Raw genomic sequence first — 115343 nt, 5'->3', positions numbered from 1 at the left:
TGACGTGGCCAAGCATGGTTTGACCGAAAGCGAGCTGCGCAAAGGCAAGGAGCAATTGAAGGGAAGCTTGATCTTGAGCCTGGAGAGCACGGGGAGCCGGATGAACCGTCTGGGTAAAAATGAACTGATGCTCGGGCGGCATTACACCCTTGATGAAATGATCGACCGGATCGAAGCCGTTTCGATGGAAGATGTCAATGAAGTCATCAAAACCATGTTTGCGCATCCTTACGCGCTTGCCATGGTGGGGGCTTCCGACCGCGTCCTGTCGGATATAAGGAGAGATGAACTTGTTATATGACGTACAATTGAACGTAATCCCGGGAAACGAGGATATCGAGCTGCCGCGTAAAATGTCGGAGCTCGCCTCCGGTTTTGATCTTTACGCCGCCGTAACGGAGGAGGTCGTGCTGCAACCCGGTCAGCGCACGCTAGTGCCGACCGGGATCGCCATCGCGATGCCGGGCGGGTTGGAAGCGCAAATCCGCCCGAGAAGCGGCCTGGCTTACAAGCATGGCATCACTTGCTTGAACACGCCGGGAACGATCGACGCCGATTACCGCGGGGAGATTAAGGTTCTGTTGATCAACTTGGGGGAAGAGCCGTTTGCGATCAAGCGGAACGAACGGATTGCGCAAATGGTGTTTCAAATCGTGCCGGAAGTCAACCTGATCCGCGTGGACGCGCTTTCGGAAACCGTTCGCGGAGCGGGCGGCTTTGGACATACCGGAACCCGTTAAACCGCATTTGAAGAAGACCTCGCTTTAATGCGAGGTCTTTTTGTTATTAGTTATGATTTCGCGAAGTTTGTCCAACTGGGCGTCGCGGCCAGTGGCGATATCGTTCCCCTCATCCCGAAACCCCCTCTTTTTACAAATCATACCATGGACAGACAATGAAAAATTACACTGACGTTTCACCACCCGCCCTTCTCCTGCATAGGATGGTCTATACTGTATTGCCTGGAAGGAGTGCCGATCTTGATGCTGACCGGTCTAACAATCGTCTTTCTGGGCGGTGATGCCCGCCAGGTGGAAGTGATTCATAAGTGCTTGGAACTGGATGCGTCGGTCCGGGTCGTCGGTTTTGATAAGCTGGAGCAACCGCCCGAGGGCGTGACGAATGAAAATTTAACCCCCGATCTGCTCAAGGAAGCGGATGTTGTGGTCCTGCCGGTGGTGGGCTGCAACGACCAGGGAGTTATCGGCGCGCCGTTTTCGAGTAAAGAGCTGGTACTGGAAAAAGAGCTGTTCTCCGTACTGCGTCCGGGAACACCGGTGTACACGGGAATGGCCAAAGCTTATTTAAAACAAATCGGGGCCGAATGCGGCTTTCGGATCATCGAGCTTTTGGAGCGGGACGATGTGGCCATTTACAATTCCATTCCCACCGCCGAGGGCGCGGTGATGATGGCGATTCAACATACGGACACGACGATTCACGGTTCAAATTGCGTTGTGCTGGGGATGGGACGGACGGGGTTTACTTTAGCAAGGACTCTTCAGGGGTTGGGAGCGAGCGTGAAGGTGGGCCTGCGCCGGAAAGCCGACGCGGCGAGGGCGGTTCAAATGGGCTGGAAGCCTTTCGTAGCAACGGATTTGACCGCTTACACCAGCGAAATCGACTTGATTTTTAATACGATTCCGACTATGATAGTCACAGCGCAAATGATCTCTAAATTGCCTCGGCATACCGTGATCATTGACCTTGCCTCGGCTCCCGGCGGAACGGATTTCCGTTTTGCCGAGAAGCGCGGGATTAAAGCGCTGCTTGCTCCCGGTCTGCCCGGAATCGTCGCTCCCAAGACGGCTGGTATCATCATGGCGAATGCGCTAAGTCAGTCGATTCTGGAAGAGTTTCAATTACGGGGGGATGAAGGATGAACTGGCAAGGGATAACTGTAGGCTATGCCGTGACGGGATCGCATTGCACTTTGGAAGAGGTTATGCCGCAAGTACAGCGCTTCGTGGACGGCGGAGCCAATGTGGTACCGATTATTTCACAATCCGTGAAGATGACCGACACCCGTTTTGGCCAGGCTGAAGACTGGCAGAAACAGTTGAAAGATATAACAGGGAATGATATCATTTCATCAATTGTCGACGCCGAACCTTTGGGGCCGAAGAAACTGCTGGATGTGCTGGCCATCGCTCCCTGCACCGGAACGACAACCAGTAAGCTGGCCAATGCCGTGACCGACAGTCCGGTACTGATGGCCGCGAAGGCGACGCTCCGCAATGGACGTCCGGTCGTATTGGCCGTGTCGACGAATGACGGTTTGGGATTTAATATGGCGAATATCGCCAAATTGATCGTGGCCAAGAACATTTATTTCGTACCGTTCGGACAGGACAATCCGGTCAACAAACCGAATTCGCTGGTGGCCCGAATGGAGTTGGTTCCGGAAACCTGCTACGCCGCGCTTGAAGGAAAGCAGTTGCAACCGGTCATTATCGAGCGTTTCCGGGATTAGGCAATCATCATACCAAGAGATTTATTTCATTTACTATAAATCGTTATGTTAGAGAAGGGGAGACGTGCCAGATGAGCAGAAGGAAGTTTAATGTCGCCGTTGTCGGAGCAACGGGAGCTGTGGGGGAACAAATCATCGGATTATTGGAGAAAAGGGACTTTCCGGTCGAAAAGCTGAAGCTGTTGTCTTCGGCCCGTTCCGCAGGTACCATTCTTCGTTTTAAGGGACAGGAAATTACCGTTGAAGAAGCTGGCCCGGATAGCTTTGCAGGCATCGACATCGCCTTGTTCAGCGCGGGCGGCGACGTCAGCAAGGCACTCGCTCCTCATGCCGTTCGCCACGGTGCGGTTGTGATTGACAATACCAACGCATTCCGCATGGCGGAAACGGCTCCGCTTGTCGTGCCGGAAGTAAACGAGCATATGATCGGTCAACATCAAGGGATTATCGCCAATCCGAACTGTTCGACCATTCAAATGGTGACGGCTCTTAAACCGTTACACGACCGTTACGGCGTTTCTCGGATTATCGTTTCAACATACCAAGCGGTATCCGGTGCGGGCGCCAAAGCGATCGACGAAATGCTGCGTCAGAGCAAGGAAGTGCTGGAGGGCAACGAAGTCAAGCCGGATATTCTGCCGGTTTCATCGCTGCCGGTGAAGCATCAAATCGCTTTTAACGCCGTACCTCAAATCGATAAATTCCAGGACAACGGTTATACGCTGGAAGAAATGAAGATGGTTCGCGAAACCAAAAAAATCTTTGGCGACGATTCCATCCAAGTTACCGCTACTTGCGTACGTATTCCGGTCGTTTACGGCCATTCGGAGTCGGTGTACGTCGAGTTGAAGAACGATTACGACCTTGAGGAAGTACGCGGCCTACTTTCCGATGCACCGGGCGTTACCTTGGTCGACGACCCGGCTTCGCAAAGCTACCCGCTCGCAACGGAAGCGGCCGGCAAACCGGATGTTTTCGTCGGGCGGCTGCGCCGGGACCTGGACCATCCTCGCGGACTGAATTTGTGGATCGTTTCGGATAACCTGCTTAAAGGAGCTGCCTGGAATGCGGTGCAAATCGCCGAGATTGTAGCGGCGGGCAAGGAATAATTCATAATTTGGACTTTCGGCTTGTTTTACTTAAATTGGAGGAATATCCATGCGCATTTTAGTGCAGAAATTCGGTGGCACTTCTCTCTCGTCTTCGGAAGCGAGAGAGAAGGTCATCTCACATATCCGCCGGGAACTGGATAACGGTTACCGGCTTGTCGTTGTGGTTTCCGCGATGGGCCGGAAGGGAGACCCGTATGCAACGGACACATTGCTTGATTTGATCGCTTCCGGCGGCGGCTCGCTGCCGTCTCGGGAACAAGATTTGCTGCTTTCTTGCGGGGAGATCATCTCCGCGTCCATGCTATGCAGCCTGCTCCAAAAAGTGTCGGTCAGTTCCGTCGTTCTGACCGGAGCCCAGGCCGGGTTTCGAACGGATAGCCAATACGGAAACGCCAGAATTCTGGACATCGTGCCGACGCGCGTGCTGGAGGAACTGGAGCGCTATGACGTCGTTATCGTTACGGGTTTCCAGGGACAGAACCAGCTCGGCGATTTTACCACGCTGGGACGCGGTGGCAGCGATACCTCGGCGACAGCGCTGGGTGCGGCGCTGCATGCAGAGATGGTCGATATATATACCGATGTGGACGGTATCCTGACCGCCGATCCTAGAATTGTCGAAGACGCCAAGCCGCTGGAGTACGTCAGCTATGCGGAGATTTGCAATATGGCCCACCAAGGCGCCAAGGTCATACACCCCCGGGCGGTGGAGATTGCGATGCAGTCCGGTATTCCGGTCCGGGTGCGGTCTACCTTTTCCCAGAGCGAAGGAACGCTGGTGGCGAATCCCGAAGGCTTTAAGGATGTGCAGATCGGTATCGTCGATCGTTATGTCACCGGGATCGCCTATGTGGCCAATGTGACGCAAATCAAGGTTGAATCTTCCGGCAAGGTTGCGGATAACCTGCAACTGAAGGTATTTAAAGCGATGGCGGAGAATGCAATCAGCGTTGATTTTATTAATGTGACCCCTTCGGGCGCAGTTTATACCGTATTCGACAGCGATGCGGTTAAAGCGCGTTCGGTTCTGGAGGGTTTAGGGTATGAGCCCGAGATTTTAAGCGGGTGCGCCAAAGTGTCCGTCATCGGCGGAGGGATCAACGGAGTGCCTGGGATTATGGCGAGAATTGTCGAAGCGTTGACGGAGCAGAATATTCAAATTCTTCAGTCCGCCGATTCCAATACCACGATCTGGGTGCTGGTCAACAAAGAGGATATGGTGCAAGCTCTCCGCGCCCTGCATGCCAAATTTGAGCTGGGCAAGTAGTCGGAGTAATGCTAGTGAATGCAGATGAGCCAAAGGAGGAGACGGCGTGGATTTCGGAAGATTGATTACGGCGATGGTGACCCCCTTCGACAGCGAGGAACGAATCGATTGGGAGCAAACCGGACGCTTAATGGATTATTTGATCGAAGAACAGAAGTCAGACAGTCTGGTGATTTGCGGGACGACAGGAGAATCTCCGACTTTGACCGACGAGGAAAAATTGGAGATGTTCGAATTTGCCGTCAAGCATGCGGCGGGACGCTGCAAAATCATCGCAGGGACGGGAAGCAACCATACCGCTCATTCCATCCACTTGTCTGTGGAAGCTGAAAAGCTGGGGGTTGACGCTCTGCTGATCGTAGCCCCTTACTATAACAAGCCGAACCAGGAAGGTTTGTATCGGCATTTTGCAAGTATCGCCAACGCGACCAAGCTTCCGGTTATGCTGTACAATGTACCGAGCCGGACGGTCGTCAGCCTCAGCAAAGAAACGACCCTGCGGTTGGCACAAATCCCGAACGTGGTGGCCACCAAGGAATGCGCCTCGCTGGAACAAGTGGCGGGAATCGCCGCCGAAGCTCCGGCCGGTTTCAAGGTGTATTCCGGAGACGATTCGGCGGCCCTTCCGGCCATGGCGGTCGGCGCTTATGGCGTCGTCAGCGTGGCAAGCCATATCGTGGGGCCGGCGATGAAGGAGATGCTGGATTCGTTCCTCGCCGGACGCGTCGATGCCGCGGCAAGGCTTCACCAGAAGCTTTTGCCGGTGTTTAAAGGCTTATTCGAGTGCCCTAATCCGGTAGCGGTAAAATATGCCTTGAACGAGTTGGGGCAGCATGTTGGACCCGTCCGTTTGCCCCTGGTGCCGCCGAGTGAAGAAGAGGCCGAAAGCATCAGACAACTGCTGCGATAAACCAATAATTTGCTGCATTTCCAAAAACCGATGCCCCATAAGAGGCATCGGTTTTTTCGCTGTAGAGAAAGTTAACGATATAAGGCGGTAGGCGGCTCACTTGTTTTTTGCCATTTTAATCATGTATAATGATTTCAAGTGACTGGGTGCGGTGAATTTTATTTGGAAGATATAAATGGATGAGAAGCACTGATCGGTGCGTTTTCCTTTACAAATTTACAACAAAAATTACGACGTCCAAAACATTTAGGAGGGTTAGATTCACTTGTCCAAAAAAATGAATAATGATAAACTGATGATCTTTGCCCTGGGCGGCGTCGCAGAAATCGGGAAGAACATGTATGTGGTTCAGTATGCCAACGACATCGTGGTCATCGATGCGGGACTTAAATTTCCGGAAGAGGACATGCTGGGCATCGACATCGTGATTCCCGATATCACTTACTTGACGGAAAACCGCGACAAAGTAAGGGGCATCGTGTTGACGCATGGTCACGAGGACCATATCGGGGGCTTGCCTTATGTGCTCAAGAATCTGAACGTTCCGGTTTACGGAACCAAACTGACCTTGGGCTTGGTGGAGAACAAACTGAAGGAAGCGGGGCTGCTCGGAGAAACCAAACGGATTTTAATCCACGCGGATTCCGAAATCCAGTTGGGTTCCACGATGAAAGCGACCTTCTTCCGCACGAACCACAGCATTCCGGACTCCGTTGGCGTGTGTATTGAAACGCCGGAAGGCAACGTCGTTCATACCGGTGACTTTAAATTCGATCATACACCAGTCAATGATCAATTTGCGGACTTGCACCGGATGGGCGAAATCGGGAAGAAAGGCGTGCTTGCTCTTCTTTCGGACAGCACCAATGCCGAGAAACCCGGATTCACGCCGTCGGAGAAAAATGTCGGGCTTGTGCTTGACGATATTTTCCGTAAAGCGGAACAGCGCGTTGTGGTCGCCACGTTCGCCTCGAACGTGCACCGGATCCAGCAGGTGATTGATGCGGCGTTCTCGACGGGCCGCAAAGTAACCATCATCGGCCGAAGCATGGTCAATGTCGTGACGATCGCTTCCGAGCTGGGCTATTTGAACGTACCGGACGGGATTATTATCGAGCCGGAAGAAGTCAACAAAATGGCCGCGGACCGGGTAGTTATTCTGTGTACGGGCAGTCAGGGCGAACCGATGTCCGCCTTGACGAGAATGGCGCGTTCCACGCATCGGAAAGTGGATATTTTGCCGGGAGATACCGTAATTATTGCGGCAACGCCGGTGCCGGGGAACGAGAAATACGTAGGCCGTACGATCGATGAATTGTTCCGCCTCGGTGCGGAAGTCATATACAGCGGTTCCAACTCCGGCGTCCATGTATCCGGTCACGGCAGTCAGGAAGAACTGAAGCTGATGCTGAACCTGATGCGTCCGAAGTACTTCATTCCGATTCACGGCGAGTACCGGATGCTGCGCAAGCACGCGTTGCTGGGCCAATCGGTCGGCGTGGAAGCGGACAATATTTTCCTCGTGGACATCGGGGATATCGTAGAAATTCAAGGTGGAGTTGCCCGCAAAGCGGGGAAAGTTCCCGCCGGGAACGTCCTGATCGACGGACTCGGGGTCGGGGATGTCGGGAATATCGTACTCCGCGACCGGAAGTTGCTGTCCCAGGACGGGATTTTGGTCGTGGTCGTCACCTTGAGCAAGCAGGACGGAAGTATCGTTTCCGGACCGGATATCATTTCGCGCGGCTTCGTATACGTTCGGGAGTCCGAGGGACTGCTGGATGAGGCGAACCGAATCGTATCCAGTACCTTGGAGAAATTGATGAGCGAAAATGTGAATGAATGGGCTTCGCTCAAAACCAGTGTGAAGGATTCGCTGGGCCGATTCCTTTACGAACAGACGCGCCGCAGACCGATGATCCTTCCGATTATTATGGAAGTGTGACGGGCGGCCGTTAAAGACCAGCCATACAATTGAATAATTGGGCACACAGTCGCCCTTTCTCCTGCCGGTAATATTGGACGGTTCCTTGCGGGAGAAGGGGCTTTTTTGCGTTTTCGCCAGGAAATCGGTGGCCCGAAAGAATAGAGGCGGACCGATAGTCGGCATACTAGCACATGACAGGCAGGGGAAGCAATCTCAGGGACAAGCGCCACCATAGATGTTAAAAGTCGATACCGCCCAAGCGGGTGAAAGGAAGCGTGATGAATTCATGAATAAACAGATCGGCAAAGGTTCCTCGGGGGACCAGGAGAATGAAATCCCGCCGGTTCAGCCCGATGGAGAGAAAAGACCGCCGGCCGTAACCGACATTATCCAGCAACTCGGTCAAACGGCCGTCCCTACTCAGGGGGAGTCCAATGTGTATTGCTTGACGATCATCGGACAGATCGAGGGTCATCTCGTCCTCCCCCCGCAAAATAAAACGACCAAATACGAGCATTTGATCCCTCAATTGGTGGCCGCGGAACAAAATCCGCGGATCGAAGGGCTGCTGATCATTCTTAATACCGTCGGAGGCGATGTGGAAGCCGGCTTGGCGATTGCGGAGATGATCGCGTCCCTCTCCAAACCGACGGTTACGGTTGTCATCGGCGGCGGCCATAGCATCGGCGTACCGATCGCGGTCGCTTCGGACTTTTCCTTTATCGCCGAGAGCGCGACGATGACGATTCATCCGATCCGGATGACCGGTCTGGTGATCGGGGTTCCGCAAACCTTCGAATATATCGAGAAGATGCAGGAGCGCGTCGTCCGGTTTGTGACCGCCCACTCGCGAATCCCGGAAGAAACCTTTAAAGAATTGATGTTTAAAACCGGTGAACTCAATCGGGATATCGGTACGGCCGTCGGTGGGAATGACGCCGTCAAATACGGGTTGATCGATGACATCGGCGGGATCGGTGAAGGGCTAAGCAAGTTGAACGCTCTGATCGAATCGCGCAGGGCCGCGATGACGACGGGAGGGATGACGCAATGACCCATTATACGATCCTGCCGGAAGAGGCTTATTGGGAACAGCCAGAGGTCGCCGATATGTACAGCGAGATCGAGATTGGCGGCGTGTTGATGCAGGTGCGGATGGAACCGGGCAACCGGGCGACGATCGTAAGGCTTCTGCGCTGCGGACTGGATGATTATTTGAATCCCGCTTACGCCCCAGGTCGGCAAGTTGTGTTTTTGCCGCTGCTGCTGAAGTAAAAAAAGAGAACATCTGTATGGTACCCTCCAGCGAATATGGTATAATATTCAACTGGGGGGTGTTCCTGTTTTGGCACGCAAACGGAAGAAGAAAAAGGCAGCAATCGGCAGTATGCTCAAATACGAAATCTATGGGATCATCCTGATCACCTTATCCGTCATCGCCTTGTCCGGGGAGGCGGCCGTCGGACGCACCTTGTCCAAAATGTCGGCACTGCTCCTCGGCAAGTTTTATTTTGTAATTCCTTTAATCGGTATCTACGTCGGATTGGCGGTGATGATCGGACGAAAATGGCCGAATCGGTGGTCCACGCGAAAAACCGGTCTTCTGCTCGCCGCCTTGGCGTTCGTCCTCATGAGCACCATCTCGGCGATGAGCCAGAAACTGGCGTCGGTCGTTCCGATGACGTTCGGCAATATATTGGGCCAGATCCACCGGGATCTGCAGGGGTCCCTGTTTCATCCGTCCGCGGGAGATTCGGGGTTTAGCCTTCTATCGCTAAATATCAGCGGAGGTTACATAGGCGGGCTGGAATTCGCGCTGCTCTATTCCTTATTCGGTCTGGCCGGAGCCAAATTGATCATGATCGTGATGCTGGCGATCAGCTTTATGTTGGTGACCGGGCTGTCCTATGTGGATCTGGGCCGGATGCTCCGGGGCAAGATGGGGGGCTTGGGTGAACTGCTGGGCAAGAAGATCCGGATGCTCCGTCCGGTACCCGTGCCAAGCCAGGGAAAACGAGTCGCAAAACCGAGGATTCGCGAGGAGGAAGAAGAGGAGGAATTGGAGGCGGACATGCCTCCGGCTTCACCGATTTCCTCGGGTTCTCCTCGAAAAAGACCGGTATTTTTTCAACTGTTCGGATATAAAGGGCAAAACTCAACCGTAACGGCGGACGAGGCCGTTTCCGGAGAGACGGAGGACCTCTCCGCCGCACCGATATCGGGCATTCACGGTGGAGTAAATTGGAATGAGGTCGAATATGAGGGGAACGGAGGATCGGCCGGCCATCCGGAGAATGTTCGCGGTTACGATGAAGATGGGGGCCCGGGTTCTTTCGCCGACACCGGTCCGATCATCCGCGATTTCTTCGACCACATCCAGCGGGAGGGGCACTCCGCGGAGGAAGAAACGGAGTGGGACGAGGCCCGGCCGATGGAAGGCGGTCCGGCAGCCGGGGATGCCGATCCTCCGGCAGCCGGGGATGCCGATCCTCCGGCAGCGGAAGAAGAAGCCGGAGGACAGCCCGATAACGGCTTGGAGACGCCGCTTCGGGAAGGAGGCTCTCCGGAGGCGGGAGGGCCTGAAGAGGCGGCCGAAATGCCGCCGGCCCCGCCCAAACCGGCACCTAAGCCGTACAAGCTGCCGCCGTTCCGGCTGCTGTCCAAGCCGGCCGGCGGGGGAAAATCCGGCGATCAGGCGGATTATATGCAAACGGCGAGAAAGCTGGAGGCCACGCTGGAGAGCTTCGGCGTAAGGGCCCGCGTGCTGGAAGTCGTACGCGGCCCGGCGGTGACGAGGTACGAAATACAACCCGATATCGGCGTCAAGGTGAGCCGGATTGTCAATTTGACCGACGATATCGCGCTCGCGCTGGCTGCCAAGGATATCCGGATGGAAGCCCCGATCCCGGGGAAATCGGCTATCGGGATCGAGGTGCCGAATAATGAAGTATCCCTGGTGACGATGCGGGAGGTTATGGAGACGCCTACGTTCGTGGAAGCCGAGTCCAAGTTGTCCATCGCTTTCGGACGGGACATTTCCGGACAGACGATCGTCGGCAATCTGGCCAAAATGCCCCATTTGCTCGTTGCCGGCGCTACCGGCTCCGGGAAATCCGTTTGTATTAACGGAATCATCACGAGCATTCTGTATAAGGCCAAGCCGGACGAAGTGAAATTTATGATGGTCGATCCGAAAATGGTCGAATTGAACGTCTATAACGGCATTCCTCACCTGCTGACCCCGGTGGTCACGGATCCCAAACGCGCATCGCTCGCCTTGAAGAAAATTGTAGTCGAGATGGAGAAACGCTACGAGCTGTTCTCCAAATCCGGCTCCCGCAATATCGAGGGGTATAACTTGATGATGAAGGACAATCCGGACGCAGTGTTGCCTTATATTGTCGTCATCGTGGACGAGCTCGCCGATTTGATGATGGTTGCCGCCAATGACGTGGAGGACGCGATCGCCCGGCTGGCCCAAATGGCCCGGGCTGCGGGGATCCACTTGATCATTGCGACGCAGCGCCCGTCCGTGGATGTCATCACGGGGGTCATCAAAGCGAACATCCCTTCGCGGATCGCTTTTGGCGTATCCTCGCAGGTCGACTCGCGCACGATTCTCGATATGGCCGGGGCCGAGAAGCTGCTGGGCCGCGGCGATATGCTGTTCATGCCGATGGGCGCCTCGAAACCGGTTCGCGTTCAAGGGGCATTCATGAGCGATCAGGAGGTTGAAGCGATCGTCAATTATGTTCGCGAGCAGGGGCAAGCGGAATATGACGAAAGCCTGGTGCCTGAGGTCGAAGAGGAGACGGCGGATCATGAGGAAGTTCTGGACGAGCTGTATGACCAGGCCGTACAGATTGTGCTCGAAGCCAAACAGGCTTCGGTATCGCTGCTGCAGCGGCGCATGCGCGTCGGATATACCCGCGCCGCGCGCCTGATCGATTCCATGGAGGCAAGAGGAGTCGTCGGCCCTTACGAAGGCAGTAAGCCGCGTGAAGTGCTGATGACGATCGAGCAATTTAAACAAGGGAAGATTCCGTCCTAGTTTAGTCCGAAGTTAACGGTTTTTCATGGATTGAAAGCTTCCGCCGGTAAATGGCGGGAGCTTTTTTGTGTATTGCATCGCTTTAAGCCCGGCAGAGTGATTTTTGCGCCGAAGCCTTTTGGTTGGGGTGCATAGGAAGAGCCTGGTCTTGTCATAATAAGGTCAGCCAACTATGTTAATTCCACAAAAGAAAGGTAGAGCTAAACATATGAAGAACATGAAAATATGGTTTGCCGCCGGTTTAGTGCTGCTTTTGTTCGGGATCGTTTACGGGGTCAGTCAATTCGGGCGATCGAACGAGGATGTAAGCACCCATGACGAGAAGCCAAAGCATGCCGTACCGGTTTTCAGCGATCAGGTGATCGATTACGGAGCGTTTGGCAAGGACGTTTACGAGCTTCAAGGACGGCTGGGTTTTCTCGGTTTTTACCACGGGAAGCTTGACAGCTACTTTGGGCCGAAAACAAGAGATGCGCTGAAATGGTTTCAGTCGGAGTTTGGCATGGAGGTAGACGGATTAGCCGGACCGAAGACCAAGCTGAAGCTGTATAACGCCACCAAGGATTGGAAGCCGGGCATGGAATATGCGACCGGGCAAGAAGGCGAACAGCAGGAGAGCGGCGCTCAGGGTCAGACCGCGGAAGGCGGAACGGCCGGGGCCGGCAATAATCAGGGGCAAACAGAGGGTGGCGACAGCGATAATCTGACGCCGGCCAGTGCGATGGGATTGTCCGAAAACGATTTGAAAATTATGGCCAACGCGGTTTACGGGGAATCCCGCGGGGAACCTTTTGAAGGACAGGTTGCGGTCGCGGCCGTGATTTTGAACCGGGTAAAATCGCCGAGTTTCCCCAATACGGCATCCGGCGTTATTTTTCAGCCGGGCGCGTTTACGGCGGTGGCCGACGGTCAAATTTGGCTGGAGCCCAACGAAACCGCGCGAAAGGCGGTTCAGCAGGCATTGAATGGCTGGGATCCGTCCGGTGGATGTCTGTATTATTTCAACCCCGAGACCGCGACTTCAAAGTGGATCTGGACACGTCCGCAAGTAAAAACGATCGGGAAACATATCTTCTGTATGTAATTCAGAAATGGAAGGAAGCAGCCGCATGACGCCAGGTTGCTTCTTTCCTTTGGATTGGTATAGAATGGAACTGAATTTCTCTTTGAATCGTGCACCACAGTCTTTCGTAAAGGAGTTTTGGTCTTGAACAAGACGATATTTGAACGCGGCAGCGCGGGCCATATTCGGATTCATGTTTTGCCAACCAACCGCTTCAAGACGTTTGCCGTTTCCCTCTATGCGGGAATTCCGCTGGATAGCGAGACGGTCACAACGACGGCACTGACCCCATTCGTACTGAGAAGGGGGACGGTTTCTTATCCGGAAACGATTCAGTTCCGGGAGCAGTTGGAGTTAATGTACGGCGCCGGTTTCGGGTTTGATGTATATAAACGCGGCAATTATCAGATCGTTCAAATCCGGATGGATACGATTAATGATTCTTTTGTACAAAGCCAGGAGTCGCTGCTTGCCAAAACTTTCGCGTTTCTGGGAGAGGTCGTGACCAAGCCCGTTATGGAGAATAACGGTTTTCGCGCCGCCTATGTCACCACGGAACGGGAAAATGTCCGCAAGAAGCTGGAGAGCATCATTAACGATAAAATCCGCTACGCGGCGGAACGCTGTATAGAAGTCATGTTCGAGGGAGATCCATACCGACTTCACCCGCTTGGGCAGCGCGCCGATTTGGATAACATTACGCCTGAAACGCTGTATGAAGCTTATCGGAATTGGCTGCGCCAGGCCAGTCTGGATCTTTATGTGGTCGGTGACACCACGCTTGCCGAGGTGCAGGAATTGGTGGAGAAGATGTTCGACCTGAACCGGTCGGATACGCCGAACTACGCTCCCGCGGAGAAGAATACGCAGCCTAAAGAAGTGCGTACGGTGAAAGAACGTCTGGACGTCAATCAAGGCAAGCTGAACCTCGGGCTTCGCACATCGATTACCTACAGGGATGACCAATATGCGTCCGCGCTTCTTTACAGCGGGATATTGGGCAGTTATCCGCATTCCAAGCTGTTCATGAACGTGCGCGAAAAAGAAAGCCTCGCTTATTACGCAGCTTCCCGTTACGACGGCCACAAAGGGCTGATGACGATCCAATCGGGCATCGAGATTGCCAATTATGAGAAGGCGCTCCGCATCATCCGGGAGCAATTGGACAGTATGCGTGCCGGCGATATCAGCGAATTGGAAATGACGCAGACCAAGGCGATGATTCGTAACAGCCTGCAAGAGATGCAGGATTCGGCGTTTGAGATGATCGCTTATGATTTCAACCGGGTTCTCTCCGGCAAAGAACGTCCGGTCGAGGATCTGCTCGCCCAGGTAGAGAAGGTCACCGCGGCGGATGTCGTTCAAGCGGCCGAGACGTTCCAACTGGACACGATTTACTTTCTGACAGGGCCAAAGGAGGAATGACCGGTGGAAGCAATCCGCTACGACGCATTACAGGAAACCCTATACCGAGAAACGATGGATAATGGACTGCAGGTTTATGTTTTACCGAAACCGGGATTTCAGAAAACCTATGCCACTTTCTCCACGAAATACGGCTCCATCGACAACCGATTTCAGGTGGAGGGCCAGGAAGAAATATCGGTGCCGGACGGCATCGCCCATTTTCTCGAGCATAAGATGTTTGAGGAGCCCGAAGGCGACATTTTTGCCAAATTCGCTTCCCAGGGAGCTTCGGCGAACGCGTTCACGAGCTTTGATCAGACGGTCTATCTGTTTTCGGCCACCGAGAATATTTCCGATAACCTTGAAACTCTGATCAATTTTGTGCAGCATCCCTATTTTACGGATCAGAATGTGGAGAAAGAAAAAGGGATCATCGGGCAGGAAATCGGCATGTACCGCGACAATCCGGATTGGAGAGTATATTTTGGCTTGATCGAAGCGATGTACAAGGTTCATCCGGTTCATATCGATATTGCGGGGACGGTCGAGTCCATCGGGACGATTACGAAAGAGACGCTTTATACTTGCTATAATGCATTTTATCACCCCAGCAATATGCTGCTGTTCGTGGTCGGAGGGGTGGATCCGGAGGAAGTGTTCCGACTCGTGCGGGAAAACCAGGCCAAAAAGGATTACCCGCCGCAAGGGACGATCGAAAGAAAGTTTGATCCGGAGCCGAGCGGCGTAAACGAAGCCCGCAGGGAATGCAAACTTCCGGTTTCGCTGCCGAAATGCCTGTTCGGGTTCAAGGAAACCAAGCTTGGGTTTAGCGGGGCGGAGCTGCTCCGTAGGGATCTGGCCACCAAGCTGGCGCTCGATTTGCTGCTGGGGGCGAGTACGAAGTTGTATCAAAAGCTGTATGATATGGATTTGATCTCCGACAGCTTTTCACATGAATACAATAGCAATCCGAACTACGCGTTTTCCGCGATCGGCGGAGATACGAAGGATCCGGATAAGCTGCTGCAGGTCATTACCGAGGAGATCAAGAACGTGACCGCTTCCGGTTTCCGGGCGGAAGATTTCGAACGGGCCCGCAAGAAAAAAATCGGCGGCTACTTAAGAATGCTGAATTCACCGGAGAACATCGCCCACGAGTTCACGCGTTACCGTTTCCGGGGCGGTGATCTTTTCGACGTACTGCCGGTTTATGAATCGCTCTCCTTGGATGAGGTGAACGCGCGGCTGCGTGAGCACATCGATTGGAACCAGCTTGCCGTTTCGCTGGTGGTGAGTCCTTAACATGGCTTGGGAGCATGGGATCGAGAAGAACATCGGAGATTTGACCGTGCTTATTACGGGGGCAAGCCGGGGAATCGGCGCGGAAATTGCGTTGCGCTTTGCCTCCGTCGGGATGAATGTGGTGATTCATTACATGAACTCGCACGAAGCCGCCAATGAAGTCGCCCGCAAATGTTTGGAACTTGGCGCGAGAGCCTACACGGTATCCGCGGATTTGAGAAGCAAGGAGCAGATTCTCCGGATGAAGGAAAAACTGGAGAGTCACGGATTCCGGCCCGACATCCTGGTCAATAACGCGGGCATCTCCCACTACGGCATGCTGGCTGATGTGGAGGAAGCCCAGTGGGACGACGTCATGAGCGTGAACCTGAAAAGCGTGTTCTTATGCAGTCAGGCCTTTATGCCTTATATGGTAGCGCAGCGGTTCGGTCGAATTATCAACGTCTCATCGATCTGGGGAATCTCCGGCGGTTCCTGCGAGGTCGTATATTCCGCGGCCAAAGGCGGCGTCAACGCGTTTACGAAAGCGTTGGCCAAAGAACTGGCTCCCTCGGGGGTAACGGTGAACGCCGTAGCGCCCGGAGCCGTTAAAACGGAGATGATGGCCCGCTTCGATGCGGAAGAAATGAGGCAGCTCGAGGAGGAAATTCCCGCGGGAAGACTAGCGTCTCCCGGGGAGATCGCCTCCTTGGTTTATTTTCTTGCGCTGCCTGAATCCGGCTATATAACGGGACAGATTATCAGCCCGAACGGCGGCTGGGTGACCTGATGTTTTTCCCTTGGCGGCGACATGAATAAAGATCGGTGATAAGTGACATATTACGACTGTTGATTTTAAATCGCCAACCGAAGGAGGATTTAAAAAATGTCAACAGTACTCAAAAATTTTGATACTTGGAAAAAGTTCCTCGGGGACCGCGTCAAACACGCGGAAAACGCAGGGATGAGCGAGGAAGCGATCACGAACCTCGCCTATGAAATCGGCGGATTTCTTGACGACAAGGTCGATCCTCAAAACGAATCCAACCGCGCCCTAAAGGAAATTTGGGACGTGGGGGATGAAGAGGAACGGAAAACCATCGCTCGTCTGATGGTGAAATTGGCGAAGAGAAACGCATAGTTAGGCTTTGAAAAGCTCCCTACCCGGGAGCTTTTCTCCCATTTCCCCCCTCGGCTTGCCTTTCATTTCTATTTTATATATCATAAAACACGTATTGATGATTTCGTTTTTGACCGCCTTGAAAGAAAGTTGAAAAACGAATACGTTGAAAAAGCAGGAATATAGACCTATTTTGTCGAATGACGGTAAAGAGATTAATGAGGTGGGAGTATGGAGCCGAAACAATGGTATTTAGAATATAAGATACATAATAACCGCCCTGGGCTGCTCGGGGATATCGCCTCCATGCTGGGGATGCTGGAGGTTAATATTTTGACCATCAACGGAGTTGAGGGAGAGACCCGCGGCCTTCTTCTGGAGAGCGATGACGATGCCAAGATCGCTTTGATCGACCAGATGCTGCGCAAAGCGGACAGCATTACGGTAACCGCCCTGCGGAGCCCGCGCCTCGTCGACCTATTGGCGGTCCGGCACGGCCGGTATATCGTCAGGGACTCCGATGATCATAAAACGTTCCGTTTTACAAGGGATGAGCTTGGGTTGCTTGTCGATTTTTTGGGTGAATTATTTAAGAGGGAAGGACATCAGGTTATCGGCCTTCGCGGCATGCCGCGAGTCGGCAAAACGGAATCCATTATCGCCGGAAGCGTCTGCGCGATGAAGCGATGGACCTTCGTATCTTCGACCCTGCTGCGACAAACCGTGCGGAGCCAGCTTTCCGAGGAGGAAATGAATCCGCACAACGTATTTATTATCGATGGTATTATCAGCACGCTGCGTTCGAACGAAAAGCATTATCAGCTTCTCCAGGAATTAATGGGAAGCCCTTCTACGATCGTGATCGAACACCCCGACGTGTTCGTGAAAGAAACGGAATACAGTTATGACGATTTTGACATAATTATCGAATTACGTAACAATCCTGACGAGCAAATCGTTTATGATACGTTTACTACAATTTATTCCGACGATCTATAAGCGGCCTCAAGGCCGTTCAATATAGTTATATTACATGTACTACTTACAGGAGGTGATGGTTGTGTCGGATTTGGGCCAGCAATTAAAGGAAGCCCGCCTAGCCAGAGGTTTGTCTCTGGACGACGTTCAGGAAATGACTAAAATTCGCAAAAGGTACTTGGAAGCCATCGAATCGGGGGATTACAAGGTGCTTCCGGGGAGTTTTTATGTTCGCGCATTTATCAAAACCTATGCCGAAACGGTCGGGGTCGACGCGGATGAACTGCTGACGGAACACAAGCAGCAGGTGCCGGACGTAGATCCGGAACCGACGATGGAACCGGTGCTGCAGAAGCGGAGAAGCTCCCGGGTCGCGGAGCGCAATTCCAAGTGGTTGTCGACGACATTAATGTGGTCGTTCGCCGTACTGATCCTGGTCGTTATTTACATGTATTTTGCCGTGTGGGGTAAAAACACCGACCAAGCGAAAGGGGATCAGCCGGATCCGACTCCCGTAACCGATGTTCGCCAGGAGGGAAGTACGAATAACGCCGGAAAAGCGGCTGGCCAGAACGGAACGGACGGCACGGCCGCCGGTGACAATCCCGGGGGAACCGCCACGCCGCCGAATGCCAGCAGCGACGGCGTGAACACGGACGGCGGCACGAATGCAGGCAATGAAGGTACCGGAACGGGCGGGGAGACCGGCCAGCAGGGCGTGGTGGTTACACCTGACGGAAAGGAAGGGAGCACGACCAAATTTTTGGTTCAGGCTTCGGGAAGCGAGCCGGTAAAGGTGGTTATTACGGCGTCTGGAAAGAGCTGGGTTGAAGTCCGCAAGGGGGATCGCCGCGGGGAAAAGCTGTACTATGAAAATACGTCCGAGGGCGATGTTCTGACGTATGATCTCGGTCCGGAGGGCCTCTATGTTAAGTCGGGCGCGTCCTCGAACACGGTCATTACGGTGGGCGGTCAGGTCGTGACGGACGGGAAATCCACCACCAAGATTCAGCTTAATCTCGGGACTGCCGACTCGGGCTCGACGAGCGGGGATCAAGGCACCGCGGGAAACGGAGAGGCCGACGGCGCCGGCGATCAAGGCGGGGAAGGTTAGCACAGCGAAGAAACCTTAGAAATAACCTTAGGGGCGTCTCTGCCGAAAACGGCATGGGCGCCTCTTCTTTTTTCAACCGGGAAGCGACTCGACTTTGGGAAAAAGTTTACATATAATTAAGAAATATAAGATGATGGGAAAGGATTGTGGATTATGGCTTCCGAAAGCTCATTCGATATTGTTTCCAAGATGGACATGCAGGAATTAACGAACGCGATTGACCAGACGGAACGGGAAATCGCCAACCGGTTCGATTTTAAGGGGACCAAGAGCGAATTGAAAGTCGAAAAGGACGTATTGGTGATTGTCTCGGACGACGAGTATAAGCTGGGTGCGCTCATTGACATTTTGCAATCGAAAATGATCAAGCGCGGTCTGCCGATCAAAAACCTGGATTACGGAAAAGTGGAGCCCGCTTCCTTGGGAACCGTGCGTCAACGGATTAATTTGAAACAGGGGATCGATCAGGAGAACGCCAAGAAGATCAACGTGCTGATTCGCGATTCGAAGCTTAAAGTCAAAAGCCAGATTCAAGGCGATCAAATCCGGGTGACCGGGAAGAGCCGGGATGATCTGCAGCAAATTATCCAACTGCTCAAGAAAGCCGATCTGACCGTCGATCTGCAGTTTACTAATTTTAAATAGCTGCGCTCAAAGTCTCTCGCCGCAACCTCCGGGTGCAGCGCGGGACTTTTTCATCATTTTGACAGGGCTAATGCTTAAATATTATACTTAATTAGGTTTTAATCAACGGAAATTAACGGCAGTATGGCGCTATAGCAATGGGGGATCGAACTCATGACGGAAAAAGTGAAAATCGTTACACTGGGCTGTGAGAAGAATCTCGTTGACTCGGAGATCATGTCGGGGTTGATCGATGCGCGGGGATATCGTTTGGTGGAACAGCCGGAGGACGCCACGGTGATCATCGTCAATACCTGCGGTTTTATCGATGCCGCCAAAGAAGAATCCGTGAATACGATTCTGGACCTTGCGGAATTAAAGGAGACGGCGAAGCTGAAAGCGCTGATCGTATCCGGCTGTCTGACACAGCGTTACAAGCAGGCGTTGATGGAGGAAATGCCGGAAATCGACGGGATCGTCGGAACGGGAGATTTTTATAATATCAATCAAATCGTGGACGAAGCTCTGAAAGGAAAAAAGCCGATTCAAGTCGGAAATCCTGTGTTTAATTATGAGGAGAGCTTGCCGCGGAAGCTGTCCACGGCACGGCATACGACCTATGTCAAAATAGCCGAGGGTTGCGATAACAACTGCACGTTTTGCAGCATACCCATGATGCGCGGGAAATTCCGCAGCCGGTCTATGGAATCGATATTGGCCGAAGTGCAGCAACTCGCCGAGCAGGGCGTGAAGGAAGTCAGCCTGATTGCCCAGGATTCCACCAATTACGGAACGGATCTTTACGGGGAATACAAATTGGCGGAGTTGATGAACCGGGTGAGTGAAGTGCCGGGAATCGAGTGGGTTCGGTTGCATTATGCTTATCCCGGTTTTTTTACGGACGAGCTGATCGAGACGATCGCCTCCAATCCGAAAATTTGCAAGTATGTGGATATGCCGCTGCAGCATAGTGAAGATACCGTATTGAAGCGGATGCGCCGGCCAGGCCGGAATCGCGATATCCGGGAGTTGATCGCCAAAATCAGAGACAGAATTCCGGGGGTATCGCTCCGTACTTCTCTGATTGTCGGATTCCCCGGGGAGACCGAAGAGGAGTTCAATGCCTTGTGCGATTTCGTCCGCGAGATTAAATTTGACAGATTGGGCGTATTTACATACTCCAAGGAGGAGGACACTCCCGCTTCGCGTTTGCCGGGCCAGATTGACGAGGAAGTCAAAGAATGGCGGGCCAATACGCTGATGGAAATTCAACGCGAGGTCGCGAACGAAAACAGCGGCAAATACGTCGGCAAGGTTCTCGATGTGTTGGTGGAACGTTATGACGGACGTAGCGACGTCTTTGTGGGACGCTCCCAATACGACGCCCCGGAAATCGACGGGGAGGTCTACGTAACCAATTATTCCTCCGGTATCGGGGAAATCACCAAAGTGCGCATTACGCACGCTTATGAATATGATCTGTCAGGGGAGGCTGTCTCGTGAATCTGCCGAATCGGATTACACTGGCCCGGATTTTTATGATCCCGCTGATGCTGTTGTTTTTGCTTCTCGATGTTGAGTGGTTGGCTTATGAGCTAAAGATCGGGTCTTTCTCGCTTCCGCTGAATCAACTGATCGGGGCGATTCTGTTCATCGTGGCCGCCAGCACCGACGGCATCGACGGGTATATCGCCCGCAAACACAACTTAGTGACGAATCTGGGGAAACTGCTGGATCCGCTGGCGGACAAACTGCTCGTTGCGGCCGTGCTCATCTCTCTGGTGGCGATGGGCAAGTGCGACGCCTGGATTGCCGTGGTCATCATCAGCCGGGAGTTTGCGGTGACGGGCCTTCGCGAGGTTGCGCTGCTTGAAGGTTCGGTAATCGCCGCCAGCAATTGGGGAAAAGCGAAGACGATTACGCAAATCGTCGCCATTTCGGCGCTGTTGCTGAACAATTTTCCCTTCGAATGGATTCATTTCCCGTTTGACGAGGTCGCCATCTGGCTCGCGGCGCTCATTACGATTTACTCGGGTATCGATTATTTTGTGAAGAACAAAAATGTGCTCAATTTTTCCAAGATGTAAACGGACAGCTACCCTCCCGAAGGAGATATGACGAATGAAAGCAGAAATCATCGCAGTCGGGACCGAGCTCCTGCTCGGTCAAATCGTAAATACGAACGCGCAGTATTTGTCCCGGGAGTTGGCCGCTCTCGGGATAGACGTATATTATCAGACCGTGGTCGGCGATAATTTGAACCGGCTTTCCCAAGCGATCCGTACCGCGCTGGAACGGGCGGACCTGCTGATTTTAACCGGCGGGCTCGGCCCGACCCAGGACGACCTGACGAAGGATGCGGTCGCCGCGGTATTGGGCAGATCGCTGCATATCGACCGGATGGCGATGGACCATGTGGACCGGTTTTTTGAGGGACGGGGCATCCCGATGACGGAGAACAACCGGCGTCAGGCGCTGGTCGTCGACGGGGGAACTCCGCTGCCGAACGAAACGGGCCTTGCCGTCGGCAACGCCATCGCGCATGAAGGGAAGTTCTACATTTTGCTGCCGGGGCCTCCGTCGGAGCTGAAGCCGATGTTCGAACGGCAGGCCAAGCCATGGCTGCTGCAGCATGTGCTGACGCAGGAGGAGCCGCTGTATTCCAAAATGCTGAAGTTCGCCGGGATTGGAGAATCCGGGCTTGAGACCAGGCTGATGGATTTGGTGGAGAATCAAACGGACCCAACGCTCGCTCCTTATGCCAAGGAGAGCGAAGTGACGGTGCGCATCTCCACCAAAGCGCGCACGGAGAGCGAGGCCATGGCGAAGCTGGATAAGCTCGAAGCTGAGATTGCCGCGCGCCTGCCCGACCACCTCTATGCGAATGAAGATGTACCGATCGAAAAAACCATCGTGGATATGATGACCGAAATGGGATTGACGGTAAGCGCGGCCGAGAGCTGCACGGGCGGGCTGCTGATGCAGTCCATCACCAGTATCCCGGGCAGCGCCACGGTATTTCTCGGCGGCATCGTCTGCTATTCCAATGCGATGAAGGAGAAGCTGCTGAACGTTCCGCACGACCTGCTTGAGGGCGAGAACGCTCCCGGCGCCGTCAGCGCGGAAACCGCCCAGGTGCTGGCGGAACAGGTGCGGATGATCGTTGACACCGATTTCGGTCTGTCGATTACAGGGGTGGCTGGGCCGGGATACTCGGAGCGCAAGCCGGTAGGCCTCGTCTATATCGGTATTTCCCGCCGCGGCGGCGAAACCGAGGTTTACGAGCTTAACCTGAAGGGGAATCGCGAGACGATCCGCTTGCGTTCGGCCAAGACGGTGCTGTACCACCTTTGGAAGCGGCTAAAAGCCGAACAGGCTGCGAAGTAAGCCGGGATTTTCAGTCGGGCATCCCCTTGCCATTCGCTGATCGGGGATATATAATGGACTTACGGAAGAACCGTAGCAAACTGATTAGTTTTGCTGCGGTTTTTTTTTTGTTTTCAGTCTTTAAGCGGATGATGAAAACTCCGAATGCCTTGCGATGCCGCTCGATTTAGAAAATAAAGGTTAACCATGCGGATGGAAAGGGGGTTCGAAAAAATTACGAATGTATGTTCGAAAAAACGCTTGGCAAACGTTCCAAAACAAGGTACAATTATAAATGTAAGAAGAATTCCTTTATAATTATATTTAAGGATGTGAGCTGATTGTCAGATCGTCGTGCTGCGCTGGAAATGGCGCTTCGTCAAATAGAAAAACAATTCGGTAAAGGTTCGATCATGAAGCTGGGAGAATCCACCCATATGCAGGTGGAAATCGTTCCTAGCGGATCGTTGGCATTAGATATAGCACTCGGTACGGGAGGACTTCCTCGCGGCCGGATCATCGAAGTATACGGACCGGAATCTTCCGGTAAGACGACGGTGGCGCTTCATGCGATCGCCGAAGTTCAGAAAATCGGCGGACAAGCCGCGTTCATCGATGCGGAGCATGCGCTCGATCCTTCCTACGCCAACAAGCTTGGCGTAAACATCGACGAGTTGCTGTTGTCCCAGCCGGATACGGGCGAACAAGCCCTCGAAATCGCCGAAGCTCTCGTGCGAAGCGGTGCGGTGGATATTATCGTTATTGACTCCGTAGCCGCGTTGGTTCCTAAGGCTGAAATCGAAGGCGAAATGGGGGACTCCCATGTCGGTCTTCAAGCCCGCCTCATGTCCCAGGCTCTCCGCAAATTGTCCGGTGCGATCAGCAAATCAAAGACGATTGCGATTTTCATCAACCAGTTGCGTGAGAAGGTTGGCGTTATGTTCGGGAACCCTGAGACCACACCGGGCGGCCGTGCCCTCAAGTTCTATTCGACGGTCCGTCTTGATGTACGCCGGGTGGAAACGATCAAGATGGGCAATGACATGGTAGGTAACCGTACACGGGTTAAAGTCGTCAAGAATAAAGTCGCGCCTCCTTTTAAACAGGCGGAAATCGATATTATGTATGGTGAGGGGATTTCCAAGGAAGGCAGCATTATCGATATCGGCGTAGAGCTGGATATTGTGGACAAGAGCGGCGCATGGTATTCCTATGCGGGCGAACGCTTGGGTCAAGGGCGCGAGAACGCGAAGCAATATCTTAAAGAGCACTCGGAAATCGCCGATGTGATCGAACAGAAGATTCGTGAAGCCAGCAACCTGACGACCACGGTGGCTCCTGCTTCGTCCGGTGATTTGGAAGCTGAAGCACAGGAAGAGCAGGCGCTTTTCGAAGAATAATACACGTTTGCTGATGAAGCGCCCTGGGACCGGAACCTACCGGGACAGGGCGTTTTTCTTTAATATGCAGAATTCACCTTGGATTAGGGGGCCGAACAGAAGATGCAGAGACGCTGGGGCGGAGGGGGAAACCGACATCCCCAAAGCCGGGAGAAGGAAGAAGCGGGGGAAATTGTAGACATCTCGGAGGAAGGATTTTGGGAAGAAGCCAAAGGCCGCCGTTCGGAGGGACCGACCACCAGGGGGCGTGATGGTTCCCTATCGGAAGCAGGCGGCATCGATCGTTTTCCGGAGGACACCGAGCTGACGATTACTTCCGTATTGCTGCTGAAACGTCCCAAATTCCGTTACCGGATATCGTTCGGTCCTTACGCGCTGGAAGTCCATGAAGATGTCATGATTAAATACAGGATGATCAAGGGCGCGGTTTTTACCAAAAGCGAGCTGGAAGAGATCGTCCTCGCCGATGAAAGGCAGCGCGCCTATGCGGATGCGCTTCAATATCTCGGCCGGAAGCCCCGGACGGCTTACGAAATGACCCTCCGATTAGGCGAAAAGGGATGGAACGAAGAGACCGTCGCCGGGGTCGTTGGCCGACTGATGGAAGAAGGGCTGTTGAACGATGCCGCATACGCCCAGGAATGGGCCGGACAGCGTGTCCGCAACCGCGGCAAGGGAAAGATGTGGGTCAAGCAAGAACTGCGCCAGAAAGGGATATCCAAGCCGCTGATCGAGGACGCCCTCGGCGCTGTCAGCGAAGAGGATGAATACGCGAGCGCCAAGGAATTGGCCGTCAAGAAATGGCGGACATCCACGGGCGAGACGGCCGACAGGAAGCGGAAGACCGGGGTGTTTTTGCTGCGGCGGGGGTTTTCCGGCTCTTTGGTTTCGAGGGTAGTCCGCGAGCTTGCCCAGGGTGACGGGATGTCCGAAGAAGAGGAATGGGAAGATATCTAAACGGGACGAGGAATGTGACATTCGCTTGACAATATCTTTCGCCAAATAATAAAATGAACATGAATCTATTTTTGTCGGGACCTTTTTTTCCTTCCAAAAATTCGGGGCCCGGGATGGATTCATTTTTTCAAACATGAAGGCCAATATTCCGTTTGTGGCTGTTGCGGAGTATGCATCATTCACACATGGAGAGCTTTGCCTAACCGGCCTGTAATGAATTCTTTGTATGATGATGATTGAGAAAATTACAACTGCAAACATCCCAAGGAATGCCTTGGAGGAAACAACGAGGAGGTGAACAGATGAATGCAGGAATCTGGATCGTTCTCGTTGCAGCCGCTTTATTCTTTGGGTTCGGGATCGGGTATTTTATTCGCAAATCTCTTGTGGAAGCTAAAATTTCCAGTGCGGAGAAAGACGCGACCTTAATCCTGGAAAATGCCAGGAAAGACGCGGAAGCACTGAAAAAGGAAACGGTTCTGGAAGCGAAGGACGAAGTCCATAAGCTGAGAACCGAAGCTGATAAAGACATTCGTGAACGTCGGAATGAAATTCAACGACAAGAAAGACGATTGTTGCAAAAAGAAGAGTCGCTGGATAAAAAATTGGAATCGCTGGAACGTAAAGAAGAGCAAGTGGCCGGCAAAGAGAAACGAATTGAAGAAACCCAGCAGCAAATTGATCAGATTTACAAAAGTCAGGTTCAGGAACTTGAACGGATTTCGAATTTGACGATGGAGGATGCCCGCACCATTATTTTGAACAATGTGGAGCAGGAAGTCCGCCATGAAACGGCTCAGATGATCAAGGATATCGAACAGCAAGCGAAGGAAGAAGCGGATAAGAAATCGCGCGAAATCATTACGCTGGCCATTCAACGCTGCGCGGCGGATCACGTTGCGGAGACGACGGTCTCGGTTGTTACGTTGCCGAATGAGGAAATGAAGGGACGGATCATCGGCCGGGAGGGCCGGAATATCCGGGCGCTGGAAACCCTCACGGGGATCGACCTGATCATCGACGATACGCCGGAAGCTGTTATTTTGTCGGGCTTTGATCCGATTCGTCGGGAAATTGCGCGCACGGCACTGGAGAAACTGGTGGCGGACGGCAGAATTCATCCGGCCCGGATCGAAGAGATGGTGGAGAAATCCCGCCGTGAAGTCGACGAACGGATTCGTGAATACGGGGAGCAGGCCACCTTTGAGGTGGGCGTGCATGCCTTGCATCCGGATTTGATCAAAATCCTGGGTCGTCTGAAGTTCCGGACAAGCTACGGACAGAATGTGTTGAAGCACTCCATGGAGGTGGCTTATCTGGCCGGTTTGATGGCCGGAGAGCTTGGTGAAGATATTACGCTCGCCAAACGCGCCGGGTTGCTTCACGATATCGGTAAAGCGCTTGATCATGAAGTGGAAGGATCTCATGTCGAAATCGGCGTGGAACTGGCTAAGAAATACAAAGAGCATCCGGTTGTCATCAACAGTATCGCCTCCCATCACGGGGATTGCGAAGCGACCTCGGTCATCGCCATGTTGGTCGGTGCGGCTGACGCCCTGTCGGCGGCAAGACCAGGCGCGCGCCGGGAAACGCTGGAAACGTATATCCGGCGTTTGGAGAAGCTGGAGGAAATATCCGAATCGTTCGAAGGCGTGGAGAAATCCTTTGCCATTCAAGCGGGCCGCGAGGTTCGCGTTATGGTGCAGCCTGAGAAGATCGATGACGCGGAAGCGTTCCGCCTGGCGAGAGACATTACGAAGACCATTGAGAGTGAACTGGATTATCCGGGACATATCAAGGTTACCGTGATTCGCGAGACGCGGGCGGTTGAATACGCCAAGTAAAGGTTATGCTGAAAAGTGGCCCCCTGCGGGCCGCTTTTTCATTCTAACGAGTATACGAAGACAGAGGAGGAAATACCATTAAAGTTCTGTTTATCGGCGATATCGTAGGGAATACGGGGCGAAAAGCCCTCAAAGAGACGCTGCCTCACCTTAAATCAAAATATAACCCGGATATCATTATCGCAAATGGAGAAAACGCCGCTTCCGGACGGGGGATCACGGCCAAAATTGCCAAGGAGTTTTTTGAGCTGGGCATTCACGGCCTGACGATGGGGAACCACACCTGGGACAATAAAGAAATCTTTGATTTTATCGATGATGAAGCGCGTATGGTGCGGCCCGCGAATTATCCGCCCGGAACGCCAGGGCAGGGGTATACGGTCATCAAGGCGAATGGAAAAGAGCTGGCCCTTGTCAATTTGATGGGACGCACCTTCCTGCCTCCGCTCGAAGATCCGTTCCGGATGGCGGACGAAATCGTGGGGAGCTTGTCCAAGAAAACGAAGTGCATCTTGGTTGATTTCCATGCGGAAGCGACCTCCGAGAAAATTGCGATGGGCTGGCATTTGGACGGGCGTGTGTCGCTGGTCGTAGGGACCCATACTCATGTGCAGAGCAATGATGATACCATTTTGCCGCAAGGAACGGCCTATCTCACGGATGCGGGGATGGTCGGTTCCCGGGAAGGGATTTTGGGGATGGAGAGAACGGCCGTATTGCGGAAGTTCACGACCCAATTGCCGGTTCGGTTTCAGGTATGTGAGGGCAAGTGGCAGTTTCATGGATGCTTCGTGGAACTCGACGAATCGACGGGTCGGGCTAAAAGCATCCAAAAGATACGCCTGCTGGAAGATGAGTGGATCATGAGCTGATTCCGTCGTAGTAACCCTGGGAAAAAAGAAGGAATTTTTTGAATTCCCCCGAATATCTTCTAAGTAGTGGGATCAATCAAACCATTATTCCCAGGAGGTACTTACCATGGAAGTATTAAAAGTTTCAGCAAAATCCAATCCTAACTCCGTCGCCGGTGCGCTTGCTGGAGTATTAAGAGAACGTGGCGCTGCTGAACTTCAGGCCATTGGAGCGGGTGCACTGAACCAAGCCATTAAAGCGGTAGCGATTGCCCGGGGATTTGTGGCGCCTAGCGGCGTCGATTTGATTTGCATCCCGGCCTTTACGGATATCGTCATCGACGGTGAAGATCGAACCGCGATTAAACTGATTGTAGAACCTAGATAAAACAAGAATAGATGCGAATGATGCCTGTTTACGTTCAAGTAGACAGGTTTTTTTGCATGGGTTCGGACAAAAGGGGTAATAGAATCATAGGGGCGGAGGGAAGCGGATGAAACCGGAAATTTGGGATTTTCATTGCGATGTCCTTAGCAAGATGCAAATGGACGAGAGTTTGGACTTTCTCGAAGACGACCGTCTGGACGTAAATGTTGCGCGCATGGGACAGGGCGGCGTGAAAGCGCAGTGTTTTGCGATCTTTTTATCCGAAAAAGCGGGAAAGCCGAGATTTGAATCCATTCTGAATCAGATCGATATCTTTCGGCAAAAGGTCGTGCCCGCCGGCCTGGTTCCATTACTCTCGGCGGATGACCTCGATAAGGTGGAAGGATCGGGGCAGCTTGGAGCGCTACTCTCGCTGGAAGGGGCGGATGGTCTGGAAGCCAATATGCATTACCTGCAGCTCTGCTACGAACGAGGTGTACGGCTTCTCGGGCTGACGTGGAATTTCGGCAATTGGGCGGCCGACGGTATTCTGGAGCCCCGTGGAGGAGGCCTCACGCCCCAAGGGGTGGAACTCGTTAAAGCTTGCCACAGGTTGGGGATCATCCTCGATGTGTCGCATCTGTCGGTAAAAGGATTTTGGGAAATGGCCGAATTGGCGGAAAAGGCCGGCATCCCCTTCCTGGCTTCCCATTCCAACGCCTACAGCGTCTGTTCGCATGTGAGGAACCTGCGGGACGATCAAATAGAAGCGATCCTCTCCCTGGAGGGAAGAATCGGGTTAACCTTTGTCCCCTGGTTTGTTAAGAAGGCGCCTCAAGTGAACGCGTCCGATCTTTTGCCGCACATCGATCATATTTGCAGCCTGGGTGGGGAGAACATCCTGATGCTGGGCTCGGATTTCGACGGCATCGATGCCCATATCGAAGGTTTGAACCATGCCGGCCAGCTGGGGGAATTTGCTAATCTCCTTTTAAAACACTATCCAGAAAAACTGGTAAATGGGTGGTTGTCCGGGAACGGGCGGACGTTTTTAAAGAAGTGGCTCCCTCAAAATAAGTAAGCGCTTTAATTAATCCAATAACGAGATTGATTTCATCGAAAACTACTATACGAAAAAGGGTAGAAAACGCTTGCTTTTTACACTCCGGAGACATAAAATTGACATGACTCTGAAACAGAATGTTCACAAATATCAGGGATTTCTATACGATCTCTCATAGGTTTTCATTCTGTTAGCACTACTATTCGCTAAATTAAGGTGCGATACATTAAAGGGGTGGGCGATCTTGATTAGTCAATTGTCTTGGAAGATCGGTGGACAGCAAGGTGAAGGCGTTGAAAGTACTGACCGGATTTTTTCGACGGCCTTAAACCGGTTGGGTTATTATCTGTACGGTTATCGGCATTTCTCTTCCCGTATTAAAGGCGGACATACGAATAATAAAATCCGGATCAGCACCAAGCCGATTCGCGCGATTTCCGACGACTTGGACATTTTAGTCGCTTTCGACCAGGAAAGTATCGATCTGAACGCGCATGAGCTCCGCAGCGGCGGGGTGATTGTGGCGGACGCCAAATTTAATCCGGTCGTTCCGGAAGGAACGGATGCGAAGCTGTTTGCGGTTCCGATTACGAGCATCGCGGAAGAGCTGGGCACTTCATTGATGAAAAATATGGTTGCTTCCGGGGCATCCTGGGCTCTCCTGGGATTGCCGCTCGAAGTATTCAATAAAGCGGTTGAGGAAGAGTTCGGCCGAAAAGGCCCGGCCATCGTCGAGAAGAACATCGAAGCGGTTAAGCGCGGTGCGGATTATGTTCTTGAACTCGCGGGCGGGCCGCTGGAGGAATTTAAGCTGGAGCCGGCCGACGGCAAGCAGAAGCTGTTTATGATCGGCAACGATGCGATCGGCTTAGGGGCCGTGGCGGCGGGATGCCGAATCATGAGCGCCTATCCGATCACTCCGGCTTCGGAAATTATGGAATATCTGATCAAGAAGCTGCCGAAATTCGGCGGCACGGTAGTCCAAACGGAAGATGAAATTGCGGCCATTACGATGGCGATCGGTTCCAGCTATGCGGGCGTACGCACGATGACCGCTTCGGCCGGACCGGGGCTCTCGCTGATGATGGAAGCCATCGGTCTGGCGGGGATGACGGAAATTCCGGTCGTGATTGTGGATACGCAGCGCGGCGGCCCGAGTACGGGGCTTCCGACGAAGCAGGAGCAGAGCGATATCAGCGCGCTCATTTACGGCACGCACGGGGAAATTCCGAAAATCGTGCTGGCTCCAAGCTCCATTGAGGAGTGTTTCTACGATACGGTTCAAGCGTTTAATCTCGCGGACAAATATCAGGTTCCGGTCATTTTGGCTACGGATCTGCAGTTGTCGCTAGGCAAGCAGTCCTGTGAATTGCTCGATTTTGACAAGGTTCAAATCGACCGCGGATATATCGTCAAGGATATCCCGGATCGCGAGGATTCCAGCATGTTCAACCGCTACGCCTTTACGGAGAACGGAATCTCCCCTCGGGTTCTCCCCGGAGAGAAGAACGGGATTCACCATGTGACCGGCGTCGAACACGATGAAGCCGGACGTCCGTCGGAAAGTCCGATCAACCGGAAGAAGATGATGGATAAACGCCTTCGCAAGCTGGCGAAGCTGGAAGTGGAGAATCCGATCCACCTGCATGCGCCGCATGCCGAGCCGGATCTGTTGATCGTAGGGATGGGTTCGACGGGCGGAACGATCGACCAAGCTCGTTTGCGCCTGAACGGCGAAGGCATCACATCGAACCATATGACGATCCGTCTGCTACATCCTTTCCCGGTTGACGAGGTCCGGGAGCAGATGGAGAAGGCCAAGAAAATCGTGGTCATTGAAAACAACGCCACGGGTCAACTGGCCAATCTGATTAAATTGAATGTCGGACACCACGACAAAATCATAAATCTCTTGAAATACGACGGGAATCCGTTCCTTCCAGCAGAAGTGTTCGAACGATGCAAAAATGCAGCCGGCAACAAAGCACAGGAGGAGTTGGTGAAGAATGGCAACCTTTAAAGAGTTCCGCAATAACATCAAACCAAACTGGTGTCCGGGATGCGGCGATTTCTCCATCCAGGCGGCAATCCAGCGCGCGGCTGCAGCGGTAGGGCTCGAGCCGGAGAATCTGGCTGTTATTTCGGGGATCGGCTGCTCCGGCCGCATCTCCGGTTACATTAACGCTTACGGCCTTCACGGCATCCATGGCCGCGCTCTTCCGATCGCCCAAGGGGTTAAGCTGGCGAACCGCGATTTGACGGTGATCGCTTCCGGTGGCGACGGAGACGGATTTGCGATCGGGATGGGCCATACCGTCCATGCGATCCGCCGCAATATCAACATCACCTATATCGTTATGGATAACCAAATCTACGGGTTGACCAAAGGCCAAACTTCTCCCCGCAGCGGAGAAGGCTTCAAAACGAAGAGTACGCCGGAAGGTTCGGTGGAATCCACGCTTTCGCCGCTCGAAATCGCGCTGGCCTCCGGAGCGACCTTTGTGGCCCAATCGTTCTCGAGCGATCTGAAGCAGTTGACCTCCCTGATCGAGCAGGGGATTCAGCATGAAGGATTCTCTTTGATCAATGTATTCAGCCCTTGCGTCACTTTCAACAAAGTGAACACCTATGACTGGTTCAAAGAGAATATCATCAACCTGGATACGATTCCGGATTATGATCCGAGCAACCGCGCCATGGCGATGGCGAAGCTGATGGAAACGGGCAGTATGATCACCGGACTCATTTACCAGAACAAAGAAAAGAAGAGCTATGAGAACATGGTGCACGGGTTCAAGCCCGAACCGCTGGCCCATCAGTCCCTCGCTTTGGAGAAGAGCGAGTTTGACAATCTTGTTGCAGAATTCGTATAAGCGCAAAAAAGATGTCCGTCTACTGCGGACATCTTTTTGTTTTTGTTTGAAATAGGTGTATAATGGGTAACGATGTGAATCGTCATCGATATAGAGAATATACGAGGAGTGTTTTAAACATGAGCAAAACTGTACCAGTCGGCGTATCGGCACGTCATATCCATCTGACTCAAGAGCATATCGAGGCTTTGTTCGGAGCCGGTTATCAGCTTACCGAATTCAAACCGCTGTCCCAACCCGGACAATTCGCGGCAAATGAAACGGTTGCGGTCATCGGACCGAAGGGACAATTCGACAAGGTTCGAATTTTGGGGCCGGCTCGTTCCGCATCCCAATTGGAAATTTCCCGCACGGACTCGTTTGCCATCGGCGTGAAAGCGCCTGTTCGGGAGTCGGGGAATATTGAAGGAACTCCGGGAATCAAAGTGAAAGGCCCTGCCGGTGAAATCGAACTCGAACAAGGCGTGATCGTGGCGGCGCGTCATATTCACTTCCATACCTCCGATGCCGAGAAATGGGGCATCGCCGACAAGCAATTGCTCAAAGTGCGTTTGGGCGGAGAGCGGGGTCTCGTCCTTGAGAACGTGATTGCCCGCGTTTCGGATTCGTTTGCATTAGACATGCACATCGACACGGATGAAGCGAACGCTGCCGGTGCCAGCACTGGCGATACGGCGGAAATCGTAGAATAGATATAAGAAGCAACGACCTTACAAGGTTAAAGATCGATCCCACTTTTACGAAGGTGGGGTCTTTTTATTTATCCGGCACATCCGAGGATTGGATGTGATCCTCAAACAAATCGATGTACAATTGTCCGTTTCCCTGGATTTGGCACAGGTTAACCTGCTCCGGGGATATGCCTTGTTGCTTCAACTGCTCAAAAAGCCACGGCCGTTCCTTCCCGCTAGCCGCTAACTGATCATCCAAGATCTTTCCGTCCATAATGACGGTTTTCGGTTCGGGTGAGGACGGAGGTTTCATTCCCAGGTCGGAGGGGGTGAGTGGCTGATGCTCTTTTTTTAACTGCATGTTGATACTTCCGTCGGGTTCGATCAGCGCAAATTCCACCTGTGCGGCGTCGAACACATTCTTCTTTCTCAGTTGCTCGAGCAGTTCGTCGTTGGTCAGCTTCTCTTTCTTCAGATTGTCCTCCAACACTTTGCCTTCTTTGATAAGAATCGTGGACTTGCTTTCAATCCAGTCGCGGGCCTTTTTGCTCTTGATTTGAATATACTCGATGCCCAGTGAAACGAGAAACCAGACCACCATCGAAACAATGCCCAAATACCAATGGGTGTCTACGTCCAGCGAGAGATAAGCCGTGATGCTCCCGATCGTGATCCCCGTAATATACTCAAAGAATGACAATTGCGAAATCTGCCTCTTGCCGAGCAATCGGGTCAATATAAAGAGAATTACGGCAGAGGACAGCGTTCTAAAAATGACTTCCAGCCATATGGGCATTTATACTCCTCCGATCCTGATGTTAAGTAAAAACTTGTTTGTTTATTTCAATTATGCGCATCCGTAATGTTTTTATTTAGGAAATACTTCCCACTCCCGCCTTGTTCCGACCCTTTCATTCTGGATATCGACTTTGAATCATGATATAATTTGGTGTAATGCATTTTTTGAAGTGTAAACAACGATGAAGTGTAACAGTGAGATAGATAGGTAAGGGAGTGAGCCGACACCATGGCCAAGGAGACGAAGGATTACTCCAAGTATTTTGATTTCTCGGACGCCAAAGTCATTTCGGAGGACGAACGGGGGAAGAAAATCAGAATTCGCGGAAGAGAGATTCAGATTCTTTCAGAGCCGAATCACCGCATTGAGAAGCAGCGCGGTAAAGAAGAAGTCCAAGTATTATACGAAAATGCCGTACCCGAGGAAATGAAGACGATCGGGATCGGCAAGCATTATATCGTATACACTTTCGGCTGCCAGATGAACGAGCATGATTCGGAAACGATCAAAGGACTTCTGGAACAGATGGGTTACACGCCTACGGAGGACCGTAAGGAAGCCGATATTATTCTTTTGAACACGTGCGCGATTCGTGAGAATGCCGAAGATAAGGTATTCGGCGAACTCGGGCACTTGAAGGGCCTGAAAACGGAAAAACCCGGCCTCCTGCTGGGGGTATGCGGATGTATGTCACAGGAAGAAGGCGTCGTTAACCGGATTCTGCAAAAGCACGGTTTCGTCGATTTAATCTTTGGGACGCACAATATCCATAGGCTGCCTCACTTGATTCAAGAGGCGTTGTTCAGCAAGGAAATGGTCGTCGAAGTCTGGTCCAAGGAAGGCGACATTATCGAGAATTTGCCGAAGAAACGCGAAGGCATGCGCGCTTGGGTCAACATCATGTATGGCTGCGATAAGTTCTGCACCTACTGCATCGTGCCGTTTACCAGGGGCAAAGAGCGCAGCCGCCGTCCGGAGGATGTCATAGCCGAGGTGCGCGAACTGGCCCGTCAGGGCTTCAAGGAAATCACGCTGCTGGGTCAGAACGTGAACGCTTATGGGAAGGATTTTACCGACATCCATTATACGTTCGCCAATCTGATGGACGATATCCGCAAAATCGATATCCCGCGCGTGCGGTTCACGACTTCGCATCCGCGTGATTTTGACGATCATCTGATCGAAGTGCTTGCCAAGGGCGGCAATTTGGTCGAACATATTCATCTGCCGGTACAGTCCGGCAGCAGTGAAGTGCTCAAGAAGATGAGCCGGAAATATACGCGCGAGCAGTATTTGGAACTTGTCCGCAAAATCAAGGCGGCCATTCCGAACGTTGTGCTGACGACGGATATCATCGTGGGATTTCCCGGGGAAACGGAGGAGCAGTTCCAGGAAACACTGTCCCTGGTCCGGGAAGTGCGGTACGATTCCGCCTTTACCTTCATCTATTCTCCTCGGGAAGGCACGCCGGCGGCGGTGATGGAGGACAATGTGCCGATGGAAGTGAAGAAGGAGCGCTTGCAGCGGCTTAATGAAATGATTAATGAGCACAGCCGCCTGAGTAACGATACGATGCTTGGACAAGTGGTCGAAGTATTGGTGGAAGGCGAAAGCAAGAACAATGCGAAGGTTCTGGCCGGTCGGACGCGCAGCAATAAACTTGTCCACTTTGAGGGCAGCGCGGATCTTATCGGACAGTTTGTCAAGGTTGAAATCACGGACCCTATGACATGGTATATCAAGGGGAATATCGTACCGGAGGCGGTTTCTCTGGCTTAACAAGCAAGCCTATTCGGTGAATTCGTTTCTGTATGAGGAGGGAGAACCTTGGGAGAACAACATCAGCATCATGAGCATACGGATTGCGGGATACCGAAATTCGATTCCCGTGATTTGGTCATTCGCGAGGATATTATGGCGAAAGCCAAGGAATTGGCCGCTCTGATCGGCACCAGTGAAGAGGTCCGGCAATTTCAGAAAGCCGAGAAAATGATACAAAACCACGAACGGGTACAAACCCTGATCAGTGCGATCAAGAAGAAGCAGAAAGAGATCGTGGCATTCGAGTCGTTCCAGAACAAAGCGATGGTGGAAAAAATCGAGCGCGAAATCGAGGAACTCCAGGATGAACTGGACAACATTCCGCTGGTTACCGAGTTTCAGCAGAGCCAAACCGATATCAATTATTTGCTGCAGTTGGTTATCTCTGTCATTCGGGATACGGTCTCCGAAAAAGTGAACGTGGAGCAGGGCGGCGAGCCGGCAGCGACTTCCGGCTATGGCGAGTAACGAGGCGAGTCGGTGCGGGAGTTTACTTCCGCACCTTTTTATGCATTCAGCGGTCGAATCGATGCCGGACATAATCTAAGGACAGAAGGGGCAAGGTTGTAGTACATAAATGCCCAAATCAGGACGGAGGTATGCGATTCATGGATTGGAATGAGATGTTGCGGAAGGAAGAGAATTCATTTTGGGGGCTGCTCGGCATGCGATTCATCTCGGCCGACCCGACCCGCGTGGAGCTCGGACTTACGGCGGGGGACTCCCATTTAAACTCGATGGGGATCGTTCATGGCGGGGTATTGTCTTCCCTGATGGATCAAGCGATGGGTACCTTGGTCGCGGTAATCAAGGACGGCGTCTTTGGCGTAACCACCCATTTGAACGTCAACTTTTTAAACGCCATGCGTAAAGGGGAACTTGTAGCCTCGGCCTATCCCGTGCATGAAAGCCGCCGGACGATGACGGTAAGAGCCGAAGTGCGCAACGCCGAGGGTGTGCTCGGCTGTATGGCCACGGCCACGTTCCGGCTGCCTCGTCAGACGGAGCGGTAACACAAAATAAGGTGTTAAATTATTCATAGCGTGAAATAGATGGAACGCCTGACGGGATAGACTGCAGGGCGGGCGTTATCAAATACTGATGTGGTGATTCGTATGAGCAATGAGGGACAGCAAGCCCAATCGAATGATGAAGTAAAGACCTACCGGACTCCGGATGGCATCCCGGCGGACATCGTGATGTTTACGCTGACGCGACAGGAACGTAAAGCCTCGACCAAATCGCTTCCTCGCTTCGATCTTAAAGTGATGTTGATCCGCCGCCGCAGTTGGCCTTTTGCCGGGGCTTGGGCGCTGCCGGGCGGCTTTTCCCAAGAGGATGAATCCTTATATGAGACGGCCCGGCGCGAACTCAAAGAGGAGACGGGCGTAGACGGCCGCCACCTGGAGTATCTGGGCGTGTATAGCAAGCCGGGACGTGATCCTCGGGGCTGGATCATTTCACACGCTTTTTTTGCCCTGGTGGAGGAGTGGGTGCTTGAGAAGCGCCAGTCCGCCGACGACGCGCAGGAGGTCGGGCTTTTTACCGTGAGCGAAGCTTTGGAGGAACTTGACCTCGCCTTTGATCACCGAGAAATTTTGGAGGATGCTTACCGGCGGATTCAGCAGCAGATGCTGCAGACGACCATCGCCAAGCAGTTTTTGCCTCCGCATTTTACATTGGGAGAGCTGTATCAGGTGATTCAGACGGTCGTGCCCGATTTCGCCGAACTGAACTTCATCCGTAAAATCACCTCCACCCGAAGCCGGCAGGGCATCTTGGAGGAAGTTCGGGACGAGAACGGCAGGCCGATGCTTTCCAACCAATATTCGCAGCGGCCGGCGCAGCTCTATCGTTTTACCGACTACACGCCAAGGCTTTCCATTTACACCTGAAGCACAGGCGTTTCACTGCTTTACATGTCAGGAGAGGAAGAGAGAGAACCATGCGAAGTGAACATTTGGCGCTCCATACCGATAAATACCAGATCAACATGATCTATGCCCACTGGATCAATGGGACCCACGAGCGCAGAACGGTGTTTGAAGCTTATTTCCGCAAACTGCCCTTCGGCAACGGATACGCGGTTTTTGCGGGCCTGGAGCGGATCGTGGAGTATATCCGGCATCTGCGCTTTTCGGAACGCGATTTGGATTATCTCGCCCGGCAGGAAGAGAATTATAAACCGGAGTTTCTGGAACTGCTGCGGAATTTCCGTTTCAGAGGCACGCTGTTGTCCTATAAAGAAGGGGATCTCTGCTTTCCGAACGAACCGTTGATCCGGGTGGAAGGGTCGATCATGGAGACGCAGTTGGTGGAGACGGCCCTGCTTAACTTTATGAATTTTCAGACGCTGATCGCCACCAAGGCTTCGCGGATCAAGCGGGTCGCGGAGAGAGACGTCCTGCTGGAATTCGGCTCGCGCCGGGCCCAGGAAGCCGACGCGGCGGTTTGGGGAGCCCGGGCGGCCTACATCTCCGGTTTCGATGCAACCTCGAATCTGCTGGCGGGCGAGACGTTTGGAATTCCGACGAAGGGAACGCATGCGCATTCCTGGGTACAGATTTTCGATTCCGAGCAGGAAGCTTTTGAACTTTACGCCAAGGCGCTGCCGGATTATGTTTCCCTGCTCGTCGATACGTTCGACACGCTGGAGAGCGGGGTGCCTCACGCCATCCGGACCGCCAAACAGCTCGAAGCGGCCGGCAAGCGCCTCGGCAGCATCCGGCTTGACAGCGGCGACCTGGCGTATCTGTCGATCCAGGCCCGCAAGATGCTGGATGAAGCGGGCCTGGATTACGTTAAAATCGTGGCGTCCAACGACCTGGACGAAAACACGATTTTCAACTTGAAGGCCCAGGGGGCGAAAATCGATATTTGGGGCGTGGGAACCCAGCTCATCACGGCGGCGGATCAGCCGGCATTAGGCGGGGTTTATAAACTGGTGGAGCGCGAGCGGAACGGGGTGATGGAACCGACCATCAAAATTTCCGGCAACCCCGAGAAAGTGACCTCGCCGGGCAAGAAGGACGTCCTTCGCATCGTAAGCAAGGAGAGCGGGAAAGCGATCGCGGATTACGTCTGCTTCCCTCATGAGGAGCAGGCCAGAACCGGCGGCAAGCTGCGACTGTTCGATCCGGTCCATCCTTATTTGAAAAAATCGGTCAAGGATTACGAGGCGGTTCCGATGCTGCAGCCGATTTTCGTGGACGGCGAATTGGTTTACGAACTTCCGACGCTGGAGGAAATCCGCCATCATCATGAGGGCCAGCTGCACATGTTTTGGCCTGAATATTTGCGCAAGCTGAACCCGGAAATTTACCGGGTCAACCTGAGCCAGGAAGCTTGGGAGCTCAAACAGAGAATGATCGAAGAACACATGAGTCATCTGGAGGAATGAGCGCCTGCGCAACAATAAAGTCTTCGGCTCATTGATAGAATGTATGTCCATAAAGCGGGTTGGATTGGGGATTTCCCGTCCGGCCCGCTTTTTTCGTGTTTATAAATATTTCTCGGGAAAGCGCAGGAATCGAGTTTTTCGGAGCGCTTTCTTCGGCCTATTTCGACAATGAGGGCTTTTCGTGACAATCGGTAACGCAAGGCCCGTTTGAGATTGTCCATATGACATTTGTTACATTCATCACACTCTTACTGTGATAAATTGAAAAATTAAGCAAGGCTTATTTTTCTGTGACTTATTTTACTATTTCAACGTCGTTATGATTTCGTAGAACGCGAAGAAGGGAGTCAAGCGCGTGGTACAATTGCCGAAACTGAACGAATTGGGTTTTTATGAAATCCGCCTGGAGTCTATTGGAGGGCTAGGGGCCAATCTGGCCGGAAAAATGCTGGCCGAATCCGGCGTGGAGGGCGCGGGGCTGAACGGAGTCAGTTTTTCTTCCTACGGCTCGGAGAAGAAGGGGTCACCGGTCAAGGCGCATATCCGCTTTTGCGATTTGGACACGCCGATCCGTGATACCTCACCGGTGGAAAGGCCGCATCTGGTTGGGATTTTTCAAGAAGCGCTGGCCAAGACGGTCAACGTCATCAGCGGAATTTACGAGGACAGCACCGTGCTGGTAAACTCCCGCAAAACGCCGGAGCAGTTGAAGGATTTCATGAAGCTTGCGGGCGGCACGATCGCGGTGGTCGACGCTACGGGGATCGCGCTCGAGGAGAAGAATCGGGTCAACATGGCCATGCTCGGCGCTTTGTTCCGGCTGTGCCCTTTCCTCGATCCCGAGACGATGAAGAGCGTCATCCGCAAATCGCTGGAGAAAAAATACCCGCAAACGGTGGCTCCGGCTTTGGCGACCTTCGACCGGGGATACCGCGAAGTGACTTTCCAGACCTTTGCCCTCCCGGAAGGCTTGACCATGCCGGAGTTCGTCCGCGCCGACACGCCGGTTCTGGGTTTCGAAACCCAACCTCTCGGCGGGCTCGTGTCCAATCCGGGCAACAGCATCCTGAAGGATTTGAGCATCTCCCGCTCGGGGATGATGCCTCACTTCAAGGCGGAATCCTGCATCCACTGCGCCCAGTGCGACAACGTATGCCCCGACAATTGTTTTGTCTGGCAGGAGCTTCCCGACAAGAAAGGGCGTCCGCAGATGTTTTTGCAAGGGATCGATTATCAATACTGCAAGGGCTGCCTGAAATGCATCCATGCCTGTCCGACGGACGCGTTATCCGGCGAGCGGGAAGAGGACGGGTACGCGGAGGAGCACCGGGTTCCTCATCTTTTCGAGTTGGCGGTTCAATAAATTGTTTTGGAAAGGGCGGTATACCTAGATGGCGATAAACATGGAAAAAGAGCGCAGGATGGCCAAAGTGGAGCAGCGCGTCGTTTACGAGTCGGGTAACGAAATGGCGGCTTACGCCGCCCAACAGATTAACTATCATATCATGGGATATTTTCCGATTTCTCCGTCCACGGAGGTCGCCCAATTCCTCGATTTAATGAAGGCGGGCGGACAGCATGAAATCAAGTTGATCCCGTCGGATGGCGAACACAGCTCCGCCGGGATTTGCTACGGGGCGTCGACGGCCGGCGGGCGCGTATTTAACGCCACCAGCGCCAACGGGTATATGTACATGCTGGAGCAAATGCCGGTGCAATCGGGAACCCGGTTCCCGATGGTAATGAACCTGGTCTGCCGTTCCGTATCGGGACCGTTGGACATCCACGGCGATCATTCGGACTTGTATTTTGCCCTCAACACCGGCTGGCCGATTTTGATGTGCCGGGATCCGCAGGCCGTTTATGATATGAATATTCTGGCGCTCAAGCTGGCGGAGGATCCGGAAGTCCGGCTCCCGGTGCTCGTCGCCTCGGACGGCTATTTTACGTCGCATCAGAAACGCCGCGTACACACTTTTGCCCATAGAGAAGATGTGCTGAAGTTTGTGGGAGAGCGTCCGCCGGGGGGATTTCCGCACACGCTGGACCGGAACAATCCGATTACGGTAGGTCCATACATGAACGAGCCGGATTACATCAACAATAAATATCAGCAATCCCAGGCCATGTATAAAGCGGAGACCGTTTTTGAGCGGATCGCCGGCGAATATGCCGAATTGACCGGACGGGAATACCCGATGCTGGACTTGTACCGGATGGAGGATGCGGAAGTCGCGGTATTCCTTATGAACTCCGCCTCCGAGATTATCAAGGATGTCGTGGACGACTTGCGGCGTCAAGGCATTAAAGCGGGATCGATCGCGCCGAACGTGATTCGTCCGTTCCCGCAGCGGCAAATCGCGGAGGCACTTAAATCGGTCAAAGCCGTAACCATCGGCGACCGGGCCGATTCTTACGGGGCCTACGGCGGCAATATGAGCAATGAAATCAAGGCGGCGCTGTTTACTTACGGCAACCGGACGACGCAGGTGATCAGCCGGGTCTACGGGCTGGGCGGCAAAGAGTTCTATGCCGAGGACGGACGCCACTTCTTCGCGCTCGCTATGGAAGCGGCCGAGAAGGGCAAGGTTGACGTGCCATTTGATTATTACGGACATACGCCGGGCGATGCGGGAAAGGCTCCGAAAAGGGTGCTCCAGCCGCTGCGCTTCGAAGATCTGAAAACCGGGCTGATCACCGTGACGCGCAATGAAGAAACCGGCAAACTGGGCGTCCGCATCCCGCCGCTCAGGGCGTTGACCAAGAAACCGAAACGGATTGCACCGGGACACGGCGCCTGCCCGGGATGCGGCATTTTCTCCGGGCTGGAGCTGTTTTTTAAAGGGATCGAGGGAGACATCGTGGCATTATTCCATACCGGCTGCGCCATGGTTACGACCACCGGATATCCATACTCCTCCCACAAGGCGACGTATATCCATAACCTGTTCCAAAACGGGGCGGCCACCTTGTCCGGCGTGGTGGAGATGTTCTGGGAACGCAAGCGCCGTGGAGAACTGGACGATCTCGGGCTGAAGGATGATTTTACCTTCGTTATGGTCACCGGGGACGGCGGCATGGATATCGGCATGGGTCCGGCGATCGGGGCGGCGCTCCGCAATCATCGGATGATCATCGTCGAGTACGATAACGAAGGTTATATGAATACGGGGGCGCAGCTGTCCTATTCCACTCCGCTTGGACACCGGACCTCGACATCCAACATCGGGGGGACCCAGCAGGGCAAGGTGTTCCATCATAAGGACACGGCGCAGATTATGGCGGCCACCAATATCCCGTACGTTTTCACCGGCAGCGAGGCCTATCCCCAAGACTTGGTGAAAAAGGCCGCAAAAGCCCAATGGTATGCGCAGAATGAAGGCCTGGTTTATGGTAAAATATTGATAGCCTGTCCGCTCAACTGGATCAGCAAGGATGACGAGGGCACAAACATTGTGGACGCGGCCGTGAATTCCTGCTTTTTCCCGCTCTATGAAGTGGAACGCGGGCAGACGAGCATCACTTATAACCCGGAGGAAAAGGGTAAGCGGGTTCCGCTGACCGAATGGCTGAAAACGATGGGCAAGACCCGCCATTTGCTTAAGCCGGAAAATGCGGAAGCGCTCCGGGCTTTTGAAGAGGAAGTGGATCGGCGCTGGCAAATCCTGCTGGCGAAGCATGAGCATCCGTTCCTTTAATCAACGAAACATAATTAGAACCATCAGGTCTTAGACTCGAGGAGGAAGCACCTTGGAGAAATTTCAAGCTTTTCGCGTGCATCAGAATGAACAAGGGTTTCGGTCGGGGGTGGAATGGGTTACCCTGGAAGACCTTCCGGAAGGCGACGTTACGGTGGAAGTTCATTATTCCGGCGTAAACTATAAAGACGGGCTGGCTTCGATTCCTGAGGGAAAAATTGTACGCAGTTACCCGTTTATCCCCGGCATTGATCTGGCCGGGGAGGTTAAGGAATCCCGGGACGAGCGGTTTCGTCCGGGCGATCGTGTGCTCTGTACCGGCTATGGGCTCGGAGTAAGCCATGAAGGCGGCTACGCCAAGTTCGCCAGGGTTCCAGGCGAATGGCTGGTTCCGCTGCCGGAGGGGCTGACTCCGCTGGAGGCGATGGGGATCGGCACAGCCGGTTTCACGGCGGCGCTGTCGATCGAGCGCCTGCTGGACAACGGGCTCCGCCCGTCCGGCGGTCCGGTGCTGGTCGCCGGGGCCACGGGCGGAGTCGGCAGCATGGCCGTGAGCATGCTGGCGCGGCTGGGCTTTGAGGTGACCGCCGTCACGGGCAAAACGGACTTGGCCGGGAAGCTGCAGGCCCTCGGCGCCGCGGCTGTGCTAAGCCGCGAGGAGGCGGCTTCCGGCGCCAAAGGAGCCCTCGGGAAGGAGCGCTGGGCCGCCGTGGTTGACCCCGTGGGCGGCGCGGTCACCGGCGATCTGCTTAAAAGCGTGAAGTACGGCGGTTCCGCCGCCTTGTCCGGCATGGCGGCGGGCGGCAATTTCGACGCCACCGTGTATCCGTTCATTTTGCGGGGAGTCAATCTGCTGGGCATCGACTCCGTCTATTGCCCGATGGAACTCAGACAAGAGCTGTGGCGGAAGCTGGCTGGCGAGTGGAAGCCGGAGTCTGCGTTGAAAGACTGGATTACGGTATCCCCGCTGGACGGACTTCCGGAGGCGTTAACGACCATTTTGGGCGGTAAAGCCATCGGACGCCAGGTGATCAAGCTGGTATAATCCGCCCGGTGCTGAGCCATTCTAACACCATCTATTAGCAACCGATCCATGGAAAAAGGAGAAGGAATAGCGATGAGATGGTGGGCTTTGGGCTTGAGCGCGTTGGCGGCCTTCACCTTCACCGCCGGATGCAGCGATAGTCAGCGGCGGATGGTGCGGGAAGAAGTGGATAAATACAATATGAAGTCCTACAATGAAGGGAACGCCCGGCAGTTAAACCGGGGGGCGACACTGAACGTTCCTCTGTTAAAGGCGCTGCGACACGAATGCTCCGCGCGCGGCATCCGACTGACGCATGAGACTTACGCGGAAGGGCTAAACGGCAACATTACTTACAGCTACTTTATCAACGGGGATGCGCGTCATTTTATACTGGTCCATGTGTATCCCAGCGAAAGCGAACGAGTCGAGGAAATGAAGGAAATGTACGGAGCCAGAAACGGCTCGGTGCAAATCGCGGCCGCGGAGGAAACCTCGGTCATCGCCCAAAAAGGGAAAGCCGCGCTCGTTTATGCTTCCAGCCGAAACAGAATGAACGAGTACCGCGATGACCTTGAAGAGGTATTTGACAACGTGTTGGCTCGCATGAATGTGCAGGATCCTTCGTAAAGAAACAGAAGCAACCCCTTTGCCGGAAGATGCAGCTTGGTCTCAAGCTCGGTCACCGGCGAAGGGGTTTTTTGGGCTGAGTAGATCGTTACTTGTAAATTTCCCGCATCACATGCCGCAATTCGGGAAGAATGATTTTTTCCATCGCGAGCTGCACCGCTCCCTGGGAACCCGGCATGGAGAACACGGCCATATTGCCGATGGTTCCGGCGATGGCGCGGCTGAGGATCGCGGCCGGGCCGATATCTTCGGTATAACTGAGGAACCGAAATATTTCGCCAAAGCCCGGCAGTTCTTTGTTCAGCAGGCTGCGGACCGCTTCATAAGTCGTATCGCGAGGTGCGATACCCGTTCCCCCGCTGAGCAGCACCGCTTCGACTTCCCGGCTGGATACCGCTTCGCGCAGCAACTGGCGGATTCCGTCATAGTCGTCTTTGACGATCGCATATTTCACGACGGTATAGCCCGCTTCCTTGAGGAGCCGGATCATCAATTGACCGCTTAAGTCGATCTCTTCCGTGCGGGTGTCGGACACGGTGACCACCATGCAGGCCACCTGCTTCGGAGCTTCATTGCGGTGTTCATCTACGGATTTGATCATCGCTCGTAATCCTTTCTGTTTTTCGTTTTTTCTATACTATACTTTACCACAAATCGCTCCATTCCCTTAGGCCTTCCGTCAACGCTTGAGTCCGCTACAAAGTTGCGCGATCGTTCAGGTTGGTGTAAACTCGCTTTCATGGAAAAAGAGCGAAAGATGGAGGATACATAAGATGGAGAAACGGAGTAAGGCCACACCTATATATATGCTGTCCGGATTTTTGGGCAGCGGAAAAACAACGCTGCTGCAGCGCCTTTTGGCTTATTGGAAAGAGCAAGGTTTGCGCCCCGCCGTCGTTATGAACGAGCTGGGAGAAGTGAATCTGGACGGGGTGATGGTCGGCGAAGAAGTTCCGATGACCGAGATGCTGGGCGGCTGTATTTGCTGTTCGATCCGCTCCGATCTCAGCGCGCAGCTGTACGAGCTGATCCGGGAGGAACGACCGGATTTGGTCGTGATCGAAGCGACCGGGGCGGCCAATCCTTTGGAAATGTTCGACGCCGTGACGGAGTCGTCCCTTTACCTGGAGCTGGATATCCGGCCGATGATCACCGTGGTGGACGCGGCTCATTTGGCGGAATTGTACGCAAAGCAGCAGGGGAAAACATACCGTTTGATGGTGGAGCAGATCCGCTGCGGCTCCGATTTGATTTTGAATAAAATCGACCGGATCGGCCAAGAGCAGCAGCAAGAAATGCGGGAACTGCTTGAGAGGTTGAATCCCTATGCCAGAATCATACCGGCCGTCCGCTGTGAAGTGGATCCGGTTTATTTGCTGGGTGACGGGAAACGGGTAGAGACGGGGAACCCGGCTATGAACATGGCCGAAAGGAAACGCGAATCGCTTCACGCGGGGGATGCCGGCAAGGGGCATGATTCTGCCGACGAACCTCACTCGCATCACCACTCGCATGACCATGTGACGGTTTATACGCATTATTTTACCGGACCGGTCGACAGCGTTGAATTCGAAAACTTCATCGCCGAATTGCCCCGCGAAATTTACCGGGGAAAAGGGATACTGTCCTTCTCCGACACCGCCAGCCGGTTTCTGTTTCAATATGCGTACAGGGAAGCCGACTACCTAAAAATCACACCGCAAGGGGAGGTCCCCGATGTCGTGGTGTTTATCGGAGAGCACTTCGATAAAACCAAGCTGGCCGAAACCTTGTCCGCGCTAGAAGGACGCACCGATCGGGCCTGACGCTGCTGTTTCATCAAGCCGGGTTCATGGTAATACATCGAAAGAGCCTGTTTACCAAAGCAAAACTGGATAGGGAGGTAGGATCGATGATCCAGGAAAAATACCGGGAGTGCATTGAAGCTTGTATTTCCTGCATGAACGCTTGTAATTATTGCTATGTTTCCAGCTTGAAGGAATATGAACTGGCCATGCTGCGGGACTGCATCCGGCTCGACCGGGAGTGCGCCGAAATTTGCGCGTTTACGGCGGAAGCGTTGTCCAGAAGCACCTTGTTCGCCAAGGAGATCTGCGAGTTGTGCGCCAAAGCTTGCGAAGCCTGCGCCGAGGAATGCTCGAAGCATGGGCATCAGCATTGTAAGGACTGTGCGGACGCTTGCCTCCGATGCGCGGAAATTTGCCGCAAGATGAGCGCTGCCGCAGCCTAAAGCCTAGCGGAATGCAAAATGCTGCAACCTTTTGCGGAACGGCTGCGTCTAGGGGGCAGAGGTGATGCAAAATGAAAAATAAAAAATTCAAAGCGGCGGCGGCGTTGCTCATGTCCGGATCTTTGCTGCTCGCGTCTTCGGCTTCGGCTTTTAGCGACGTGGAGGGACAGGACGCCAAAATTACGGAGTCGCTTCAGAAAAAAGGAATCATTCAAGGCGTGACGGCGGAGAAATTTGCTCCGCGCAGCAAGTTGACGGGCGCACAGGGCGTTTATATGGCCGTGCACGCGTTGGGGCTTGAGGCCAAAAACGACGGCGGGAAAAAAGGGCAGGGCAAAACGCCTTGGTACTCCACCGCTCAAAAGATCGCCGAAGACAACGGAATCAAGCTGCCTAAGGACTTTAAGTGGACCGGAGAAATGACGAAGGAGCAGTTTGCTTACATTTTGGATCAAGCGATCTCCGCGACCGGCAATTATCCAATGATCAAAATGTATATCGAGGTGGCTGATTCCGACAAGGGGAATCCGCTTTATTCCGGAAGCATCCAAAGACTCCTGCTGATGAAAATTACCGAGCTGGACAAGGATCGCAACTTCCAGCCGAAAGCGTCGATAACGCGGATCGAAGCGGCCCGCATGGTTTATAAAGCGGCCGAATTCGTTGAGGCTCATAAGGACGATGCCCAGCAGGTGAACGACAACGTATCGTTCAAGCTTCACAAAGTGAATGACGAGGTGAACAAAGTCGAACTGACCCGCCATGATCAGCCGAATCCGGGGTACGGCATCCGGGTAGCCAAGGTGGAGTTCCCGAACGAGAAGAAGGCGGTTGTGTACTATGAACTGACTTCTCCCAACCCGGACAGCGCCTATGCCCAAGTCATCACGGATTCGAAAACCGAAACGTTCGTACCAAGCCGTTACACCGTTGAAATCGCCCCGTTGAACTAAAAGGGCTAAAAAAGAGGGCCCCAAAGTAAACTTTGGAATACCTTCACCAGCTAAATTAGGATGTATTCGTAAAAACCAAGGAGTTAAGCGGTCCGTTCCCGCCTAGCTCCTTGGTTTTTGGCGTGGTTCTCGGCAATTTCCCCGACTTCGCTGCTACTTGCCTATCGGCGTAAAGCGATTTTCCAGAGAAATACTGGAGAACTTCGCGTAATTGAGTTGTTCCAACTTATTGGCGACATCATTGCTGTCGACGGCAAATCCGACAAATACCGAACCCTCCATGACCATTTTTCTTTCGCCGATCCGCGACCATTCCTTTCCGTCGGGTGAGCCATACGCAAAGATTGTATCTCCCTGACGGCCCAGTTTAAGCCAATACCCTTGCGGGACGCCGTTCAACTTGAACGGGATGTCCGGAAGCAGTGGAATACCGGCTTTTTCGGCGGCGGATACGCTGTCCAAGGTTTCCGTCAATTCATCAAATGGTCCGCCCTTATCGTTTCTTCCGGCCAGATAAGCTGACCAGCTGGTTTCTTTGGATAACTTCACCCAGGAGAGGCCCAGGGCCGCGGCGGCACTGTCTTCTTTCAAGTCGTCCCGGATCATCAGCCCGGCAAAAGCGTGATTGTCGACGGCTCCCATGTCCTCCAGCTTGGCGGTTAATTCGAAGTCGCCGTTCAACTCCTTATATACGAAATGGAAATCGTCTTTCGACGCTTGGTACGATTCGGAGCCTTTTACGCTGCCTTCGCTCATGCCAAGTTTTCCGTTGCCTTTAACGGTGATCGTACCGCCAGTCATGCTGCCGGAACCTTGAATGTCCGGTTCGCCGATATCAGCGGATGTCCAACCCGCCTCGGCCAAGGTGGCGGGGGAGTTATTGACATGGATGATGGCGGCGGAAGTTTGCGTCCCGTTCCCTTCCGTATCCGTCACTCTTGCCGAGATATAATACGAAGCGTCCTTTAATCCCTTGATCTTATACGTATAATGGCTTCCTTTTTTGACGGCGTCCCCCAGATATTCGGACCCGTTATAAACAGCCACTTTCTTGATTTTATGTCCGAATTTGGAGGACGCTTTAATCTTGACCTCGATTTCTTTCCCAGAAACAAATCGGTCGTTATTTTTAGGGGCCACCAGCATGGCTTCGGGGTTTTCGGCGGCATGGTTCATATCGACAAGCCCGTTAATATAAAGCTCTAACCAGGTATAACCACTGTTAGTCACCGTCTTATATGCGTCTTTGATCCCCCAGATTTTATGTTTCTTTTCCCATTTGTCGTCGATCCCGTTCAGATTCGTGTCAAATGGATCGTCACGCCGTTTCTCTATGATCCCGAAATCCGAGATATAGCCCCCGACCTCATGTTCCCTGTTGATATATCTGCCCAAGCCTTGTTCCACTTCCGCCACAATTCTCGCATCGATCGCGTCGCGACGGGGATAGGTGGCGCCCGCCTGTTGCAGGATGCTTCTTAGCAGAGGTTCATTGGCCTGTTTTATGCCGGTCTTCACGTAAGCGTCGAACGCTTTATTGGTGACGCCGTGATTAACCCCCAAGCTGTCCGCCGATAGGTACGGCTTGGATGCAAAGGTGGTGGCATGTTCGCCGCTGTCGGCGCCGGAAAATTTAACGTATTCCGAAGACCCGTCCAGCAATCCTGTAAGTTTGCCATTAATTCGGTTCCCGTTGACGTGAAAACCCCCTACCTTGGTGGATTCTCCGGCATCGAGCACCCGGTTCAGCACGTTATCCCTTGTTCCGGGACCGGCAATTTCGATATTGTTCATAAAATTCGTAAATGTGAAGCCCCCGCCGTAAGTGCCGTTAAAGCCCCAGTTGTAAATGACGTTGTTGGAGAACTGAACAACCGCCACATGATCGGCATCCGCGGAACCGGCATAGCCGCCGCCGAGTCTGGGATTTCGGGAAGTATGATTCGCGTATAAATTGTGATGGAACGTCGTTTTATCACCGCCGGAAATACCGCCATACCCATGTCTTCCTTTGGAATGCCCGGATAGCGTCAGGCTTTCCGAAATGATGGACCATTGGATCGTTCCGTTCTCGCCTCTGTATAAAGACAAGGTTTCATCCGTATTCCAACTGAAAGAACAATGGTCGATGATAAAAGTGTCGTTGTCTCTTCCCCAAAGCGCGTCCATTGAATCGCTGCCGTTATAAACATGGGTGGCGCCCAGCCGGAAGGCGAGATACCTGAGGATGATATTTTCCGAATCGCTGATGTTGGTATCCCAGCCGGCAATGGTGATTCCGTTCCCCGGCGCGGTTTGCCCGGCGATGGTCAGGTTTTTAATGTTTTTAAACCGCAGGGTGCTTTTCAGTTCGATCGTTCCGGAAACGTGAAAAACGATCGTACGCCCTTCTTTGGGCGTAGATAGAACCCCATACCGCAGCGATCCTTCAATAGGTTTGTCTTTTTCGCCGTAATCTTCCAGAGTCGTTACGATGTAGACATCGCCGCCCCGGCCTCCGCTGGCATAGGCACCGCCGCCTTCAGCACCCGGAAAAGCAACGACAGGGGCAGATTTCTTATCGGGATTCGCCTGTTCTGAGGCCTCGAGACTCGGGTTCCCCAATATTGAAAGCGCTACCGAAAAACTCAAAAAAACGGAAGCCGCCTTCCTGAATCTTTTATCTTTCCATTTCATGTTTGACGTATAACAAAGATCCCCCCGTAATCGATCGACAGAGGATCCTGCTATACTTCCTCCTTTCAGTGGAATGTTATGGTCCTCGGCTCTACTTTAAAGCTTTTAGGACTTCATTACCTGCCAAAACCGCCGCTTTTTTGTGCCAATTATTGCTCTTGGTCCTTGTACCGCATGGAGCAAATCCATAATATATTCTTAATACGGCAGAACCCCGCTGCTTGAGATAGGCAAGATGCCGATAGGGAGGAAGCTATGAAAATAAAATATCAGCATCGCGACCAGGCGTTTCATTCCTTTATTTCCACCAATAACACCTATCCTCTGCATCTCCATAAAAATATTGAAATCGCGACGGTCTTGACAGGCAGCATTCATATCCACATCAATGGCAGAGAATATGTTTTATCCGCGGGAGACGTGGCGATCATATTCCCCAATCAGCCCCATAGCTACAAAACCACAGAGAAGAACGAGATCCTGTTGATCTTTTTTGACGCCACATTTCCAGGAGATTATACGGGGGACTTGCTTCACCATATCCCGGACCATTCCGTAGCCGCTAATCATCCGTTGCTGCCTGATCTCACGACAACGTTGTATAAACTATATCAAGAACAGCGCGATCAACGTCTGCTCAAGGCTTACATTTCGGTCATACTAGGACATGCTCTGCCATTATTGTCCTTGAAAAAAATAGATTACAAGAAAGACATGGAGCTCATTCCCAAAATTCTGACTTATATCGACATGCATTTTTTAGAACCCATCAACCTGAACAAGCTGTCCATCGAGCTGGGTATCAGCAAATTCATGATTTCCCGCATCTTCTCCGAGCAATTCCGCATCTCTTTTCGCGATTACATCAACGGCCAACGGGCAGCCTTCGCACATATGCTGCTGGTATCCACTACAAATCCGGTCACCGATATCGCGTTTGATTCCGGCTTCAACAGCTTGCGCTCATTCTATCGCGTGTTCAAAAAAGAATACGGAGTAACCCCCAATGAATTCCGACGTAAGGAGTTTTAGAGGTCATTTTTCGAATTGAAGATAATGGTGGATTCACAATTTATTTGTAAGATCAAGTCGAAATGAAGAAGGGGTTTGAGCGGAAAGCGGAGAACTATTTACTGTAAGCTGCAGGGAATAAGTACAATTCGTAATTTTGGGGGTACGAAACATATGGAAAACTGCTTCCTTGCGGAGATACGTCGGCGTTGTTTGGCAAACGGAATGCAACCAACAGATATCCCGTCTCCCTTAACGACCGTGTCTGAAGAACATCTACAAAAGCAAAAAAGCCGATATGCCGACATTTTAGAGGTGACGAAAGTTCTTGGAGAGAACACCATTAAGTTGCTCAACGGTCAAATGGTGTTATTTCTGGTCACCGATGATGAAGGGGTGGTGATTGATTCCTTCGGTGATCGGATCATGAAAGAAAATCTGTCGCAGTTAAACATTAAAGAAGGGAGTTTGATGCTTGAACGGGAAGTGGGCATTTGCGCGACGCTGATCGCCCTGGACAAGAAGATTCCTTTTCAAACCGTGGGCAAGGATCATTTCCATCTGGTATTGCACGATTCCGCCTGCCAAAGCGTTCCTTTTTCATTTCCGAGCGATCATGGGGTCTTGGAAGGAACCATCTCCCTGATGACGAGCGTTGTCGATTTCAGCAAGTACCAGCTTGCTATGTTGGTCAATATGGTGGAATCGATGAGGCGGGAGCTCATCCTCAGAAAAACGAACCAGCGCCAATTAAATTTGCACCATCTGATGGTAAATAACCTGGATACCGGTATTCTCTTGGTCGATCAATGCGGTGTGATCGTAGATGTTAACCATATCGCGCAATCCATGATTCCGGACCTGGTTGCGGTAGGACAGTCCGCTCTTCCTATCTCGGAGCTTGGACCGCATATCGCGGAAACGATTGCGAAGGGACAGCGGCAGCGGGGCATCGAGGTCCACTATAATGTCAGAGGGATCCATACCGTTTGTCTTGTTGACATTATACCTATTTTTGAAAATGGCGTCCTTCAAGGTGCTTATGCTCAGCTTCGGGATATTACCGAGCGCTATTTACTGGAGCAGCAGGTGATTGTCAGCGAGAAACTGTCCGCGATCGGCAAATTGGCGGCCGGTTTGGCACACGAAATACGCAACCCGCTTACCGTGATTATGGGCTTTGTGCAAATGATTCGGTCGCAGCGGCTCGATCCCCTAACCGCGAAATATATGGGATATGTCTATGAAGAACTGGAGCGCGTCAAGAACCTCGTTTCCGACTTTGTCACGATGTCCAAACCTTCTGTCCCGATCGTGAAGCCGATTAAAATCAATGAGTTTCTTGACAATGTGCTTCGTGTGATGGAAGGACAGGCTGCGCTGCACGATATCCGGTATGTCCGGGATTATCAAACCACCGACGAGGATATTTTATTTGCGGATGCCGCGCAGATCAAACAGGTCTTGATCAATATTTTGCAAAACGCCGTCGAAGCTTCGCAGCCTAACGAGGCCGTAACCTTAAAAACGCGGAAAAATCGTAACCATTTAATCATAACCATTTCAGACAACGGCAGCGGGATTAGTCCAGAGAACCTGACCAAAATCCAAAATCCTTTCTTTACCACGAAGGAACATGGAACGGGGCTAGGGCTGTCGGTTTCCTACCGGATTATCAATAATCATCACGGAGAAATTACTATCGATTCTATATTGGGTACAGGGACGGATTTCAATATTCATTTACCTTTGACAAATATATTAGAGGAGTGTTCTTTGTGAAAAACGTTGTCCAGCTCTTAGTTGAGACCTTAGTTAATCTTGGCATAAAACACGCTTTTGGAATTCCGGGTAAATCGATAGCTCCTTTGATATTGGAATTCGGGAACCAGGATATCGAATTTATTTTGGGAAGGCATGAGAGCGGGTCGGGATTTAGTGCGGGGGGCTATGCATTTACGAACCATAAGTTAGGCGTGGTCGTCGCAACTTCCGGTCCGGGCGGCACCAATCTCGTCACTGCCGCAGCGCACGCCAAAATGAACGGTTTACCCGTGCTCTTTATAACGGGTCATCAATCGGCGGCCGAATTAGGGATTCCGCAATGCCAAGATTCTTCGCAATACGGCATCGATTTGGCGGAAATCATGAAGCCGGTCACTTTGTTCAGTACAATGGTTACGCGAGGCGATACTTTTCCCGCCATCCTGACCTATGCTTTGCGCGAGGCGATGACCGGCAGAAAAGGACCGGTTCACCTTTGCATTCCATTTGATGTTATGATCTCTCCCGTCAGCGACTCGTTGGTGCAGCTACCATCCGGGAATGTGAATTACATAGCCACCAATTTGGAGGAGGCGATTCTTCGGCTTCGAAAGGCCCGTAAACCGGTAATTCTTGCGGGTAAAGGTGTGGTGCTTTCCGGAGCGCAGAAGGAATTGGCGGCATTTGCCGAGACTTTTCATATCCCCATTGTCACGACTCCCGGAGGAAAGGGAAGTGTTTATTCCGCGCACCCTCTTTATTACGGACCCTTTGGTTTAGGCGGACATCAAAAGGCCAAGGATTTATTGAAATCCGGCGTCGACTTGCTTTTGGTGATGGGGTCGCGCCTTAGCGATACCGCTTTAGCAGGCTTGGACCGTTCCTATTATCCCGGGGAGATCATCCAATTCGATATTGCCCATGAGTTTATGGGAGGAATTATAAAGTCGAAATACCTTCATATATTCGGAGACCTACGAACCAATCTGGAGGAGATTTTACGTTTATATCCTAATGAGCCCGCCAAAGTACATACAGCGAAGACTTATCACGACCCGTTGCCTGTGTTGCAAAATCTCTCCGTTGCCGAAGTCTGCCAAGCGGTCGGTGATATGATCCCCGAAAACACGATGGTTTTCGCCGATGACGGCGCCCACGGTTACCATGCCGTCCGTTGGCTGGATTTAAAGCCCGGCGTGAAATTTTTCTTCGATTCCTATTTCGCTTCCATGGCGAATGCCATCGGAATGGCGATTGGGGCGAGATTCGCCGATCAAGAACAAAACGTTATCTGTCTGACGGGAGACGGCTGTGTATTTATGTTGGGCTCCGAAATCAACACCTGTGTGGCGGAGCAGCTGCCGGTCATTTTTATCGTCATCAATAACGGACAACTGGATATGGCGTTGAAAGGGATGAGACAGTTTACCGGTCGAACGGACGGCACGATTTTCAAACAACCGCTTGATGTTGCCGCATACGCGGCTTCGATGGGGGCGGACAGCGCAGCTTGTTCGACGCTTGACGAATTTAAACAGGTGTTTAAACGGGCATTGGGTTCCAACAAGCCTTTCGTAATCGACGTCCTCGTGGATAAAGAAGAAATTCCGTCATCTTTGGCACGCGAAATGAAGCTGGACTAATGAAAAAGAGGGTCGTCCCCGGTCATCGTTGATGACTTTGGGGACACCCTCTTTTTGATTCGTTAAATGCGGCCGGTGGCCGGTTCCGTTATATGTCCGGGAAGTCCGCCGAGCGCCGGGGTATCGCCGCCCGCTTGCAGCCGATACATCTGATAATATCGGCCGCCGAGCGCAAGCAGTTCGTCGTGCGTTCCGCGCTCCACGATTTCACCTCGATGCAGCACGAGAATGAGGTCCGCGCTGCGGATCGTGGACAGCCGGTGGGCGATAATGAAGGTGGTCCGCCCCCGTTTGAGCACCTCGAGCGCCGACTGGATCAGCGCCTCGGTCTCCGTATCGATGTTGGCGGTCGCCTCATCGAGGATCAGGATCGCCGGATCGAAGGCGAGCGCCCGGGCGAAGGAGATCAATTGGCGTTCCCCCGCGGACAAGGTGCTGCCCTTCTCAACTACCGGTTCATCCAGCCCCTTCGGCAAATGGGCGAGGATCCGGTCGGCCCCGACATCCTTCAACGCTTTCTCGATCGTCTCCCGGGAAATCCGTTCATCGCCCAGGCTGACATTGGAAGCGATCGTTCCGGTGAACAGGTACGGATCCTGCAGAACGATTCCCATATGCTGCCTGATCCACTGTTTAGGCAGGTCCTTGACGGGCTGGCCGTCGATGGTGATCGTTCCCTTTTGCGGGTCGTAAAACCGGAACAGCAAGTTGATGATCGAGCTTTTTCCCGATCCGGTGTGGCCCACGAGGGCGACGGTTTGACCTTGTTTCGCCTCGAAGGAGATATTCTTCAACACGTTATCCTTCTTGTAAGCGAAGGAGACGTCCTTAAACTCGACGTTCCCTTTATAACGCGGCATGGAGCCGTCGGTAACGGCTTCGCCCGGTTCATCCATCAGGGCGAACACGCGGCCCGCGGATACCATCGACGAATCGAGAGCCGCCAATTGGTTCACCATTCCGGTAATCGGCTGGAACAGCCGTCCCAGCACATCGACGAATGCGTACAGCACGCCCAGCGAGATTACGCTTGAACCCGTGATCTGCGCCGATCCGAAATACCAGAGCACGAGGGCGAAGGCAAGGTTGCGGATAACATTGACCAGGTTATGCGAGGTAAAAGCGTTCAAATTCAGCATCTTGTTCTGATAGGTCATGTAATCGTCGTTCAACTTCTCGAACTCCGCCTTGGTTTGGGATTGCCGGCGGAAAATCCGGATGATCGACATCCCTTGAATCGACTCGTTGATAATCGCGTTGATTTCGCTGAGCCGGGAACGAATAATCGTGTTGTACTTCGTGGCGAACTTCCGATAGAGCACGACCCAAGCCCAAATAATCGGCACGACAAACAAACAGATCATGCCGAGCCGGACGTCGAGCAGGAAGAGGGCCACATAAACCCCGAGCATGTTGATGACGCCCGAGAAGAAGTTGGAGAGGACGGCGATAAATAAATCTTTCACGGCTTCGGTGTCGTTTGTGACGCGGGACACCACCTTTCCCGCCGGCAGATTGTCAAAGAAGTTCACCGGAAGCCGCGAGATGTGGGCATAGACGTCGATCCGCAGCTTCTGGATAACTTTGTTGGCCGAAGATTGCAGCCAGTAGGTCTTGCCGAATTCCATCACGATGGAGATCGCCAGGAACACGAAGTACCAGCCGACCAGCGTCAAAATCCCCGGGATTTCGGGGCGGTAGAACGCGAACACTTCCGCGGCGTTCAGCTTCCGGGCCGGATATTCGGTAACCTGGCCGGACTTCGTTAAGATCAGCGTACCGTCGCGGTAGCTTCGTTCGCCGGACACGTCGCCCATCTCCGCTTCCACGAAGACGAAGGAGGTGCCGACTTGAAGGATCCGGACTTCGGGTCCGCGGGCTTCTCCTTCGGTGAACCTGTCGCCGCGCTTGAAGGTTCGCCCGTCGTAGTTGACGGTGGACTCTCCGGCAGCGGCGGTTTCATAGTACGGCTTCTCGATGGCCAGCATATGGTCGTCGATCATGGACCGGGCGATAAACGGCCCGGCCAGTTCGGCGGCCACGCCGATGGCCAGCATGACGAGAGCCAGAATAAATGTATTTTTCGCCGTCAGGGCGTATTTGAGCAGTGATTTTCCCGTGTTCGAGTGCATCCGAGAGGCACCTCCTTAGTCCGTCAGATTGGATTCAACCTGCTGACGTTCGTATTGTTCCCGGTACCAGCCGCCGCGCTGCAGCAGCGTTTCATGGGTACCTTCTTCGATGACACGCCCCTTCTCCAGCACGACGATCCAGTCGGCATGTTCGATCGCCGACAGACGGTGCGTGGAGATCAGCGTCGTTTTGCCGGAGCGCTTGTTCCGGATATTCTCGATAATCCGCGCTTCCGTCCGGGCGTCGACCGCGGACAGGGCATCATCGAGAATCAGGATGTCGGGGTCGGCGATAAAGGCCCGGGCCAGCGATACGCGCTGTTTCTGCCCGCCCGAGAGGGCGACGCCTTTCTCGCCGACCAGCGTATCCAGACCGTCGGACAGCGTGCCGAGGTCCTGATCGAACGCGGCGGTCCGGATCGCCTCCATGATGATCTCGTCCGGCGCGTCGGGACGGCCGAACTGGATATTTTGCCGGACCGTCTTGGAGAAGAGCACCTGCTCCTGCGGAACGTAGCCGATCCAGCTGTGCAGGCGGTCCAGCGCGATCCGGTCGATCGGCACGTCGGAAATCGTAAGCTCTCCGGTCCCCAATGGGTACTCATGGAGCAGTTGCTTGAGCAGTGTCGACTTGCCGCTTCCGGTCCGGCCGACGACGCCGAGCGTCGCTCCCCGCGGAATGCGGAGATGAATGTGTTCCAGGTTGTTCACGGTCGAAGTCGGATAGCGGAACGTGAAGTCTTTAAACTCGATCGTGTCGGGCTGCCGGACATCGGCGGGTTCCGCCGGGTCCGCGACGTCGGGACGGACGTTCAGGGTTTCGTTGACCCGGTCGAGCGAGGCGCCGCCGCGCTGCATAATGTTGATGAGTTCACCGATGGCGAACATCGGCCAGATCATCATCCCCAGGTACATGTTGAAAGAAACGAGATCACCCAGGGTCAATTCATTGTGAAACACGAGATAAATGCCGTAGGTCAGGCCGATCGCATAGCTGAGCCCGACGCAGAAGCGGATCGTCGGTTCGAAGAAAGCGTCGACCTTGGCGACCGCCAGATTTTTTCGGTACACATCGTTCGTTATGGCTTCGAACCGCTTTTCATCGTTGCGTTCCTGAACGTAGGCGCGGATGACCCGAATGCCGGCGACCGATTCGAGCACCTGGTCGTTCATATCGCCGAAGGCGTCCTGCGCCTCGGTATAGCGCTCATGGATGATCTTTCCGTAAATTTTCATCGCGATGGCGATGAAGGGGAGCGGAATGACCGCGGCCAGCGTCAGCTTCCAGCTGATCAAGGTGCTCATGGCGACGAAGATAACCGTCAAGTAAGCCGTGGAATCAGTGAGCGTCAGCATGCCGAACCCGACGGTGGTGGCCACGGAGCGAAGATCGTTGGTGGCTCGGGCCATCAGGTCGCCGGTACGGTTGCGTTCGAAGAAAGGCGGGGTCATGCCGAGCAGATGGTTCATAAACCGGGTGCGCAGCAGGCGCTCCACCAGGTTGGAACCCCCGAACAGCGAATGCATCCATATGTACGTGACAAAATAGATCAGGGCCAGGAGCGCGATAATCAGCAGAATATAAGTGGTCAGCGATCCCCAGGTGATCGTGCCGGCCACGATGCTGTCGATCGCGTTGCCGATCAGTTTCGGGGGAGCCAGCTCCACGACGCCGACCAGAATGAGGACGACAAGACCGATGGTGTATCGCTTCTTTTCCCGCCTAAAAAACCACCCCAGATTTTGGAGAACAGAAAACATGATAAAGGTTTCCTCCTTTTTCTCTTTATTCGTTTGGATCGAATCGACTGTGCAGGATTGTACGGACCGTTTTTCGGTCCCGTGAAAACAGCAAAAAAGGCATGACGTCCGTAAACGTATGCCTTAAGTTTCTTTAACATATGTCGCGTACGCTACTTGACTGTGCAAGTAACCGCCGCAAAATCATGAAAGGCTGCTTCCAATCGCGTCAACGGGCGCGAAGGGGATCAACAAAAAACTCGCTTGAAACCTGCAGGGTTACTACGGTATTCGGTTGTGTGCGGTCTGCATCGCGAAATGCAGTCAAGTATACAATCGTAAACACCGTCTTCACCCCTTTCAAATGGTAATTAATGCAAAATGCGATCTCGTATGTTGACGATTTTATCATCGGCTTCGGGAAAGTGTCAATTTATTTTTTGCAAAATCCATTCTTTCGTCTACAATAAGGAGTGTACAGGAGGAGATGCAGATGATCGAAGTAACGAAGGAAGCGGCCCTTTGGTTCAAGAAGGAGCTGGGGCTGCAGGAGGGGGATGCGGTTCGATTGTTCGCCCGGTACAGTGCAGGAGGACAAATCCATCCGGGATTCTCGCTCGGCATCCAGTCGGACAAACCCGTGTCGCCGGGCATTTCCGTCATGGAAGCGGGGATTACCTTCTTTATGGAAGAGCAGGACAAGTGGTACCTGGAAGGCCATCGGCTAAAGGTCACTTATAATGCGGCGGAAGACGATATCGAATACCGATACGAACCATTGGCATAATGTTCAAAAAAGCACGGAATTTACAGACCGGGATCTGTAGTTCCGTGCTTTTGCATCAGTTTTGATTAAAAAAGATATTGTCCTCCATCGCGAATTCGAAGTCTCCGATATCGTAGATTTGTACCGGGGCTTCGGCTTCAAGAATCCGGCGGATCAGCTCCAATTGGTCCGTCAGGATCGGCGCATTTTCGCGCTGGGCGGCGAGGACGATTTCCGTTTCGATCGGATCGAGCAGTTCCCCATACTGCTCGTTATCCACGGCGTTGACGACGGTCCAGGAGACATGGTCGCCGAACAAGATGGCCGGGCTTTTGGACCAGGGAACCGAGAGGGCGCGCTCGAGCTTTTTCCGGTTGAGCGGCTCTTCCAGATAAGCGATCAATTCGCCGATTTTGCGTTTGACATGGCTGTCATCCAGCGGATCGTTCATCAGGGGTTCCGGGCTTTTCTGAAATTCATAGAGTTCCATGACGGTGGTGTAAGGGACGATATATTCCACAGGCGCAGACGGCACCAACAATTCACCGTAAATTGCCACCATCACGGCTTCAATCACAAATCGACGCGACATGGTTATCCTCCTAAAGCGGGCTGTTGCTATTCGTGCCTGTTTCCTTGCTATACCCCGCCCATAGACACAGGAACGGCGTATCATTTTCCGCAATGACAGGCAGTGACATGTTAATATGGAGTATATCATTAATGGGGTTACAAATACAGCTTTACGCAAAAAACAAGCGTTTATCCCGGCGTTCGAAAGGACGCCGGACGTTGGCTTGAATTACGAAGAAGAGGGATGTGCAGCTGAGTTGAAGCAATGGAAAGCGTATTTTAAGTTTGTCCGGCCTTATGCGAAATGGATCGTACTCACGTTGTTTATCGGAATTTTAAAGTTCGGCATTCCGTCTTTGCTGCCGTTGGTCCAAAAGTATGTGGTGGACGATATTCTGCTTAATCCCGCAGCCGATTTCGGCCAAAAGGTAGACCGCCTCCTTATCGTCCTCGGCGGTACGCTATTTCTGTTTGTCATTGTCCGCGGTCCGGTGGAATATGCCCGTCAATATTTTGCCCAGTTGATCACCGCCCGGATTTTGTACGATCTTCGCAACAAACTGTACGGGCATCTTCAGCGGTTATCGCTCAGGTACTACCAGAACACGAAAGTCGGCGAGGTCATTTCCCGGTTTATCAACGATGCCGAACAGACGAAAAACATCGTGGAAGTCGGAATGATGAACATCTGGCTAGATCTGTTTACGCTGATATTCGTCCTGGGCTTCATGTTGTATTTAAACCCGCTCCTGACGCTGGTGGCGATCGCGATATTTCCCCTCTACGCCATCGCGGTGAAGGTGCTCTACAAACGGTTGAAGAAGCTGACAAAAGACCGTTCGGCGGCGCTTGCCGGGATTCAGGCTTATCTGCACGAACGGATTCAAGGCATTTCCGTCATCCGCAGCTTCGCTTTGGAGCGGCATGAAGCCCGCCAGTTCACGGGAATCAACGGAACGTACCTGAACAAAGCGATGGCCCACAGCCGCTGGAACGCCTGGACGTTCGCCGTGATCAACACCTTGACGGATATCGCGCCGCTGCTTGTCATCGGGTATGGCGGCTACCAAGTCATCCAGCATCATTTGACGCTAGGTACGTTTGTCGCGTTTTTTGGCTATCTGGACCGGCTTTACGCTCCGTTAAAGCGGCTGATCAATTCTTCCACGGTGCTTACGCAGGCGTCGGCCTCGTGGGAACGGGTGCTTGAGCTGTTTGAGGAGCCTTACGATATGACCGACCGGAAGGACGCGGAGATCATGCCCGGCGGGATGCACGGCATCGGCTTCCGCAACGTGTGGTTTAAATACCATGAGGAAGGGAATTGGGTGCTGAAAAATATTACCCTGCAGGTGCATCCCGGCCAAACGGTCGCGTTCGTCGGCATGAGCGGGGGCGGAAAATCCTCGCTGGTAGGCTTGATTCCCCGTTTCTACGATGTGCAGAAAGGGATGATTACGGTCGGCGGGAAGGACGTCCGCGACTGGACGATGGAGAGCCTGCGCAGCCGGATCGGCATGGTGCTGCAGGACAACTTCCTGTTTAGCGGCAGCGTCCGCGACAACATCAAGCTTGGCGACCCCGAGGCCGATGAAGAAGCGGTCATCGCCGCGGCGAAGGCGGCGAACGCGCATGATTTCATCATGCAGCTGCCGCAAGGGTACGACACTGAGGTCGGGGAGCGCGGAGTGAAGCTTTCCGGCGGACAGAAACAGCGGATCGCCATCGCCCGCGTGTTCCTGAAGGACCCGCCGATTCTTATTCTGGACGAAGCGACGTCGGCGCTGGACCTCGAATCGGAGCACCTGATCCAGCAGTCCCTGCAGGATCTTTCGCAAAGCCGGACGACGCTTATCGTCGCCCACCGGTTGTCTACGATCACCCATGCCGATCTGATCGTCGTGATGAAGAACGGCTCGGTGGCCGAGCGCGGCACCCACGAACAATTAATGGCGAAAGAGGACGGCGTTTACGCGCAGCTGTATAACATTCAAAATCTGAATCCGTCGGAGTAAGCGGCCCAGAGTTTGCCCATGTTCAAGCGGAAACACCTCCTTGTTGGATCCATTCTAAAAAAAGAGGTTTCCCTTTCCGAATTACGGGAGGGAAACCTCTTTTGCATAAAACGTCAGGTTGGCTGTACGGTCACAGTTTCCCGATGATCAACGACAGAATGCCGGCCGCGATCAGGGGGCCGACGGGGACGCCGCGGAACAGGGCGACGCCGAGCACCGTGCCGATGAGCAGACCGGCCACCACGGTCGGCTGGCTACCCATCAACGCCGCCCCGCGGCCGCCGAGCCAGGCGACCAGCATGCCGACCGCGATGGCGAGCAGGGACTTCCAGTGAAAAAAGGAGGCCCACAGGGTCTGCAGCGTAAGCTTGCCGCTGGCCAGCGGCGTCATAACGCCGATGGTCAGAATGATGATTCCGACGGTCAGGCCGTACTTTTCCAACCAGGGAAAAGCAAAGTGCAGATGCAGGACGCGGATGAGCAGCAGCACGATCATGGCGACGGTAATCGGCATGTTGCCGCTGAATATCCCCAGCGCCGCCAGGAAAAGCAGGACCAGTGAGATCGTGTCGATTTGGTTCATTAATTTAACTCCTTATGTCGGCCGGGAATACCGGTTCCAATTAGCCGCGTTCTTTCAACAGTTCGGTAATATGGTCCGCGATCAGCCGGCCGTGACCCCGGCCGCTTTCGATAAATACCTCGTTGGCATTCCGGCCGGAGGCAATGACGCCTGCGACGTAAATGCCGGGCACGTTCGTTTCCATCGTCTCCGGGTTGAACACCGGTTTCTCCATCTCCCCGGACATCTCCACGCCGGCTTCGAGCATCAGTTTGCGATCCGGCCGGAAACCCGTCAGGGCCAGCACGAAATCGTTCGGCAGGGAGGTTGACTTCGCGTCGTTTAAGGACTCGACCACGATTTCTTTCTCCTTGATGCCGATCACTCGTGATTGCAGCAGCAGCTTGATTTTTCCTTTATTCACCATGCTTTCGAACACCGGCTTCACCCAAGGCTTGACCGATTCGGACATGGCCTCGCCCCGGTATACGACGGTGACCTCCGCATCGACGCGAACGAGTTCCATTGCGGCGTCCACGGCGGAATTGCTGCCGCCGATCACGGCGACCTTCATCCCCGCGTAAGGGTGGGCTTCCTGGAAGTAGTGGGAGACTTTATCCATATCTTCCCCGGGGATTCCCAGCATATTCGGATGGTCAAAGTACCCTGTGGAAATCACGACGTACCGAGCCGGGTACTCCCATTTCTCCCCGCTGCGCGTAACGGAATGCACGACGAAGGTGCCGTCCGCTTTACGCTCGATGCGGGTGGCTTCTTCGTAGGAAGCGATCTGAACGCCATAATGGGCGCTGACTCTGCGATAGTAGGCAAGCGCTTCATGACGGTAGGGCTTCTCGTTCGGGGAGACAAACGGGATGTCGCCGATTTCCAGCATCTCCGGCGTGCTGAAGAACTGCATATACGTTGGATAGGAGTATATGGAGTGGACGAGGCAATTTTTTTCGATGATGAGCGTATGTAAACCGCGCCGTTGGCATTCGATGGCTGCGGACAGTCCGCAAGGACCCGCTCCGATGATGATGACGTCTTGCATGAGAGTCCTCCTAAAAATATTTAGTAACTGAACATAATTCATCCTACCGCAAAAAGAAAAGAATATCCAGAGACGGGCAGGTAAGCGGCTGGTTCCGATTATGTCGAATATATGAAATCTGGTCGGAATCGCGTTCAAAAACGGTGAATAAGGATATAATAGTATTGTAAGCGCTTCCTGTTAATGTATCTTGAAGTTGGGAGGTTATGCTCATGCTGTTATGGTTGAAAAATCGCCGCAGACAACGCCAGGCTGCCAAAGTCCCTTCTTCCGTGCAGGTCTCGCTGGAAGAGGTAAAGAAAGCCGTTCTACAGTACGAAGCGGAGATGCCGGACGGCATCAACCGCAAAACGCTCGTCCTGCCGGACGGAAGCTTGGATTTGAAACGACTTGCCCGGTATTTGGGCGGATACAGTGACCAGAAGTTTTATTTGTCCCGGGAAACGTATGAGATTTTTGAGGAAGCAGACCGTGAAATTCCTTATTACTTGGATATGGTCCAGGTCGCGGTCGATCATTATGTGGAACGGACCGGCAAGCTCCCCGTACTGGGACCCGAGCAGCCGGATCAGGTGGATTTCCGGCTGCTCATGAGAGAGCGATATCTGAAGGAACTCCCGCCGTTTCCCCTCTACATTACGGACCAGGAAATGCTCCTCACCCATCGGCAGAAACATGTGATGTAACTTGCCCTCCGATCTCGCCATTGACAATATCCTATACAATAGAGATAGAGAATGACGAGAACGGAGGAGTATCATGGAGCAAATCAAAGCGGTATTATTCGATTTGGACAACACGTTAATGGACCGGGACTGGACTTTCCGGCGGTTCGCAGAGCAGCTTGTCCGTGAATGTTTGCGGGTCTCCGAGCCCGAGGAGCAGCAAGCCATCGTGGAATATATGATAGAGAGTGACGCGGACGGGTATCGCCCGAAGGAAGGTTTTTTTCGGGAGCTGATCGATAAATTGCCCTGGGCTTCCAAGCCGGATTTGACCGAATTAAAGGCTTACTACGACCGGAATTATATGTCCCACGCGCGGGTTATGAATCATACGGAAGAAGCGCTTAAGGCGTGCAAAGCGCTCGGCCTGAAGCTGGGGATCATCACCAATGGCTTCAGCCATCTGCAGCATGGAAAAATCGACCGCCTTGCGCTGCGGGGACATTTTGACGAAATTATCGTTTCCGGGGATCTCGGCATCAAGAAGCCGGATGAACGGATTTACCGCATTGCCCTTGACCGGCTCGGGACCCCTAGTGAGGAGACCGTGATCATCGGTGACCATCCCGTTAACGATATTTGGGGGGCTGCCCAGGTCGGCATTCGCGGGATTTGGCTGCTCCGCAAACATGCCTGGCCCGAAGATCTGGAAGGGGGTAAACCTTGGCGAACCATCAGGGAACTGAACGAGGTTGAGCCAAGCCTTAAAGAGTTCGTTTCGGGCTGTGTAGCCAATTAGCAAATAACGGGTTGACAAATGTTGGCGGGTACCCTATGATGTAAACAAATCTTTTGAAGGAGGCTGGTAATTATGTACGAAGTATACGGAATTGTTTCTTTCGCTGCTCAACATAAGTTTACGGTCTCCACTCGGAATTCGTTCATTTAAGGCGCAATCATTCCATTCAACACAATATGGAGCGATGCTTCGCCTTGGAAGAGGAAATGTTACCGCGGGACCGTAAAGGTCCTGCGGTTTTTTTGCGTCCCGCGATCGGTATTCTCTGTGGGCGTGAAAGTTTATTTAGACGCAGGCTAATGCCTTGCGTCTTTTTTTTCATTTCCAAAGCGTTCTACATTTCGATTAATATGGAGGAATTTGAATTGACATTAAAACCAAACTTGGAGTCTTACCATGAACATGAAAAAAACGGTCTGTATACTTACGGCTGGAGCCCTGATTGGCAAACGGCTTTTGACGAACTGGAGTTGGCGGAGGCGTCCCCGGGAAGAGTGATTGCCGACCATGGTCATAAATACCGCATCGTGACCTCGCGAGGAGAAGGCTGGGCGGAATTGTCGGGACGGATTCAGCACGAATTGGGGGATCGCAGCGCCTTTCCCGCCGTCGGTGACTGGATTGCGGTAAGGTTTATGGCGGAAGGGGGGAACGATGGAATCATCCACGGCATTTTGCCCCGGGCGAGCCGGATATCACGCCGGGCGGCGGGTTCCGTACCTACGGAGCAAATGATAGCGGCGAATGTGGATGTGTTGCTGCTGGTAGCCGCCTTAAATCTAGATTTTAACTTGCGGCGGCTGGAACGCTACCTCGTCATGGCCTGGAACAGCGGGGCAAATCCCGTCATCCTGCTCAGCAAAGCCGACCTTTGCGATGATCCCGAGCGGTATGTCCGTGAAACGGAAAGTATCGCGCCCGGCGTCCCGGTCATCGCGGTCAGCGCCAAGGAGGACCAAGGCCGGGAGCAGCTGGAAGCCTTGCTTCGACCAGGGATGACCGTGGCGCTTACGGGCTCATCGGGGGCGGGCAAATCGACGATTCTCAACTGGCTTGCCGGCGAGGAGATTCAGGATACGCAGGAAATCCGCGAGGGCGACAGCCGCGGCCGCCATACGACCACGCACCGGGAGCTGTTCATCCTGCCGCAAGGCGCGGTGATGATCGATACGCCCGGAATGCGCGAGCTCGGGCTTTGGGAAGATGGCGGCGGGTGGTCCGAAGCGTTTACGGACATCGAAGAGCTTGGCCGGAATTGCCGGTTTGCCGACTGCCGGCATGAGCGGGAAGAGGGATGTGCGGTAAAAGCGGCGGTAGACAGCGGTGAGCTGGACCCGAAGCGATTGGAGAACTACCGCAAGACGGAACGGGAGCTGAAATATCAGGCTTCGAAAGAGCAGGTGCGCCAGAGAAACGACCGCAAGGGCAAGGGTAAAAAAGACGCCCGCCGCGGCAAAGGGGAAGAGCGGAGGCGCCTGACGCTGGAAAGGGATTAGCCTTAGAGGCTAATCCCTTATTTTTTTAGGGGAAGCCACTTCAGAACATCCTGTATTTTGGCGTCCCAGTAGGCCCAATCATGATCGCCCGGACCCTCGTCGTATGTCAAAGCCAAGCCGGCCTGGTGACAAGCGTCCCGGAAAACGAGATTGTCCTGGTACAAGAAATCCTCGGTTCCGCAGCATTGGTACAGGCGGGGCGCCTGGTCCTGAGTCCCGTTTTCTTCGTACTTACGCAGCAGAGCGAGCAAATCATCCTCGGTGCCGAGCGGCCCCTTCTCTCCGAAGATCCGCTGAAATAAAGCGCTGAGCTCCCGGGGACCGCGGACATGCTCGAGAAAATCGCGGTGAATATCCAGGGCGCCCGACAGGCTGGCCGCGGCGGCGAACGTCTCCGGCTTGCGCAGCGCCAGCTTAAAGGCGCCGTAGCCGCCCATGGATAAGCCGGCGACGAAATTGTCCTCACGGCGGTCGGATAAAGGAAAGAACGACCGGCAGATGTTCGGCAGTTCTTCGCTGATGAACGTCCAGTACCGGTTCCCGTGCGCCATGTCGGTGTAAAAGCTCAGGTCCGCCTGAGGCATAACTACGGCGAGGCCGAGATCGGCCACATAGCGTTCGATCGAGGTTCTCCGCAGCCAAATCGTGTCATCGTCGGACATGCCGTGCAGCAAATAGAGGGTCGGATAAGGACCGGGCCGGGCGGAGCCGGGCATGCCGATTTGCGAGGGGGCGGACTGGGGCAGGATGACGGTCATGGAAGTGCTGAGCCCAAGCACTTCCGAAAAGAAACGGCATTGCAGAAGAGCCATGATGAAAACACCCTTTCCTAATAAGTTGAAGTCTGAAAGCGTAACCAGGAAACACTATGTACATTATATCGTGTTTAGGCGTGAACGGGCAGATGTTCCCTCGTAAACTCCCGTAAAGTGGTACAATAGAACAATAGCTGTCCATTCGGGGAAAAAACGATGCAGGGTGGTGGAACATTTGGGATTCCCCTGGAAACGAAATTTGTACGTGTTGTGGTTGGGTGTCTTTTTTTGCAGTACCGCGTATTCGATGTCGATTCCTTTCATGTCGCTTTTTTTGGCTCATGATCTGGGCGTGACGAAGAATGTCGCGCTTTGGTCGGGTTTTGCGTTCGGCATTACCTTTTTGGCCGGCGCCTTGATCTCGCCTTACTGGGGTTCGCTCGCGGATAAGTACGGCCGTAAACCGATGCTCTTGCGCTCCGGCTTTGCGCTTTGCGTCGTTTATATTCTGAATTCGCTGGTCCAGACGCCGTTTCAACTGATCGCCGTCCGGATCTTATCGGGGCTTCTGGCCGGTTATGTCCCCGCGGCCATCGCGCTTGTAGCGACGAATACCCCGGAGAAGCGCGTCGGCTTTTCCCTAGGCATCATGTCGACGGCCGGCGCGGCGGGCGGTATAATCGGGCCTATGATCGGGGGCGTGGTCAGCAAATTTCTCGGGTATCGGGAATCCTTCCTGATGGCCGGAGCTGTGGTATTCATCTCCGCGATGATTGCTCTGGTCTTCGTCAGGGAACAGAATTTCGACCGTACCAAGGAACGTTCTCATGTACTGGACGATCTTAAGCAGGCGAAAGCCAACGGGCCGTTTATGCGATATTTGGGGATCGTTATGATCGTAACGGCGTCCGTTATGGTTCTCGAACCGCTATTGTCCCTCTATGTGCTTGATCTGGGGGCTGCGGCGTCGGACGCCTCGCTTAGCTCCGGCATCATTTTCTCGGCCGTGGGGGTAGCAACGGTGCTGGCGGCACCGTTCTGGGGCAAGATCGGGGAAAAAATCGGATACCAGAACACCCTGTTGATCGGACTGCTCGGAGGGGCCCTGGGCAATATGTTGCAGTTATTTTTTCACAGCCTTGCGGGCTTCGGAATTTTGCGTTTCATCTATGGATTATTCTTTGCGGCTGTCTTTCCGGCACTTAACGCGCTGATCGTGAAGACAACGGACCCCGATTTCCGGGGAAGGGCCTTCAGCTTGAACCAGTCGTCCAGCCAACTCGGGAACATGGCGGGTCCGATAGCCGGGGGAGCGCTGGCGGGCTATGTGCCGATTCCGGCGGTATTTGTGCTGAACGGGGTGCTTTTGGCCGGAGTGGCTGTATATATGTTCACGAGCCGGGGCCGATTTTCGAAGATAAAGAGAACTTCTGTCGAAGCGGCGAAATCCTTGTCGGATCGGGGTTAAAGACCGTTTAATCCTCCAAAAAGTGGTTTATTTAGAAGTAGGAGAGGCAGGAAAATAGTTCCTGCGGGACTTTCAAATGACCTGCGTGGAGGTAAAGGATGATGGCGATCGACCGATTTATTATTAAAAAAATTCAAACCTGCACCTATGAACCCATGCGGCAAAATCTGCTCAGACTGCTATTGATTCGGATTCAGAAGGCCATAAACGAAGAAGAGGCCAGGTCGTCAGTTTGATAACTGCAGCCATGGCCTCTCTATGTGTGTGATTCAAAATTGCCAAAGGATTAACCTGCCGGGAACCCGCAAGATCAATAGAGCGATAACGCCAAGGAGTCAAACTCGCTCTTGCTGTGCAGAATGGCCTCCGAGCCTTCGATTTCGATGCTGATCAAGGAGTTTAAACATTTCTTCAAGGCTTGCTTTCCGTTGCGGAATTTGTTCTCCAACGCGCTGGTCAGCAGCTTCAGAGTCCGTTGAACGGGTTGTTTGGTATCGGTGTTGAAATATACAGGCACTTGATTGTCTTGGAAAGTAATGATAATTCTCATAGTTAATCACCTCTATACAGTGGTCTCATAATGCCATTCTAATGTACTTAGCTTAAAAATAGATTAAGATAACATTATAATTCAATTAAGGATTTGTGACAGGCAGAATGATGGGGTTCTTCGTCATTCTGCTTTTCTATTGTATCTACGATTTTGAGCGGAAATAAGTTTCAAAACGAGAAAAAAATATGATTCAGCTCACGCTATTTTGGGTAGATGGTATTAGATTGCCATTTTTTTCAAACCGTCGATGCGGTAGAAGAGTGGTATGATTACAACAAACCTTTAAATTTTACGGATTAAGTCGAAACTATACACAGAGAGAAATGGAGCTAAATCCATGTATGAAGGAGGTAAGCAGATGATCTTGGCTGACACATTACAACAAAGCGCCTGGACGTTGAACGCGAATGAAATCTTTTATCTTGCCGATATGCTGGGAGCGAAGAGCCTGCTTGACATGGACAATCCACTGATAGGGTATTTGCGAAGCGGAGAGAATAACGGCTGGAACGAGGCGCAATATTCGCTGAAATCAAAAGGGGCACTTAACGGAGAGGCGGCTCGCGAAAGGATCACGGAGCCGCTGCTGTCGAGTTTGTCGGCTGCCTTCGATGCGGATAAGGCTTGCTGGGTGAAATACCATACCGAAATCGGGCCGCATGAGCAGTTTTTGCATATCACCGAGGAAACGGTCGTTTCTTTGGAGAGAACGGGCGAAAATCCGACCCTTTATCGCATCGATGAGATCGGTTGTTTTTACCAGGCTTGCGGTATTCTTGCCGGCAAAATGAAATGGAATACGCACACCCTAGGGGACATTCCCGCATTGCTGCTTTCGAAGCGTACTTTTGAGGAGATTCTTGTCCGTCTGGATGAGATGGATTTGGAGGAAATAATAGCCCGGCTCGGCAAAGTATCCGATGACCAAGAGGGAATTATCGCCCTGGCGAAATGTATGAAGACCCGGGTTGCGCACGGGAGTCTGCGATTATACACCCGTGGTCCGGACGGATGGGAGAACCAATGCGCCCAGTTTATTAACAACCATCATATGAACTGGCTCATACGCAGCAGCACCAGGAAAGAAGAGGATTGGCTGATTGCCACGCCAACGCCGGATGAAGCGTTCAAGGAGACGATGCGTCATTGGTTTCAGCATCCGAGCGAAGCATGGGGCGCCATGAAACAGCAAACGAGTTAATCTGAAAGCTCCGTGACCGGAGCTTATTTTTTTTGCTCAACTATTGAACTTATCGTATACATTGTGTATATTGTATATATACATTAGCGACGGGGATGGACGCAAAGGAAGGTGAATCATGAAAATTTTGCTGTCCCCTTCATCGGGGGAGCCGATTTATATGCAGATCGTAAGGCAAATCCGCGGGAGCATATTACAAGGGGAGCTTCCAGCAGGTACACCGCTGCCTTCCATACGCCAGTTGGCGAAGGAGCTTCAGATCAGCGTTATCACCACAAAGCGGGCATACAACGAATTGGAGCAGGAAGGGCTCATCGACTCCGTTGTCGGTAAGGGCTCTTTCGTATCCGGCGGGAACCAGGAATTCATCCGGGAACAGCGGATGCGCATGGTGGAGGAGAAGATCAGAGAGCTGCTTGCGGAATGCCGGAATATCCCGGTTAGTGTAGATGAGTTAATCGAATGGATCAAAATGTTGGATCACGATGGAGGTCATGAAGAATGAATGCGATCGATGTGCAAGGGTTATCGAAAAGCTACGGTTCCTACTACAACCTGACGGATGTGTCCTTTTCGGTCCCGAAAGGGTACATTACCGGGTTGATCGGTCCGAACGGCGCCGGAAAAAGCACCATTATCAAAGCGATTATGGGAATGGTGGTTCCCGACGGAGGAAAGATCGAAGTGTTTGGCCGGAGCGCGGGCTCCTCGGCGGGCGAATACAAGCAGAATATCGGTTATATTTCGGATGAAAACATCTATTACGACTATTTGTCGCTGGAAGAGATGAAGCGGATTATCGCGCCTTTTTATTCAGACTGGAATGAAGAGAAATTTAGAAAGTACATGGATTTGTTCGAGCTCCCCTCGCGTAAAAAAATCAAAGATTGCTCCAAGGGGATGAAGACGAAATTTTCGATCGCCATCGCCCTGGCCCATCATCCGTCCCTTCTGATCATGGATGAGCCTACGGCCGGTCTGGACCCGGTGTTCCGGCGGGAACTGCTGGATTTGTTGGCGGATTATATTTTGGAGGAAGCCAATACGGTCTTGTTCTCGACGCATTTGACGACGGATTTGGACAGGGTGGCGGATTATGTGACGTTCATAAACAAAGGGCGGATCGTTTTCACCGACAATAAGGAAGACGTTCTGGAAAGATACGTAATCGTCAAAGGGGGAGGAGAACTGCTGGACCAGGACATCCGCCGCGAACTTTTGGGCCTTCGCGAAACGAGCTTCGGGTTTGAAGGGCTCTCGCCGAATCGGGCCAAGGCGTCGGAACTGTTCGGCGACAAGGTGCTGTATCAGCAGCCTACCCTGGAGGATATTATGTATTTTACCGCCAAAGGAGGAAAACTGCGTGCCTAAACTCATTTGTCTTGTAAGAAAGGATCTATTGCTCGTCCGCCGTTACTTGTGGCTGTTAGTGATTTATGCGGTCATTTTCTCGGGATTTATCCAAAGCAGCAATTCTACGCTAATTTACGGGATCTTGCCCGGCATGGTGATGATTCTGGCCATCGGTTCGGACATGCGCCAGTCGAACCAGCAATTTCTGGTGAGCCTGCCGGTAAAGCGGGGTTATTTGGTCTTATCGAAATACGTTTCCTCTCTGGTATTGCTCGTCGTTGCCGTTGTGTTCTGCGTGCTCGTCAGCGGAGCCGCGGATATGGTTCATCATGGAACTTTTCAAGTCGATAAAGTCCTAGTGCTGGGCACTTTGGTTTCCATGGTCTTATTCCTGTCCGTCTATTTGCCGCTGTACTTCTGGCTCGGAATCAAAGGAGCCCAATATCTGAACGTGGCTATGATGGTCATCATTTTGGGCGGAAACGGTTTGATTGCGAGTTTGTTGAACAACAGCGATATGGCGTTCGTCATAAATTGGTTCTCGGGTCATCCCGTGGCCAGCGGGGTATTTGCGGTTGGCGTACTTGCGCTGGCGGGGATCGTTTCCTATTTCATCTCCCGAGCCATCTTCGTCAAACGGGATTTGTAATTAGAAAGTGATTAAAACGCCCCTCTTTTTGGGTAATCTTGAGACAGGTACTTACCATGTCCTTAACCCATGAATAGGAGCGTGTGTCATATGGCTGATAATCACTATAACCGCCAGCGGTTTCAGGGAAAGACGGCGATCGTTACCGGGGCGGGCTCCGGCATCGGCAAAGCTGCGGCGATCAGGCTGGCTAAGGAAGGGGCCAAAGTCGCGCTCTTTGATCTGATGGACGAACGTACGAGAAGTACGGAGCATCAAATTAACAATATTTATCGCGGGGTTTCCCGATCCTTTGATGTCGACGTTTCCGATCCCGTGCGGATGGAGAAGGCGGTGAGTGAAGTCGCCGATGTGTTCGGCGGCATCGATATCGTATTTGCAAACGCGGGTATCAACGGGGTGTTGGCTCCCGTCGACGAAATGACGCTGGACGATTGGGAGAAAACGCTGAAAGTCAACCTGAACGGAACGTTCCTGACCGTAAAATATACGGTTCCTTACTTGAAGAAGCGGGGGGGCGGCAGCATTATTATCACCAGCTCCATCAACGGGAACGACCGGTTTTCCGGGTTCGGTATGTCGGCTTACAGCACGACGAAGGCCGGACAGGTGGCATTTATGAAAATGACCGCGCTGGAGCTGGCCAAATTCAAAATCAGAGTCAACGCGATTTGTCCCGGTGCCATTGCCACCAATATCGATTCGTCGACGGAGGTCAGCGAAGAACTGGAAGAGATCATCATCCCGGTGGAATATCCGGAAGGGGCCCAGCCGCTTGCGGACGGGCCGGGTCAACCGGAGAACGTCGCGGATTTGGTAGCGTTCCTGGCCTCCGACGAATCCGTGCACGTCACGGGGGCGCGGATCGTCATCGATGGAGCGGAATCCCTGCTCTAAAACAAAAGAAGCGCGGGTTGCCGAGGGTTCGCCCACGGTATCCCGCGCTTCTTTTTTTAAGAAAATATCAGGCCGAAGCTAAAAATTCAAGGTCCTGTTCACTTAAATAATAAGGATGCTTCGCAATCCGCTCCATCGAGAAATTCCGGATCAGCTCTTTGGCGGCAACCGGCTCATACCGGTCGATCAACCCGCTGATCTTGGCGAGCCAGCCGATGATCGACTCCGGATGCATTCCCTTTGCCCGCAGGGAGGATATGCTTAAATCTCCGTGCCTTTTGGCCAGCCGCCGGCCATCCTCACCCAGCAGGAGAGGAGCGTGCGAGAAAGCCGGGGCTGCATACCCGAGAGCCCGGTACAATTCAAGCTGACGCGGCGTTGAGTCCAGCAGATCCCCGCCACGAAGAACGTCGGTAACCCCCATTAAGGCGTCATCGACCGTGACGGCCAATTGATAAGAGAACAGGCCGTCCGCACGGCGAACCACGAAATCGCCGCCGCTGCCGGGCGGAAACGATTGAGGACCGGCGATGCCATCTACGAAACGGATCGGTTCCGCTTCAATGGCAAATCGCAGCGAGGGGGATTTGTGCTTTTCGCGCGCTTTCCGCTGCTCGGGGTCAAGATGCCGGCAGGTACCCGCGTAGGGGGCTCCTTCCGAAGCCAAACCGTGAGGAGCGCCGGCCATGGACAATAATTCCGCCCTGCTGCAATAACAGGGATACAGCCTGCCGGTTTCTTTAAGCCGGGTCAAGGCATCCTCGTAATAGGCCAAACGCAAACTCTGCGAATAAGGGCCCAGACCGTCGTCCGCTCCCGGTCCGAAATCCCAGTCCAGCCCCAGCCAACGGAGGTCTTCCGGAATCCTCTCCGCAATGTCGGGTCTGGACCGCTGCGTATCGATATCTTCGATTCGCAGGATAAACTCCCCTCGCTCGGAGCGTATCTGCAACCAGGCCAGCAACGCAATCTTGGCATTGCCCAGATGCATCTCGCCGGAGGGCGTGGGGGCAAATCGTCCGCGTTTCATAAACGTTCACTTCCTTAAACTATCTAAATTAATTGAACTATTGATTTACATGTACGGCCGCGGTGTGAAATGTTCTGCCGATCGCTGTCGGATGTCTGCTGGGGCAATAGGCAGAGGTGTAGAAATTTCTTTTCACACTCTAGTGTTGCATTAAAACTGATATGGGTGCTGCCTATCCGCCATCTTTCTTGCCGCCTGTTATAATAGCGGCCTTTTGGGCCGTTATTTCAACCCAATTTGCGTTTTCGGGAAGAATAGCGGCCAAAAAGGGCCTTATTTCTCTGGTGTGAGCCCAAAAATCAGGTTTTTGCCCGACTTTCTCTAAAATAAGGCCCCAAAAGACCGCTATTTCACGGCAAATAGCCAAATTCGACAAAAATAGCGCCGCAAAAGACCCTTATCCACCAGCCAGAGTTCAAAGAGAGGCGGTTACGGCCTAGCAGAAGACCCTTCGGGTTAATGCAGCGCTAGTGGTATATCGGCTAGAAGGCCGAACGGTTGGGCTTTATATGTCGGAACGTATCTCCGAAACGATTTCAAATCCTTCCACAGCGCCAATTCTTTAGTTCAACCTATATAGGTTGAAATCGTTATAATTGCGAATGGTTGAATTCACCGGCTTCCTCGACCTTTTCGATCTCAATTTTTCGAATCCGGCTGCCTTCGCTTTCAAGCACTGTAAATGAAAAATCGCCATATTGAAGGCGGGTGCCTTCGGCAATATCCGTATCATGACCGTACACCCAGCCGCCGATCGTGTCGGTTTCTTCCTCCTCCAGGTCCGTGGACAGCAGGTCGTTGATCCGGACGATCGACACTTTGCCGTCCACAATGAGATGATTCTCGCTCAGTACGGTGATTTCCTGCTCTTCCTCGAGATCGAACTCATCGCGGATATCCCCGACGATTTCCTCCAGGAGATCCTCGATCGTTACCATGCCCGAGGTGCCGCCGTATTCGTCGATCAGCAGAGCGATATGGGACCGTTCTTTCTGCATCCGGGACAGGAGGGAGGTTAAAGGGATATTCTCCGGAGCCGTCATTACGGGACGAACCAGGGACGCCAGCGGCAAATCCGGCTGATCCCCATGGGTGAGGAACAGCTGCTTTGTGTTGATGACGCCGATGATATCATCCTTGTTTTCCCGAATGACCGGAAAACGCGTATATTGTTCGGTTTTGATAATTTCCAGATTTTCTTCCCGGCTTTTATTAGCGTACAGGCATACCATATCCGTTCGGGGAACCATGATATCCTTGGCGGTGAGCTCGTCAAACGCGAAGATCCGGCTCATGTAGCGATATTCGTCGGTGGTGATCTCCCCGTGCTTAAAACTTTGGCTGATCAGGGCTTGAAGTTCTTCTTCGGAATGCGCTTCACCGTCACCTGGCCCCCCTTTCAGTCCGAGCAAGGAGACGATCCGCCCGGAAGAGACATTAAGCAGCCAAACCAGCGGGGACATGAGTCCCGTAAACCACAGCAGCGGACGCGAGGCGGCCAGGGCGAAGGTTTCGCCTTTTTGGGCGGCGAGAACCCGCGGAACCAGCGCGCCGAGCACAACGTGCAGATACGTGATGACGAGAAACGCGATAATAAAGGCCAAGATGCTTTCCAGCCGGTTTGGCAGAGTAAAGAACCGAAAGAGCGGATGAAGCCAAGCCTTCGCGAGCGGTTGCGCGAGCCAGCCGAGAAACAGCGACGTCATGGTGACGCCCAACTGGCATGCCGAAAGCGCCTGCTGCGGCCGCTGCATCAATCGCGCGAGCGGAACCGCGGATCTGCGGTTCTCCCGTACCAGGGAATTGACCCTGCCGGGACGAAGCCCGCGGAGTGAGTATTCCGTAACGACAAAAAATGAAGTTAGTGCCACCAGCACCAGAATTAGCAAGAGATTAACCCATGTACCGCTCGGACTCATGATTTTCCGATAACCTCCCTGATTCAGAGACCATTTAATTATACAAAGGGGAACTGCCCGCTTCAAAGTGCGCCTTCCGAGGAAGGGATATGTTAAAATTGAATTCACGCAAGGACGTTTCGTAGTGACGACTTGGAGTATAGTGTAACCCCGATAGGAGAGAAAGATGAGAAAACAAGCGATGCCTATAGATGTAGTTCTTCCGGAGCTGAAAAACGCCCTGGAGAGCCGAGGGACGGCTGTCCTGCTGGCCGAACCGGGAGCGGGCAAAACGACGAGAACGTCCCTGGAACTTCTTCAGGAGCCCTGGCTAGCGAGACAACAAATTCTGCTGCTGGAGCCGCGGCGGCTGGCAGCGAGAGCGGCAGCTTTCTACATGGCCAAGCAGCTGAATGAGCCGGTGGGAGAAACGGTAGGGTACCGGATCCGGACGGAAGCCCGGGTTTCTTCACGGACGCGGATTACGGTCGTGACGGAGGGGATTTTGACCCGGATGCTGCAGCGGGACCCGACATTGGACGGAACGGGGCTCGTGATCTTCGACGAATTTCATGAGCGCAGCATCCATGCCGATTTGGGGCTGGCTCTTGTTTTGCAGAGCCGCCAGCTGCTGCGCGAGGATTTGCGCGTCCTCGTCATGTCCGCCACGCTGGACGCGGAGCCGGTGTCGGCGCTGCTCGGAGATGCGCCGGTGGTGCGAAGCCGGGGACGGATGTACCCGGTGGAAACGGTATTTGTTCCCCGTTCGCGTGAGGAAACGCCGGAGGCGGCGGTGGTGCGGACGGTACAGCGGGCGCTGGCCGAGCAGGATGGCGGCCTGCTCGTGTTCCTGCCCGGCGCGCGGGAAATCCGCCGGGTTCAGTCGACCTTGGCGGGACGCGTTCCGGGGAACGTGATCGTCGCTCCGCTGTTCGGGGCGCTGCCGCAGGATCAGCAGCAGCGCGCGATCGAACCTGCGCCGGACGGGCAGCGCAAGGTCGTTCTGGCGACGTCGATCGCCGAGACGAGCCTGACCGTGTCCGGCATCACGGTGGTCATCGACACGGGGCTGCGCCGGACCTCGCTGTTTTCGCCGCGCACCGGCATGAGCCGGCTCGTCACGGTGCGGGCGGCCCGCGACGCGGCCGATCAGCGGCGCGGCCGCGCGGGGCGCACCGCACCCGGGGTCTGCTACCGCCTGTGGAGCGAGGCGGAGGACCGGGTGCTGCCCGAGAGCACGCCTCCGGAAATGCTGGAGGCGGACCTGACGCCGCTGGCGCTGGAGCTCGCGGCCTGGGGAGCGGCTGCGCCGGACGAGCTGGCCTGGCTCGATCCGCCGCCGGCCGCGCCGTACTCGCAAGCGGTGGGGCTCCTGCGGCAGCTCGGCGCGCTGGACGGGGCCGGCCGGATCACCGGCCACGGCCGGCGCATGGCCGAGCTCGGCCTGCACCCGCGGCTCGCGCATATGCTGCTGCGCGCGCAGCCGCTCGGCCTCGGGCGGGCCGCCTGCCGCCTGGCCGCGCTGCTGGAGGAGCCCGGTCTGCTCAAAGACCGGGCCGGGAGCGGCGACGGCGACCTGCGCAGCCGGCTCGCCGTGCTCATGGCCGCGGCCGGAGAGCCCGGCCCGCGGGAGGGCGGCGCGCCCGCCGGGGACGAGCCGGCAGGCGGCGGGGACATCGAGCGGCTGCTGACGGTCAGCCGCCAGTGGGAGCGCAGCCTGGCGTCGTTCTCCGCCGGCACCCCATCGCCCGGCGAGGAGCGGGACTACCGGAGGTATTGCGGGCTGCTCGTTTCCTTCGCTTACCCGGATCGGATCGCCATGCGCCGGGCGGACGGACGCTACCTGCTGCGGAGCGGCAGGGGGGCCGTTTTTGCCCGACCGCCACAGACCTTGGCGGCCGAACCGTTCCTGGCGATCGCCGATGTGGACGACGAAGGGGCCGAGGGCCGGATTCGGCTGGCCGCCCCGTTCGAGGAGAGCTGGCTGGCCGATTATTACGCGGATGACCTGCAGGTCGAAAGATCCGCGGAGTGGGATGATGCGGCCGGCGCGGTGCGCGCCCGGGTCCGGCATAGGTTCGGCGCCATCGTGCTGAAGGAACTGCCGGATCCCAAGCCTTCTTCCGAGATGATCACCAAGGCGCTCCTGCGCGTCGTGGCGGAACAAGGGTCGCGGATCCTGCCCTGGAACTCCAAAAACCGGCAGCTCCAGGCGCGAATCCTGTTTCTCCGCCGGCTTGACGAAAGCTGGCCCGATGTGTCGGACGAAGCGCTTGCCGCCGAGGCGGAGGACTGGTTCGGGCCGTATCTCTCCGGTTTTCGGAAAAAATCCGATCTAAAGACTTTGCCCCTTTCGGCCATACTGGAAAACCGGTTAGGCTGGCAGCGAACGCAGGAACTGAATAAAGAGGCTCCCACGCATCTGGTCGTCCCCAGCGGGTCGCGAATTCCGGTGCAATACGAGGGACCGCAAGCTCCATATGTCGCCGTTCGTCTGCAGGAGGTGTTCGGTCTTCTGGAGACGCCACGGATCGGCTTCGGCAAAGTGCCCGTCACCCTGCACCTTCTGTCTCCCGCAAGCAGGCCCGTCCAGGTTACCTCGGATTTGAGAAGCTTCTGGGAAGGCACTTACTTTGAAGTCAAAAAAGATCTCAAAGGGCGTTATCCGAAGCATTATTGGCCGGACGACCCCTTTGCGGCGACCGCGACCCGGCGGGTTCGACCGGAAGGCGGAGTGAAATAGACGGCTGGTGGTTAAAATCCCTGTTCCTCGGGTAATGAAAGGGAAACCAGGAACTCAAGGAGGCTGATCACCATGAGCAAAAAAATAGTTGGCGTATTCGATAACGAAAGAGAAGCGACGGCAGCGATAGAGTCCTTGCAGCGACAAGGGTTTTCGGCGGAAGAAATCTCCGTGCTTTCCCGCGACCGCCGGGATCGTGAAGCGATTCAGGACGAAACCGGAAGCAAGGCGCCTGAAGGTGTAGCCGTGGGGGCGACAACAGGCGGCGTGCTGGGCGGCGTCGCGGGGTTGCTGGCAGGGATCGGCGCGCTCGCCATTCCCGGCATCGGCCCGGTTGTGGCGGCGGGACCGATCGCGGCCGCGTTGACCGGCATGGCGGCCGGCGCCGGTGCGGGAGGCTTGGCCGGCGGCCTGATTGGCCTCGGCATCCCGGAAGACGAGGCCAAAGCCTACGAGAATTATCTCGACGAAGGAAAGATTCTGGTGCTGGTCGATGAAGATGAGCGCAGCGTGGGCGTATACGACACGTTCCGGACCAACCGTTCGCTGAATTCCGATATTTACGCTTCAGGTTTGGCGGACCCGTATCGCGAAGATCCTTCCAGCCGCTTGTAATATTTGATTCCTTCCATTGTGATATTTAATAAATGAGTCATACACCGGCGTTATTCAGCCGCCTTGTTCACCGAAAGACAACGCTTTCAAAAAACGGTTGACGAACGCAGACCCTTGATCTATGATAATAACAAATCATAAAACCGATTTCATACGGCGTGTTACCGTTAATGAACTAATGGGCATAAGCCAAGAGAAGTTAACCTAATTTTTAGGTTTCTTCTCTTGGCTTTTTTTGTTGCCTGAGGGAATGCATACCGGGAACCGTTGGACATAATACTAGTTCATGTCATGATGCGATCGGGAATTAAGCTTACGGCTAAGGAGCGGTCGCTCCGCGCCTTGAACCGGGCGGGATAGGAGAGATTTGATATGTTCGCAAAATGGAGAAAAAAATCTGCTGAGAGCAAAACGGTTGAGGTTTGCGCCCCTTTAACGGGCCGGGCTGTTCCCTTGTCGGAAGTACCCGATGAAGCTTTTGCCGGAGGTTATATGGGTCAGGGGGTGGCGATCGAACCTACGGTAGGGGTCCTTATCGCGCCGTTTAACGGAAAGGTTGCGCATGTCATCAAGTCCAATCATGCCGTTATGCTCGAAAACGAAAGCGGTCTGCAATTTTTGTTCCACCTGGGCATCAATACGGTTTCTTTGAAAGGGGAGGGGTTTACATCCCACGTGGCTGTGGGAGATCGGGTGAAGACCGGCGACACGCTGATCGAATTCGATCTCGACAAAATGAAAAACGCCGGTTTTCCGGTGATTTCACCGATCATCGTGACGAACGCCGCGGAGACGACGACTCATTTGGAGATGTTCACCGGACCTGTGACGGCAGGCAAAGACGTCGTGCTTAAGGCGGCATTGAAATCCTAATTTATTATAAGGAAGGATGATTGCTTTATGCTGGCTTTTCTCCAAAAGATAGGGAAGTCCTTAATGCTGCCGGTCGCCACCTTACCTGCGGCGGCCATATTGCTTCGATTCGGGAGTATCGATTACATTAAAGACTTTCATATGGGGGGAGGGGTCGGAGGATTTCTTAACACTTATGTCGCCCCGTTCCTGGCAGCCGGCGGGGGAACGATTTTCGATAACCTGCCCTTAATCTTCGCGGTAGGGGTAGCGATAGGTTTGGCGGGAGACGCGGTTGCGGCTCTATCGGCCGTGATCGGGCAGTTGATTCTGCTGAATGTCCTGGAACGTGTTCCTGGTATTTTTCCGGAATTAATGAATTCCCCGGACACCAAACTGAATATGGGGGTGCTGGGCGGGATTCTCGTCGGCTGTATCTCGGCTTATCTTTACAAAAAGTATCATAATATCAAGCTGCCGGATTGGCTGGGCTTCTTTGGGGGGAAACGGTTTGTCCCTATGATAACGGCGCTGACCATGGTTGTGGTCGGACTGATATGCGGTCTCATCTGGGGGCCGATCCAAAGTGCGCTCGATGTGTTCGGCAATTGGGTGACAGGTCTTGGAGGGATCGGCTCGGCGGTCCATATTATCGCCAATCGCCTGCTTGTCCCCTTCGGCCTGCATCACATTATCAACTCGATTGTCTGGTTCCAGATCGGCGATTTTACGAACGCGGCCGGAGAAGTGGTCCATGGCGACCTGACCCGATTCTTTGCCGGAGATAAAACCGCCGGGATGTTTATGACCGGTTTCTTCCCCGTTATGATGTTCGGGCTTCCGGCCGCCGCTTTTGCCATGATCCATACGGCGAAGCCGGAAAGACGCAAAACCGTGGCCTCGATCTTTATCGGCACCGCCTTTGCTTCGTTCCTTACCGGGATTACGGAGCCGCTCGAATTCGCGTTTATGTTCGTAGCTCCCGTGTTGTATGGAGTACATGTGGTGCTTTCGGGTCTGGCCGCTTACGTAACCTACGCGCTTGGGATGAAGCTCGGTTTCGGGTTCTCGGCCGGTTTTATCGATTACGCCATCAACTATCAGCTTTCGACCAAGCCGCTGTTGTTGATTCCGGTAGGTTTGGTTTTTGCCATCCTGTACTATGTACTTTTCAGGTTCCTCATTGTTAAAATGGATCTGAAAACACCAGGTCGGGAGGATGAAATTTTGGAATCGGAAGCCAATCAAGATCGATCCGCAACTATCGGGGACAGCCGCGCCGCTAAAATTTTGACAGAGATCGGCGGGCCGTCCAATATTGAGTCCGTGGATGCGTGCATTACCCGTCTGCGGTTAGTGGTGAAGGACGATAAGGCCGTCAACGACGCCGCATTGAAACTGCTCGGCGCCTCCGGGGTCATGAGACTCGGCAAGGGAGCGGTCCAGGTAGTGTTCGGACCCCAGTCCGAAGCGATCAAAGACGAAATCAAAAAAATGCTTTAAACGTGCAAAAGGGGGAGTTCCGAATGTGAATTGGGAACTCCCCCGCAATCTTTCTCCTTGGAAAAAAACTTGACGATATGCTATAATGCATGCGACTATGACGATGCGTTACAAATTGCCAAGTTGTTTGCCGATGGAGGATAGGATTCGATGGACACTTCAGATGAGTTGAAACCGTTATATCGTATTATTTCCGATAAAATAAATCACGATATACGGGAAGGAAAATATTCGGATCATTTGCCTCCTCAAAATGAGCTTGCGATCATTTACGAGGTGGGCCGAAGCACCATAAGAGAATCTCTTCGTCACCTGGAAGAACAGGGGATTATTCAGGTCAGACACGGGGCCAGTACGAAAATACTGGTTTCGGGCCCCGCTTGCAAACTTAAGCCCGGACTTGAATCGTTCATCGGCGTATCGAAAGTGATCGAGGATTCAGGGTTTGTGCCTTCCACCTCGTATATGAATTTACGAAGAACACATGCTTCCAAGCTGTTTTTTCCGGATTTTTCCGGCATGTCGGTGATTGTATTGGAGCGCGTCAGAACCGCCGACGGCAAACCCGTCGTATTCTCGATTGATGTTTTTAAAGATGAGGGACTGGCGATAGATGAGCTGGAAACTTATCTGAAGAATGGCTCGCTATTGGAGTACTTAAAGGGAAAAGGTTTGTTGATCAGCTTTGCGGAAACAACCGTCCGGGCGATGGCGGCGGACCAAACGGTCAGTCAAAGGCTTGATATTCGCCTAGGCGAACCTGTTTTATTGTTGGAAGAGGTTTGCTACGACTCCAACGGAAATATTGCGATAACGTCAAATGATTACTATCATCCGCAGTCGGTTAATTTCAGAGTGATTCGCCGTGCCGAGAACATGAAGTAGAACCCCAATCTTTCAACGATTTGAAGCCAAAGCCGCGTGAGCGGCTTTTTTTGTTGCCAAAAAAATGTTGCAGAGAAAAGGAATCATGATATAATCAACTCATCTGAAGAGTTTAAGATTATAGATTCTTTAGACATCATATTTGTAATGTCGCTAAAAGAAAAAACCAGTGAGGGAGGGACAGCCGTGTAGATCGTTCAAGTCCTGGTGAAAGCGGTAACATTTTTTGGGCCATATTGAAAGGGGGATTCGTATGAGTGAACTTAAGAAGAATGCAATAAGTTGGCCGGGTGCCATCGCCATGTCGATTGCGATTATGGCTCCCGCTGCAGGAATGATGTTTGCCCCGCAGGTTGTCGCACAACGAGCCGGCGGTGCTGTGCCCCTCGCATTTATTGTTTCGTTAATCGGCTCTCTCTTTGTCGCTAATACAATCGTTCAATTTGCCAAAAGATTGCCCCATGCCGGCTCATTTTTCGCCTATAATTCGGCGGGACTCGGCAAAGTTGCCGGATTTGTCTCAGGTTGGCTGTTGTTCAGCGGATATTTTGTATTTTATCCCCAAAATTTGCTGGCCGCGGCATTTTTCACGTCTTCCGTATGCAAGTCGCTGCTCGGCATTGAGCTCAACTGGATTTTAGTCGCTCTACTGTTTGCTGGGATCATTTGGTGGTTATCGCTGCGGGGGATAAGCAACTCGATGAAAACGGATATGTTTTTCGTTGCCTTTGAGGTGTTGGTTCTCCTCCTCTTGGCGGTTTTCATTATTGTCAAAGGCGGGGCGGAAGGAAACACCTTGTCCGTATTTACGCCGCAGCATTCGCCGACAAGCTGGGGTGGCGTTTTCTTCGGAATGATCTTCGCCATGATGACCTTTATGGGGTTTGAATCGGCGGCTACCGTTGCCGAAGAAACGTCGAATCCGCGTAAAAATATTCCCAAGGCGATCTGGGGCTCGGTAATCGGGGTCGGCATTTTCTATATCTTTATGACTTATGCGATGGCCATCGGCTATGGCCCAAGCAAGGGGGCGGACTTTGCCGCAGCGACCATCCCGATGGAGGACCTGGCAAGCAGATACGTCGGCTCGGGCATGCGCTGGGCGGTCGATATAGCGGGAATTCTCAGCGCCTTTGCCGTAAGTTTGGCACTAAACAATGCGACGGTGCGAGTGATTTTTGCCATGGGACGCGACGGTGTTCTGCCGAAATTTTTCGGCAAAATCGATCCCAAACTCTCGGCCCCCAAAAATTCAATTCATACGGTATCCCTGTGTACGATCATCCTGGCTCTTACGATCGGCATTTTATTCGGCCCCTATCCAAATGGCTACGGCTTTCTGGGATCTTTTGGAACATTGCCTATTTTGCTCTTATATGTGATTGCTTCCATTTCGTTATACCGATTTATGAAAAGGCACGATCCCTTACATTTTAATTGGTGGATTCATGCCATCACACCGGGGATCGGCGGATTGTTCATGCTGCTGCCGATTTACGGAACTTTATTTCCACTGCCGACTTGGCCTTATAATCTGATTTTACTGCTAGTCGCAATTTACATTGCGGTCGGAGTGATTTGCGGCTTCTTGTTGAGAAAGAAGGGCGGAGACATGCTGGACCGCCTTGAGAAGATCATGAACCATGCGGGGGATGAACGACCTGATGAACTTGAAGGATTCAAAAAAAATGATACAAGAATCAACCCGGAAGCATGAAGTTTTGTATGGTGTGGTTGATATCGGAGGCACAAAAATAATAGCGGGAATTGCTTCCGACGACGCTCTTTTAGCGACGAAACGCATCTCTACGGATGCTTTGAAAGGCCCCGACGATATTACCAAGCGTATCGCCGCCACTCTTACCGAGCTTAAAGAGGAATTGAATCTGTCCGGCAGTACCTTGTCGGGAATCGGCGTCAGTGTGCCGGGGCCGCTAAACACGAAAGAAGGAATCGTGCATTTTACCGGAAATCTGAAGTGGGTCAACTATCCGGTGGCTGAGCGGCTCCGGGCGGAGTGCGGCGGAATTAGCGTGCACATCGACGACGACGGGAATTGCGCCGGCCTCGGTGAAGCCTGGTACGGTGCGGGCCGAGGTATGAAGCAAATGGTGTATATCACGGTAAGTACGGGGATCGGCGGAGCTGTGATTATAGACGGCCAAGTGTACCGCGGCCACCAGGATTTGGCGGGGGAAATCGGGCATATGACGATAATCCCTAACGGTCCTTTATGCTCCTGCGGAAATTATGGTTGTTTGGAGGCGATAGCTTCGGGCACCGCGATCGGGCTGCAAGGTAAACAACTGCTTTTGCAAGGGAAATCGGATATCGTCGCGAGTTTGTCCAACGGCCGGATGGATGAGGTGTCGGCAGAGACCGTTTTTTTAGCGGCCGAACAAGGGGATTCGGCATGTCAGACCATTATCCGGAATGCAGGAACATATCTGGGGATTGCAGCAGCCAATTTGGCGCATGTGCTAAACCCTGAAGCCATCATTTTCGGAGGGGGGGTGATGCAGCAGAGCGCCGTGCTGTTTCCGATTATTGCCTCCGAAATGAACAGACATTTATTTAAGATTCAGCAGGACCGAATTCAGGTAAAAGCTGCGGAGCTGGGAGATAAGAGCGGGTTATGGGGAGCGAAACGACTCATTGCGAGTTTAACTAAAAAAATATAATGGAGGAAAAACAAGATGAACATAATTCAAACCTATGGCGAATTCTTGATGGAGCACTTGAAGGAGGCGGTTCTTAACCAGCAGGAAAATATCCTGCAAGCGGCGCAAATCGTGAAAAAGTCGATACTGGCCGGAGGACGATTTTACGTTTTCGGCAGCGGACATTCTCATATGATTGCGGAAGAACTGTATAACAGAGCGGGCGGTTTGGCATTAATTAAAGCGATTCTGGAACCCAGTTTGATGCTCCATGAAGAGCCCAATAAGAGCACTTATCTGGAACGCCTTGAAGGATATGCCGAGGTGCTGCTCAAGCTGAAAGAAGTCGGAAACCAGGATACGGTTATGATCGTCTCCAATTCCGGCCGGAACCCTGTCGTCGTGGAAATGGCCATCAAAGCGCGCGAAATGGGGGCGGCCGTTATTGCCATGACCAGCATGTCGCATTCTTCGCAAGTCACTTCGCGCCATCAAAGCGGCAAGAAATTGTATGAATTAGCCGATGTCATTTTGGACAACGGCGCCGAAAAGGGCGACGCCGCATTCCGCGTGAACGGGTTGGAAACGCCTACGGGGCCGACATCCAGCTTTGCCGGCATCGCATTGGCGCAAACCCTGTTGGTGACGATTTTAAATGAATTGGTGGAAGCGGGGTTCGAGCCGCCCGTTTTTAAGAGCAGCAATTTAGATGGTGCCGACCAATACAACGATCAATTGTTTAAAACCTACGTAAAGTGAGGCCGGGTTAAGTGAAAACTGCGATTATACTTGCTGCTGGAAAGGGCTCCAAGCTATGGCCCTACAATGAATATTGGCCGAAAGCCGCTTTGCCGGTTGCCGGCCAGTCTGTTCTCTCGCGAATGATCGGTCATCTGAAGAGTCTGTCTATGGAACGCATTATCGTTGCGGCGGACTATCTCGACAAGCGTTTGAAATCGCTGTGCCACGGAATCGAAGGTGTAGAAGTAGTGTCGGTGTCGGCTCCGCAAGGGACGGCGGACACGTTGGAACGGTTGCTGCCGATGGTTACTGACGAAAAGGTGCTGATTGTTTACGGGGATATCGTTACGACGCAAGCGGCAATGCAAAAGTTTATTCGTCAATCGTCCGATTCCGGAAGCGATGCGGATCTTCTGGTTAAACCGCTGGATCAGGAGCGGACGCAAGATTGGTTCTGCGCCAACGTCAGCGACAAGGAGGTGCTGCAGATTTATGGACATCCGCGTCCGCACTACGTAAATCATCGGTTATTGGGTGTTTATGCAGCCAGAACGGCGGCTCTGCAATCCGCACTAACTCAAAATCCCGGGTTTATGACCCATGTGAATGTCGGTATGATGCCGCCGATGGAAGCGGCGCTTGAGCAGTCGTTACAGATCATGATCGAAGCCGGTTGTCGCGTAACCGCGCATTGCGCAGAAACCGCCGTGATCGATATAGATAAACCGTGGCATTTATTGCAGGCCGCTCATCTTGTATTGGACCACGAAATTAAAACTCTCATGGAGAGCAGCATCCCGGATTCCGCCGTCATTCATCCGTCTGCCGAGATCAAAGGACAGGTTATCCTGGGCGAAGGGGTGATTGTTGGCAGGAACGTGCAAATTAAAGGAAATGCCGTCATCGGTAAGGGAACGATTATCGAGAATGGAGCGATTATAGGCGCCAATTCGGTAATCGGCGCCGACTGCGTTATTACGGACTACTGTAAAATCGGGGATTTCAGCGTTATCGGCAACCGGAATCGTATCGGTCATTGCGCCGAATTTGAAGGAATCACGTTTGATAATGTGAGCTTTACTCACTATGGGGAAGTTTTCGGCGTTGTCGGCACTTCCACCGATATCGCGGCCGGGGTTACGATCGGCGTACTGCGTTTTGACGATTTGCCGCAAATGCAGAAGGTGCAAGGCAGAACGGAGTTTCCGGAAAAGTTCGGAAATGCCGTTTATTTTGGCGACTATACAAGGACAGGTATCGCGTCGCTATATATGCCCGGTGTCAAAATCGGTTCCAACAGCGTGATCGGACCGGCTGTGCTGGTGGAGCAGGATGTTCCGTCGCGCACCTTGCTTCACCTGGATCAACAACAGCTCGTAAAAAAAGCATGGGGCCCTCATCGTTATGGCTGGTAACACCCCCAGGATGGATCTTTGCCTTTTGTGAGAATCACGCTTATGGCGGTGATCGGGATTAAACTGAAGACAGGTCATGTGCGACCTGCAGCGATAACTGGTCAGCGGAAGGTCCGGCGGAAGCGACCGGCAGAATGTTAAATCAAAAAGCGCGGATCGCCAAGGAAACAGGTTGGCGTCCGCGCTTTTAGTATGGCTTTTTAGCTGTATCCCAGCTCTCGTTTGGCCTGATCGGTGCCCCGGGTTTGCCGACGCCCCCTTTCATTTTGAGCAGGCCCAAAAGGGACGTGGGCTAGAAAGTGGCATGCAGGACGAAAAAGGCAATCGGAACGACTATTGTGATATTAATCACTTGAACGAAGCTGTTTTTATGAACCCGGACGATTTTCTATTTATATAATTTCAATATATGAAAAATTCATAATAGAAAAACAGACCTAAACGTATCCAGCAACTTCGATTTTAACAGTTCCTATCCACGTACCTTGAAAACTTACATCTACAGTAATAACAGCGCAGCTTCCCCGGTTGTACAAATTTTACACTTCAGTTATATTGGTCATAAGAAACAGGGGTGAGGGCTATGGCATTTATGATTGCACAGCGGGCTTACTTGAAATTATTTTTGATCACGAAAGTGGAGCAGCGCAGGGGATACGGTTATCAAATGCTGGAGGAACTAAAAGAAGAGTTCAAACCGTTTGGCTATGTGCCGCCGCAGAGTGAAATTTACCGGGCCCTTCACGAATTGGTGCAGGAGGGGATTCTTTACCGGACCAAGCATTTGAAAGGCAATGATCCCAGCGTCGATTTTCAGGAAATCGTGCTGTACCATTTTACCGATGACGGGGCGGAAAAAGCCAAGCTTTACAAAAAGCAGGTCAAAACGGATCTCGACCGCTGTATCGGTATGCTTAATAAAGCGGTAGCGGATAATTTTAATTAATATAGTAGATTCCGATAAGATTACTGTTGAATTATGCCGTAACATCCGTTAGTATTTAGTTCATACTTAAAAATTGCATAATGTGGGAAGAGGTGCTTCAGCCGCGGTTGAAGCTTAAAAGGGAAGACCGGTGAAATGCCGGCGCGGTCCCGCCACTGTAACGGAGGAGCCGCCATGCGTGAAATGGCCACTGGTGTCGGAAAGACACTGGGAAGGCTGCATGGTCGGCGCTAAACTCCGAAGCCAGGAGACCTGCCTCTTTCGGCAACACTGCTGTACCTACGGGAGATAGGGAGGTGTTAAAGATTCGAACCATCGGACAACTATACGAAGGTCTTCTTTAGCATAGCCTAGAGAAGGCCTTTTTTATTTTACCGCGTTAACGCATTTACTATCATTTATCGAGAGACTAGTTGAGGAGGCTTTATATTATGAGTAGAATTACGAGCGGAAATTTGGGTTTCCCCAGAATCGGCAAGCAGCGGGAATGGAAAAAAGCGATCGAGGCGTACTGGAGCGGAAAGCTAGAGGAGGCGGAGCTTCACCGGCAGTTGGCCGAAATCCGCAGCGAGCATTGGAAGTTGCAAAAGAATAAAGGGATTGATTGGATCCCGGTCGGTGACTTTTCCTATTATGATCAGGTATTGGACACTGCCGTGATGTTTGGGCTCGTCCCCGAACGTTTCGAATACGACGGAGGACCGGTTCCGCTCGAGACCTACTATGCGGTGGCCAGAGGCAGCAAAACCGCCGCGGCCAGCGAGATGACCAAATGGTTTAATACGAACTACCATTATATCGTCCCCGAGCTCGGGAACAGGGAACCTGAGCTTACGGCCAATCTTCCGCTGCAGGCCTATCGTGAAGCCAAAGAGAAGTTGGGGATCGACGGCAAGCCGGTCGTTCTCGGATTGTACTCTTTCCTGAAGCTGTCCAAAGGGGCGTCCGGCAACCTGCGGGAATGGAGCCAAAAATTGTTGCCGTTGTATGTCCGCGTTTTGCGCGAGCTGGAGCAGGAAGGAGCCGCGTGGATCCAAGTCGACGAACCGGGGCTTGTAACCTTCGTATCGGATGAGGACCTGGCGCTGCTTCAGGATATCTATCGGACGATTTCGGCGGAGGTACCGCAAGCGCGGATTCTGCTGCAAACCTATTTTGACGCCGTTGAACGCTACGAGGAAATCGTCGCTCTCCCGGTGCGCGGGATTGGGCTGGATTTCGTGCATGGCCGGGAAGGGAACCTGCAGGCTCTGCGGCAGCATGGTTTTCCGGGCGGCAAGACGCTGGCGGCGGGAGTGGTGGACGGCCGCAACATTTGGCGGTCCGATCTGCCGGCCGTGCAGGCTTTTATCGACGAGATCGCCGGGCTGCTGGCGGACGATTCCGACCTGATCATACAGCCTTCCTGCAGTCTCTTGCATGTACCGGTATCGGCACAAGGAGAAGACGGTTTGCCTGGGGTGCTTAAGGATGCCATGGCCTTTGCGGAAGAGAAGCTGGAGGAAATCGCGGCTTTACGCCAAGCGCTGCATGGCGAAAACCCGGCCTTGCTGGCCGAAAGCCGCCAGGCCCTGGAACGCTTGAACGCGGACCCTTCGCGCAGCCGCAAGAACGTCCAGGAGGCGGTGAACCGTATCGCGCAGCAGCCGGCCGAACGGCTCAGCCCGTTTGAAATTCGCCACACGGAGCAGCAGCGCGTATGGAACCTGCCGCTTCTGCCGACCACGACGATCGGGAGCTTTCCGCAAACCGCCGAAGTGCGCGCGGCCCGCCAAAAGTGGCGCAAAGGCGAATGGACGACCGAGCGGTATGACGAATTCATCCGGGAGGAGATCCGGACCTGGATCGGGATTCAAGAGGACATCGGCCTGGACGTACTGGTTCACGGAGAGTTTGAGCGGACGGATATGGTTGAGTTTTTCGGGGAAAAACTGCCGGGGTTTGCGTTTACCAAGGGAGGTTGGGTCCAATCCTACGGTACCCGCTGCGTGAAGCCCCCGCTCATTTACGGCGACGTGGAGTTCGACCGTCCGATGACGGTCAAGGAGACCGCATTCGCCCAGTCATTGACCTCGAAACCGGTCAAAGGCATGCTGACGGGGCCAGTCACGGTATTGAATTGGTCGTTTGTCCGCAGCGACTTACCGCGTGAGACGGTAGCTTATCAGATCGCCCTGGCGCTTCGCAAAGAAGTGGAGGCTTTGGAAGAGGCCGGGATTACGATGATCCAGGTCGATGAACCCGCGCTCCGGGAGGGATTCCCGCTGAAGCCGGCCGACCGTGGGGCCTATATCGACTGGGCGGTAAAAGCGTTCAAAATCACGACATCTTCAGTTCGGGATACTACGCAAATTCATACGCACATGTGTTATTGCGAGTTCCACGACATGATCGATGCGATTCGGGATCTGGATGCCGACGTGATCTCCATCGAGACGTCACGCAGTCACGGAGAGCTGATTCAGAGCTTCGAAGAGAATACTTATCCGCTCGGCATCGGGCTTGGAGTGTATGATATCCACAGTCCGCGGGTGCCTTCCGAAGAGGAAATGATGGCGATGGTCCGCCGGGCGCTGCAAGTGCTTGATCCGAAGCTGTTCTGGATCAATCCGGATTGCGGGCTGAAAACCCGCGGAAGGGAAGAAACCGTAGCGGCGCTGAAAAATATGGTTTCGGCCGCCAAGCGCAGCCGGGAAGCGATCGGTTCGTCCATCCCCGTTAATTAAGTTATGACAAACAACATTTGACATAGTGGATATTGCTCTGTTACTATACTAAATATAGTACAAGAATATTAGTTAGTTTAAATATTTTTTTGGAGGGAAACCATTATGTCACATGTTTTGTTTGTTAAAGCCAATAACCGCCCGGCCGAACAGTCGGCAACGGTCAAGTTGTATGAAAGCTTCCTGAAAACGTACCGTGAGACGCATCCCGATGATCTGATTACCGAACTGAACTTGTTCGAAGCCGAACTTCCATACTACGACAACGATATGTTGAACGGATTGTTCAAGCTGGGCAAGGGAATGCCGGTTACTCCGGAAGAACAGAAAGCGGCCGATTTGGCAAACACATACCTGGATCAGTTCTTGAACGCCGAAAAAGTCGTTTTCGCTTTCCCGTTGTGGAACTTCACGATTCCGGCTCAACTGCTGACCTACCTGTTCTATTTGAATCAAGCGGGCAAAACGTTTAAATATACGGAGCAAGGACCTGTCGGTCTGGTAGGAGACAAGAAAGTTGCCCTCCTGCAGGCGCGCGGCGGCGTTTATTCCGAAGGTCCGGCAGCGGCGGCGGAAATGTCCATGAAGTACATGCTGACCACGCTGGGCTTCTGGGGCATTCAAAACCCGGAAACCGTAATTGTGGAAGGGCACAACCAATTCCCCGATCGCGCGGAGTCCATTATCCAGGACGGTGTGAAACGTGCGGCTGAGCTGGCTGCCAAATTCTAATTTAACATTGAAAAGGGCCTATCCGCTCGAGATGTGATCTCGGCGGATAGGCCTTTTTTTCATTTTGACGAGACAATGCGATCATATGTTTGGTATAATCCACTTTACAATCATGGATAAGCTTGGAGGAATTCGTTTTATGTTGCAGAAAACCCATAGTCTTGCCGGTCTGCTTGCCGCCGAAGGTGTGCTGGCCTATTATCATCAGCCGTTGTTTAGCTGGGAAGGCGCGGCGGCGCTGACGATCGGCTGCCTTGCCGGACCGTTGGCGGATATCGACAAGAAAGGATCGACGATGGCCAAGCTGCTGCTGCCTTTGTCCTGGATTCTCCAATTGGCTAAGGTTAAGCACAGAACGTTGACGCACTCGCTTCTGTTCATTTTGGCGCTTGGCAGTCTTTTGTCCGCTTTACCAGCGTTCTTCTTCTGGACTTTTATTCTTGCTTACGCTTCCCACACCCTGATCGATATGTTCAACGATCAAGGTGTTGCGCTGCTTTGGCCCTGGAACCGGAAATTTCGGCTTGTTCCCAAATTCCTGGCGATCGAGACCGGGTCTTTCACCGAAGGCGTCTTCCGTTTGCTGCTCGGGGCAGCGGTTGTGATCTATCCGGTTCTCAACTACGCTTCCGTCCTATAAGCAGGATCAGATCGACGGTTACGGTGAGACGGTCCAGCTTGGCGGCCTTGCGGCGAGCTTCGGAATCGGCCCCCCAGGACAGCGGGGTCATGGCGATCAGATGCTCGAGCAAAGGCGGTTGAACCTCACGTCGATACGTCAAGCGGGAGGACTCCTCCAGCCGGAAGAGGTTTTGCAGCCGATGCCGGGTTTCGGCCTCTAGGCTGGATTCTTTGCGGCTGCCCGGATGAAGAAGTTCCCGCAGTTCCCGAAGATAGTCGGGACCGGGAATCACCTTGACCAGCAGGCCACCCTGGGTAAGGACCCGGTGAAACTCCCCGTAATTGGATGGGGAGAGGATGTTGAGAACGCCGTCGAAGCTGCGGTCGGAGAGCGGGCTTTCCGCCAAGTTGGCCACGAACCAGGTAAGTCCGCTATGCCGCTTGGCGGCAAGCGCGATGCCTTCTTTGGAAATGTCCAGCCCGACTCCTGTCACCTGTTGGTCGCTTAAGGCGGAAATTTGCTCGGCGATGGCCGCCAAATGCGAACCTTCCCCGCACCCGGCGTCAAGAAGTGAAAGGCCCCTGCGTTGGTTCGGCAGAGTTTCCAGCAGCATCGCGGAGATGCGACCGGTTAACGGGGCGAACCATCCGCTTCGGCTAACCTCCGCCCGCGAGGTAAACAAGGCGTTCCCGTATTTGGTTTCTATAGGTTTTCGTAAAAAGTTTACATAGCCGTATTTGGATATATCAAAGGTATGTTTTTGTTGACAGATCAAGCTCTTTCCGCCGGCGACATGAAGCGGCTCCCGGCAAACCGGGCAGCGGAGAAGCGAAACTTGGCCGGAGAGCCGTCCTGCGGCTAACTCCTGCTTTTGCGATGGACTCACGTATATGCACCCCATTCATTCGTTTAATTGAACGAAAAAGGCACAGTCAAATAAACCGGGCATAATTTACAAAAATACCCAGCTTGTTCGATCTGCACCTTTTATCGACGATAACGAATGAATTGAATGATCATGGCGAATCTCCGTTCTATAATATTGATGGCATATTAGCCCCATCTATTATAACACTAGTGCTCCGTCTGACAAATCTTAATGTCCGGCAAAAATAACTTCTTGGCAAGCTCTCCCAAGTTGACTATGATGAAAAAAGGGCTTTTTACACTAAGGAAAGTTATGGGATCGTGTCATGAATTGAAACCATCCGACATGATTTTCGTAACATAACATAGCTTAACGAAAGGGAAGGGGAGTATTGATGGAAAACAACATGAGTGTCAAAATGTTCGAGAAGTTGCCTGACGGCGAGATTCAGCAAATCGACGAGCGCGTTTGGACTCCGGTTATGATTACCGCATTGGAGCATGCGAACTATATAGTGGTTGGCGGCAGGGAATTTGAAGCTGTCGAGGGACGGCTGAACGTCGATGAAGGAAAACTGGAGCTCCTGCTGGTGCCAGTCCGAAACGAGTAGGCTTTGGGAAAGGAGGAATTCGTTTTGGCAGAAGATAAAAAAAAGGTAGCGGAAGCCGCCGAATCCAAACTGTTGACGCCGGACGGTAAACCGCTTCGCGTCTTGTCGACTTCGCTGGGAATCGCGCTGCTGGCGAACGCTTTTCTTGTCCCCGCGGGTACCGCCGAGGCGACCGGGGCAGCGAGCGGCGACGAACCCAAGCTTGTGGCTTGGTCGACCGAAGAGGTCAAGGCGTACTTTGACAAGAACGTCGACTGGAATCTTCCGATTCCGTTCGAGGAGGAAGAGCGCAAGGAGGCTCCGGCAGGCTCCGGAGACAGCAGCACAGGTTCCGGCGGAACGACGGTCATTAACAATTACGGAGGGTATGGAACCGGCTTCGGCTGGGACGATATGCTCCTTTACCACCTGTTGTTTAACAGCGGTTCCAACTACTCATCGAGCGGTTGGCACAAGAATCATGGCGGGTACTACGCGGGTACGTCCACCCCGTATAAACCCCGTTCCTATTCCAGCGGCGCTTTCCAGAACAAACCTGTAGCCGGTTCGGTGGTCCCTCCGAAAACATCGACTTCAACGAAGGGTTCGATCGTACGGCGTTCGACATCTTCAAGTCCGGGCGGAATCGGCGGTAAATCCAGCGGCCTTGGATCATCTTCCAGTTCGAAATCCAGCAGCAAAAGCTCCATATCGGGATCCTCCAGCAGATCGAGTTCGGGCAAAGGATTTTTTGGCGGATGACCGACAGAGTATTCGAAGTAACGGGCGAGCCGGATCCCGATCGGGCCGGGCGGGTAAAACAGCTTTACGAGCTCGGGTTTACCTGGGCGGATTTGGAGGACGAAGCTTACTGGATCGACCAGATCGTTTGGATGAGGCAACCCGTTTATGAAGAATTGATGCATGCTTCCCGCATGCTGTGGATGATCCTTGATAAAGCGGTCCGATATGTGCACCGCAGACCGGATCTTTACGGACTGCTCGGCATTCCGCCTTTGCTGTGGGAAATGCTCGACGGCGAGCTTTTGGCCGAACCCGGGTTAATCAGCAGGTACGCAAGGTTCGATTTTGCCGTGGCTCACGACGGGAGTATCAAGCTGCTGGAGCTGAATGCGGATACGCCGACCGGCTATGTGGAGGCTTCGATCGCCACCCCTTGGATTTTGAGCCAGGCGGGGGCTTCCTCACCGAATGAGGTGATGAAAGATCTGGTGGCGGCGGCATGGGCCGTCGAGGAACCGGAAAGTGCGGCGTGCGTCGCTTATGGCAGTCATTTGGAGGACTCGGGAACGATCGAGGCTTTGGTTCGGCACAGCGGGCGAACGATGACTTGCGAGGATTGCTTGGAATTATGGTTCGATAACGGCTATTTGAAAAATAAGGACGGAAAAGTGATAAACCGTCTGTTCGCATTGTATCCCAAAGAATGGATGGCGGTGGACGATGCGGGGGAAGCGATGGCCTATGCGATCGAATCCGGCCGTCTGACCTTGTTCAACCCGCCTCACAGCCTGCTGCTCCAATCCAAGGGGCTGCTTGCCGCGGTCTGGGGTCTTTACGAGCTCGGGCTGCTGTTTGATGAGGAAGAGCGCCAAGCCATCGAAGCATATATGCTGCCGACATACAACAAGCCGGTATTCTCCGGAAACTTCGTATCCAAATCGATGTTCGGGCGGGAGGGCGGCTCCGTCCGCATGTTTGACGAGACCGGACATCTGGAGATTGAGGATGAAGAAGGGTTTGACAGCAGCGTGTTGTTCCCTTCGGTTTATCAGAAGCGGGCGGAGCTCGCCAAAATCGAAACGGCTGAAGGAGAGCTGCATTTGTTGACCGGTGTGTTTGTGATCAACGGCACCCCTTGCGGTTTGCTGGGCCGTGCGGGCGGTCCGATTACGGGCAATGCCAGTCATTTTATTGCGATAGGAGTGAAATAAATGAGGTTCAAGCGTTTGCTGGGATGGGTTCTGACCGGATGCATGTTCCTGGTTCTGCTCAGCGCCTGCGGAGGGCAATCCAGCGTTTTCCATACGGATTCGGGGGCCGAGTCCACACTGACTTCTGTTCGGGTTCCTTGGGATTACAGAATTCAGGAAGGGACCGTTGGAGATTTAGTGGGCAGCGATATGACGGTACTCCCCGACAACGAACTGCTGCCGAACGACAATAACTACGGGACAGGGGACAAAGTTTGGGTCCTGCAGTTTATGGACGCCGAGCTGACGACGGATGAGAACCAGAAGAATGAAGTCCGTTTGTCCGCCTGGAATACGATCAAGTCTTATCCCGATAAGGCGGCCGCCGATAAAGACCTCGCGGAACTCAAAGTATCCGTCACGACGAATGTGAATCTGGTCGGCGTTTACAAGACCGAGTATCAAGGGAAAACCAGAAATTTCGCCGTCTTGGAACTCCCTTCCGGAAACCGGATCAAGCAGCCGATTGACGACGCCAGATACAAAGCTTTGGAAAAAGCAAAAACAGCCTCGGTGATTCTGGAGGAAGTTCACGATTTTGCCGATTATGATTCGGCTTTTGCGAAATTTAGGGGGTGGGCAAAGTGATGACGATTGTTATTAATATTCTCGTAAGCGTTGCGGTAATCATCGGGCTGCAATTGCTTGGCATGCTGATTTTCAGCTGGATGACGCCTTATAAAGATATGGAAGAGCTGAAGAAGGGGAATAAAGCGGCCGCACTGGCGATGGGCGGCAAGTTTATGGGCACGGCGATCGTTTTGGGGATCGCCGCTTATACGAATACGTCCATTTGGTTCATGATCCTTTGGTTTGCCGTAGGATACGTTTGTCTGATCGCAGCCTACTGGATTTTTGAACTGGTCACCCCGGGCTTTAAAATATCCGAGCAATTACAGCAAGGTAATGTGGCCGTAGGAATTTTTCTCTGCCTGGTGTTTATCGGAACCGCATTTGCCGTCAGCAGCCTTATCATCTGACGGAAACATTCGGGGAGGGGCATGGACGTGCACTTTTTTCTTCGAATAACTACGAAGCTGATGCGCATGCCAAAGACAACCATCGGTATGGTCATCCTGGGCTTCGTTCTGTTTAGCGCTACCGTCGCTTATCTGTTGGAGCCCGGTACATTTGGAACCTGGTTTAACGCGGCCTATTGGGTCTTAACGACCATGGCGACGGTGGGATACGGCGATTATTTTGCGAAAACCGTGGCGGGAAAAGTATTTACGATCTTTTTGTATATCTTCGGTATTGGACTGCTCAGTCTGGTCATCGGCAGAACCATCGATTCCATGGGCAGTATCCAACGGCAGAGAGGAGCCGGGACTTTGAGCTATCGGGGCAGCCATCATATTATTCTGATTAATTGGAACAAAAAGGCGCAAGCGGCGGTAGAGGAAATCATGAGCTACACGCCTGCCGGCCAAATCGTCATCATCGACGAAAGCAGCCGACATCCTCTGGAGCATCTGCATCAGGTTCATTTTATCAGTGGTGATCCCTCGTCCGACGAGATTCTGGCAAAGGCTAACCTTTCGGAAGCCAGGGCGGCGATTATTTTTGCGGATTCGCGGATTGAGGAAGCGTCGTTGATCGACGGAAAGTCCTTGCTGGTGGCTTCCAGCATCGAGCGCATTGCCCCTCATGTACATACCACAGTAGAAATCACGCAGGAGAAAAATATTCAAAATTTTAGACATGTTCAAATCAACGAATTCGTACTATCGCACGATGCGATTTCCCGGTTAGCGGTAAGGTCGGCCCTGCAGGAAGGCAATCCCGAGGTAATTCGGCAGCTGCTTAGCCGCCAGCATGGCGCCGATATTTATGAAGTTCCGGGAAACACGAAGTGGAAAACATACCGGGACGCCTTCATGGACCTCCTGAGCCAGGGTGCGACCTTGTTGGCGGACCGCAACGACTTGGCGATCAACCGCAAGCTGGATGAGCCGATTCCACCGGAGGCGAGGCTGTATATCGTCGCGGATGAGGCGACGTTTCGCCGGATTTCAGGCGTATAACACGATTCAATAATACACAGCGTTCTCTATAGCCCCCCGGCAAAAAAGCCGGGGGGATTTTGCTGGGTGAAATATATCAAGCAAATTGGGTAAAAGTACAGGGAACCAAATGTATTTGCGTCAAAATACCGAATACAATTATACTCACTCTATATGCTTAAGGAGATGTACCCCTATGGAACAAGTGGATTACGAAATGATGTTTAAACTCTGTATGGCCTTGTTGTTCGGCCTTTTTATCGGGATTGACCGCCAGCTTAAACAAAAACCGCTCGGGATCAAGACTTGCATGGTCATTTGTATCGCAAGCTGTCTCGTTACGATCGTCTCGATCGAAGCGTTTGAAAAATTCGCCGGACCGGATCATCCCAATATGGACCCGATGCGGCTCGCCGCACAAGTCGTAAGCGGGATCGGTTTCCTCGGGGCGGGCGCCATTCTGCGCAGAAGCAACGAGGGGATTTCGGGATTGACTTCGGCCGCCATGATCTGGGCGGCTTCCGGCATCGGAATCGCCATCGGTACGGGCTTTTATTGGGAGGCGGCGCTTGCCGTCGTTTTATTGATGCTGTCCGTCAACTTCATCCCTTCGCTGATCAAGTGGATCGGTCCTTACAAGCTGAATCAGCGGGATGTTTCCATTAAAGTCATCATGGAAGACCATGGCGATGTGGCGGAACTGATCCGGATCATCGGAGGGAAAGATCAGGAGACGGAGAGCAGACGAAAACGGAACCAGCACCGGATTCGCCGCCTTAAAATCAAGGATCTTGAGGAAGGACGCCAACGCGTCGATATGGTCATCACCGCTTCCGAAAAAGAATATACCACCGAGCTGTATCACTTTATCCGGCACATCGATCATGTGGTCAGCGTGGAAGTGGAAAATCTCTAGCATTTTAGAAATCCCAGTTTATTTATAGTTTAAAAAGCGTTGCTATTCTTTTTCCTGAGCTTGACGGCGGTGAAGGCTCCGAACAGGAAAGGGGAAGGAACATGCAAACGGAAGCTATCAAAAAAGGATCTTTTTATCGGTTAATGCGCGAAACCAAGCCTTCGGTCGGCTTGATGATCTTGGCTATATTCCTGAGCGTCGTTTCGACGCTGGTAGGTTTGGTCATTCCGATGTTTACGAAAAATTTGGTGGACGGCTTTTCGCTCGCCGCCTTGGACAGGAACCAGATTTTGGCGCTGGCCGGTGCGTTCGCCGCTCAGACGGTCGCGTCCGGTACGGGAATCTTCCTGCTGAACTATATCGGCCAGAAGATGGTGGCTTCGCTGAGGGACCGTCTGTGGAAGAAGCTGCTGCGTTTACCGGTGGCGTACTTCGACAACAACCGGACGGGCGAGTCGGTCAGCCGGATGACGAACGATACCGGTGTGATCAAGACGCTGATTTCGGAACATGTCGCCAGTTTTTTCAGCGGCATCATCTCCGTGATCGGATCGATCGCGGTTCTGCTGTACTTGAACTGGAAGATGACGCTGATCATGTTTATCGTGATTCCGCTCGCGGCGCTGGTGCTGTATCCGCTGGGCCGGAAAATGTACAAGATTTCACTGGGGATGCAGGACGAGACGGCTACTTTTACAGCCACCTTAAGTCAGGTCATCTCGGAAATCCGCCTCGTGAAATCGTCCAACGCGGAAGAACGGGAGTATGACACGGGCAGAAAAGGCATATTGAACCTGCTGAAATTCGGGGTTCAGGAAGGGCTTGTCATGGCCTGGATCAGCCCGCTCATGTCCGTGGTGTTAATGATGCTGCTCGTGGTCGTGATCGGGTACGGCGGGATGCAGGTTTCTTCCGGGGCGCTGACGGCGGGCGAATTGGTCGCGTTTATTCTATATCTCATTCAGATCGTTATGCCGATGACGCAGCTGTCGACCTTTTTCACGCAATTGCAAAAGGCCAAAGGGGCGACCGAGCGGATTATCGAAACGTTGGATGCCGACGAAGAATCGTTCCATTCGGGCAAACCCGTGAGCACCACCCAGCTCCCGGTCCAGGTTGACCGTCTTACTTTCGGATACAAGCCGGATGAGCCGGTGCTGAAAGAAGTGAGCTTCCGCATGGATCCGGGAACCGTGACCGCGGTTGTAGGGCCCAGCGGCAGCGGAAAAACGACGCTCTTCTCCATGCTCGAGCGTTTTTATCTCCCGCAGGCGGGGGAGATTCGGCTGGGGGATGAGCCGATCGGCGCCTTCTCGCTTAAATCATGGCGCGGGGTCATCGGATATGTGTCCCAGGACAGCCCGATGATCGCCGGAACGATCCGGGAAAATCTCTGCTATGGCGTGGAGCGGGAGGTCAGCGACCATGAGCTGGCGGAGGCGGCCAAGATGGCGTATGCCGACGGGTTTATCGCGGAGCTGCCGCAGGGGTACGATACGGATGTGGGCGAGCGGGGCGTGAAATTGTCCGGCGGACAACGGCAACGGCTCGCGATCGCCCGGGCGCTGCTCAGGGATCCGAAAATCCTCATGCTCGACGAGGCGACCTCCAGTCTGGACAGCCGTTCGGAGCATGTAGTTCAGCAGGCCCTCAACAACTTGATGGCAGGCCGAACGACCATTGTCATTGCGCACAGACTTTCCACGGTGGTGAGAGCGAATCAGATCATTTTTATCGACAAAGGCAGAGTAACCGGCAGCGGCAAGCATGAAGAACTGCTGAAAAGCCACGAAATGTACCGGGAGTTTGCCGCTCAGCAGTTGCAAATTGCCGAAGAACGGGAAGTTGATTATGAAACCGGAGAATGAGGCGAATGGCTAAAATTTTGATCGTGGACGATGACCCGCATATTCGCGAATTGGTGCGGGTCTTTCTGGAAGAGGCGGGGATGGAAACCGAAGAGGCTATCGACGGCCTGGACGCCTTAAGAAGGCTGGAACAGAGCAAGTCCGATCTGGCGATTCTGGATGTCATGATGCCGAACCTGGACGGCTGGGAGCTATGTCGGGAATTGCGACGCTTGTACGAGATGCCCGTGTTGATGCTGACGGCCAAAGGGGAGACGCGGCAGATCGTGAAGGGCTTCGATTTGGGCGCTGACGATTATCTCGTCAAACCTTTTCAACCGGCGGAGTTGGTGGCCCGGGTCCGGGCGCTGCTGAAAAGATATCAGATCATCGCTTCCCAGTCGGTGGAGATCGGGAATCTCCGCATGAACCGGCGGACATTTGAGGCCGGAACCGCCGATGAAACGTATCATTTGCCGCTGAAGGAGTTTGAGCTTCTGTTCCGCCTCGGCAGCAATTCGGGCAGAACGTTGACAAGGGAACAACTGATTGAGGAAATTTGGGGATATGATTACGAAGGAAACGAGCGGACTCTGGACGTTCACATCAACCGGCTCCGGGAGAAGTTTCCCGAAGAGAAGCACGGATTCCGCATCCGGGCGGTGCGCGGCCTTGGTTACCGGCTGGAGGTGAACGGAGGTTGAATTCCCGGGTACGCCATGCGCTGAAGCTAACATGGAAAGTGATCAGCCAAACGCTTCAGTTGGCGGGGATGATTCTCAGTCTGGCCGTATGCTGGACGGGCGCCACTTATATCAGCCGATATTTGTATCGGTATGTGGGAACCCCTTCGGCTTATTTTGCGCAACTGATCGACGTTATTTTGGGCGTCACGATTTTTATCATTTGTTTGTCCGTCCTGGCTCTGTATTTTCGGCATAAAGAGCTGGCTTTGCTGGCCGCGATTATCGACGCGATGCGGCGGATTTCCAAAGGGGACTTTTCGGTCAAGCTGGATTTCCCGACCCGACAGTCGGAATTTCAGACAATCGTGGAAAGTATTAATGAAATGGCCGGCGAACTGAATCGGATGGAGACGATGCGCCAGGATTTTATCTCCAATGTATCCCACGAAATTCAGTCGCCTCTAACTTCGATCCAAGGATTCACCGCGGCTTTGAGGAATTCCGCCCTGCCGGTGGACAAGAGGAATCACTACCTCGATATCATCGAACGGGAAAGCCGCAGATTATCGCAGATGAGCGAAAATCTCCTGAAACTGTCGTCGTTGGAGAGCGACCGGTCCGATTTCGAGACCAGCCGCTTCAGAGTAGACCGCCAATGGCGAACCGTCGTGCTGGCCAGCGAGCCGCAATGGCTGGCGAAGGAGCTTCAGGTGGATCTGGAGCTTGAAAAGGTCGAGGTCGAAGGAGTCGAGGATTTGCTCGGTCAGGTATGGGTAAACCTGCTGCATAACAGCATCAAGTTTACGCCGAACGGGGGAAGAATCGGCATTTCTCTGACAAAGGCCAATGACAATGCCGTGATTCGAATCTCGGACTCGGGGATCGGGATTGGCGAAAAGGATCTGCCGCATTTGTTCGAACGCTTTTATAAGGCCGACCGATCCCGGAATCGCAGCGACGGGGGCAGCGGTTTAGGGTTGTCGATCGTCAAACGGATCGTCGATATTCACCGGGGAGATGTCGGCGTAACATCGGCTCCGGAAGAGGGGACGAGCTTTACGGTCCGGATTCCCTGCCATTGGGCCGACGGACCCGAAGTTCGCCGAAAGAAAGGCTAAAGCCGCTTCGTAATCACTTCGTCATCCTTTTTTAACCTTTTAGTTGGTTTTTGAGCTTTGACGCCATGGTATGATGTTATAGAGTGAAACTAGCATGCGTTAAAAAGGATGAGTATAAATTATGAGCAAACGGATATTAATCGTGGATGACGATGAGAAAATCGCGAAACTGATAGAAATTTACATGCTGAATGAAGGCTACACCGTACACCGGGCGGATAACGGGCTGTTAGCCCTGGAGATGATGGAGAAGGAAGCGATCGATCTGGTCGTGCTGGACGTCATGATGCCCGGACTCGACGGGATATCGGTGTGCCTGAAAATTCGGGAAACTCGAACGACCCCGATTCTGATGTTAAGCGCGAAGGACGGGGACATGGACAAAATTACCGGCCTGATGACGGGGGCGGACGATTACATGGTCAAGCCGTTTAATCCGTTGGAATTGGTCGCCAGAGTGAAATCTTTGCTGCGGCGTTCTTCGTACTCGGCGACGCCGCCGCAGGCTCCACAGGATCACTTGATCAAGCTGGGTTCCCTGCAGATCGATAAGGAGACGCATACGGCGGCCGTCGACGGCCGCCCGGTCAAGCTGACCCCGATCGAATTCGGCATTTTGTTCCTGCTGGCCAGTCATCCCGGAAGGGTGTTCGGATCGGAGGAAATCTTCGAGCTGATCTGGAAGGATAAGTATTTCGAAAGCAGCAACTCGGTCACCGTGCATATCAGCCGGCTCCGGGACAAGCTGGAAAAGGAAATGGACGGGGAGAAGCTGATCCGCACGGTATGGGGGGTAGGCTACAAAATTGAAGGCTAGTCTCCGTTTTTTGGCCTGGCTGTTCTGGACGGTCGTGGCTTCGCTGGCGTCTTTGCTCGTGCTGGTTCTTTTGGCGCGGGCGTTCTATTTGTTTTACCCCACGGTGACATTCTATACGTTTATCTATTGGGTCAACCGCAATATCGGTTTTCCCGACGCCTATTACCTGTCAGGCGTTCCGCTGATGCTGCTGTTTGCGTTATATTTCTATCGGCGTTCCGTGCGCCGCCATGAGCAAAAATACCTTAAGCTGCTGATCGAGGAAGTGCATAAAATCGAGGAAGGTTCCGCCTCCAAAATTCCGGTGGAGAATGTCGGGCAGCTCGGACAGCTGGCCACGGACATCAACCGGATGCTTGAACGGCTCCGCACTTCCATGGAGGAGGAGCGAAGGGCGGAACAGACTAAAAATGACCTGATCACGAATGTTTCGCATGATCTGCGGACGCCGCTGACTTCGATTACCGGTTATCTGGGCTTGATTGAACAGGACCGCTACCGGGACGAGGTGGAGCTCCGATACTATGTCAATATGGCGTATGAGGAATCGCTGCGCTTGAAGCAGCTGCTGCAGGATCTTTTCGAATATACCCGGATGCAGAACAAAGAGATGAAGCTTCACAAGAGCCGGATTAATCTCGCGGAAATGCTGTACCAGATATCCGCCCATTTCGGATGGCAATTGCAGGAGAGCGGGATGGAATGCCGGTTGTTCTTCAGGGACCAGCAGGGGTTGTTTGTCATCGGAGACGGCGACAAGCTGCGGCGGGTATACGAAAACCTCATCACCAACGCCATCCGTTACGGCAGTGAAGGCCGTCTGCTGGACATTCGCGGCTGGGTCGACGGCAATGAAGTCGTTACGGAGATTATCAATTACGGCGAGCGAATTCCGGAATCGGATCTTCCGCATTTGTTCGACCGGTTTTATCGCGTGGAGAAATCGCGCGCCGCTCATACCGGAGGTTCCGGGATCGGCCTGGCCATTGCGAAACATATCGTGGATTTGCACGACGGCGTCATTTCCGCCGATAGCGATGACGACCGGACCGTATTTACGGTCCGCTTAAAACAAGAGAGTGCCGAGGCGGCGCTCCATCCCCGAACTTAAACACAAAGGCTGGATCAAGGATAACCTTGCATCCGGCTTTTTTTATTTCGCGGGTCCCCGTTCTGCCGATAATCCACCTGGTGAAGTGAACGAAAAATCCACCTTTTAAGGAAAATGCATTGAAATCTTAAGATAATCTTAAGGTTTTCTTAGCCGTGGCGAAAGCTATGGACTTCATAATAAAGAGGTATACTACGGAGTTCGAGCAATCTGAAGGAGATGTCGGCGGGTTTGAAGAGGACAAAATGGATCATCGGATTGCTTGTCTTTACATTGATTCTGATGGCGGTGGAAAAGCAGCCGTTGGAACAGGTACGGGAAAAAGGGGCGGCGCTGGTTGCGCGGGTCGAGGAAAAAATCCGCAGCCTTCGCCATTCCGACATCCCCGGGCTTGAGGGTGACGCCGTGCTGGTGATGGACCGGAACACGGGTAAAGTTATATACAGCGAGCAAGCGAAAAAAAGAATGTACCCGGCGAGTACAACGAAAATATTAACGGCTTTAATCTTGCTGGAAAAGAGCCGTCCGGATGCAACGGTCACGGTTGGGAATGAAGTGCTCCTGCTTGCCGCGGACGAAAGCTCGGCCGGGCTCGTTCCGGGGGAAACGCTGACGGTGAAAGAGCTTGTGGCGGCGATGCTGCTCCCTTCGGGAAACGATGCGGCCAGAACGGCGGCGGCCTATGTGACGCGGCTGGAAACCGGGAAGGAACCTGGGCCGGAGGAAGCGAACGCTCTGTTCGCCGAGTTGATGAATAAGCGAGCGAAGGAGATCGGGGCTAAACGAAGTCATTTCGTCAATCCGCACGGAATGCATGATCCGCAGCATTACACGACGGCCTATGATATGGCGCTGATTGCGCGGGAAGCGATGGATAACGCCGAGTTTCGGGCGATCGTATCGGAAACCCGCTACGTTGCGGCATCCGACGCACGGTACGTCCGGCCATTTGAAAATCGCAATAAACTGTTGAACCCCGGGGAGGATTGGTACTTTCAAGGCGCCAACGGCATCAAAACCGGGTACACCGAAAAAGCAGGCTACTGCCTCGTCGGCTCGGCCGTTCAAGACGGGAAAGAGCTGATTACGGTGGTGCTGCATTCCAGCGAACAAGGCGTATGGTCCGACACCGTCAAGCTGCTGGAGTACGGCTTCAGAAATTGAGGAGGTTCATCATGAATAATTCATCCATGGATTTAATCTACCGTGAATATAAAAATGACGTTTACCGGTATCTGTTCTATTTGTGCCGGGATCATCACAATGCCGAGGATCTGATGCAGGAAACGTTCTGCAGAGCCTGCGGGAAGCTGAACGAGTTCGAAGGAAAGAAGACGAAAGCCTGGCTGCTCCGGGTGGCCCACAACGCATATATCGACCGGCTGCGCAAAGAGAGCCGTTCCTCCTCATACGAGAACGAGTTCTTTTACAATGTCGCGAGCGAGGATACGCCCGAGGAAAGCTTAATTTCCGTGGAAAGCCGTGAGGAGCTGTTGAAGATGCTTTCCCTGCTTCCGCCGAATCAACAGCATGCCGTGTTGTTGTATGATGTCCATGGCTTTACATACCAGGAGTCGGCTGACCTGATGGGCGTGGCGCTCTCCCATTTTAAAATTTTGCTGTATCGGGCCAGACAAAGATTGCGGAAAGAAAAACAAACGGCATAATTCCTTTATACACCGGGCCGGGAGCGAATTCTCCCGGTCTCTTTGGCATGCCCGCACACGTTTGGATACGCTTTTAAGGACGTTTTAAAGTCGTTGTCTTTTAATCGGACGCCGCCTACCATGGAAACTGTAAAACCATAGCCGTAACAGTATTCAACGATCTAATGAGGTGATGGGATGAAAACGGTAACCGAACTGGAAGATGCGCTCAGCACGCCTTCCGAACGATTGATCGGGGATTTGGCGGGATTGGACGGGGACATCCTTGTTTTAGGGGTCGGCGGAAAAATGGGGCCAAGCCTGGCGAAGCTGGCCAAACGGGCCTTGAAGGCCGCGGGTAAACCGGGCAGTGTCATCGGCGTGTCGCGGTTCTCCTCGGGCGGGTTGCAGCAGGAACTTGAAGCTGAAGGCATCGAGACCATTGCGGCCGATTTGTTGTCGGAAGAAGCGTTAAAACAGCTTCCGGACGCGCGGAATGTCATTTACATGGCCGGCAATAAATTCGGTACGACCGGAAGGGAGTATTTCACCTGGGCGATGAATGCCTATCTGCCTGGACGCGTCGCCGAAAAATTCAAGGATGCCAGGATCGTGGCTTTTTCCTCCGGAAATATCTATCCGTTCACCCCATTATCCCGGGGGGGCGCCACGGAACTGACGCCGCCTTCGCCGGTCGGCGAGTATGCGCAGTCCTGTCTCGGACGGGAACGGGTCTTTGAATATTTTTCCCGAAAAAACGGGACACCGCTGTTGAACTTCCGGTTAAACTACGCCATCGATCTGCGCTATGGCATTCTGCTGGAGGTAGCGAGCGCGGTGAAGGAGGGCCGGCCGATCGATTTAAACATGGGCATGGTCAATGTCATTTGGCAGGGAGACGCGAACGAAATGGCAATCCGGTCTCTGCTGCTTTGCGATTCGCCGCCGGTCACGCTTAATGTGACGGGACCGGAAACGGTGTCGGTCCGCTGGCTGGCCGAACGGTTCGGTGAGATGCTGGGAACCGAACCGGTATTGGTCGGCGAAGAGGGTCCGACGGCTTTGCTCAATAACGCCTCCGTCAGCCATCGGCTGCTCGGCTATCCCCAAGTGACGCTGCGGCAAATGATGGAGTGGACGGCCGGGTGGGTGGACTCGGGCGGCGAAACCTTGGGCAAGCCGACGCATTTTCAGGAAAGGGAGGGGGCGTTCTGATGAATGCGGTCAAGGAACTAAGCCGGGAAGCCCGCGAGCTGCTCATGGGCGGCACCGTCATTCCCGCGCACCCGCTTGCGCTCGATGCTTCCCGCCGGTTGGATGAGGCAAGGCAGCGGGCGTTGACGAAATACTATCTCGCTTCCGGAGCCGGCGGGATCGCGGTGGGCGTACACACCACGCAATTTGAAATCCGGGAACCGCAGATTGGGCTATATGAACCGGTGCTGCGGCTTGCCGCGGAGGAGGTGAGCGCGGCCCATCTGGACCGGCCCTTTCTAAAGATCGCCGGCATCTGCGGCCCGACGAAGCAGGCGCTCGCCGAGGCGGAGCTGGCGGCCTCGCTCGGCTACGAGCTCGGGCTGGTCAGCATGGGCGGCTTGGACGATTGGAGCGAAGAACAGCTGCTGGAACGCGTGCAAGCGATCACGGAGGTTATACCGGTGTTCGGTTTTTATTTGCAGCCAGCGGTCGGGGGGCGTCTGCTGTCTTATTCCTTCTGGCGCAGCCTGGCGGATCTTCCGGGCGTTGCGGCGATCAAGATCGCTCCGTTTAACCGCTATCAGACCCTGGATGTCGTGCGGGCGGTTTGCGGATCGGAGCGGCGGGACGAAATCGCCTTATACACGGGCAATGACGACAACATCGTGGCCGATTTGCTGACGAAGTACACCTTCCGCTTCGGCGGTGTGACGGTGGAGAAGGAGATTGTCGGCGGTCTCCTCGGCCACTGGGCGGTTTGGACCTCCAAGGCGGTCGAATTGCTGGAGGAAATTAAAGCGCTGCGGCGTGAAGGGGGAAACGCGGCGATTCCCCTTGAGCTGCTGACGCGCGGTCAGGAGATTACGGATGTCAACGCGGCGCTGTTTGATCCTGCGCATCGGTTTCGCGGCAGCATCGCGGGCATCCATGAAGTTTTGCGGCGTCAAGGGTTGCTGGAGGGCCGCTGGTGCCTGAATCCGCAAGAGGAGTTGTCCCCCGGTCAGTTGGAGGAAATCGACCGGGTCTATGCGGCTTACCCGCATCTGAACGATGACACGTTTATCGGCCGTCATCTTGATGCGTGGCTGGAAGGAGCGAAACGATGAAGTCGTCGGCGACAAGAGAACGCCGCTTTTTTTGGGAGCCGCGGGATCGCGGTTTTATCGTGTCAACGGTAATGAAGGAGTGGCCAGATGAAGTTCGGGAAGTTTTGCATCGGGCCGATCTGGCGTGCGAACGCACTTTTATTTTTACCCATCGCTGGGACATGGAACGCTGTGAGACGGAGGTAGAGTTTCCGGACGGCATCGATTGGACTTACCGGTACCGAGGGGACATCGAATGGATGGTCATGCTGAACCGGGCCCGTTATATGAGCGAATTGGGGCAGGCTTACTGGCTGACGGAGGACGAGAAATATGTGCGGGGCTTCATCAGCTTGATGAAAGATTGGCTGAAACAAAACCCGCTCACGGAACAGGAGGTTCGGGCCAGCGCGGACCGGGCTTATAATGTGAAGGATACGTGGCGCAAGCTGGACAGCGGTATCCGGATCGCCAACTGGTTGAAGGGATATCACTGCGTCAACGTATCGGCGTTGTGGCGGGACGAAGAAGAAGAATTGTTCCGGGAAGCCGTTAAGCTTCACGGCATGTATCTAAACATCGCCTACACCCCGCATGACCGGCAAAGCAACTGGGGGTTCCTGGAGACGAACGGGTTGTTCCAAATCGCCCTGCTGTATCCGGAGCTGGACGTTTCGGAAGCCTGGCTGGACACAGCGGTAAAGCGGCTTGTCGAGATGTGCGCGGTACAGGTGTTCGAGGACGGCATGCACAACGAGCAGTGTACCATGTACCACCATGAAGTACTGCATTGCCTGTTCGAACCGGTTTGGCTCGCCGAACGGAACGGGATTGAACTGCCCGCCGAGTTGAAGCGGACGCTGCAACGGATGTACACGGCCTCCTTGGCGCTGATTCAGCCGGACGGCCGCCAGCCGATGCTGGGGGACAGCGACGGGACCGATATCCGTGACGTGCTAAGTCGAGGCGCCGTCTTGTTCGGCCGAGGCGATTTAAAAAGAATGGGGTATGCTACGCTTGATTATGAAGGTATATGGTTCTTCGGCGAATCGGGTTACGATCGCTATGCACGAATTCAGACGGCAAACCCGCCGTTCGACTCTCTGGAACTCCCGCAAAGCGGTTATGCCGTGATGCGGACCGGCTGGCATCCGGAGGCCGGTTATTTGCTGTTCGACGCCGGACATATGGACGCCATCCGGGCGCATGGCCATGACGACCTGCTGCATATCAGCCTGTTCGCGGGCGGCCGGGAGTTTCTGACCGACCCCGGTCGATACACGTACATGGAGGATGAATTCAGGCGTTATTTTAAGGAATCCTTGCAGCATAACACCGTAGGCGTCGACGGAGCCACCATTTCCACCTACCTCGACTCCTGGAAATGGGACGAAGTGGCGAATCCGCTGGATCGCTGGTGGTCGGCGACCGATTCCTTCGACTACGTCCAAGGCAGCCATGACGGCTACTTCCGTCTCGAAGACCCGGTACAGGTCCGTCGGCAAATTTTGTTTGTCAAACCGGATTATTGGATTGTCGTCGATACTTGCAAATCGCGGGAGCCGCATGACTACACATTGCCGTTTCACTTTGCCGAAGGCTTGGAAGTCCGGCTGGAAGCGGATGGAAGTGTGACGGCGGCGGACACCGACAAGGAAACCGCTTTGCGGATTATCCCGGTATTGCCGGCTGACGAGAAAATCGAATCCGCCTGGGTGTCGCGTCATTACAATCGGAAAGAGCCTACCGTCAGAGCGGTGTTTACGCAAACCGGAAGCGGACTTACCCGATTCGTGTCGCTGCTGTATCCGCAAAAACTGCGGGAAGAGCAGGCACCTCAGATTGAAACGATCGAGGTGCTGGACAGCTACGGACAACCGATTTCTTCCGACAAGGTTACAGCCATTTCCGTCCGGCGGGGGGAGAAGCGGGAGTATGCGGTCTTTTCCCATCAAGGGGTCCGCGGATATCGGTTTGCCGGAAACCATCTTACAGGCGAAGTGCTGCTTGTCAAGGAAGACGGGACCGGGGGAGCGCCGCAAACATATTTGGTAAAAATCTAGAATACGGTCTTATTAAGGACGTTGACCTTTAATTCCGGTTCCCTTATTTTAGGGTTAAGTTCACAAATTAGACACATCAAGGGAACGATTTAAAATTTCGGAGGAGAGAAATCATACCTGACATGTTTTGTTAGCGCTTTATTTTTTTAAGGATCATCATTTATGGGGGGTCATGCGATGAAAGGCAAGCTGAAATCATGGGGAACCTTACTGCTCAGTCTGACACTGGTAACGGCTATGCTCCTGACGGCGTGTTCCGGCGGGAATGGAGGGAAGTCGAACGGAGGAAATGCCGAAAGTCCCGGAGCGGGCGGGGATGACAAGGGGAAGGCGGAACAGGCGGAAAAAGTGGAACTCAGGCTTGGCTTCTATTCCTCGGCCCAGTCCGACGACAAAATGCAGGAGCTGATCGACAAGTTCCAGGTGAAACATCCGAATATTACGATTAAAACGGAATCATCCCCCTATAATCAGTTTTTTCAAAAGCTGGATACGCAAATCGCCGCCGAAAGCGCCCCGGATCTCTGGCTCTCCGACGGCGTGCTCGTTCCGAAGTACGCGGAGCGCGGCGTGCTGAAAGACTTGACGCCCCTCATCGAACAAGACCTGAACAAAGACGATTACTTCGGGCTGGATTTCAACAAGGATGCGAACGGGAAGTATTGGGGGGTTCCGCAAGGCATTCAAATCGCGGTCCTATATTATAACAAGGATATGTTCGATGAGGCCAAAGTGGAATATCCCACCGCCGATTGGACCTGGGACGACCTGAAGAGCGCCGCCGAGAAGCTGACGAAGGATTCCACCGGAAAGTTTGCGACCGACCCCGCTTTCGACAAGAACAAGATCAGCCAGTACGGGTTGACGTTCTTCAGCATTACGGAAGGCTGGATGACGGTACTCAAGTCGTTCGGAGGAGGCGTACTGGACGAAACGTTGACGAAGTCGGTGATCAACAGCCCGGAAAACAAAAAGGCGCTGGATTGGATCGTCGACGGCATGAACCGGGAACTGTTGACGACGCCTTCGGATCTCAAGAGCTTCCAGAGCAATATGGCTCCGTTTCCGAGCAAAGCGGCGGCCATGCGGATCGGCATCTACGCCCGCACGATCGACGCCAACGCGGCCGAACTGAACTACGATGTAACCATACTGCCTAAGGGGCCGGAAGGGAAGCGGTTCTCGCCGGTGATCGCCAACTCCTGGGTGATCAATAAAAAGGCGGAAGGCGCCAAAGGCGACGCGGCTTGGGAATGGATCAAATATTGGGCCACCGAGGACGAAGTACAGAAGGAATGGGCCTCCCTCGGCGAAGCGGTTCCGGTTAAAAAATCGGTCGCCAATTCCAGCGAGTTTTTAAGCGGCAAGCCCGAAAACAAACAGGCGTTTCTCGACAGCTTCGAATTCGCCGGCACCCTGGACGTCAACGCCGTCTGGAGCGAATGGGTCGGCAAATTCAACGACAACATCAACCGGGCGTTCGAAGGAGAGGTTCCCGTCGACGAAGCTTTAAAGAAGGCGGACACCGAAGTACAGCAAGTGCTGGACGAATTCTACAAGAAATAGAAATAACGCCACAAAGCGCCGTTCACTAATGGCTGGCCTGGTCGGGGCTCCGCCGTCAAGCAGCTCTCGGCAAGAGGACTGCGGCGGAAGTCCCCGCCCTCCAAATCGCTAACAGAAAGTGTGATGACCATGGTGGAAAATACGGAAACTGTCTTGTCAAAAAGAACGGGCGGCGATCTGCCGGCCATAAAGCGGAAAAAACGGCTGGATAGCGACGGCAAGTGGGGCCTCCTGATGGTGACCCCTTATCTTGTTCACTTTATCGTTTTTGTGCTGGGCTCTTTGCTGGCCTCGCTATACTTCAGTTTCTCGGACTACGATATTCTGAACCCGCCGAAATGGACGGGGCTGGACAACTACGCAAAACTGTTTAATGAGTCCGTATTTTGGAAAGCGCTCTGGAATACCGTTTATTTTACCATTTTGTTCGTCCCGCTTCAGACGATCCTTGCCCTCATTCTTGCCGTGGCCTTAAATCAGAAACTACGGGTGCTGAAGCTGTTTCGGCTGGCGCATTTTCTGCCCGTCATCTCTTCCTGGACCGTTATTATGTACGTGTCGGACGCGATCTTCAATCCCCGGTTCGGGTTCGCCAACGCGTTCCTGATCAAGCTGGGCCTCGATCCGCAAAAATGGCTGCAGGATGCGCATCTCGTCATTCCGCTGCTGGTGATGATCGCGGTCTGGAAGGGCATCGGCTATATCATGGTGATTTTCCTTGCGGGGCTGCAAAATGTGCCGTCCGATGTGTACGAAGCTGCGGAAATCGATGGGGCCGGGACCTTGCGGAAATTCCGGCATATTACCGTTCCGCTGATTTCCGGAACGACCTTTCTCGTGCTTATTCTAAGCACCATTTCCACGTTTCAGGCGTTTGAGCAGATCTATGTCATGACCGGCGGAGCGATGGACGCTTCTTCCGCGGGAGGGCCCAACAAGGCCAGCCTGGTGCTGATGATTTATTTGTATCAGGAAGGATTCTCGTTCCTGCGGATGGGTTACGCCTCGGCGATCGCTTGGGTACTGTTCGTGATCCTGTTCCTGCTGACGGTGGTTCAAGTCGTGCTGCAAAAAAAATGGGTGCATTACGAATGAGTCCAAAGAGAAAGGAGGGAACGGTATGAAGATAAACCGGATGCGAAAGATCGCCGGGTATACGGTGATTATTGCCAGCTCGCTCATCATGACCTTGCCGTTTTTAACGACGATTTTCAATTCACTGAAATCTTACGCCCAGTACACCCGCGTACCGCCGGAGTGGATTCCCAATCCGGTCAAGTGGGACAACTACGCCGAGGTATGGAAATTGGGTCCCTTCGGACAATACACGACCAATAGTGTCATCGTAACCGTGCTGTCCGTCATCGGGGCCTTGCTCTCTTGTTCGATGGTGGCCTACGCGTTTGCCAGATTGAGATTTCCCTTAAAAAACACGCTGTTTCTCGTTGTGCTCGGCACGATGATGATTCCTCCGGTGGTGCTGATCATTCCGCAATTCGTCATCTTCAAGTCGCTGCATATGCTGGATACGCTCACTCCGCTCTGGCTGATCGAATGGTTGGCCCAGCCTTTCGGCATCTTCCTGATGCGGCAGGCGTTCCTCGCGATCCCCAAAGATTACGAGGAATCGGCCAAGCTGGACGGATGCAATCCGTTTCAGATCTACTGGCGGATCTTTTTGCCCATGTGCAAGCCGACGTTCGCGACGCTGGCCGTGTTTACGTTCATGACCAAATGGAATGAAATTTTGTCCCCGGCTATCTTCCTGACCTCCAAGGAGAACTTCACCTTGCCGATTGGGATTTTGTCCATGGCGGGGCAATGGTCCGGCAATGAGCAGTACATGGTGGCCGCCGCGCTGATGAGCCTGATCCCGATCCTGCTCGTGTTCCTGTTCGCGGAGAAATATTTTGTGCAGGGCAGCAACTCCGCCGGGATTAAGTAACCCGAGGACGTTGTGCCAGGGCAGCAACTCCGCAGGGATCAAGTGACCCGAGGAAATCCGGCCGGGGGGTGGCTTCACCTGGGAAATGAGCACGGTGTTGCACTAAAACTCTAACATGGGGGGCGCCTATTTAAGACTTTTCGTCTCGGCGTAGCGGGTTAAACTGGCGCGCAGGATTAGATCTAGCCGCTATCTCTGACCGATTCGGTTCCACGAGAACCATAGCGGCCAAAAAAGGCCTAATTACCGGCGTTGCATGAACACGATGCTGCCTATCCGCTATCTCACTTGCCGCCCATTTCAATAGCGGCATTTTAGGCCGTTATTTCGGCCAAATTCGCTTTCACTGCCAAAATAGCGGCCAAAAAGGGTCTTATTTTTCCGATGTGAGCCCAAAAATCGGTTTTCTGCCCGCTTTTCCCAAAAATAAGGCCTTTTATGACCTCTATTTCTCCCCGAAGAGCCAAATTCGACAAAATAGCGGCCCAAAAGACCCTTATCCACCGGCCCGGATTCAAAGAGAGGTGGTCACAGCGACTAGATCCCTCGGGTTAATGCAACAATAGTGCCTCGAAGGCCGAATTCGATAAAATTACGGCACAAATGCCTCTTATTTGCCTCCCCAGGCTGTAAAAGGGTATCGGGCAACACCAGAAAGGTGGATTCTATTGATCTGAAACTGCAGGAGTCAAGGAGGAATCAGGAACGATTAGGAACGATCGTGAACGAGTCATCAACTTGCTAGTTCCGAACAGAAAATATGAACAAGGCATTCCATGCAAGCAGGGTTGTCTGATGAAGCACTAGAGGAGGGAACGACATGAGATATCGCGTAGCTCTGATCGGCGGCGGCATCATCGCGCGCAATCATCTGGACGCGGTGGGGCGGCTCGACAAGCTGGAGGCGGCGGCCGTGGCCGACACGGACGAGGGCAAAGGGAGAGCGCTGGCGGAGGAATACGGCATCTCCTACTACCGCGATTACCGGGAAATGGTGCTGCGAGAAAGGCCGGATATCGCCGTCATCGCGCTTCCGCATTACTTGCACGCCCCCTGTGCGGTATGGTGCGCGGAGCAGGGATGCCACCTGCTGCTTGAAAAGCCGATGGCGCTCAATACCGCGCAGTGCGACGATATTTTGGCCGCGGTTAAGCATGCCGGGGTCAAGCTGATGGTGGGACATACCCAGCATTACAAGCCGGCCAATATACTGGCCAAACGGCTGATCCAAAGCGGTGAGCTCGGGCGGCTGCTGGCGATTCACGACACGCGGCATCAGTACTATTACCGGGATAACCGGCCCGGATGGTTTTTGGAAAAGGAAAAATCCGGCGGCGGCATCCTGATGAATCTTGGCGCCCACTCGATCGACAAGGTTCAGTGGCTGACCGACAGCCGGGTCCGGCGAGTCAAAGCCAAAGTGACCTACGAAGGCCCCCGGGGGGATGTGGAAGGCAGCGGCTGTCTGTTTTTGGAAA

General features: G+C 53.4%; 104 protein-coding genes and 1 riboswitch (2 of these 105 only partly in view). Of the genes, 91 read left to right on the top strand and 13 right to left on the bottom strand.

Annotated elements, in window-relative coordinates:
* The 31 genes from FRY98_RS01035 to pduL all read left to right on the top strand — a co-directional run.
* On the top strand, nt 1-301 hold the 3' end of the coding sequence (locus FRY98_RS01035) for a M16 family metallopeptidase (RefSeq protein WP_148449790.1). 953 nt of this gene lie to the left of the window's left edge; the window shows 301 of its 1254 coding nt (coding positions 954-1254); its start codon lies off the left edge, out of view; the stop codon is at nt 299-301.
* On the top strand, nt 291-740 hold the full coding sequence (gene dut, locus FRY98_RS01030; RefSeq protein ID WP_148449789.1) for a dUTP diphosphatase: 450 nt from the start codon (nt 291-293) through the stop codon (nt 738-740). Before FRY98_RS01035 ends, dut begins: the two co-directional genes overlap by 11 nt.
* Before the next feature lie 243 nt (nt 741-983).
* A complete protein-coding gene (dpsA, locus tag FRY98_RS01025; protein WP_148451139.1) occupies nt 984-1883 on the top strand; it encodes a dipicolinate synthase subunit DpsA in 900 nt (299 codons plus the stop codon).
* Nucleotides 1880-2473, top strand: a complete 594-nt coding sequence (locus FRY98_RS01020) for a dipicolinate synthase subunit B (protein WP_148449788.1) — start codon at nt 1880-1882, stop codon at nt 2471-2473. Before dpsA ends, FRY98_RS01020 begins: the two co-directional genes overlap by 4 nt.
* Before the next feature lie 71 nt (nt 2474-2544).
* The gene (locus FRY98_RS01015) at nt 2545-3582 is read left to right on the top strand and encodes an aspartate-semialdehyde dehydrogenase (RefSeq protein WP_148449787.1); all 1038 of its coding nucleotides are present in this window, start codon (nt 2545-2547) and stop codon (nt 3580-3582) included.
* Between the two features lie 49 nt (nt 3583-3631).
* Complete coding sequence (gene dapG, locus FRY98_RS01010) at nt 3632-4852, top strand: aspartate kinase (protein WP_148449786.1); 1221 nt, start codon at nt 3632-3634, stop codon at nt 4850-4852.
* A 46-nt stretch (nt 4853-4898) separates the two neighbouring features.
* The gene (gene dapA, locus FRY98_RS01005; RefSeq protein WP_148449785.1) at nt 4899-5762 is read left to right on the top strand and encodes a 4-hydroxy-tetrahydrodipicolinate synthase; all 864 of its coding nucleotides are present in this window, start codon (nt 4899-4901) and stop codon (nt 5760-5762) included.
* A 265-nt stretch (nt 5763-6027) separates the two neighbouring features.
* Nucleotides 6028-7707 carry a ribonuclease J gene (locus FRY98_RS01000; RefSeq protein ID WP_148449784.1) on the top strand — a complete coding sequence of 560 codons (1680 nt, stop codon included), beginning with the start codon at nt 6028-6030 and terminating at the stop codon, nt 7705-7707.
* 268 nt (nt 7708-7975) lie between these two features.
* On the top strand, nt 7976-8743 hold the full coding sequence (locus FRY98_RS00995) for a ClpP family protease (protein ID WP_148449783.1): 768 nt from the start codon (nt 7976-7978) through the stop codon (nt 8741-8743).
* Complete coding sequence (locus FRY98_RS00990; RefSeq protein ID WP_148449782.1) at nt 8740-8964, top strand: YlzJ-like family protein; 225 nt, start codon at nt 8740-8742, stop codon at nt 8962-8964. Before FRY98_RS00995 ends, FRY98_RS00990 begins: the two co-directional genes overlap by 4 nt.
* A gap of 70 nt (nt 8965-9034) precedes the next feature.
* Nucleotides 9035-11740, top strand: a complete 2706-nt coding sequence (locus FRY98_RS00985) for an FtsK/SpoIIIE family DNA translocase (protein ID WP_148449781.1) — start codon at nt 9035-9037, stop codon at nt 11738-11740.
* Between the two features lie 208 nt (nt 11741-11948).
* On the top strand, nt 11949-12824 hold the full coding sequence (sleB, locus tag FRY98_RS00980; protein ID WP_148449780.1) for a spore cortex-lytic enzyme: 876 nt from the start codon (nt 11949-11951) through the stop codon (nt 12822-12824).
* Between the two features lie 123 nt (nt 12825-12947).
* Complete coding sequence (gene yfmF, locus FRY98_RS00975) at nt 12948-14228, top strand: EF-P 5-aminopentanol modification-associated protein YfmF (protein ID WP_148449779.1); 1281 nt, start codon at nt 12948-12950, stop codon at nt 14226-14228.
* 3 nt (nt 14229-14231) lie between these two features.
* Nucleotides 14232-15512 (top strand): EF-P 5-aminopentanol modification-associated protein YfmH, encoded by a 1281-nt coding sequence (yfmH, locus tag FRY98_RS00970; RefSeq protein ID WP_148449778.1) that lies wholly within the window; start codon nt 14232-14234, stop codon nt 15510-15512.
* Nucleotide 15513: 1 nt separating this feature from the next.
* Nucleotides 15514-16281, top strand: a complete 768-nt coding sequence (ymfI, locus tag FRY98_RS00965; protein WP_148449777.1) for an elongation factor P 5-aminopentanone reductase — start codon at nt 15514-15516, stop codon at nt 16279-16281.
* A gap of 96 nt (nt 16282-16377) precedes the next feature.
* Complete coding sequence (locus FRY98_RS00960; RefSeq protein WP_148449776.1) at nt 16378-16632, top strand: DUF3243 domain-containing protein; 255 nt, start codon at nt 16378-16380, stop codon at nt 16630-16632.
* A 210-nt stretch (nt 16633-16842) separates the two neighbouring features.
* Nucleotides 16843-17610, top strand: a complete 768-nt coding sequence (locus FRY98_RS00955; RefSeq protein WP_148449775.1) for a DUF3388 domain-containing protein — start codon at nt 16843-16845, stop codon at nt 17608-17610.
* Nucleotides 17611-17665: 55 nt separating this feature from the next.
* Nucleotides 17666-18703, top strand: coding sequence for a RodZ domain-containing protein (locus FRY98_RS00950; protein WP_420819689.1), 1038 nt, complete (start codon nt 17666-17668; stop codon nt 18701-18703).
* 153 nt (nt 18704-18856) lie between these two features.
* Nucleotides 18857-19348, top strand: a complete 492-nt coding sequence (locus tag FRY98_RS00945; RefSeq protein WP_148449773.1) for a YajQ family cyclic di-GMP-binding protein — start codon at nt 18857-18859, stop codon at nt 19346-19348.
* 153 nt (nt 19349-19501) lie between these two features.
* The gene (gene rimO, locus FRY98_RS00940) at nt 19502-20830 is read left to right on the top strand and encodes a 30S ribosomal protein S12 methylthiotransferase RimO (protein ID WP_148449772.1); all 1329 of its coding nucleotides are present in this window, start codon (nt 19502-19504) and stop codon (nt 20828-20830) included.
* Complete coding sequence (gene pgsA / locus FRY98_RS00935; RefSeq protein WP_148449771.1) at nt 20827-21414, top strand: CDP-diacylglycerol--glycerol-3-phosphate 3-phosphatidyltransferase; 588 nt, start codon at nt 20827-20829, stop codon at nt 21412-21414. Before rimO ends, pgsA begins: the two co-directional genes overlap by 4 nt.
* A 34-nt stretch (nt 21415-21448) precedes the next feature.
* Nucleotides 21449-22714, top strand: a complete 1266-nt coding sequence (locus tag FRY98_RS00930) for a competence/damage-inducible protein A (RefSeq protein ID WP_148449770.1) — start codon at nt 21449-21451, stop codon at nt 22712-22714.
* Nucleotides 22715-23034: 320 nt separating this feature from the next.
* Nucleotides 23035-24093, top strand: coding sequence for a recombinase RecA (gene recA, locus FRY98_RS00925; RefSeq protein WP_148449769.1), 1059 nt, complete (start codon nt 23035-23037; stop codon nt 24091-24093).
* Nucleotides 24094-24195: 102 nt separating this feature from the next.
* Complete coding sequence (locus tag FRY98_RS00920; protein ID WP_148449768.1) at nt 24196-25050, top strand: regulatory protein RecX; 855 nt, start codon at nt 24196-24198, stop codon at nt 25048-25050.
* 302 nt (nt 25051-25352) lie between these two features.
* Nucleotides 25353-26894, top strand: a complete 1542-nt coding sequence (gene rny, locus FRY98_RS00915) for a ribonuclease Y (RefSeq protein ID WP_148449767.1) — start codon at nt 25353-25355, stop codon at nt 26892-26894.
* A 77-nt stretch (nt 26895-26971) separates the two neighbouring features.
* Complete coding sequence (locus tag FRY98_RS00910) at nt 26972-27766, top strand: TIGR00282 family metallophosphoesterase (RefSeq protein WP_148449766.1); 795 nt, start codon at nt 26972-26974, stop codon at nt 27764-27766.
* A 106-nt stretch (nt 27767-27872) separates the two neighbouring features.
* Nucleotides 27873-28133 (top strand): stage V sporulation protein S, encoded by a 261-nt coding sequence (locus FRY98_RS00905; protein WP_006286829.1) that lies wholly within the window; start codon nt 27873-27875, stop codon nt 28131-28133.
* 106 nt (nt 28134-28239) lie between these two features.
* The gene (locus FRY98_RS00900) at nt 28240-29193 is read left to right on the top strand and encodes a dipeptidase (RefSeq protein WP_148449765.1); all 954 of its coding nucleotides are present in this window, start codon (nt 28240-28242) and stop codon (nt 29191-29193) included.
* Between the two features lie 226 nt (nt 29194-29419).
* Complete coding sequence (locus FRY98_RS00895) at nt 29420-31195, top strand: 2-oxoacid:acceptor oxidoreductase subunit alpha (RefSeq protein WP_148449764.1); 1776 nt, start codon at nt 29420-29422, stop codon at nt 31193-31195.
* Complete coding sequence (locus tag FRY98_RS00890; protein ID WP_148449763.1) at nt 31182-32048, top strand: 2-oxoacid:ferredoxin oxidoreductase subunit beta; 867 nt, start codon at nt 31182-31184, stop codon at nt 32046-32048. Before FRY98_RS00895 ends, FRY98_RS00890 begins: the two co-directional genes overlap by 14 nt.
* 119 nt (nt 32049-32167) lie before the next feature.
* Nucleotides 32168-32740, top strand: coding sequence for a phosphate propanoyltransferase (gene pduL / locus FRY98_RS00885; protein WP_148449762.1), 573 nt, complete (start codon nt 32168-32170; stop codon nt 32738-32740).
* Between the two features lie 64 nt (nt 32741-32804).
* On the opposite strand, the gene FRY98_RS00880 is transcribed toward pduL, so the two are convergent.
* Nucleotides 32805-33515 (bottom strand): DUF421 domain-containing protein, encoded by a 711-nt coding sequence (locus FRY98_RS00880; protein WP_148449761.1) that lies wholly within the window; start codon nt 33513-33515, stop codon nt 32805-32807.
* 231 nt (nt 33516-33746) lie between these two features.
* On the opposite strand from FRY98_RS00880, the gene miaB reads away from it, so the two are divergent.
* The 9 genes from miaB (at nt 33747) to FRY98_RS00835 (ending at nt 44091) form a co-directional block, all read left to right on the top strand.
* Nucleotides 33747-35297 (top strand): tRNA (N6-isopentenyl adenosine(37)-C2)-methylthiotransferase MiaB, encoded by a 1551-nt coding sequence (miaB, locus tag FRY98_RS00875; protein ID WP_148449760.1) that lies wholly within the window; start codon nt 33747-33749, stop codon nt 35295-35297.
* A gap of 48 nt (nt 35298-35345) precedes the next feature.
* The gene (locus tag FRY98_RS00870) at nt 35346-35807 is read left to right on the top strand and encodes a YlbF/YmcA family competence regulator (RefSeq protein ID WP_249043303.1); all 462 of its coding nucleotides are present in this window, start codon (nt 35346-35348) and stop codon (nt 35805-35807) included.
* Nucleotides 35808-35947: 140 nt separating this feature from the next.
* A complete protein-coding gene (locus FRY98_RS00865) occupies nt 35948-36352 on the top strand; it encodes a PaaI family thioesterase (RefSeq protein ID WP_148449759.1) in 405 nt (134 codons plus the stop codon).
* Between the two features lie 102 nt (nt 36353-36454).
* Complete coding sequence (locus tag FRY98_RS00860; protein WP_211373241.1) at nt 36455-37234, top strand: NUDIX domain-containing protein; 780 nt, start codon at nt 36455-36457, stop codon at nt 37232-37234.
* A 50-nt stretch (nt 37235-37284) separates the two neighbouring features.
* On the top strand, nt 37285-38739 hold the full coding sequence (locus FRY98_RS00855; protein ID WP_148449757.1) for a nicotinate phosphoribosyltransferase: 1455 nt from the start codon (nt 37285-37287) through the stop codon (nt 38737-38739).
* Nucleotides 38740-39094: 355 nt separating this feature from the next.
* Nucleotides 39095-40102: a 2-oxoacid:acceptor oxidoreductase family protein gene (locus tag FRY98_RS00850; RefSeq protein WP_148449756.1), complete on the top strand. Its 1008-nt coding sequence runs from the start codon at nt 39095-39097 to the stop codon at nt 40100-40102.
* Between the two features lie 28 nt (nt 40103-40130).
* The gene (locus FRY98_RS00845; protein ID WP_148449755.1) at nt 40131-42437 is read left to right on the top strand and encodes a thiamine pyrophosphate-dependent enzyme; all 2307 of its coding nucleotides are present in this window, start codon (nt 40131-40133) and stop codon (nt 42435-42437) included.
* Nucleotides 42438-42489: 52 nt separating this feature from the next.
* Nucleotides 42490-43482, top strand: a complete 993-nt coding sequence (locus FRY98_RS00840) for an acrylyl-CoA reductase family protein (RefSeq protein WP_148449754.1) — start codon at nt 42490-42492, stop codon at nt 43480-43482.
* A gap of 72 nt (nt 43483-43554) precedes the next feature.
* Nucleotides 43555-44091, top strand: a complete 537-nt coding sequence (locus tag FRY98_RS00835) for a hypothetical protein (protein WP_148449753.1) — start codon at nt 43555-43557, stop codon at nt 44089-44091.
* 88 nt (nt 44092-44179) lie between these two features.
* On the opposite strand, the gene FRY98_RS00830 is transcribed toward FRY98_RS00835, so the two are convergent.
* Nucleotides 44180-44692 carry a MogA/MoaB family molybdenum cofactor biosynthesis protein gene (locus FRY98_RS00830; protein ID WP_148449752.1) on the bottom strand — a complete coding sequence of 171 codons (513 nt, stop codon included), beginning with the start codon at nt 44690-44692 and terminating at the stop codon, nt 44180-44182.
* A gap of 172 nt (nt 44693-44864) precedes the next feature.
* On the opposite strand from FRY98_RS00830, the gene FRY98_RS00825 reads away from it, so the two are divergent.
* From FRY98_RS00825 to FRY98_RS00815, 3 genes are all read left to right on the top strand, one after another.
* Nucleotides 44865-45896 carry a CobW family GTP-binding protein gene (locus FRY98_RS00825; RefSeq protein ID WP_148449751.1) on the top strand — a complete coding sequence of 344 codons (1032 nt, stop codon included), beginning with the start codon at nt 44865-44867 and terminating at the stop codon, nt 45894-45896.
* Between the two features lie 86 nt (nt 45897-45982).
* Nucleotides 45983-46321, top strand: coding sequence for a four-helix bundle copper-binding protein (locus FRY98_RS00820; RefSeq protein ID WP_148449750.1), 339 nt, complete (start codon nt 45983-45985; stop codon nt 46319-46321).
* 71 nt (nt 46322-46392) lie between these two features.
* Nucleotides 46393-47274: a protease complex subunit PrcB family protein gene (locus FRY98_RS00815; protein ID WP_148449749.1), complete on the top strand. Its 882-nt coding sequence runs from the start codon at nt 46393-46395 to the stop codon at nt 47272-47274.
* Between the two features lie 153 nt (nt 47275-47427).
* Here FRY98_RS00815 and FRY98_RS00810 read toward each other — a convergent pair whose 3' ends face one another.
* Nucleotides 47428-49905, bottom strand: coding sequence for a hypothetical protein (locus tag FRY98_RS00810; protein WP_148449748.1), 2478 nt, complete (start codon nt 49903-49905; stop codon nt 47428-47430).
* Between the two features lie 300 nt (nt 49906-50205).
* On the opposite strand from FRY98_RS00810, the gene FRY98_RS00805 reads away from it, so the two are divergent.
* The 3 genes from FRY98_RS00805 (at nt 50206) to FRY98_RS00795 (ending at nt 54368) form a co-directional block, all read left to right on the top strand.
* Entirely contained in the window at nt 50206-50982 is a 777-nt protein-coding gene (locus tag FRY98_RS00805) for an AraC family transcriptional regulator (protein ID WP_148449747.1), read from the top strand.
* 327 nt (nt 50983-51309) lie between these two features.
* On the top strand, nt 51310-52743 hold the full coding sequence (locus FRY98_RS00800; RefSeq protein ID WP_170286993.1) for an ATP-binding protein: 1434 nt from the start codon (nt 51310-51312) through the stop codon (nt 52741-52743).
* Nucleotides 52740-54368 (top strand): thiamine pyrophosphate-binding protein, encoded by a 1629-nt coding sequence (locus FRY98_RS00795; RefSeq protein ID WP_148449745.1) that lies wholly within the window; start codon nt 52740-52742, stop codon nt 54366-54368. The genes FRY98_RS00800 and FRY98_RS00795 overlap by 4 nt, the downstream gene beginning before the upstream one ends.
* Nucleotides 54369-54430: 62 nt before the next feature.
* On the opposite strand, the gene FRY98_RS00790 is transcribed toward FRY98_RS00795, so the two are convergent.
* Together FRY98_RS00790 and FRY98_RS00785 are read right to left on the bottom strand one after the other, a co-directional pair.
* Nucleotides 54431-56500 carry an ABC transporter ATP-binding protein gene (locus tag FRY98_RS00790; protein WP_148449744.1) on the bottom strand — a complete coding sequence of 690 codons (2070 nt, stop codon included), beginning with the start codon at nt 56498-56500 and terminating at the stop codon, nt 54431-54433.
* A gap of 15 nt (nt 56501-56515) precedes the next feature.
* Nucleotides 56516-58261, bottom strand: coding sequence for an ABC transporter ATP-binding protein (locus FRY98_RS00785; protein WP_148449743.1), 1746 nt, complete (start codon nt 58259-58261; stop codon nt 56516-56518).
* A gap of 472 nt (nt 58262-58733) precedes the next feature.
* Here FRY98_RS00785 and FRY98_RS00780 point away from each other — a divergent pair, with 472 nt between their 5' ends.
* Nucleotides 58734-59027: a HesB/YadR/YfhF family protein gene (locus FRY98_RS00780; RefSeq protein ID WP_148449742.1), complete on the top strand. Its 294-nt coding sequence runs from the start codon at nt 58734-58736 to the stop codon at nt 59025-59027.
* A gap of 55 nt (nt 59028-59082) precedes the next feature.
* Here the strand turns inward: FRY98_RS00780 and FRY98_RS00775 are convergent, their stop codons facing one another.
* Nucleotides 59083-59598: an ADP-heptose synthase gene (locus FRY98_RS00775; RefSeq protein WP_148449741.1), complete on the bottom strand. Its 516-nt coding sequence runs from the start codon at nt 59596-59598 to the stop codon at nt 59083-59085.
* A 238-nt stretch (nt 59599-59836) separates the two neighbouring features.
* On the opposite strand from FRY98_RS00775, the gene FRY98_RS00770 reads away from it, so the two are divergent.
* Nucleotides 59837-61594 (top strand): ABC transporter ATP-binding protein, encoded by a 1758-nt coding sequence (locus FRY98_RS00770; RefSeq protein WP_148449740.1) that lies wholly within the window; start codon nt 59837-59839, stop codon nt 61592-61594.
* A 130-nt stretch (nt 61595-61724) separates the two neighbouring features.
* On the opposite strand, the gene FRY98_RS00765 is transcribed toward FRY98_RS00770, so the two are convergent.
* Both FRY98_RS00765 and FRY98_RS00760 read right to left on the bottom strand, forming a co-directional pair.
* Complete coding sequence (locus FRY98_RS00765; RefSeq protein ID WP_211373239.1) at nt 61725-62177, bottom strand: DUF441 domain-containing protein; 453 nt, start codon at nt 62175-62177, stop codon at nt 61725-61727.
* Between the two features lie 40 nt (nt 62178-62217).
* Nucleotides 62218-63210, bottom strand: coding sequence for a YpdA family putative bacillithiol disulfide reductase (locus tag FRY98_RS00760; RefSeq protein WP_148449739.1), 993 nt, complete (start codon nt 63208-63210; stop codon nt 62218-62220).
* Between the two features lie 212 nt (nt 63211-63422).
* On the opposite strand from FRY98_RS00760, the gene FRY98_RS00755 reads away from it, so the two are divergent.
* From FRY98_RS00755 to rsgA, 3 genes are all read left to right on the top strand, one after another.
* On the top strand, nt 63423-63896 hold the full coding sequence (locus FRY98_RS00755; RefSeq protein WP_148449738.1) for a DUF3939 domain-containing protein: 474 nt from the start codon (nt 63423-63425) through the stop codon (nt 63894-63896).
* Between the two features lie 73 nt (nt 63897-63969).
* On the top strand, nt 63970-64674 hold the full coding sequence (locus FRY98_RS00750) for an HAD family hydrolase (protein WP_148449737.1): 705 nt from the start codon (nt 63970-63972) through the stop codon (nt 64672-64674).
* A 365-nt stretch (nt 64675-65039) separates the two neighbouring features.
* Nucleotides 65040-66170, top strand: coding sequence for a ribosome small subunit-dependent GTPase A (gene rsgA / locus FRY98_RS00745; protein WP_225039367.1), 1131 nt, complete (start codon nt 65040-65042; stop codon nt 66168-66170).
* Nucleotides 66171-66187: 17 nt separating this feature from the next.
* Here the strand turns inward: rsgA and FRY98_RS00740 are convergent, their stop codons facing one another.
* Complete coding sequence (locus FRY98_RS00740) at nt 66188-66982, bottom strand: alpha/beta hydrolase (RefSeq protein WP_148449736.1); 795 nt, start codon at nt 66980-66982, stop codon at nt 66188-66190.
* 178 nt (nt 66983-67160) lie between these two features.
* Here FRY98_RS00740 and FRY98_RS00735 point away from each other — a divergent pair, with 178 nt between their 5' ends.
* Nucleotides 67161-68393, top strand: coding sequence for an MFS transporter (locus FRY98_RS00735; RefSeq protein ID WP_148449735.1), 1233 nt, complete (start codon nt 67161-67163; stop codon nt 68391-68393).
* Nucleotides 68394-68703: 310 nt separating this feature from the next.
* On the opposite strand, the gene FRY98_RS00730 is transcribed toward FRY98_RS00735, so the two are convergent.
* On the bottom strand, nt 68704-68943 hold the full coding sequence (locus FRY98_RS00730; protein ID WP_148449734.1) for a hypothetical protein: 240 nt from the start codon (nt 68941-68943) through the stop codon (nt 68704-68706).
* Between the two features lie 361 nt (nt 68944-69304).
* Between FRY98_RS00730 and FRY98_RS00725 the strand changes: the two genes are divergently transcribed.
* The 5 genes from FRY98_RS00725 (at nt 69305) to FRY98_RS00705 (ending at nt 73046) form a co-directional block, all read left to right on the top strand.
* The gene (locus tag FRY98_RS00725) at nt 69305-70147 is read left to right on the top strand and encodes a hypothetical protein (protein ID WP_148449733.1); all 843 of its coding nucleotides are present in this window, start codon (nt 69305-69307) and stop codon (nt 70145-70147) included.
* A 118-nt stretch (nt 70148-70265) separates the two neighbouring features.
* Nucleotides 70266-70652 carry a GntR family transcriptional regulator gene (locus tag FRY98_RS00720; protein WP_148449732.1) on the top strand — a complete coding sequence of 129 codons (387 nt, stop codon included), beginning with the start codon at nt 70266-70268 and terminating at the stop codon, nt 70650-70652.
* Entirely contained in the window at nt 70649-71518 is an 870-nt protein-coding gene (locus FRY98_RS00715) for an ABC transporter ATP-binding protein (RefSeq protein WP_148449731.1), read from the top strand. Before FRY98_RS00720 ends, FRY98_RS00715 begins: the two co-directional genes overlap by 4 nt.
* Complete coding sequence (locus FRY98_RS00710; RefSeq protein WP_170286992.1) at nt 71511-72149, top strand: ABC-2 transporter permease; 639 nt, start codon at nt 71511-71513, stop codon at nt 72147-72149. Before FRY98_RS00715 ends, FRY98_RS00710 begins: the two co-directional genes overlap by 8 nt.
* A 90-nt stretch (nt 72150-72239) precedes the next feature.
* Nucleotides 72240-73046, top strand: a complete 807-nt coding sequence (locus FRY98_RS00705; RefSeq protein WP_148449729.1) for an SDR family oxidoreductase — start codon at nt 72240-72242, stop codon at nt 73044-73046.
* Nucleotides 73047-73113: 67 nt separating this feature from the next.
* Here FRY98_RS00705 and gluQRS read toward each other — a convergent pair whose 3' ends face one another.
* Both gluQRS and FRY98_RS00695 read right to left on the bottom strand, forming a co-directional pair.
* The gene (gene gluQRS / locus FRY98_RS00700) at nt 73114-74076 is read right to left on the bottom strand and encodes a tRNA glutamyl-Q(34) synthetase GluQRS (RefSeq protein ID WP_148449728.1); all 963 of its coding nucleotides are present in this window, start codon (nt 74074-74076) and stop codon (nt 73114-73116) included.
* Between the two features lie 590 nt (nt 74077-74666).
* The gene (locus FRY98_RS00695) at nt 74667-75995 is read right to left on the bottom strand and encodes a hemolysin family protein (RefSeq protein WP_148449727.1); all 1329 of its coding nucleotides are present in this window, start codon (nt 75993-75995) and stop codon (nt 74667-74669) included.
* 166 nt (nt 75996-76161) lie between these two features.
* Here FRY98_RS00695 and hrpB point away from each other — a divergent pair, with 166 nt between their 5' ends.
* The 13 genes from hrpB (at nt 76162) to FRY98_RS00630 (ending at nt 92432) form a co-directional block, all read left to right on the top strand.
* The gene (hrpB, locus tag FRY98_RS00690) at nt 76162-78717 is read left to right on the top strand and encodes an ATP-dependent helicase HrpB (RefSeq protein WP_225040739.1); all 2556 of its coding nucleotides are present in this window, start codon (nt 76162-76164) and stop codon (nt 78715-78717) included.
* A gap of 72 nt (nt 78718-78789) precedes the next feature.
* A complete protein-coding gene (locus tag FRY98_RS00685; protein ID WP_148449726.1) occupies nt 78790-79332 on the top strand; it encodes a general stress protein in 543 nt (180 codons plus the stop codon).
* A gap of 372 nt (nt 79333-79704) precedes the next feature.
* Nucleotides 79705-80205, top strand: coding sequence for a PTS sugar transporter subunit IIA (locus tag FRY98_RS00680; RefSeq protein WP_148449725.1), 501 nt, complete (start codon nt 79705-79707; stop codon nt 80203-80205).
* Nucleotides 80206-80232: 27 nt separating this feature from the next.
* Nucleotides 80233-81687: an N-acetylglucosamine-specific PTS transporter subunit IIBC gene (gene nagE / locus FRY98_RS00675; RefSeq protein ID WP_148449724.1), complete on the top strand. Its 1455-nt coding sequence runs from the start codon at nt 80233-80235 to the stop codon at nt 81685-81687.
* A gap of 150 nt (nt 81688-81837) precedes the next feature.
* On the top strand, nt 81838-82572 hold the full coding sequence (locus FRY98_RS00670; RefSeq protein WP_148449723.1) for a GntR family transcriptional regulator: 735 nt from the start codon (nt 81838-81840) through the stop codon (nt 82570-82572).
* 253 nt (nt 82573-82825) lie between these two features.
* On the top strand, nt 82826-84289 hold the full coding sequence (locus FRY98_RS00665; RefSeq protein WP_148449722.1) for an APC family permease: 1464 nt from the start codon (nt 82826-82828) through the stop codon (nt 84287-84289).
* Nucleotides 84261-85253: an ROK family protein gene (locus FRY98_RS00660; protein ID WP_170286991.1), complete on the top strand. Its 993-nt coding sequence runs from the start codon at nt 84261-84263 to the stop codon at nt 85251-85253. Before FRY98_RS00665 ends, FRY98_RS00660 begins: the two co-directional genes overlap by 29 nt.
* Before the next feature lie 15 nt (nt 85254-85268).
* A complete protein-coding gene (locus tag FRY98_RS00655; RefSeq protein WP_148449720.1) occupies nt 85269-85991 on the top strand; it encodes an SIS domain-containing protein in 723 nt (240 codons plus the stop codon).
* Nucleotides 85992-86002: 11 nt separating this feature from the next.
* Nucleotides 86003-87388 (top strand): NTP transferase domain-containing protein, encoded by a 1386-nt coding sequence (locus FRY98_RS00650; RefSeq protein WP_148449719.1) that lies wholly within the window; start codon nt 86003-86005, stop codon nt 87386-87388.
* A 583-nt stretch (nt 87389-87971) separates the two neighbouring features.
* A complete protein-coding gene (locus FRY98_RS00645) occupies nt 87972-88334 on the top strand; it encodes a replication termination protein (protein ID WP_148449718.1) in 363 nt (120 codons plus the stop codon).
* A gap of 73 nt (nt 88335-88407) precedes the next feature.
* Nucleotides 88408-88608: riboswitch (cobalamin riboswitch) on the top strand.
* A 157-nt stretch (nt 88609-88765) separates the two neighbouring features.
* Nucleotides 88766-91060, top strand: a complete 2295-nt coding sequence (metE, locus tag FRY98_RS00640; RefSeq protein ID WP_148449717.1) for a 5-methyltetrahydropteroyltriglutamate--homocysteine S-methyltransferase — start codon at nt 88766-88768, stop codon at nt 91058-91060.
* A 105-nt stretch (nt 91061-91165) separates the two neighbouring features.
* Entirely contained in the window at nt 91166-91792 is a 627-nt protein-coding gene (locus tag FRY98_RS00635) for an FMN-dependent NADH-azoreductase (RefSeq protein ID WP_148449716.1), read from the top strand.
* A gap of 139 nt (nt 91793-91931) precedes the next feature.
* Nucleotides 91932-92432, top strand: a complete 501-nt coding sequence (locus FRY98_RS00630; protein ID WP_148449715.1) for a metal-dependent hydrolase — start codon at nt 91932-91934, stop codon at nt 92430-92432.
* Here the strand turns inward: FRY98_RS00630 and FRY98_RS00625 are convergent.
* Entirely contained in the window at nt 92410-93300 is an 891-nt protein-coding gene (locus FRY98_RS00625; protein ID WP_170286990.1) for a putative RNA methyltransferase, read from the bottom strand. The two genes, FRY98_RS00630 and FRY98_RS00625, sit on opposite strands and share 23 nt — an antisense overlap.
* 376 nt (nt 93301-93676) lie before the next feature.
* Between FRY98_RS00625 and FRY98_RS00620 the strand changes: the two genes are divergently transcribed.
* From FRY98_RS00620 to FRY98_RS00520, 21 genes are all read left to right on the top strand, one after another.
* The gene (locus tag FRY98_RS00620) at nt 93677-93892 is read left to right on the top strand and encodes a hypothetical protein (protein ID WP_148449713.1); all 216 of its coding nucleotides are present in this window, start codon (nt 93677-93679) and stop codon (nt 93890-93892) included.
* A 24-nt stretch (nt 93893-93916) separates the two neighbouring features.
* A complete protein-coding gene (locus FRY98_RS00615) occupies nt 93917-94633 on the top strand; it encodes a hypothetical protein (protein ID WP_148449712.1) in 717 nt (238 codons plus the stop codon).
* Nucleotides 94630-95826 carry a glutathionylspermidine synthase family protein gene (locus FRY98_RS00610; RefSeq protein WP_148449711.1) on the top strand — a complete coding sequence of 399 codons (1197 nt, stop codon included), beginning with the start codon at nt 94630-94632 and terminating at the stop codon, nt 95824-95826. The genes FRY98_RS00615 and FRY98_RS00610 overlap by 4 nt, the downstream gene beginning before the upstream one ends.
* Nucleotides 95827-96453, top strand: coding sequence for a hypothetical protein (locus FRY98_RS00605; protein ID WP_148449710.1), 627 nt, complete (start codon nt 95827-95829; stop codon nt 96451-96453).
* Nucleotides 96453-96845, top strand: a complete 393-nt coding sequence (locus tag FRY98_RS00600; protein ID WP_148449709.1) for a DUF350 domain-containing protein — start codon at nt 96453-96455, stop codon at nt 96843-96845. The genes FRY98_RS00605 and FRY98_RS00600 overlap by 1 nt, the downstream gene beginning before the upstream one ends.
* 27 nt (nt 96846-96872) lie before the next feature.
* The gene (locus FRY98_RS00595; protein WP_148449708.1) at nt 96873-97889 is read left to right on the top strand and encodes a potassium channel family protein; all 1017 of its coding nucleotides are present in this window, start codon (nt 96873-96875) and stop codon (nt 97887-97889) included.
* Between the two features lie 175 nt (nt 97890-98064).
* Nucleotides 98065-98784 (top strand): MgtC/SapB family protein, encoded by a 720-nt coding sequence (locus tag FRY98_RS00590; protein ID WP_211373238.1) that lies wholly within the window; start codon nt 98065-98067, stop codon nt 98782-98784.
* Nucleotides 98785-98885: 101 nt separating this feature from the next.
* Nucleotides 98886-100652 (top strand): ABC transporter ATP-binding protein, encoded by a 1767-nt coding sequence (locus FRY98_RS00585; protein ID WP_148449707.1) that lies wholly within the window; start codon nt 98886-98888, stop codon nt 100650-100652.
* Between the two features lie 5 nt (nt 100653-100657).
* The gene (locus FRY98_RS00580; protein ID WP_148449706.1) at nt 100658-101335 is read left to right on the top strand and encodes a response regulator transcription factor; all 678 of its coding nucleotides are present in this window, start codon (nt 100658-100660) and stop codon (nt 101333-101335) included.
* Nucleotides 101332-102435 (top strand): sensor histidine kinase, encoded by a 1104-nt coding sequence (locus FRY98_RS00575; RefSeq protein ID WP_225040737.1) that lies wholly within the window; start codon nt 101332-101334, stop codon nt 102433-102435. Before FRY98_RS00580 ends, FRY98_RS00575 begins: the two co-directional genes overlap by 4 nt.
* Nucleotides 102436-102556: 121 nt before the next feature.
* Nucleotides 102557-103252 (top strand): response regulator transcription factor, encoded by a 696-nt coding sequence (locus tag FRY98_RS00570; RefSeq protein ID WP_148449705.1) that lies wholly within the window; start codon nt 102557-102559, stop codon nt 103250-103252.
* Nucleotides 103242-104363: a sensor histidine kinase gene (locus FRY98_RS00565; RefSeq protein WP_148449704.1), complete on the top strand. Its 1122-nt coding sequence runs from the start codon at nt 103242-103244 to the stop codon at nt 104361-104363. The genes FRY98_RS00570 and FRY98_RS00565 overlap by 11 nt, the downstream gene beginning before the upstream one ends.
* 231 nt (nt 104364-104594) lie before the next feature.
* Entirely contained in the window at nt 104595-105527 is a 933-nt protein-coding gene (locus tag FRY98_RS00560) for a D-alanyl-D-alanine carboxypeptidase family protein (protein ID WP_170286989.1), read from the top strand.
* An 11-nt stretch (nt 105528-105538) separates the two neighbouring features.
* A complete protein-coding gene (locus FRY98_RS00555) occupies nt 105539-106030 on the top strand; it encodes an RNA polymerase sigma factor (RefSeq protein WP_148449702.1) in 492 nt (163 codons plus the stop codon).
* Nucleotides 106031-106207: 177 nt separating this feature from the next.
* Nucleotides 106208-107224 (top strand): NAD-dependent epimerase/dehydratase family protein, encoded by a 1017-nt coding sequence (locus FRY98_RS00550; protein WP_148449701.1) that lies wholly within the window; start codon nt 106208-106210, stop codon nt 107222-107224.
* Nucleotides 107224-108312, top strand: coding sequence for a dihydrodipicolinate synthase family protein (locus tag FRY98_RS00545; protein ID WP_148449700.1), 1089 nt, complete (start codon nt 107224-107226; stop codon nt 108310-108312). Before FRY98_RS00550 ends, FRY98_RS00545 begins: the two co-directional genes overlap by 1 nt.
* Nucleotides 108309-110354, top strand: a complete 2046-nt coding sequence (locus tag FRY98_RS00540; protein ID WP_148449698.1) for an alginate lyase family protein — start codon at nt 108309-108311, stop codon at nt 110352-110354. Before FRY98_RS00545 ends, FRY98_RS00540 begins: the two co-directional genes overlap by 4 nt.
* Before the next feature lie 177 nt (nt 110355-110531).
* A complete protein-coding gene (locus FRY98_RS00535; protein ID WP_148449696.1) occupies nt 110532-111920 on the top strand; it encodes an ABC transporter substrate-binding protein in 1389 nt (462 codons plus the stop codon).
* Between the two features lie 153 nt (nt 111921-112073).
* Entirely contained in the window at nt 112074-113015 is a 942-nt protein-coding gene (locus tag FRY98_RS00530; RefSeq protein ID WP_225040732.1) for a carbohydrate ABC transporter permease, read from the top strand.
* A gap of 25 nt (nt 113016-113040) precedes the next feature.
* Entirely contained in the window at nt 113041-113865 is an 825-nt protein-coding gene (locus FRY98_RS00525) for a carbohydrate ABC transporter permease (RefSeq protein ID WP_148449692.1), read from the top strand.
* Nucleotides 113866-114685: 820 nt separating this feature from the next.
* On the top strand, nt 114686-115343 hold the 5' portion of the coding sequence (locus FRY98_RS00520) for a Gfo/Idh/MocA family protein (protein WP_148449691.1). Its footprint extends 323 nt past the window's final position; the window shows 658 of its 981 coding nt (coding positions 1-658); it begins with the start codon at nt 114686-114688; the stop codon falls past the right edge of the window.

The organism is Paenibacillus faecis (assembly GCF_008084145.1).
GTDB lineage: Bacteria > Bacillota > Bacilli > Paenibacillales > Paenibacillaceae > Fontibacillus > Fontibacillus faecis.
The sequence above is the reverse complement of the archived record's forward strand: the minus strand, read 5'-3'. Positions and strand labels throughout refer to the sequence as shown.

Excerpts from the sequence above, each read along its gene's own strand:
- dpsA (WP_148451139.1), top strand. The coding sequence starts at position 984 with ATGCTGACCGGTCTAACAATCGTCTTTCTGGGCGGTGATGCCCGCCAG.
- FRY98_RS01020 (WP_148449788.1), top strand. The coding sequence starts at position 1,880 with ATGAACTGGCAAGGGATAACTGTAGGCTATGCCGTGACGGGATCGCAT.
- FRY98_RS01015 (WP_148449787.1), top strand. The coding sequence starts at position 2,545 with ATGAGCAGAAGGAAGTTTAATGTCGCCGTTGTCGGAGCAACGGGAGCT.
- dapG (WP_148449786.1), top strand. The coding sequence starts at position 3,632 with ATGCGCATTTTAGTGCAGAAATTCGGTGGCACTTCTCTCTCGTCTTCG.
- FRY98_RS00995 (WP_148449783.1), top strand. The coding sequence starts at position 7,976 with ATGAATAAACAGATCGGCAAAGGTTCCTCGGGGGACCAGGAGAATGAA.
- FRY98_RS00990 (WP_148449782.1), top strand. The coding sequence starts at position 8,740 with ATGACCCATTATACGATCCTGCCGGAAGAGGCTTATTGGGAACAGCCA.
- sleB (WP_148449780.1), top strand. The coding sequence starts at position 11,949 with ATGAAGAACATGAAAATATGGTTTGCCGCCGGTTTAGTGCTGCTTTTG.
- ymfI (WP_148449777.1), top strand. The coding sequence starts at position 15,514 with ATGGCTTGGGAGCATGGGATCGAGAAGAACATCGGAGATTTGACCGTG.
- FRY98_RS00960 (WP_148449776.1), top strand. The coding sequence starts at position 16,378 with ATGTCAACAGTACTCAAAAATTTTGATACTTGGAAAAAGTTCCTCGGG.
- FRY98_RS00955 (WP_148449775.1), top strand. The coding sequence starts at position 16,843 with ATGGAGCCGAAACAATGGTATTTAGAATATAAGATACATAATAACCGC.
- FRY98_RS00950 (WP_420819689.1), top strand. The coding sequence starts at position 17,666 with ATGGTTGTGTCGGATTTGGGCCAGCAATTAAAGGAAGCCCGCCTAGCC.
- FRY98_RS00945 (WP_148449773.1), top strand. The coding sequence starts at position 18,857 with ATGGCTTCCGAAAGCTCATTCGATATTGTTTCCAAGATGGACATGCAG.
- rimO (WP_148449772.1), top strand. The coding sequence starts at position 19,502 with ATGACGGAAAAAGTGAAAATCGTTACACTGGGCTGTGAGAAGAATCTC.
- FRY98_RS00930 (WP_148449770.1), top strand. The coding sequence starts at position 21,449 with ATGAAAGCAGAAATCATCGCAGTCGGGACCGAGCTCCTGCTCGGTCAA.
- FRY98_RS00920 (WP_148449768.1), top strand. The coding sequence starts at position 24,196 with ATGCAGAGACGCTGGGGCGGAGGGGGAAACCGACATCCCCAAAGCCGG.
- rny (WP_148449767.1), top strand. The coding sequence starts at position 25,353 with ATGAATGCAGGAATCTGGATCGTTCTCGTTGCAGCCGCTTTATTCTTT.
- FRY98_RS00905 (WP_006286829.1), top strand. The coding sequence starts at position 27,873 with ATGGAAGTATTAAAAGTTTCAGCAAAATCCAATCCTAACTCCGTCGCC.
- FRY98_RS00900 (WP_148449765.1), top strand. The coding sequence starts at position 28,240 with ATGAAACCGGAAATTTGGGATTTTCATTGCGATGTCCTTAGCAAGATG.
- FRY98_RS00890 (WP_148449763.1), top strand. The coding sequence starts at position 31,182 with ATGGCAACCTTTAAAGAGTTCCGCAATAACATCAAACCAAACTGGTGT.
- pduL (WP_148449762.1), top strand. The coding sequence starts at position 32,168 with ATGAGCAAAACTGTACCAGTCGGCGTATCGGCACGTCATATCCATCTG.
- FRY98_RS00880 (WP_148449761.1), bottom strand. The coding sequence starts at position 33,515 with ATGCCCATATGGCTGGAAGTCATTTTTAGAACGCTGTCCTCTGCCGTA.
- miaB (WP_148449760.1), top strand. The coding sequence starts at position 33,747 with ATGGCCAAGGAGACGAAGGATTACTCCAAGTATTTTGATTTCTCGGAC.
- FRY98_RS00865 (WP_148449759.1), top strand. The coding sequence starts at position 35,948 with ATGGATTGGAATGAGATGTTGCGGAAGGAAGAGAATTCATTTTGGGGG.
- FRY98_RS00860 (WP_211373241.1), top strand. The coding sequence starts at position 36,455 with ATGAGCAATGAGGGACAGCAAGCCCAATCGAATGATGAAGTAAAGACC.
- FRY98_RS00855 (WP_148449757.1), top strand. The coding sequence starts at position 37,285 with ATGCGAAGTGAACATTTGGCGCTCCATACCGATAAATACCAGATCAAC.
- FRY98_RS00845 (WP_148449755.1), top strand. The coding sequence starts at position 40,131 with ATGGCGATAAACATGGAAAAAGAGCGCAGGATGGCCAAAGTGGAGCAG.
- FRY98_RS00835 (WP_148449753.1), top strand. The coding sequence starts at position 43,555 with ATGAGATGGTGGGCTTTGGGCTTGAGCGCGTTGGCGGCCTTCACCTTC.
- FRY98_RS00830 (WP_148449752.1), bottom strand. The coding sequence starts at position 44,692 with ATGATCAAATCCGTAGATGAACACCGCAATGAAGCTCCGAAGCAGGTG.
- FRY98_RS00825 (WP_148449751.1), top strand. The coding sequence starts at position 44,865 with ATGGAGAAACGGAGTAAGGCCACACCTATATATATGCTGTCCGGATTT.
- FRY98_RS00820 (WP_148449750.1), top strand. The coding sequence starts at position 45,983 with ATGATCCAGGAAAAATACCGGGAGTGCATTGAAGCTTGTATTTCCTGC.
- FRY98_RS00815 (WP_148449749.1), top strand. The coding sequence starts at position 46,393 with ATGAAAAATAAAAAATTCAAAGCGGCGGCGGCGTTGCTCATGTCCGGA.
- FRY98_RS00805 (WP_148449747.1), top strand. The coding sequence starts at position 50,206 with ATGAAAATAAAATATCAGCATCGCGACCAGGCGTTTCATTCCTTTATT.
- FRY98_RS00790 (WP_148449744.1), bottom strand. The coding sequence starts at position 56,500 with ATGCACTCGAACACGGGAAAATCACTGCTCAAATACGCCCTGACGGCG.
- FRY98_RS00785 (WP_148449743.1), bottom strand. The coding sequence starts at position 58,261 with ATGTTTTCTGTTCTCCAAAATCTGGGGTGGTTTTTTAGGCGGGAAAAG.
- FRY98_RS00780 (WP_148449742.1), top strand. The coding sequence starts at position 58,734 with ATGATCGAAGTAACGAAGGAAGCGGCCCTTTGGTTCAAGAAGGAGCTG.
- FRY98_RS00775 (WP_148449741.1), bottom strand. The coding sequence starts at position 59,598 with ATGTCGCGTCGATTTGTGATTGAAGCCGTGATGGTGGCAATTTACGGT.
- FRY98_RS00765 (WP_211373239.1), bottom strand. The coding sequence starts at position 62,177 with ATGAACCAAATCGACACGATCTCACTGGTCCTGCTTTTCCTGGCGGCG.
- FRY98_RS00760 (WP_148449739.1), bottom strand. The coding sequence starts at position 63,210 with ATGCAAGACGTCATCATCATCGGAGCGGGTCCTTGCGGACTGTCCGCA.
- FRY98_RS00755 (WP_148449738.1), top strand. The coding sequence starts at position 63,423 with ATGCTGTTATGGTTGAAAAATCGCCGCAGACAACGCCAGGCTGCCAAA.
- FRY98_RS00750 (WP_148449737.1), top strand. The coding sequence starts at position 63,970 with ATGGAGCAAATCAAAGCGGTATTATTCGATTTGGACAACACGTTAATG.
- FRY98_RS00740 (WP_148449736.1), bottom strand. The coding sequence starts at position 66,982 with ATGGCTCTTCTGCAATGCCGTTTCTTTTCGGAAGTGCTTGGGCTCAGC.
- FRY98_RS00730 (WP_148449734.1), bottom strand. The coding sequence starts at position 68,943 with ATGAGAATTATCATTACTTTCCAAGACAATCAAGTGCCTGTATATTTC.
- FRY98_RS00725 (WP_148449733.1), top strand. The coding sequence starts at position 69,305 with ATGATCTTGGCTGACACATTACAACAAAGCGCCTGGACGTTGAACGCG.
- FRY98_RS00720 (WP_148449732.1), top strand. The coding sequence starts at position 70,266 with ATGAAAATTTTGCTGTCCCCTTCATCGGGGGAGCCGATTTATATGCAG.
- FRY98_RS00715 (WP_148449731.1), top strand. The coding sequence starts at position 70,649 with ATGAATGCGATCGATGTGCAAGGGTTATCGAAAAGCTACGGTTCCTAC.
- FRY98_RS00705 (WP_148449729.1), top strand. The coding sequence starts at position 72,240 with ATGGCTGATAATCACTATAACCGCCAGCGGTTTCAGGGAAAGACGGCG.
- gluQRS (WP_148449728.1), bottom strand. The coding sequence starts at position 74,076 with ATGAAACGCGGACGATTTGCCCCCACGCCCTCCGGCGAGATGCATCTG.
- FRY98_RS00695 (WP_148449727.1), bottom strand. The coding sequence starts at position 75,995 with ATGAGTCCGAGCGGTACATGGGTTAATCTCTTGCTAATTCTGGTGCTG.
- hrpB (WP_225040739.1), top strand. The coding sequence starts at position 76,162 with ATGAGAAAACAAGCGATGCCTATAGATGTAGTTCTTCCGGAGCTGAAA.
- FRY98_RS00685 (WP_148449726.1), top strand. The coding sequence starts at position 78,790 with ATGAGCAAAAAAATAGTTGGCGTATTCGATAACGAAAGAGAAGCGACG.
- FRY98_RS00680 (WP_148449725.1), top strand. The coding sequence starts at position 79,705 with ATGTTCGCAAAATGGAGAAAAAAATCTGCTGAGAGCAAAACGGTTGAG.
- nagE (WP_148449724.1), top strand. The coding sequence starts at position 80,233 with ATGCTGGCTTTTCTCCAAAAGATAGGGAAGTCCTTAATGCTGCCGGTC.
- FRY98_RS00670 (WP_148449723.1), top strand. The coding sequence starts at position 81,838 with ATGGACACTTCAGATGAGTTGAAACCGTTATATCGTATTATTTCCGAT.
- FRY98_RS00665 (WP_148449722.1), top strand. The coding sequence starts at position 82,826 with ATGAGTGAACTTAAGAAGAATGCAATAAGTTGGCCGGGTGCCATCGCC.
- FRY98_RS00660 (WP_170286991.1), top strand. The coding sequence starts at position 84,261 with ATGATACAAGAATCAACCCGGAAGCATGAAGTTTTGTATGGTGTGGTT.
- FRY98_RS00655 (WP_148449720.1), top strand. The coding sequence starts at position 85,269 with ATGAACATAATTCAAACCTATGGCGAATTCTTGATGGAGCACTTGAAG.
- FRY98_RS00645 (WP_148449718.1), top strand. The coding sequence starts at position 87,972 with ATGGCATTTATGATTGCACAGCGGGCTTACTTGAAATTATTTTTGATC.
- metE (WP_148449717.1), top strand. The coding sequence starts at position 88,766 with ATGAGTAGAATTACGAGCGGAAATTTGGGTTTCCCCAGAATCGGCAAG.
- FRY98_RS00635 (WP_148449716.1), top strand. The coding sequence starts at position 91,166 with ATGTCACATGTTTTGTTTGTTAAAGCCAATAACCGCCCGGCCGAACAG.
- FRY98_RS00630 (WP_148449715.1), top strand. The coding sequence starts at position 91,932 with ATGTTGCAGAAAACCCATAGTCTTGCCGGTCTGCTTGCCGCCGAAGGT.
- FRY98_RS00620 (WP_148449713.1), top strand. The coding sequence starts at position 93,677 with ATGGAAAACAACATGAGTGTCAAAATGTTCGAGAAGTTGCCTGACGGC.
- FRY98_RS00610 (WP_148449711.1), top strand. The coding sequence starts at position 94,630 with ATGACCGACAGAGTATTCGAAGTAACGGGCGAGCCGGATCCCGATCGG.
- FRY98_RS00605 (WP_148449710.1), top strand. The coding sequence starts at position 95,827 with ATGAGGTTCAAGCGTTTGCTGGGATGGGTTCTGACCGGATGCATGTTC.
- FRY98_RS00600 (WP_148449709.1), top strand. The coding sequence starts at position 96,453 with ATGACGATTGTTATTAATATTCTCGTAAGCGTTGCGGTAATCATCGGG.
- FRY98_RS00590 (WP_211373238.1), top strand. The coding sequence starts at position 98,065 with ATGGAACAAGTGGATTACGAAATGATGTTTAAACTCTGTATGGCCTTG.
- FRY98_RS00585 (WP_148449707.1), top strand. The coding sequence starts at position 98,886 with ATGCAAACGGAAGCTATCAAAAAAGGATCTTTTTATCGGTTAATGCGC.
- FRY98_RS00580 (WP_148449706.1), top strand. The coding sequence starts at position 100,658 with ATGGCTAAAATTTTGATCGTGGACGATGACCCGCATATTCGCGAATTG.
- FRY98_RS00570 (WP_148449705.1), top strand. The coding sequence starts at position 102,557 with ATGAGCAAACGGATATTAATCGTGGATGACGATGAGAAAATCGCGAAA.
- FRY98_RS00555 (WP_148449702.1), top strand. The coding sequence starts at position 105,539 with ATGAATAATTCATCCATGGATTTAATCTACCGTGAATATAAAAATGAC.
- FRY98_RS00550 (WP_148449701.1), top strand. The coding sequence starts at position 106,208 with ATGAAAACGGTAACCGAACTGGAAGATGCGCTCAGCACGCCTTCCGAA.
- FRY98_RS00545 (WP_148449700.1), top strand. The coding sequence starts at position 107,224 with ATGAATGCGGTCAAGGAACTAAGCCGGGAAGCCCGCGAGCTGCTCATG.
- FRY98_RS00540 (WP_148449698.1), top strand. The coding sequence starts at position 108,309 with ATGAAGTCGTCGGCGACAAGAGAACGCCGCTTTTTTTGGGAGCCGCGG.
- FRY98_RS00535 (WP_148449696.1), top strand. The coding sequence starts at position 110,532 with ATGAAAGGCAAGCTGAAATCATGGGGAACCTTACTGCTCAGTCTGACA.
- FRY98_RS00525 (WP_148449692.1), top strand. The coding sequence starts at position 113,041 with ATGAAGATAAACCGGATGCGAAAGATCGCCGGGTATACGGTGATTATT.